The sequence below is a fragment of the Qipengyuania sp. Mu-71 genome (genome assembly GCF_036867055.1).
Taxonomy (GTDB): domain Bacteria; phylum Pseudomonadota; class Alphaproteobacteria; order Sphingomonadales; family Sphingomonadaceae; genus Qipengyuania; species Qipengyuania profunda.
The window spans coordinates 1-112,795 of sequence record NZ_JBAJHR010000002.1 but is presented as its reverse complement, the minus strand read 5'-3'; the positions used below and the strand labels follow the sequence as shown (position 1 = coordinate 112,795).

The window sequence follows — 112,795 nt, the reverse complement described above, 5'->3', positions numbered from 1 at the left end:
CACCGGCAACTTCCTCGATGCCGATACGGCCGAGCGCTGGGGGCTGGTCAACCGCGTGGTCGCGCCGCAAGACCTGTTGCCCGAGGCGCGGCGGATCGCGGCTGATATGGCGGGCATCGATCCCGCCTTCCTTGCCAGCTACAAGCAGCTGATCGACGAAGGCTATGCCGCAAGCATGGGCGAGGGGCTGGCGATCGAGCACCGGCTCTCCTCGGCGGCGAATAGCGCGGTCAGTCCAGCAGAGGTCGAGGCCCGCCGCGCCGCAGTGCAGGCGCGCGGACGCACGCAGAACTAGCTCAGCGGGGCTAGCTCAGCGGGGCAGTTCGCTCGCGCCCATCAGCGCCTTGTCGACCGCGCGGGCGCATTGCCGCCCTTCGCGGATCGCCCAGACCACCAGGCTTTGCCCGCGCCGCATGTCGCCGCAGGAGAACACATTCGCCTCGCTGGTGAGATACCATTCGGTATCCGCCGCGACATTGCCGCGCCCGTCGAGATCGACGCCTGCGCGATCGAGCAATCCGCGCCGCTTGGGCCCGGTGAAGCCCATCGCGAGCAGGATCAGGTCGGCCTTGAGCGTAAACTCGCTGCCCGCGACTTCCTGCATGCGGCCGTCTTTCCATTCGACGCGGACGCATTCGAGACCGGCGACATCGCCATTGTCCTCGACCACTCGTTTGGTCAGCACCGCCCAGTCGCGGTCGACGCCTTCCTCGTGGCTCGACGAGGTGCGCAGCTTGAGCGGCCAGTCGGGCCAGGTCAGCGCCTTGTCTTCCTTCTCGGGCGGCTTGGGCATGATCTCGAGCTGGGTTACGCTTGCCGCGCCCTGGCGGTTGCTGGTGCCGACGCAGTCGCTGCCGGTGTCGCCGCCGCCGATCACGATGACATGCTTGCCGGTCGCGGTGAGCGAACCGCGCGGGGCGGCGCGGACTTCGTCGTCGCCGGCATTGCGCTTGTTCTGCTGGGTCAGGAATTCCATCGCCAGCCGCACGCCGTTGAGTTCGGAGCCGGGAATGTCGAGCATGCGCGCTTCTTCGGCGCCCCCCGCCAGCACAACCGCGTCGAAATTTTCCTGCAGCGCCTGGAAGCTGACTTCGACCCCGACCTCGCTCGACGTGCGGAACTGGACGCCTTCGGCCTCCATCTGCACCGCGCGGCGGTTGATCAGGTGCTTTTCCATCTTGAAGTCGGGAATGCCGTAACGCAGCAAGCCGCCGATCCGGTCGCTTTTCTCGAACACGGTGACCGCATGGCCTGCGCGCGCCAGCTGCTGCGCGCAGGCGAGGCCCGCGGGTCCGCTGCCGACCACCGCGACCGATTTCCCGCTGCGCCGTTCGGGCAGCTCGGGTTTGACCCAGCCTTCCTCGAAGCCGCGGTCGATGATCGCGCATTCGATGCTTTTGATCGCCACCGGCGAATCGACGATGTTGAGCGTGCAGGCGGCCTCGCACGGGGCGGGGCAGACGCGGCCGGTAAACTCGGGGAAATTGTTGGTCGAATGCAGTACGTCGAGCGCGTTCTTCCAGTCGTCCTCGTAAACGAGGTGGTTCCAGTCCGGGATGAGGTTGTTCACCGGACAGCCGTTGTGACAATAGGGAATGCCGCAATTCATGCAGCGCGCGGCCTGCTGGCGCAGCTCGTCCTCCGACAGCGGGAGCGTGAACTCCTTGTAGTTCGTCAGCCGTTCCTGCGGGTCGAGATAGGTGCGCTCGAGCCGATCGTATTCGAGAAAGCCGGTTTCCTTGCCCATGACCCTTACTCCGCCGCTTCCATTGCGGCCTGTTCGCGTTCGTCTTCGAGTGCCTTGAGCGCACGCTGGTAATCGCGCGGCATCACCTTGCGGAAATTGCCGAGCTCGCTGGTCCAGTCGTCGAGCAATGCCTTGGCCTTGGCCGAGCCGGTGTGCAGCAAGTGCCGCTCGACCAGGACCTTGAGCCGTTCCGCGTCATGGTAGAGCGGATCGCCCATGCCGCAGTTCTCGACCGAGACCGGGCGCTGCTGCGGATTGCCCCAGCTGCGTTCGGCACCTGTCCCGTCGCCCGGCTGGACATCGACCACGTCGACCTGAGCCGGATTGCACAGCGCTTCGAAGCGGCGGTCGGGATCATAGACATAGGCGATCCCGCCGCTCATCCCGGCGGCGAAATTGCGGCCCGTGGGACCCAGCACGCAAACCACCCCGCCGGTCATGTATTCGCAGCCATGATCGCCCGTGCCCTCGACCACCGCGACCGCACCCGAATTGCGCACCGCGAAGCGTTCGCCCGCGACGCCTTCGAAATAGGCCTCGCCCGCGATCGCGCCATACAGCACGGTGTTGCCGACGATGATGTTTTCGCCCGGCGCACGCGGGGCGTCTTCGGGCTGGCGGACGATGATCCGGCCGCCCGACAGGCCCTTGCCGACATAGTCATTGGCATCGCCGGTCAGGCTGATCGCGACGCCATGCGCGAGCCATGCGCCGAAGCTCTGTCCGGCAACCCCGGTGAAATCGATCCGGATGGTGTCGGGCTGGAGCCCGGCATGACCATGCGCTTCGGCGATCCGGCCCGACAGCATGGCGCCGACGGTGCGGTTTACATTGCGGATCCGGCGCGTCAGATGAACCGCCTGGCCGCTCTCGATCGCGGGCTTGCAGGCCTCGATCAGTTCGACATCGAGTGCCGCGGCAAGGCCATGGTCCTGCGTTTCGGTCTGGAACAGCTGCTGGTTCTCCTCGAGCGGAACCGCATGGAGGATGCGCTTGAGATCGACGCCATGCGCCTTCCAGTGGCGTTCAACCCGGCGCATGTCGAGACGGTCGACACGGCCGATCATTTCCTCGACCGTGCGGAAACCCATCTCGGCCATGATCGCGCGCAATTCCTCGGCGACGAAGAAGAAGTAGTTGATGACGTGTTCGGGGGTGCCGGTGAAGCGCTTGCGCAGCACCGGGTCCTGCGTGGCGACCCCGACCGGGCAGGTGTTGAGATGGCACTTGCGCATCATGATGCAGCCCGCCGCGATCAGCGGGGCTGTGGCAAAACCGAATTCGTCCGCGCCGAGCAGCGCGCCGATCGCGACATCGCGCCCGGTCCGCAACCCGCCGTCGACCTGCACCGCGATCCGGCTGCGCAGATCGTTGAGCAGCAGCGTCTGCTGCGTTTCTGCGAGACCGATTTCCCACGGGCTGCCCGCATGGGTCAGGCTGGTCAGCGGGCTGGCACCCGTGCCGCCGTCATAGCCCGAAATGGTGACATGGTCGGCCTTGGACTTCGAAACGCCCGCGGCGACCGTGCCGACACCCACTTCGGACACCAGCTTGACCGAAATGCGCGCCTTTGGTTGGACGTTCTTCAGATCGTGGATCAGCTGCGCGAGATCTTCGATCGAATAGATGTCGTGATGCGGCGGGGGCGAGATCAGGCCGACGCCGGGCGTGGCATGGCGCACCGCGCCGATCCGCTTGTCGACCTTGTGACCGGGCAGCTGGCCGCCTTCGCCGGGCTTTGCGCCCTGCGCCATCTTGATCTGGATATCGTCCGAATTGACCAGATATTCGGTGGTCACGCCGAAGCGGCCGCTGGCGACCTGCTTGATCCGGCTGCGCATCGAATCGCCATTGTCGAGCGGGCGGAAGCGTTCGGGCTCCTCGCCGCCTTCGCCGGTGTTCGAGCGGCCGCCGAGACGGTTCATCGCGATGGCGAGTGTCGAATGCGCCTCGTGGCTGATCGAGCCGAAGCTCATCGCGCCGGTGCTGAAGCGTTTGACGATCTCGACCGCGGGTTCGACCTCGTCGAGGCTCAGCGGCTGTTCGGCGGGCGTCAGTTCCATCAGCCCGCGGATGGTCAGCAGGCGTTCGCTCTGCTCGTTGATCGAGCGCGCGAATTCCTCGTAATTCTTCACATCGTTGCCGCGCACCGCGTGCTGCAATTGCGCCACCGATTGCGGGGTCCAGGCATGCGCTTCGCCGCGCAGGCGGTACTGGTAGATCCCGCCGACATCGAGCATGCCCTTGTACAGCGGATTGTCGCCGTAAGCCTGCGCGTGACGCTGCACCGCTTCCTCGGCCACTTCGGCAAGGCCGATGCCCTCGATGGTGGTCGCCGTGCCGGTGAAATAGGTATCGATGAATTCGGAATTGAGCCCGACCGCGTCGAAGATCTGTGCGCCGCAATAGGACTGGTAGGTCGAGATGCCCATCTTGGACATGACCTTGAGAATGCCCTTGCCGACTGCCTTGACGAAGTTCTGGCGCACGTCGGCCGGGTCGCGTTCGGGGAAGCGCCGGGCGCGCAAATCCTCGAGCGTCTCGAAGGCGACATAGGGGTTGATCCCCTCGGCGCCGTAACCCGCGAGCGCGCAGAAATGATGCACTTCGCGCGCTTCGCCGGTTTCGATCACGAGCCCGGTCTGCATCCGCAGACCCTGGCGCACCAGCTGGTGATGCACCGCCGCGGTCGCCAGCAGTGCGGGCATGGGAATGCGGTCAGGCCCCTGGCCGCGATCGGACAGGATCAGGATGTTGGCATCGCCAAGCACCGCTTCGGTCGCCGCCCAGCACATTTCCTTGAGCGCCATGGCGAGGCCCTCGGCGCCGGTCGAGGCATCCCAGGTGATGTCGATGGTCGCAGTGCGGAAGGCACCGTCCAGCGCGGCTTCGACCGAGCGGATCTTCGCCAGACCTTCGTTCGTGAGGATCGGCTGGCTGACTTCGAGCCGCTTGTGCGTGCCCGCATCGCGGCCGAGCAGATTGGGCCGCGGGCCGATCATCGACAACAGGCTCATCACCAGTTCCTCGCGGATCGGGTCGATCGGCGGATTGGTGACCTGCGCGAAGTTCTGCTTGAAATAGTCGTAGAGCAGGCGGCTGCGGTCGGACAGAACCGCGATGGGCGTGTCGGTCCCCATCGAGCCGATCGGGTCCTCGCCGCCCTGCGCCATCGGCTCGAGGAAGCGGCCGATGTCTTCCTGCGTATAGCCGAAGGCCTGCTGGCGTTCGAGCAGGCTGGTGGTGGCGGTGGGGATCTCGCTCAGGTCGGGCTCGATCCGGTCGAGGTCCTTGAGTTTGTACTGCGCCGTTTCGAGCCATTTTTCATAAGGCGCGGCGTTGGCCAGCTCGGTCTTGAGCTCCTCGTCCTCGACGATCCGGCCCTGTTCGAGATCGATCAGCAGCATGCGGCCCGGCTGGAGCCGCCACTTGCGCGTGATATCGGCATCGTCGAACGGCAGCACGCCGCTTTCCGAGGCAAGCACCACGAGATCGTCCTTGGTCGTGCACCAGCGCGCGGGGCGCAGGCCGTTGCGGTCGAGGCAGGCGCCGATCTGCTTGCCGTCGGTGAAACACACCGCAGCGGGGCCGTCCCAGGGTTCCATCAGCGCGGCGTGATACTCGTAGAACGCGCGCCGGGCCGGATCCATCAACGGATTCTTGGCCCAGGCCTCGGGCATCAGCATCATCATCGCATGCGCGAGGCTGTAACCGCCCGCGACCAGCAGTTCGAGTGCGTTGTCGAGGCAGGCGGTGTCCGACTGGCCATGCGGGATCAGCGGCCACATCTTGTCGAGATCGGCGCCGAGCAGCTCGCTTTCCATCGTCCGGCGGCGCGCTTCCATCCAGTTCACATTGCCGCGAACCGTGTTGATCTCGCCATTATGCGCCATGAAGCGATAGGGATGCGCCAGCCGCCAGCTGGGGAAGGTATTGGTGCTGAAGCGCTGGTGGACGAGGCCGAGTGCGGACACGCAATCGGGATCGCGCAGATCGTCGTAGAAACTGCCGACCTGGTTCGCCAGCAACAGGCCCTTGTAAACCACGGTGCGGCTGGAAAAGCTCGGGATATAGGCGGTCGATAGACCGGCGATGCCGTGCTTGTGCTCGAGCGCGGCAAGCGGGTTGAGCGTCTGTTTGCGGATCACGACCAGCTTGCGCTCGAAAGCATCCTGGTCGGCGCAATCGGGGCCGCGCGCGATCACGCACTGGCGGATGACGGGCATCGAATCGACGACTGCCTTGCCGAGGCCATCGAGCGTGGTCGGGACATCGCGCCAGCCGATGAGGCGCTGGCCTTCCTTTTCGACGAACCGTTCGAGCTGGCGCTCGACGAATTCGCGCGCTTCGGTTGGCTGCGGGAGGAAGCACATGGCGACGGCATAGTCGCCCTCCTGCGGCAGGTCGTGGCCGTGATCGGCGGCCCATTTGCGCAACAGCGGGTCGGGTACCTGCAGCAGGATCCCCGCACCGTCGCCCAGCAGCGGATCGGCACCGACCGCACCGCGGTGGTCGAGATTGGCAAGAATCTCGAGCGCCTGCGTGACGATGGCATGGCTCTTCGCGCCCTTGATATGCGCGACCATGCCGACACCGCAGGCGTCGTGTTCGTTACGCGGATCGTAGAGACCCGTTACGGTTTGGGGCGGCGTGCGTCCCATCAGCGATGCGTCCTCCTTCGTGCCCGCCCACCGGCCTCGCATGGGGTGCGGGGCAGCCGGGAGCATGGTCGAGCGGTGCCCATCACGGCACCAGCAAAATTGCGCGAAGGATCGTAATGCCGACCGGATCGGGATTTTGCAACTGCGAGAAGCGAAGCAAAATTTCGCAGCCGCCAAGTTTTCCGCTTTATACGGCGCGTTAGCGGGGGGGCGGGCTGGGCCCGGTGATCAGCCTAGTCGGGCTTGCCGACGCGGCTGAGCTTGTCGAGCGCGCTGCGCAGTTCGGCCTGCGGATCGTCGGATGTCTCGCCCCGACGCGATTCGGGTGCATCGCGCTCGGCCTCGCGGCGCAGGAAAGCGATCACCATATCCGAATCTTCCTGCTCTTCCGCCGATGGGCCGGACTGGAAGGCCTTGAGGGCCGAACCGAGGCGTTCGGTGAGCTTGTCGAGCGGCAGATCGCCCAGCGCCGCGGCCGGAACCGGGTTTGGCGCAGGGTCGGACGGGGCGACCTCTTCAGTGGATGCGGGGGGTACTGGGGGCGCTGGGGGCGCGGGCTCGTCGAAGCCTTTTTCGTCCGGACTTGTGGGATCATCGTCCGAATTGTCGAAAGCGCTTTCGTCCGAGCTATCGAGATTGCCAATGGGATCGGCGATTGGATCGCCATCGGCCACTTTCGGCCCGACGTTCTGCCACTCCTCCCACGGGTCCCCCCCGAATGAAGCCACGGGCTCCTCCCAATTGTCCGCGATCGGTGCTGGCGCGGTTTCGGCCTTGAACTTGTCGAAGACCGAGATTTCCATTTCGTTAGCGTCCGCCGCTGCGGGTTCGTCCGGCCACTCGGGCGCGGTGCCGGCACCTGCCTCTTCGTGCCACAATTGCGTCATTGCATCGTCGGGCTGCGGGGCATCGGCGAGCAGGACTTCTTCGCTGTCGGCGTCCTCGGGCGGGTCCTCGGCCGGGCGAATACCTTCCTCGGCCATGTCCTCGCGCGGATTGAAAGGGCGGCGCGGGCCGGTCTTGCGGAGCGGAGGCGCATCCTGCGCGCCATCATCGTGCAGCCAGACACCGCCGGGCTCGTCCGCATAATCCGCATCGTCGTCATCCCCCATGGCCTCGTTGATGGCGGTCACGCGCATCGCGATGGCCAGCCCGATCAGCAGGCCAAGCCCCGCAGCGGCGGCGGACAGCGCCAAACGGCGCACGTCTGCATCCGCCAGAATGTCGGCAACGCCGAGGCGTTCGGCCATCAGCAGGTGGACCGCTGCAGGCATGACGAAGAGGCCAAGACCGAGCAGCAGCGCAAACCATGCGCCGACACCCCATTTGAAAGCAGGGTGGCTGCTGATCGGTGCAGAGTGCGTCGCGGCATTCATCGGCGTGGTAATACTCGTTGCATGCGGCTCAGGCGACCGCGGAAGAATCACGGGTTAGCAGATTCTGGTAAACGGCCCGATAACGATCAATGTTCCTAGCCCAATCATGGGCTTGCGCGACATGCGCATGACCCGCCTCACGCATCGCCGGCCAGCGCTCCCGCGCGGTGATGAACCCCGCCAGCGCCTCGGCCATGCCGGCGGGATCGTCGGGCGGGAAAAGCAGGCCGGTGACGCCGTTTTCGATCAGTTCGCGGTGCCCGCCGACATCGCTAGCGGCGACGATGCGCCGCTGGGCCATGGCCTCGAGCGGCTTCAGCGGGGTAACGAGATCGGTCAGGCGCGATCGTTTGCGCGGATAGGCGAGCACGTCGACCAGCGAATAATAGCGCTCGACCTCGCCATGCGGCACGCGTCCGGTGAAGATGATCGCCTCGCTGGCGGGCGATGCCGCAGCCTGCGCGCGCAGGGCTTCGTCCATCGGCCCGCCGCCGACCAGCAGCAATTGGGCCCCCGGCTGGCGCTCACGCAGCAGCGGTAGCGCGGCGATCAGATCGCCCAGGCCCTCGTAATCGTAGAAGCTGCCGATGAAGCCGATCACCGGTCCCGGCCCGATGCCGAGCGTCTCGGCCAAACCCGCATCGCGCGGCGGCGGGTCGCCGAACAGCGTCAGATCCACCCCATTGGGGGCCAGCGCGATCTTGCCCCCATCGTGGCCGCGCGCGACCAGATCGCCGCGCAGTCCCGCGCAAATCGTGAAGACCGCATCGGCCTGCGCCACCACGCGGTTTTCGAGCGCGCGGGTGAGGCGGTATTTGAGCGACCCCGCGCGCCCCGTTCCATTGCCGACCGCCGCATCCTCCCAGAAGGCGCGGATTTCATAGACGAAGGGGAGGCGCAGGCGGCGCGCGGCGCGCAGACCCGCCATGCCGCACAGCGCGGGCGAATGGGCATGGATGATGTCGGGGCGCCATTCGTGCGCGACCTGTTCGATTCTGGCGCGCAGCGCTTCGATCTCGCGCCATTCGCGCCAGACGGACGGGCCCGACGGCTGGCCGGGCGTGCGGAGGAAGGTCAGCCCCTCGACTTCTTCCACTGGCGGTCCCTCGGCGAAATGGCGCTGGCCGGTGATGCCGCGCACCTCGACCCCGGCGCCCTGCAGGCTCTTGAGGATCGCGCGCGTGCGGAAGGTATAGCCGGAATGCAGCGGCAGCGAATGATCGAGGATATGCAGCACGCGGGTCATCGATGGGTGCCTGTGTCACATTACGCTTAACGGCGCGTCAACCGCGAGGCATTAGGGACCGCTGCGGAGACCAAGCACTCGTGATCGACTATTTCGCCCTCGCCCTGACACATGCGCTGATCCTTATTGCGATCCTGCGCGTGTTCATGCGCGACGACCTCGACCGCGAGGACTCGCCGGGCGCAGAGCCCGAGACGGCGAAACCGAACCGGCGCGAGGCGAGGCGAGCACGGCGCGCAGGGGGGAAGACGCGCGATGCTTGATGCGGCACTGTTCCTGTTCGTCATGGCGTTGTTTGCGCTCGGCCTGAGGCGCCCCTTCGTCTGGGTGCTGGCCTACCTCTATATCGATATCCTCGCGCCGCAGAAGATCGGCTGGACGCTGACGCCGATGCTGCCGATTTCCTTCATTGCCTTCATGCTCGCCTTCGCCGGCTGGGCGATTGCCGATGCGAAATCCGAGATTCGCTTCACGCTGCGGCAGGGCATCATGATCGCCTTTCTCGGATGGTGCTTCCTCACGTTGCAATGGGCCGACTTCCCCGAGGATGCGGCCTATAAGTGGGAATGGGTCTGGCGCGCGCTGGTATTCGCCATCTTCCTGCCGTTGACGCTGGTCACGCGATTGCGGCTGGAGCTCGCGCTGCTGGTCGTCACGCTGACAGCCGGAGCGATCATCATTTCCTCCGGTCTCAAGACCGCGCTTGGCGGCGGGGGCTATGGCAGCCTGTATTTCTTCGTGAACGACAATTCGAACATCTACGAGAGTTCGACGCTCTCCACGGTCGCGATCGGGCTGATCCCGGTTATCTGGTGGTTCATGAACCACGGCCGGGTCTTCCCGCCCGACTGGCGCGTCAAGCTGTTCGGCTCGGCTTTCATCTTCGCCTGCCTCCTGATTCCTATCGGGACCGAGGCGCGCACCGGGCTCGTGTGTATCGGCGTCCTCGCGCTTCTGCTGCTGCGCGATGTGAAGCGACGGATGACCTTCATCGTCGGCGGCATCGCGCTCGTGCTGATGGCCGCGCCCTTCCTGCCGACCAGCTATTACGAACGCATGGGGCTGATCACCGGGCATGAACAGGACCAGTCGGCCTCGACCCGCCTCGCGGTGTGGCAATGGACCTATGATTATGCGCTGGAGAACCCGCTCGGCGGCGGGTTCGATTCCTACCGCGGCAACAAGTTCGAATACCGCCTGCCGCAGGTCGAGGAAAACGGCAGCACGACCACGGTCGAATACAAGGACGTGGTCGACGAAGCGCGCGCCTTCCACTCCTCGATCTTCGAGGTGCTGGGCGAACAGGGGTGGATCGGCCTGTTCCTGTGGGTCTGGCTCCATGCCAGCGGGCTGTGGCAGATGGAAAAGCTGCGGCGGCGGTGGCGCGGACGCGAGGGGGCGAGCTGGCAATCTCCATTGGCGAGCGCGCTGCAGATGACGCAGATCATCGCACTGGTCGGATCACTGTTCCAGGGGATCGCCTACCAGCCGGTGATCCTGCTGATCATCGCCCTGCAATGCGGGCTGTGGACCTATCTCAAGCGCTGCGAGGAAGCGGCCGCCGAGCCGCGCTCCTCGCGCCGGCGCGCTGCCCACCGCTCCGAGCCCCAACGCGCCACCAGCGCATCGAACGCGGCCCGTTCGGCCCCGGCGAGCGAGGCGTAATCCGCACACCGCCGTGCGCGCGTGACGCAGGCTTCACCGCTGTCGAGCCGCAGCGAAATCACGCCGAGCTCTTCATGCGCGAGACCGATCGCGGTCGGTTCGTCGAGCGGCCCGATATGGAGGAAGGGCGCGAGCGGCGCGGCGGCGGGAACATCCGCGCCCAGAAGCCGCAGGATTATCGCCCGGTAGTCGCTTAGCGCCAATGGCGCGCGAGCCGCGCCCAGCGGACGGTTGCTGGCGAGGAAAGTCGCATTTTGCCGGTCGTTGATCACATGACCGTGACCCAGGAAGCCGTCCTCAAACAGGGCCTCGCCGTGATCGCCGGTGACGATCAGCACCGTATCCTGCCACACGCCCAATGCTTCCAGCTTGGCGATCAGCCGGCCCAGCGCGGCGTCGGTATGCGCGACCGCGTTCCAATAGGTCCGCTCGAGCGCCGCGCGGTTGCCCTCGTTGATCTCGCCGCGTTCCAGCGGCGGATTGGCGAAGCGGTGCGGAACGGCGTCGTGGTGATAGGGAAAGTGCGGGGTCTGGAAATTGAGGTAGACGAATTGCGGCGTCTTCCACGCGGCGGCCTCGCCAAGCGCGGCGTCGAAGCGATCGAGCACGATATTCTCGTCGATCAGCAGCGAGCCCTGCGCTGCGAAGCTGAAGGCGCGCTGGTCCTTGAGCGTTTCGGCATCGACAAAGCGGTCGGCCACCTCACGCATTCCGACAGCTGTGGAAATACCGCCGAAATCTTCCGGCTGTCCCGAGAACACGCCGATCTCGTAACCGCTGGCATCGAGCTCGCGGAACAGGCTCGGCGATCCGGGCGGCACGACCAGGCTGCCCGCGAAGAGCGATTTGAGCGAGGCGGTGGTAAAACCGACATGGCTGTAGGCGGGCGCGAGGGCGCCGCCCTGCGCCGCCACCCGCGCGAGATTGGGGGCGACGGGTTTTCCGTCGATCTGCTTGCCCAGCACATCCGCGCGGGTGCTTTCGAAAACGACGATGACGAGATGCGGCTTCGCGCCGTCGATTGGCGTGGCGGGCAGGCGCTTGGCAACCGGGACCAGCGCGAGATCGCCGCCGTAGCCATCCTCGTCGATCCCGTTGCCGGGAATGTCGAGCGCGAGCGGATGGCGGTCGGCATCGAACGGGGCCGGGTCGATGGTCCGCCCGGCAAGGCCGTAACCATCGCCGTCGAAATCGCTCGCCAGTGCCAGCCCATCCGCCAGCCCCTGCCAGGCGGCGATCCTTTCCAGCCCCCGCGGTCCGTCGCCGCCGAGACGCGGCAACACGATCACTGCGCCGGCGAAGGCCAGCCAGACAATGCCGAGTGTGGTCCAGCGAGGCCATGCATGGGCAAGCGATGACTGCTTTCCCAGCAATCGGCGCAGCAGGCGCGCTGCCAGCCACCATCCCGCAAGAAACAGGGCCAGCGCGCCCACGCCGAGCATGATCTCGTTCTTGGCGAACAGCAGCGCATCGGCCGCGCTTCCGCCGCCCAGCTGCTTGAGGAGGGCGAAGCTGACCGCATCGCTGAAATAGGAATGGAGCTGGTACCGCAGGGTCAGTACCAGCAGGCTGGTCCCGCCATAGAGGAACGCGAAATGCAGCACGGCGGACTGCGCGCCGGACGCGCGCGCCAGCCGTACGGCCAGCGTCCAGGCGAGCAGGGCGACCGCGATATGGGCGAGCGCGAAGCCGATCACGAAAATGGCCAGTTCGCCGCCCGTATCGACTGCACTCGACTGCCCGAACCCGCCGGTGAACACACCATATTTGCGATTGGCGACCGCCAGCTCCGCGCCGGCAACAAGGGCGGCGACCAGCGGTACGCCGATTGCGGGTTTGAAGGCAGCGCCGAGCATACGGGCCAGCATGGTTTCTCCAGCGTCGTGGACGCGGTTGCGCCACAAGGGGGACCATACCGTCTGTGCGAATCGGCTCAATACGCGGGGCGCCCTCCATCACCGGACACGGCGCTTCCCCATGCCGTAGCGGCACGTGCGGCGGTGTTGCGCCTATCCCGCGCATGCGCCATGAGTCGCGCCGCACGCGCGGCCGGAGTCGCGCGAAACCGTCAGTTTGGATAGAGGAGAGGCGCGCATGAGCCCGCAAGATCTGGCCGGCAAGGTCGGCGAAGTAATCGGCACCAGCGAATGGGTCGAAATGAGCCAGGAGCGCATCAACCAGTTCGCCGATGCCACCGGCGATCACCAGTTCATCCATATCGACGAGGAAAAGGCCAAGATGACGCCGTTCGGCGGCACCATCGCGCATGGCTTCCTGACGCTGTCGATGATCCCCTATCTCGGCGCGCAGTCCGACATGCCCCGGCTCGACGGCGTGAAAATGGGCGTCAACTACGGCGGCAACAAGACGCGTTTCATTTCGCCCGTGCGCAGCGGCAAGCGCATCCGCGGCCACTGGAAGCTGGTCGAAATGATCGAAAAGCGTCCCGGCCAGTGGCAGCAGACCAGCGAGATCACCATGGAGATCGAGGGCGAGGACAAGCCCGCGCTGATCACCGAATGGATCACCCAGATTTTCGTCTGATTTCCCCCTCCTCCCCGGTGAGGATTCAGGCACCATAGCAACCAAGGAAATACGCATGCGTGACGCAGTCATCGTCTCCACCGCCCGCACCGCCATCGGCCGTGCCTACAAGGGCGGGTTCAACGACACCAAGGGCCCGACGCTCGGCGCCTATTCGCTCAAGCCCGCCATCGAGCGCGCCGGTATCGACGCCGGCGAAGTCGACGACGTGCTGTGGGGCAGCGCGCTCCAGCAGGGCACGCAGGCCGGCAACCTCGCCCGCCAGGTCGCGCTGCGCGCCGGCTGCCCGATCGGCACCAGCGGCATGACCATCGACCGCCAGTGTTCTAGCGGCCTGATGAGCATTGCCACCGCCGCCAAGCAGATCATCACCGACCGGATGGACGTGGTCGCTGCGGGCGGTCAGGAATCGATCAGCCTCGTGCAGACCAAGGAAATGCGCGTGATGCCCGATCCCGAGCTGGTGAACATGCATGGCGCGGTTTACATGCCGATGCTGCAGACCGCCGAAACGGTCGCCCAGCGTTACGGCATCAGCCGCGAAGCGCAGGACGAATATGCGCTGCAGAGCCAGCAGCGTACCGCTGCCGCGCAGGAAGCGGGCAAGTTCGACGACGAAATCGTCCCCGTCAGCACCACGCACAAGGTGCAGGACAAGGAAACCGGCGAGATTTCGGACGTCGAAATCACCATCGCCAAGGACGAGGGCAATCGCCCCCAGACCACGCTCGAAGGCCTTTCGAGCCTCAAGCCGGTGATGGGCGAGGGCACCACGATCACTGCGGGCAATGCCTCGCAGCTGTCGGACGGGTCGTCGGCCAGCGTGCTGATGGAAGCCAAGGTCGCCGAACAGAAGGGCCTCGAGCCGCTTGGCCGCTATGTCGGCATGGCGGTTGCCGGCACCGAGCCCGACGAAATGGGCATTGGCCCGGTCTTCGCGATCCCCAAGCTGCTCGAGCGTTTCGACCTCAAGGTCGACGACATCGGGCTGTGGGAACTGAACGAGGCGTTCGCGGTCCAGGTGCTCTACTGCCGCGACAAGCTCGGCATTCCGGGCGAGTTGCTCAACGTCAACGGCGGCTCGATCTCGATCGGTCACCCCTACGGCATGACCGGCGCGCGCTGCGTCGGCCACACGCTGATCGAGGGCAAGCGCCGCGGCGCGAAATACGGCGTCATCACCATGTGCGTCGGCGGCGGCATGGGCGCAGCCGGCCTGTTCGAGATCTTCTGATCGGACGACCGGCAAGCCGCCTGCTTGCCTAAACGACGGATAACGGACATCCTCCGGCCCGGCGGTCGGAGGATGTTCGCGTTTGGGCATCGATATCGCGGTCTCGACTGCGGAGGACGTGGCGGCGGTCGGCCTGCTCTATCTCGCCTATGAATTCCCGCTGTTTGCTGCGGCTATCGCGGCCGTGCTGCTCGCCCTGACCGTATGGCTGCTGCTGCTGCTTGCGCGGCGGATCATCGGGCAGGCTGTTCGGGCAGCGACAACCGCCGCCGCCCTGATCGGGTCAGCCGTGCGCGGCGATGAATTCCTCGACCACCGGGGCGATACGGTCACGCCACTTGCTGCCGTTGAAGATGCCGTAATGCCCCGCGCCTTCGGCCATGTAGTAGCGCTTCTTCGCGCTATCGAGCTTGGGCGTCAGGTCGAGCGCGGCCTTGGTCTGGCCGAGCCCCGAGATATCGTCGCGCTCGCCCTCGATCGCGAGCAGCGCGGTGCGCGTGATGTCGCCAAGGTCGACCCGCTTGCCGCGATGCAGGAAGGTGCCGTTGGGCAGCGCATGGTCCTGGAAGACCTCCTGCACCGTCTGTAGGTAGAATTCGGCGGTCATGTCGGCGACGCTGCGGTATTCGTCGTAGAAATCCTTGGTCGCCTGCGCGCTGGCCTCGTCGCCCGCGGTGAGGTGTTTGAACATTTCGTAATGGCTCTGCATGTGGTTGCCGAGATTCATGCTCATGAAGCCCGCCAGCTGCATGAAGCCGGGATAGACCCGCCGGCCCGCGCCGCGATACTGCATCGGCACGGAGGCGATGACATTGTGGCGGAACCATTCGATCGGGCGATCCATCGCCATGTCGTTGACGCTGGTCGGCGAACAGCGCGTGTCGATCGGCCCGCCCATCATCGTGAGCGTGCTGGGGGTGCAGGGGTGGTTGTCGCGGTTCATGATCGCGGTGGCGGCGAAGACCGGCACCGACGGCTGGCAGACCGCCATGACATGCGCGCCTTCGCCGATATGCTCGAGGAAGCCGATGACGTAATCCATATAGTCGTCGAGGTCGAACTCGCCCTCGTGCAGCGGCACGGTCTTGGCATCGGCCCAGTCGGTCACGAACACGCGGTAGTTTTGCAGCATGCGCTCGACCGTGCCGCGCAGCAGCGTGGCGTAATGGCCGCTCATGGGCGCAACGACCAGCAGTCGCGGCGCATCCTCGGGCAGGTTTGCGCGGTAGAACTCTTTCAGATCGCCGAAGGGGCGATTGAGCACGGTCGCCTCCAGCACCGGATCGGGGGTGCCATCGACCTCCACCGCCTCGATGTTCCAGCCCGGCTTGCCGTAAGTGGCGGTGGCATGGGCGAACACTTCGAGCGCGCTGGCCGCCATTGGACCGATGTTCAGATAGCCCATCGGGTCGATGTGATTGAGCGGGTTCGATGGATTGTTGAGCATTTCCACCCCGATCGAGGCGATGGTGCTGGCCGAATTCAGCCAGCTGCGCTGCAGTTCATAGGCGTGATAGAGCAAAACATATCCCCTGCTGGTCCGGCGCATGATGCGGTCTCCGGCCCGGGTAAAGACGGTCATCCTGCCGTCCGGTTGGTAATTGTGCAACGCACAATAGCCGAAAATGTGCCTTCGCGCGTGCAGCAGTGTGGATTTTCGCGCCGCACCGACCTAACTGCATGCGCATGGCAGCCCAGGACGAGACGGAAACCGAAGGTCGCGGTCGGTTCGCGCGCAAACGCGCGGCCAAGGACGCACCGCGCCAGCGCTCGTTGCGGCCCTTGCGAATGGTGTGGCAGGCGGGGACGGGTTATCCCGGTCACGTCGCGCTGGCGCTGGTCGCGCTGTTCATCACCGCCGCCGCCACGCTGGCGATCCCGGCGGGGTTCAAGATGGTCATCGACCGCGGTTTTGCCGAAGGCGCCACCCCCGATGATATGGCGCGCTGGTTCCGCTATCTGCTGATGATCGTCGCCGTGCTCGCGGCGGGTACGGCGATGCGGTTCTATTACGTCAGCTGGCTGGGCGAGCGCGTGGTCGCCGATATCCGTCTGCGGGTGCAGGAAAACCTGCTGCAGCTGGCCCCGGGTTTCTACGAGGAGAACAGCCCCAAGGAAATCTCCAGCCGCATGACCAGCGATACCGCGCTGATCGAACAGGTCGTGGGCACCACTGTCTCGGTGGCGTTGCGCAATGCGCTGATGGCGATCGGCGGGACGCTGTATCTGTTCTGGCTGGTGCCGGGGCTGACCATGGGCCTGCTGCTGATCATCCCTGCGATCGTGGTCCCGATCACGCTGTTCGGGCGGCGGCTGCGCAAGGTTTCGCGCACCAGCCAGGACCGCGTGGCGGATATCGGGGCGATGGTCACCGAAGTCCTGTCGGCGATGAAGATCGTCCAGGGTTTCAACCAGGAGGGCCGCGAGCACGGGCGGTTTCGCGAAGCGGTCGAGCGGACCTTTGCCGTGGCGCGGCGCCGGGTGATGCTGCGCGCGGCGATGACCGCGGTGGTCATCCTGCTGGTGTTCGGCGGGATCACGCTGCTGGTCTGGCGCGGCGCGCAAGCGGTCAGCGAAGGCGCGATTTCGGGGGGTACGATTGCCGCCTTCGTGCTTACCGCGGGCCTCGTGGCTGGCGCGATCGGCGCGCTGACCGAGGTTTATGGCGATCTGCTGCGCGGTGCCGGCGCGGCCAGCCGCTTGTCCGAACTGCTCGACGAAAAGCCGGCGATCACGGCGCCCGAACGCCCGCAGGACCTGCCCGTCCCGCCGCGCGGCAGCCTGTCGTTCCGCAATGTCACTTTCCGCTATCCCACGCGGCTCGAAGCCCCGGCGATCAGCGATTTCAGCCTCGAGGTCGAACCGGGCGAAGCGGTGGCCATCGTCGGCCCCTCGGGAGCAGGCAAATCGACCATCTTCCAGCTTGCCGAGCGGTTCTACGATCCGCAGGCGGGCTCGATCCGCATCGACGGCATCCCGCTGACCGGCGCCGACCCCGCAGAAGTCCGCCGCCGCATCGCCTATGTCCCGCAGGAAGGCGTGTTGTTCAGCGCCAATGCGCGCGACAATCTGCGCTATGGCAATTGGGAAGCGAGCGAAGAAGAGATCTGGGCCGCCGCGCGCGCTGCCAATGCCGCCGAATTCCTCGAGAAACTGCCGCAGGGGCTCGACACCTATCTGGGCGAGAGCGGCACGCAGTTGTCGGGCGGCCAGCGCCAGCGGATCGCGATCGCGCGCGCGCTGCTGCGCGATGCGCCGATCCTGCTGCTCGACGAGGCGACCAGCGCGCTCGATGCCGAAAGCGAGCGGCTGGTCCAGGAAGCGCTCGAGCACCTGATGGAGGACCGCACCACGCTGGTCATCGCGCACCGGCTGTCGACCGTGCGCGCTTCCGACCGGATCGTGGTGATGGAAGACGGCCGCATCGTCGAACAGGGCACGCATGCCGAGCTTTCGGGCAATGGCGGGCTGTACGCCCGGCTCGCCTCGCTGCAGTTCGGTCTCGAGAACGCGTGATCGCTTGACTCCCGCTTCGCCTTTCCCTTGGGGACTGCCGCAATGAACGACTATCTCACCGCTATCTTCCTCGGCATCGTCGAGGGGCTGACCGAATTCATTCCCGTCTCCTCGACCGGGCATTTGATCCTCGCCACCGAGCTGTCGGGTGCGGACCCGAACGAATGGGCGATGTTCAATGTCGTCATCCAGCTCGGCGCGATCCTGGCCGTGGTCTATCAATATTGGGGCACCTTCTGGTCGGCCGGCATGGGTGTCCTGCGGCTCGAACGCGAAGGGCTGATGTTCGCGCGCAACATCCTGCTGGGGTTCCTGCCCAGCGCGGTGATCGGCTTCGCGTTGTACGAGAATTTCGAAGCCATGCTGGGCAATCCGGGGATCGTGCCGTGGGCGCTGATCGTCGGCGGTGTGGCGATCATCGTGATCGAGCGCGCTGCCAAGCCGCGCGACGAGGGCCGCGGCGTAGCCGAACTGCCGCTGAGCAAGGTGCTCGGCGTCGGTTTCGCACAATGCCTGGCGATGGTGCCGGGGGTCAGCCGTTCGGGCGCCACGATCATGGGCGCGCTCGCCATGGGCATCAACCGCAAGACGGCCGCCGAGTTTTCCTTCTTCCTCGCCGTGCCGACCATGGTCGGTGCGACCACGCTCGAAGTTGCGACCAAATACGATGCGATGATGGCCGGATCGACGCGGGTCGGGTGGGACCATATCGCGCTTGGCTTTGTGGTCAGCTTCATCGTCGCGCTGGTCGTGATCCGCGCCTTCGTGGCCTATGTCAGCCATAGCGGCTTCACGCCGTTTGCCTGGTACCGGATCATCGCGGGCAGTGCCGCGCTGGCATGGTTGACCTTCGCGTAACTCCCGGCGCGTACCGTGATCGCCACAGTCCGGCCATAATTCTATCCCGGGCCGGAACTTTTGTTTCGCGGCGGGTTTATTGCCAGTGAGTGACACGTAAAGGTTAGACCAATGGGCTTACTGATCCTGATCGTAGTGGGCGCCCTGCTGGGGTGGCTGGCGACGATTATCCTGCGCATCGAGGATGGTCGCACTATCCTCGCCAATGCGCTGGTCGGTGTGCTCGGCTCGCTGGTGACCGGGATGGTCGCGGGCAATGGTGCCATTTTGGGCACGGTAAGCGGCGTTGCGCTGCTGTGGGCGGTGCTTGGGTCGGTCGTGACGATTGGCCTGTTCAACCTGTTCCGCCAACGCGCCTACCGCTGAACGCGCTTCACATAATCTTAGCATTGATTACAAACGGGCGCGGGATGGATTCGCGTCTCGAATACCAAGGGGAATACACATGAACTTCAACAAGCTTACCATCATCGCCTCGGCCGCTGCCCTGAGCCTCGGCGTTGCCGCTTGCGACAGCCCGCAGGAAGAAGCCGCTGAAGAGCAGGCCGAAGCCATGGAAGACGAAGCTGACGCGATGGAAGATGCCGGCGAAATCACCGATGCTGAAGCCGACGCGATCGAAGCCGAAGCCGACGACATCGAAGATGCCGCCGAAGGCGACACCGATGCGATGACCGAAGGTCTCGAAGAAGCCGTCAACTAAGACGCTCTTCAGCAAGAATTACCAGGCGGCCCGGAAGCGATTCCGGGCCGCTTTTGCGTGCGCCACTGCCAATCGCCGCATTAGCATTTGTCTGGGAACCGGGCGGCTATTCGCCCGTTCATCACATTCTCGCCGCATTTCGAATACGCGGCGTGCACAAGCGTCGCGACGCGGCGCGAACCTAAAGGTTAAAGGGGATACGTAATGAAGTTCACCAAAGCCACGATCATCGCTTCCGCCGCCGCCATGAGCCTCGGCCTTGCCGCTTGCGACAGCGCAGCAGAAAACGAAGCTGAAGAAAACATCGAAGAGATGGAAGACGCTCGCGACAACCAGGTTGACGCACTGGAAGAAGCCGGTGAAATCACCGAAGACCAGGCCGACGCGATCGACGACCAGACCGACGCCATGGAAGAATCCATGGAAGAGCAGGCTGACGAAATCGACGAAATGTAAGCATCGTCGATCGTTATTCGATCATGCGGCCCCGGAGCGATCCGGGGCCGTTTTTCGTTGGGCCCTGTTTTTCCAGTCCTGCTGCCGTCAGACCGGTTTGGCGCCGCTCTCGCGCCCACCGCGCAGCGTATATTCGAGCGAGCCGCGGTTCACCACATGGTCGACATCGATCACCGCGGTATTGGCATAGGTGAAGCCCGCGCCCAGGTTTCGGTACAGCTTGTCGAAATCGCGCTCGACCGTCTGGCGGTAGAGGTCTTCGAAACTCTCGATCACGAAATAGGTCGGCTGCAGATCGCTGATCACGTAGTCGGTGCGCATGACGCGGTCGACATTGAGCATGATGCGGTTGGGGCTCTCCGCCTCGGTGGCATAGACCACCTCGGTCGGACCCGAGAGGATCCCCGCGCCATAGGCCTTGATCCCGTCGGCTTCCTGCAACAGCCCGAATTCGACCGTGTACCAGTAGAGCGAACCGAGCGCCTTGAGCCGGTTGTAGCGCATCGCCTTCCAGCCCGCGCGGCCATATTCCTGCATGTAATCGGCATAGACCGGATCGGTCAGCATCGGGACGTGGCCGAAGACGTCGTGGAACACGTCGGGTTCCTGGATGTAGTCGAAGGTCTCGCGCGTGCGGATGAAATTGCCCGCCGGGAAACGCCGGTTGGCCAGGTGCCAGAAGAACACGTGATCGGGGATCAGCATGGGCACGGGCACCACGCTCCACCCGGTGAGCGTATCGAGGTCTTCGGACAATGTGCCGAATTCGGGCACGCCTCCGCGGTCGAGGTTCAGTTTCTCCAGGCCCGCCATGAATGCGGTCGCCGCGCGGCCGGGCAGCACGGCCATCTGCCGCGCAAACAGATCGTTCCAGATCGCGTCATCTTCGGCGGTATAGTCGGTCTGTTTGGGTTCGAGCCAGTCGTCGCCCACATGGGCGGGCTTCTTCAGCGGCGCGGTGAACACCTCTGCCGGAAGGTCGGGCAGGCGGGTAAAGTCCTGTTCGGTCTGTGCAAGTGTAGCCATATGGTTGGCGCTAATACTATCATTGCCGCATGCATACAAATGGCAGGAGCGAGGCGCGATGAAACGCAAGCACTATGAGGCGGCGATGGCGCCGCTGCGCGAGCAGCTGGTCGTCATGGCGCGGTGGGCGCGGACGACGGGGCAGCGGATCGTGGTTTTATTCGAAGGGCGCGATACCGCGGGCAAGGGCGGCGCGATCCGCGCGGTGTCCGAAAAGCTCAACCCGCGCCAATGCCATATCGTCGCACTCGCCAAGCCGACCGAGGCCGAACAGAGCCAGTGGTATTTCCAGCGCTACGTCGATCATCTGCCGAGCGCGGGCGAAATCGTGCTGTTCGACCGCAGCTGGTACAATCGCGCGGGCGTCGAGAAGGTGATGAGCTATGCCGACGACGCGCAGGTGGCGCGCTTTCTCGAGCAGGCCCCGGCGTTCGAGAAGATGCTCGTCGACGATGGCATACTGCTGTTCAAATACTGGCTCGGGACCGATCAGGCCCAGCAGGAGGAGCGGCTGCGCGAACGGCTGGAGGATCCGCTCAAACGCTGGAAGCTCTCGCCGATCGATCTTGCCGCGCGCGAGCGCTACGATGCCTATACCGACGCACGCGAAGCCATGCTGGCGGCAACGCATACGGCGCACGCCCCGTGGACGCTGGTCGATTTCAACGACCAGAAACGCGGGAGGCTGACGCTGGTACGCGATCTGCTCGACCGGCTGCCCGATACGCACGTCGTCCCGCCGGAGATCGACTTCCCGGCGCTGGACCGCGAGCCGCAGGCCGAAACCTATGCAGTGCTGAAGCCGATTGCGGATTATCCCATCGAATAGTCATTGCGGCGGGCCGCAGGCGACGCGGCTGCGCCGCTCGCGAAGACTAGCTGAGAGTAGCGGACGCCTTGGTCACCTGGCGTCCATCGCCGGCAAAGGCACCGAGCTCGATTTCCTCGCCATCGCCGCGCAGCACGAGGTGGAGCGGTTCGCCCGCAATCGCGGGGCTGACCCCGCGAAAAGCGAAGTGGGCAAGGCGGTTTTCGCCAAAATGCGCGCCGGCAAGCTGCAGCAGCAGGCTCGCGGTGAGCGGGCCGTGGACGACGAGCCCGCGATAGCGTTCGACCTCGCGCGTATAGGGCGCATCGTAGTGGATGCGGTGGGTGTTGAAGGTCAGCGCCGAATAGCGGAACAGCAGCCGCTCGTCGGGCACGAGTTCGCGGTGCATATCCCACCACTGCGGATCGAAGACAGCCGGGGTCGGTTCGGGCGGGGACAAGGGTGCCTCACCCGTCAGCGCATCGAGATAGACCGCGGTCTGGCGCTCGGTAACGGCAGCGGTGCCGTCGGCGCTGGTTTCATGATCGATCTCGACGAAGACCATGTCGCCCCGGCTGCCCGATTTCGGCGTGATCGAAACGACGCGGCTGACGCGCTCGACCGTCGCGGCTACAGCGATCGGGGCGTGAAACTGGATCGCGCTCGATGCCCACATCCGCCGCGGCAGCGGGATCGGGGGCAGGAAGCTCGCCGGGTCGTCCTCGCGCAGCGGATGCCCGTCGGGGCCCAGCCGCGCAGTCGGTGCTTCGGGCGTGCAAAGGCAGAAATGGATCCCCTGCGGCATGGCGGTCGAGGCCGGCGCGCCGTGATCGAAGGTCGCGTACCACCGGGCGGCGAGCGCCGGATCGAGCCGGTCTGCAGCGCGTTGTTCGCGCCCGATCCAGTCGGCCCAATCGGCCATCAGGCGGCGCGTTCGAAGACGGCAGCCATTCCCTGGCCCCCGCCGATACACATGGTCTCGAGCCCGTAGCGGACCTCGCGGCGCTGCATTTCATGCGCCATGTCGGCGAGGATGCGGATCCCCGTCGCGCCGATCGGATGGCCCAGCGAAATGCCCGACCCGTTGACGTTGACCAGCTCGCGGCGGCTGTCGTCCTCGGCGAAACCCCAGCCCTTGAGCACGGCGAGCGCCTGCGGGGCGAAGGCTTCGTTGAGTTCGATCAGCCCGATATCGTCCCAGCCCATGTTGGTCTTGGCGAACAGCCGTTCGACCGCGGGGACGGGGCCGATCCCCATCCGGCTGGGATCGCAGCCGGCCGCGCTCCACGAATGGAACCACAGGATCGGTTCGAGGCCCAGTTCCGCCACCTTGTCCTCTGCCACCACCAAGCAGGCGGCGGCGGCGTCGTTCTGCTGGCTGGCATTGCCCGCCGTCACGATCGCATCCGCATCGCGCTTGCCGTCGATCGGGCGCAGCTCGCCCAGCGTGTCCATGCTGGCGTCTTCGCGGAAACCCTCGTCACGCGCGAAGACCACCGGATCGCCGCGCCGCTGCGGGATTTCCACCGGGACCAGCTGGTCGTCGAACCGGCCTTCGGCCCAGGCGCGTGCGGCGTTCTGATGGCTGCGCACCGCGAATGCATCGGCGGCCTCGCGGCGGATGTCGTAATCCTTGGCGAGATTCTCCGCGGTCTCGATCATGCCGGTGATCACTCCGAAGCGTTCGATCGGCTGGCTCATCAGCCGGCCGCGCGTCAGCCGGTCCCACAGCACCATGTCGCCCAGCCGTGCGCCGTGGCGCGCCTTGGTGGTGTAATGTTCGACATTGGACATGCTCTCGACCCCGCCCGCGAGCACGCAATCGGCCACGCCGGTCTGCACCATCATCGCCGCAGTCGCGACCGCCTGCAGGCCCGAGCCGCAGCGTCGGTCGAGCTGGAAGCCGGGCACTTCGATCGGATAGCCCGCCGCCAGCCAGCTCCAGCGCCCGATCGCGGGAGCCTCGCCGCTGCCATAGCCCTGACTGAACACCACGTCGTCCACCCGCATGGGGTCGATCCCGCTGCGTTCGACCAACGCCTTGATGATCACTGCGCCGAGCGCGCCCGCCTCGAGCGGGGCGAGGCTGCCGAGGAACTTGCCGACCGGTGTACGCAGAGGTTTGCAGATGGCTACGCGGCGGAGTGTCGTCATGGCTTAATCCTTGTCGGAGAGGCGGGCGATATCGCGATCGACGAGCTTGCCGATCGCGCCCGAGGACAGGCCAAGCCGTTCGGCGAGCACTTCCTCGGTATGCTGGCCCAGATAGGGCGCGGGCGCGGGCGCCCCGGCTTCGCGCGAGGGGATATTCGCAAAGCTGCGCGTGGCCGGATATTCGAAGCCGCTGGGATTGGCGGGCGAGGCACCGAACAGCGGGTTGTCGGCCACCAGCGCGGCGTCGTTCGCCGCCTCGTGCATCGTGCGGTAGCGTTCGAAAGTGGTGCCATGCGCGGCGAGGCTGGCGGACAGTTCGCCCCAGTCCATCCTGTCCGCGCGTTCCTGGAACAAGGCGAACAGGCGGTGGCGGTGTTCGAAGCGTGGCCGGTCGCCATCGGCGAAGCGCACGCCCAGCTCGGCCTCGAGCGCGGCGATCGCCTCGCCGATGCCAAAGGCGGCGACGAGGCCGTCCCATTGCTTGGCCGTCAGTGCCGCGACCATGAAGCGCACGCCGTCGCGGCTGCGGAAGTCGCGCCCGAACGCGCCCCAGATCGCATTGCCGAGCCGCTCGCGGTCGCCGCCGCGATAGAGCATCTCGGCCATCGCACCGCTATTGGCCATGGTCCCGATCGCGACATCGCCCAACGGCACGCGCAATTCGCTGCCCTGGCCCGTGGCATCGCGCTGGCGCAGCGCGGCGAGCAGCGCGAAGGCGCAATAGGCCCCGGTGATGAAATCCCATGCGGGCAGAACCTGGTTGACCGGCGGCGCATTGGCCATGTCCCAGTCCTCGGGCCCGCACATCAGCGGATAGCCGCTTGCCGCATTGACGGTGAAATCCATCGCCTGCCGCCCGTCGTGCCAGCCCATGATGCGCACGCTGACCAGTTCGGGCGCGCCTTCGGGCTGCTGCGCGGCGATGGCATCATGCCCGAGGAAGCTCTTCTCGGGCAGGTTGGTGATGAGATTGCCCGTATTGGCCGAGAGCGCGACCAGCAGTTCGCGCCCCTCGCCGCTGCGCAGGTCGAGCGCGACCGATTTCTTCGCCCGGTTGAGGTTTTCCCAGCTCAGGCTGCGGCCCTGCTCGGTCAGCATGTAACGGTCGTAGTCGAGCCCGCCTTCCTTGTGATCGACGCGGATCACTTCGGCGCCCAGTTGCGCGCAATAGAGGCCGGCGGTGGGCGAGGCGACGAAGCTCGAGGCCTCGATAATGCTCAGTCCGTCGAGAAGCTGATACACGCGCTACAATCCCGCCGCATAATCGCGCAGCATGTGCTTGGCGATCTGCAACTGGAGGATCTGCGTCGTGCCTTCATAGATGCGGTAGATGCGCGCATCGCGGAAGAAACGTTCGGCATCGTATTCGGCCAGATAGCCCGCGCCGCCGTAGATCTGCACCACGCGGTCGACCACGCGGCCGCACATTTCGGAGGCGAACACCTTGAAGGCGGCGGCGTGCTTGACCGTGTTTTCGCCGCGGTCGACGCGCGCGGTGACATCGGCCATCATTGCCTCGGAAGCGTAGATTTCGGTCCAGCTTTCGCTGAGCATTTGCTGGATCAGCTGGAAGTTGGCGATCGGCTCGCCAAAGGCCTGCCGCTCATTGGCATATTTGAGCGCCGAATCGAGCGCGCGGCGCGCATAGCCGGTGCTCGCCGCGCCGACCGAGATACGGCCATTGTCGAGGCTCATCATGGCGAAGCGGAAGCCCTGTCCGGTCTGTTCGCCCAGCAGCGCATCGCCGGGGACATGCACGTCGTCGAGCATGATGTCGGAGATATGGCTACCAGCCTGGCCCATTTTCTCGTCGGGGCTGCCGGTCGATACGCCCGGCGTATCCATCGGCACGATGAAAGCGCTGACATGTGCGTTCTTGGGCTGCGCGTCCTTCTCGGTGCGCGCCATGATCAGCCCGACCTCGGCATGCGGGGCATTGGTGATGTAGCGCTTGGTCCCGTTGAGGATCCAGCCATTGCCATCGGGATCGGGCTTGGCGGTGGTCGCCATGGCGGCGCTGTCGCTGCCCGAACCGGGTTCGGTCAGGCCGAAGCAGGCGATCGCGCCCGCGGCGATCCTGGGCCACCATTCGGCCTTCTGTGCGTCGGTCCCGCCGTTCTTGATCGCCGAATTGAACATGCCGACATTGATCGAGAAGATCGAGCGATAGGCAGGCGCGGCATACGCCATCGTCTTCACGACCTTGGCATACTGCGTGATGTTCAGCCCCGCGCCGCCGAATTCTTCGGGGACGGTCAGGCCGAACAGGCCCATGTCCTTCATCTCCGCGACGATCTCGTCGGGGATGCGGTCGTTCGCGATGACGTCCTTCTCAGCCGGGATCAGCCGCTCGCGGACATAGCGTTCGAGCTGTTCCAAAAACTGGTCGAAAGTCTCGGCATCCATGCCGGGGTGGACGGCGTCACTCATCGGGTAGCTCCATTTGCTCAGGGCCGCCCGATTCTCGCGGGGCTGCACCGGGGGGCATCTTGCCTGCGGGGGCCTCGGCGGATGCTTCGGGCGCGGGCGGGACCACGCCTTCGGGCAGGCGGCGCTGCTCGATCATCTCGGCGGCATCGTCGAGCGCTTCGGCCTCGCTTTGTGTCACCGCGCCGACCGGTTCGGTATCCTCCTCGTAGCCGGAACAGGCAGGCAGCGCGAACAGGGCGAGGAGCGGGATGAATCGGTTCATGGCTGCGGAAGCTAGGCGCACATGCACCGCGCGCAAAGGACGCTACGGCGCGGCTGGGCGCGGGCGAGCCGCGAGGCCCGCCCGCTTGAGGCTCAGTTGCTGGCGTCTTGCGACATGGCGTCCATCGCCGCAGCGGCGGTGTCGGCTGCATTGTCGCCGGCTTCCTGGATCTGCGCGGTCTCGCTCGGGCTCAGATCGGGGGTCTCGGTGGCCACGTCATTGGCGGCGGGGTCTTCGACCGGCTCGGCTTCGACATCGGCCAGCGCATCGTCGGCGGCGATTTCGACGGTGTCGGCTTCGGCTTCGGTCGAGGCGTCTTCGGTGCTGCCGCAGGCGGCAAGGGCGAGCGTGGCGGCAGCGGTCAGGGCGATACGGAAGTTCATGGTTTCTCTACTCCGGTGATGGGTCGCGCGGGTAAAGCGCAACCGCGGGGCGCGGGGCAAGGGGAAAATCGCCCGCGACCGGTTGCGTGTGCCGTTCCTTCTGCCATCAGGCGGGCATGACCGGAATTGCGCGCGCAGGACAATCGCTGAAGGAGACCTTCGGCTTCGATCGCTTCCGCGGGCGGCAGGAAGAGGTGGTCGCGCGCGTACTGGCGGGCGATTCGACGCTGGCGGTGATGCCGACCGGGGCAGGCAAGTCGCTGACCTACCAGCTCCCCGCGGTCATCCTGCCCGGCACCTGCGTCGTCATCAGCCCGCTGATCGCGCTGATGCACGACCAGCTGCGCAGCGCGCGCGCCAACGGCATCCGGGCAGCCACGCTGACCAGCGCCGATGCCGATTGGCGCGAGACGCAGGATGCTTTCCGCGCGAGCGAGCTGGATTTGCTCTATGTCGCGCCCGAACGTGCCAGCCAGCCGGGTTTCCGCGACCTGCTGGGCACGGCGCCGCTGTGCCTGTTCGCGATCGACGAGGCGCATTGCGTGTCCGAATGGGGGCATGATTTCCGCCCCGACTACCGGATGCTGCGCGGCATGCTCGATGCGTTTCCGCAGGTTCCGCGGCTGGCGTTGACCGCCACCGCCGACAAGCAGACCCGCGCCGATGTGATGACGCAGCTGGGCATCCCCGACGACGGGCTGGTGCTCGCAGGCTTCGACCGGCCCAATATCCGCTATGCCATTCGCCACCGCGACAATCCGGTGCGCCAGCTGACCGATCTGATGGCCGCCGCGCCCGGTCCGGGGATCGTCTACGCCCCGACGCGGCGCAAGGTGGAGGATCTGGCGGACAAGCTGGCCGCTGCCACCGGGCGCGCGGTGCTGCCCTATCACGCGGGTCTCGATGCGGGGACGCGCGCTGCCAACCAGGCGGCTTTCGTGACCAGCGAGGACATGGTGATCGTCGCCACGGTCGCCTTCGGCATGGGGATCGACAAACCCGATGTGCGCTTCGTCGCGCATGTCGGCGTGCCCAAGTCGATCGAGGGCTATTACCAGGAAACCGGCCGCGCGGGCCGCGACGGCGATCCCAGCCAGGCAGTGATGTTCTGGGGCGCGGGCGATTTCGCCACCGCGCGCCAGCGGCTGGCCGAAGTCGACGAGGCGCGCCGCAATGCCGAGCGCGCGCGGCTCGATGCGCTTGCCGGGCTGGTCGAGACCGCCGCCTGCCGCCGCGCGGTGCTGCTGCGCCATTTCGGCGAGGACCCGCCCCAGAGCTGCGGCAATTGCGACAATTGCCTCGAACAGCCGAGCGTGACCGATGTCACCGAACTGGCGCGCAAGCTGCTGTCGGCGGTGTACCGCACGGGGCAGAGTTTCGGCATGGGCCATCTGCAGAAGGTGCTGACCGGGAGCGAGGACGAGCGCATCCGCCAGCGCGGGCACGACCGGCTGAGCGTCTTCGGGATCGTCGAAGGCGAGGAAGCGGCTCTGCTCCAGCCACTGTCCCGCGCCCTGCAGGCGCGGGGCGATCTGGTCGCGACCGAACATGGCGGATTGGCGCTGGGCGGCTCGGCGCGCGCGATCCTGACCGGCGAGAGCGCGGTCGCGATCGTCGTCCCGCCAAAGCGCCAACGGCGCCGCCGCGGCGATACGACTCCCAATCCGGTCGGCGATCCACTGTTCGAGGCGCTGCGCGCACTGCGCAAGGAACTCGCCGAAGAAGCGCAGGTGCCGCCCTATGTCGTCTTCCACGATTCGACGCTGCGCGAGATGGCCAGTGCGCGGCCCGCCACACTCGCCGCGTTGGGCCAGCTCCCCGGCATCGGGGCGAAAAAGCTCGAAGCCTATGGCGAGCGGTTCCTGCGCGCGATCGACGACCATTGAACCCGAACCTCCGATGATATAAAGATGATATCATAATTATTGGAGGAGCGATTCGTCATGACCGTCGAACTCAGGGGAATGAAGACGAGCAGCGAGCATGCAGGGTCCAGCTTCAGCGGCTATCCGATGCTGGGGCTGATCCTGGCCTTGCTGGTGCTGGTGATATGGAACGTTGCCGGAAATGTGCCGATGGACGGCGCGGACAAGGCGGCCAAGCTCACCTTCGTCGGCCTGCTCGTCCTGCCCATCCTCGTGCTGGCGTTTCTCGCCGCGGGATTTTTCATGATCCAGCCCAACCAGGCCGCGGTGATCACGCTGTTCGGCGAATATCGCGGGACCGAACGGCGCGAGGGGCTGCGCTGGATATGGCCGTGGATGACCAAGAACAAGCTGTCGGTGCGCGCGCACAACATCCATTCGGAGCGCGTGAAGATCAACGATTTGCGCGGCAATCCGATCGAGATCGCCTGCAATGTCGTGTGGCGCGTCGCCGATAGCGCGCAAGCGAGTTTCGATGTCGACGATTACAAGGAATTCGTGAACATCCAGATCGAGGCGGGGCTGCGCACGGTCGGGTCACGCCATCCCTATGACGATTTCGAAGGCGAGGAAGTCACGCTGCGCGGCGGTGCGGATGTCATCAACCGCGAATTGCTCGAGGAACTCAACGACCGGCTGAAGGTCGCGGGGATCATCGTCGACGAGGCAGGCCTGACCCACCTCGCCTACGCCAGCGAAATCGCCAGCGCCATGCTCAAGCGCCAGCAGGCCGATGCCATCATTGCCGCACGGGCCAAGATCGTGCTCGGCGCGGTCGGCATGGTCGAGGATGCGCTGACCAAGCTGGCGCAGGACAATATCGTCGAGCTGGATGACGAACGGCGCGCGGCGATGGTCAGCAATCTGATGGTGGTGCTGTGCGGCGAGAAGGACGTGCATCCCGTGATCAATGCGGGCTCGCTCTACCAGTAGCCATGCGCAGCCCCGCGATCCGATGACGAAGAAGGCCTTCGCCCTGCGCCTCGATCCGGCGGTCCACGCCGCAATCGAACGGCTAGCTGCGAGCGAGTTGCGTAGCGCCAATGCGCAGATCGAGATGCTGCTGCGCGAATCGCTGGCAAAGCGCGGGATCGAGGTGCCGGTTTCGAAACCGCCCAAGCGCGGCCGACCAAGGAAGGAGGAGGAATGAGATGACAGTGCTTCACTGGCTGAGCGCCGGGGCCCTGCTGGCATCGGTGGGCGCCGCGCCCGCGGTGGCCCAGGAAACGCTGGTTGCCCCCGGGCCACGAGGCGATCTTGCAGGAACGCTGGTCGCGCCCGCCGAAGGGCGACCGCTGGTCTTGATCATCCCGGGTTCGGGCCCGACCGACCGCGATGGAAACAGTCCGCTGGGAGTGACTGCGGCACCCTATCGCCTGCTCGCCGACGCGCTGGCCGAGCGCGGCATCGGCACATTGCGGATCGACAAGCGCGGTATGTTCGCCAGCAAGGCGGCGGTAGCGGACGCCAATGCGCTCACGATTGCCGATTATGTCACCGACACTGCAAGCTGGGTTGGCGCGGCGCGCACTGCGACCGGGGCCGAGTGCCTCTGGCTGCTGGGGCATAGCGAGGGCGGGATCGTCGCGCTCGCCGCGGCGCAGGAGGTGCCGCATCTGTGCGGGATCATCCTCGTCGGTGTGCCGGGCCGCCCGCTGGCTACCGTGCTGCGCGAGCAATTGCGCGCCAATCCCGCCAATGCGCCCTTGTTGGAGGACGCCGAAGCGGCGATCGCGACGCTGGAGACGGGCGAACGCGTCGATGTCACGCCGCTGCATCCGGCGCTTCAGAGCCTCTTCGCGCCCGCAGTGCAGGGTTTTCTCATCGATTTGATGGCGCAGGATCCCGCAGCGCTGGCAAAGCAGACCGACCTGCCCATGCTGATCGTCCATGGCGGGACCGATCTGCAAGTCACCACAACCGACGCCCAAATGCTTCGTACGGCGGCCCCACAGGCCAAGTATCTCGAAATTCCGGCGATGAACCATGTGCTCAAGGACATTCCGGACGACGCGCCCGCAGCGAACCGCGCAAGCTATGGCGACCCCTCGCTCCCGGTATCGCGCGCCTTGGTCGCGGGCGTGGCGGATTTCGTGACGCGCGACAGGGGAGCAAGCGAATGAGCAAGCGTGATGACGGGGCATGGTTCGCACCCAAACGCTTCGGCTATGGCGCAGGGCTGCCGATCGCCTGGCAGGGCTGGGCGTTGCTGGCCGGTTACATCGTGGTGATGCTCGCCCCCACCCCTCTCCTCGAATGGGATCCCATTCTCGGAACCGGCATTGCTGCAGCCGTCTGGATTGTCGCGACAGCGCTCGTCCTGGTCGTCGCAAAGCGCAAGACACGCGGCGGCTGGCGCTGGCGCCACGGCGAACGCGATTGACACGAACAACGAGATGGGCGGAGTTATTCCACTGTTAACCATCACGGCGTAGAAGAAAGCCATGGTTTCGCCATTCGTCTCTCCTGCTTCGCGCCTTCCGCGCTGGCTCCTTGCTGCGATTGCCGCGATGGCGGTCAGCGCGATCCCGCTGGCAGCGGTGCTGGCGCAGACCGGAGGATCGGCCAGCTTCACCGTCGCCGAGACTGGCCGCGGCTATGGCTCGCTACAAGCCGCGGTCGATGCGATCGGCAATCGCGAGGGCACGGTGGTGATCGCTCCCGGCAATTGGAACGAGTGCGCGGTACAGAGCGAGGGCGTGGTGCATTTCCGTGCCGAACAGCCGGGCGAAGCGCTGCTGGGCGGCAAGGCGTGCGAAGGCAAGGCATCGCTGGTGCTGCGCGGACGCGGGGCCAGCGTCGAAGGCCTGGTCTTCGCCGATATCGCGGTTGCCGATGGCAATGGCGCGGGCATCCGGCTGGAACAGGGACCGCTGCGCGTTTCGCAAAGCTGGTTCCGTGACAGCCAGCAGGGTATTCTGACTACCAATGGCGTCGACAGCGAGCTGGTGGTCGACAAATCGACCTTCACCCGGCTGGGCACTTGCGAAAATTCGGGCGGCTGCGCCCATTCGATCTATGCCGGCGATTACGGCCGCGTCACGGTGACGCGCAGCCGGTTCGAACAGGGCACCGGCGGCCATTATCTCAAGTCGCGCGCGGCGCGCAACGTGATCGAGGGCAACAGTTTCGACGATGCCAACGGCCACGGTACCAATTACCTGATCGACCTGCCCAATGGCGGGACCGGTGCGATCCGCGGAAACTGGTTCGTCCAGGGGCGCGACAAGGAAAACTGGTCGACGATGATCGCCATCGGCGCCGAAGGCGCGCGCTACACGTCCGACGGGCTGGTCATTGCCGACAACGATGCGCGGATGGTCCCGGGGCTGTCGCGCAGCCCGGCCTTCATTGCCGACTGGACCAATGACGCGCTGGTGATCGAGAACAACAGACTCGGCAGCAACGTCAGGCGCTTCGAGCGGCGCTGAACGCCGGAGCGAAGCTCACCGCGCCGCGCGGCGCGTCGCCTTCAAGCACCAATCGCTGGAAATAGCGGGGCTCCGCCCCGTTGTAGCGCAGCACGGGATCGCATTCGAAACCGAAGCGCGCGTAATAGGCCGGGTCGCCGACCAGCACGATCCCGCGCCCACCGCTTTCGCGCAGATCGGCAATGCCGCGCTTGATCAGCGCCGAACCGTTGCCCTGCCGCTGCAGTTCGGGCCAGACGCTGACCGGACCGAGCCCGAACCACCCCTCGCTGCCATCGGAGATGGCGACCGGCGAAAACGCGACATGGCCGACGATCCGCGTCGCATCCTCGGCCACCAGCGACAGCGCCAGATCGCCATCGGCGCGCAGCCGGTCGACCAGCTCCTGCTCGTCGCCATCGGCATAGGGCATGTTCCGAAAAGCGGCCTCGGTCAGCGCGTAGATCGCCGGCGCATCGCCATCGCGCTCGGGCCGGATCGTGATCGCGCTCAAATCAGGTGTCCCGACCGGTCGCGCTTGGTCGCGAGGTAATGGGCATTGTGCGGGTTGTCGGGCAGCGCGTGCGGCACGCGTTCGGCAATCGATACGCCCACCCCGGCGAGCGCCGCGACCTTGGCCGGATTGTTCGTCATCAGCCGGATCTCCCCGACATTGAGCAGGTCCAGCATCCGCGCGGCAGTGGGAAAATCGCGCGCTTCATCGGGCAGGCCGAGCCGCGTGTTGGCATCGACCGTGTCGAAGCCCTGATCCTGCAGGCGGTAGGCGCGCAGCTTGTTGATGATGCCGATCCCGCGGCCTTCCTGCCGCATGTACAGGAGTATGCCCCAGCCGCCCTTGTCCGCTTCCTGCGCCATCGCCTGCAGCGCGGCGGCGAGCTGCGGGCCGCAGTCGCATTTGAGACTGCCGAGGATATCGCCCGTGAGGCATTCGGAGTGCAGCCGGACCAGCGGAATGCGGTCGGCCGATTGCTCGCCGATGATCAGCGCGACATGCTCGCGCGTGTCGTCGGGGCTGCGGAAGGCGACGATCCGCGCATCGTCGGCGGCGGCCACGGGAAGCCGCGCGCGCGAGGCGATCTGCAGCCGCGCGGCATCGGTGAAGGCGCCGACGTCGGCAGCGTTCAGCGCCACCGCTTCGCCGGCATTCTCCGGATCGACCAGAAAGGCGGGCAGCACGCCGGCGACGCGGGCGAGGTCGAGCGCGGCGCGCGCCTGCTCTTCCCATTCGAGCGCCAGCGCCCTGAACGGCCCCTTGAGCGGGTTGGCCATGTCGAGCGCCGGATCGGCGACCGCCAGCGCGGCGGGCAGGTCGAACCGGTCGGCACCGCGCATCAGCACCGGCTGGCGCGGTGCGGCGGCTTCGATCTGGTTGGCCAGCTTGAGCGTCGCCGCGCGCGTGGCGGAGATCAGCATGGCCGATCCCGCCAGCTCGCCGAAAGCGGTTTCGACCGGTTGCAGCAGCGGGGCCCCTTCGATGGCGAGCGGCCAGCCGTGACGCAGCGCGTCCACCGCCTGCGCCGCGCGCCGTGAAGGGGAGGCCGTGCTCAGAGCGTGAACTCCGTCACCAGCGGCACATGGTCCGACGGTTTTTCCCAGTCGCGCGCGTATTCGTGGATCGAATGGCCGGTGGCCTGCCGCGCGAGTTCAGGGCTGGCCCACATGTGGTCGAGCCGGCGGCCGCGGTCGTTCACCTTCCAGTCCTTCGACCGGTAGCTCCACCAGCTGTAATAGCGTTCGGGCGCCTTGACGTGTTCGCGCCCGATATCGCTCCAGCCGTGCGCATCCATGAAGCGCTGCAGGCTCTCGACCTCGATCGGCGTGTGGCTGACGACCTTGAGCAATTGCTTGTGGTTCCACACGTCGCTTTCGAGCGGGGCGATGTTGAAATCGCCAACGATCAGCGTCGGGCGGTCGACCGCATCGGCCCAGCGGGTCATCCGCTCGATGAAATCGAGTTTCTGGCCGAACTTGGCGTTGATCTCGCGATTCGGTTCGTCGCCCCCGGCGGGGACATAGACATTCTCGACGATCATTCCGTCATGCTCGGTCAGCTCGACCCCGACATGGCGCGCCTCGCCATTATCCTGCCAGTCGTGGCGACTGAATTCCCTGAGCGGCGTTTTCGCCACCGTCGCGACGCCGTGGTAGCCCTTTTGCCCATGCACGGCGAAATGCTCGTATCCCAGCGCGCGGAACGCCTCGTAGGGGAACTGGTGCTCCTGGCACTTGATCTCCTGCAGGCACAGCACATCGGGCGCCTGCTCTTCGATGAAGCGCTCGACGATGGGCATGCGCAGGCGGACGGAATTGATGTTCCAGGTAGCGATAGAAACCATGGCCAGCGACTTAGGACGCGCGCCGGGAAAACTCCACCTTTCCCTTTTCGCATCGAGCCGATAGCGCGGGGGCGATTGCCAGGAGAGCTACATGATCCGGACCCCTTCCCTCGCCGCGCTGGCGGCATCCGCCGCGCTGTTGCTGGGTGGCTGCACCACCACCAACAATTACAACTATCCCGACAAGGCGCGCGCCGCACCGGCTGCCAGCGAAACGCAGGCCGCGGGCAAGGCGAAGAACGTCATCCTGTTCATCGGCGACGGTATGGGGGTTTCCACCGTCACCGCCGCGCGCATCTATGCGGGGCAGAAGCAGGGGCAGAGCGGCGAGGAATACGTCCTGCCGTTCGAGACCTTCGACAATGTCGCGCTGGTCAAGACCTACAACACCGACGCGCAGGTCGCCGACAGCGCGGGCACGGCCAGCGCCATGCATACGGGCATGAAAACCCGGATCGGCGTGCTCGGCTACGGGCCCGGCGTGACCACGGGCGACTGCGCTTCGGGCAGCGGGCACGAACTGGGCCTGCTGGGCGAAGAGGTGAAGCAGCGCGGACTGGCGCTGGGCATCGTCAGCACCGCGCGGCTCACGCATGCGACCCCCGCCTCGGTCTATGCGCGCAGCGTGTCGCGCGACTGGGAAGGCGATACCGCCATTCCCGAAGACCAGCGCGGACGCGGCTGCAGCGACATCGCGCAGCAATTGGTCGGCGCACCGTTCGATGTCGCGCTGGGCGGCGGCAGCGTGGCATTTTATGGCAAGCAGAACGGCGGACTGCGGCTCGATGATAGCGCCGACCTGCCCGGCGACTGGCAGGCCGCCACCGGGGGCCATTTCGTCACCACCGCCGCCGATCTGGCCGCAGCCCCCGCCGATGCGCCGCTGCTCGGGCTCTTTTCGCCCAGCCACATGACCTACATGGTCGATCGGGACGCCGAGAGCAGCGAACCCACGCTGACCGACATGACCGCTGCGGCCGTTACCCGGCTGGCAGGCGACGGGGATGGTTTCTACCTGATGGTCGAAAGCGGGCGGATCGATCACGGCCACCACGCGGGGCAGGCGGGCTACGCGCTGGAGGAAGCGGTCGAGTTCGCGCGGGCGATCCAGTGGGCGATCGACAACACCGACCCGGCCGAAACGCTGATCATGGTCACGGCCGATCACAGCCATGTGTTCACCATTGCGGGCTATCCGCGGCGCGGCAACGATATCCTCGGCCTGGTCGTCCCGCCCGCCGCCGGGGGCGAGCGTGGCGACGACCCCATGCTGGCCGCCGATGGGAAGCCCTATACCACGCTGGGCTATGCCAATGGTCCGGGCGCGGTGAAGCCCGATGCAGGCGGTGGCCGGCCGATCCCCGAAACCGGGGTGACGGCGCATCAGCAGGCGCTGGTGCCCCTAGGCTCGGAAACGCATGCGGGCGAGGATGTCGCGCTGTATGCCAATGGCCCGGGTGCGAGCAATGTGCGCGGCGTGATGGAGCAGAACCTGATCTACGACGTGATCCGCACGGCATACGGCTGGGACGCGGAATAGCCGCGGCAGGCGCGCGGGGGTGTAGGCTCCCGCGCGCTACCGCGCCCATCCCATGCGAACAGCAAAAAACCCTCGCGCCGGGGGCATTGGCGCGAGGGTTTCCTGTGAGCGTTCGTCACGCTTGGAACGAGACGAACCAGATCGAGGGGGTCAACAGGGGGGAAACCCGCCTCGTGTCGTCTCGTGGATTAGAAATTAGGCCTCGCTCGATTGCTGTTCAATGAACGCCGTGGAGCGGGATAACGCATAGATCGCACAATTCGCCGCGTGCCCGTTTATCCCGGACGACGGGACGAACGGCGCGGGTCGCGGAAAGTGAACGCGCTGTCGGCCACCGCCACGCCGTAACGCTGGTTCGCGAGTCGGACGGTGGTGCGGTGGTTCTGCGAATCGAGCGCAACCCAGTGCGTCAGCCGCAGCCCGCCGGGCGATGCGGCATCGCGGGCGAAGATCAGCGTGATCACGCCAAACTCGGGCCGCTTGGTATCGCGTACTTCGACGCTGACGACATCGGGGTGGCTGGTCGGCACCAGCTTGCCGAAGCGTTTCACGTCGCGGCTCGGGTCGAGCAGCGCGCCAAGCGGCGAGTTCTCGATCGGCCAGCGCTGGACCTGGTTGACCTCGTAGTCGACCATATACATCGACTTGCCGTTCGAGACGACGAGCATGGGCACGCCCTTCTCGTATTCGAAGCGGATCTTGCCCGGCCGCTTGAGCGTCATCACCCCGCGGACGGTCTGGCCGCTGCGGTCGGTCTGGACGAAATCGGCCTTCATCGTGGAGATGCCGCGCAAGGCGGCAACGGCCTTGTCGAGATCGCCCTGGGCAGCGGCCACTGGGGCCGGCGCCAGGAGGGCGGATGCAGGAAGCGCCGCGGCCAGCGAAAGGGCTAGCGCGGCGCGAATCGATTTATGCTTTTGCAAAGACAAGGTGCTCATGCTCCTGCGGTTAGGGTCGGAGCATTGAACCATCGCTGAACCCCGCTCGTTCCCGCGGTTCAGCTGGTTGCGCATTACTTGATCTTGGCTTCCTTGAACTCGACGTGCTTGCGCGCGACGGGATCGTACTTGCGGAAGGTGAACTTCTCGGTGTGATTCCGGGGGTTCTTCTTGGTCACATAGTAGAAGCCCGTGTCGGCGGTCGAGACGAGCTTGATCTTGACGGTTGCGGGCTTCGCCATGGCGTGTTCCTAAAGATCTGAAAGGGGCCGATGGGGCCCGAAAAAACAAGGGCGGCGCGCAGAGCACCGCCGTTCCGGCGCGCCCATTGGGCGATTCACCGGCAAAAGTCAAGCATCCTACCAGTCGACCCGGCCACGCTTGGACTTCACTTCGCCGCGCGCCTTCTTGGCCTTCAGGCGCTTGACCTTGCCCACGCGATTGACGCGGCTCTGCTTGCGTTTGCGCGGCGGCGTGAGCGCTTCGGCAAGCAGTGCGACCAGCCGTTCGCGGGCCGCCTCGCGGTTCTGTTCCTGCGTGCGGTATTCATTGGCGGTGAGCACGATTTCGCCGCCCTTGGTGAACTTGCTCCCGGCGATGTCCTTGAGGCGCTCGAACGATTCGGGATCCATGCCCAGCTGGAACACATCAACCCGCAATTGGACCGAGGTGGCGACCTTGTTGACGTTCTGCCCGCCGGGGCCCGAGGAGGCGATGAACTTCTCCTCGGCAATTTCGAGAGCCTTGTCGGCTATCCTACCCATCGCCGAAGCCGAGCGCGGCGAAGTCGCGCGGGACGGGGGCGGTGGCGGCGATCGGCGGTTTGCCCTCGCGCGGGACGGTGATCGCTGCGGCATGCAGCATGGTGCGCGGGGCGCCCTTGCCGTCGCCATAGACCGGATCGCCCAGCAGGGGCAGGCCCAGCCCCGCCTCGCAATGCACGCGTATCTGGTGGGTACGCCCGGTTTCGGGGCGGAATTCGAGCAATGCGCGGCCATCGATTTCGGCGAGCACGCGCCAATGCGTGATCGAGGGCTTGCCCTTTTTCGCCGCGATCATGCGCCAGCCCTTTTCGGCGCTGCTGATCTTGGACAGCGACAGTTCGATCGTCCCTTCGCTTGCGTCCGGCACACCGGCCAGCACGCCGAGGTAGCGCTTTTCGACCCGCCGCTCCTCGAAGGCGCGCGAGAACCGCGTCAGCGCCTTGGGATTGCGCGCCAGCAGCAGGCAGCCGCTGGTGTCGGTATCGATCCGGTGCACCGGCACCGGCGCGCGCTGGAACCCCAGCTTGAGCTGCTCGAAATGGTCTTCGAGGCACGCGCCGCCGCGCCGCGGGCGTTCGATCGGCAGCCCGGAAGGCTTGTCGATCACCAGCGCCTCGCCGTCTTCGAAAAGGATCGGGATCTGCATCATGTCTTGAGTGTCGCTTTCATCAGGAGCCGCAGCGCATTGCCGAGGTAGAAGCCCTTGTCCAAATCCTCGATCCGCAAGTCGGCCTCGCGCACGCGGCCTTGCTCGATCAGGGTCCGGCGATAGACACCGGGCAGCAGGCCGAGGCGCGCGGGCGGGGTGAGCAGGCCGCCGTCGCCATCCGCGACGAAGATATTGGTCACGCAGCCCTCGGTCAGCAGCCCGTCCTCGCGCACGAACAGCGCCTCTTGCGCACCGTGCCAGTGCGCAATGCGCTGGGCATCCTCGTAAAACCCGCGGTCGGTGGTCTTGTGCCGCAGCCGCCAGTCGCCCGGGTCGACCGGCAGCGGCACAACGATGCAGCGCGCCGGATCGGGCCAGGCCTGCGGCAGGTCGCGCGCCTCGAGCGCGATCGCGCCCGAGCGGGCGGCCAGCAGGCGTACCCGGCTGGGCCGCTCGAGCACGAAGCACAGCGCATGCAGCTGGTTGCGCGCTTCGTGGCGGTCGAAGGAAAAGCCGAGTTCGGCGGCGCTGTCCTTCATCCGCTGGAGGTGCATTTCGAGCTGGGCGATCCCCTTGTCGGGGGTGAAGCGCATGGTTTCAATGAGGTCGAATTGCGCGGCGCGGCAAGCGGGCGAGGAACTGCGGGCAAAGGCCCCCTTGAGCAGCGCTTCGCGCCATTCGGTGCGCGGCTCGCTATCGGCGACGATCGCGCCGCCCACGCCCAGCACCGCCTTGCCGCGGCCGTTCTCGATCTCGGTCAGCCGCAAGGTGCGGATCGCCACGTTGAAGGCCGCATCGCCGCCTGCGCCGATCCGGCCGATAGCCCCGCAATAGGCGCCGCGCGGATCGCGCTCGACCGCGTCGATCAATTCCATGGCGCGGATCTTGGGCGCACCCGTGATCGACCCGCAGGGGAACAGTGCCCGGACGAGATCGACCGCGCCTTCGCCCTGCCCAAGCCGGGCGCGGACCACGCTGACCATCTGGTGGACGGTGGGATAGCTCTCGATCGCGAAGGGTTCGTCCACCCGCACGCTGCCGGCTTCGGCGACACGGGCGAGATCGTTGCGCATCAAATCGACGATCATCAGATTCTCGGCGCGATCCTTGACCGAGCCAGCGAGCTCCGCAGCCAGCGCTGCATCCGTCTCCGCATCGCTGCCCCGCGGGCGGGTGCCCTTCATCGGCTTGGCCTTGGCCACGCCATCCTTGAGCGAAACGAACAATTCGGGGCTGAGGCTGAGCAGCCAATGCGTGCCGTCGAATATCACCCCGCCATAGCCCGCCTGCGCCGCCGGGCGCAGCGCGGCATAGAGACCCAGCGGATCGCCGGTGAAATTGCCCGCCAGCGGGAAGGTCAAATTGGCCTGGTAGATATCGCCCGCGCGGATCGCGTCCTGCAGCGTCCCGAAAGCCTGCGCATAGCCGCCCGGTGACAGCTGCGGCTCGAGCGGGCCGACACTGCCGCCGCCTTGCGCGTGCCGCGCCAGCCAGTCGGGCATGTCGGCGGCGGCGATCCGCGCCGGTGCATCAAACAGGCCGAGCCAGACCAGTGGCCCGGCGCCGCCGCTGCGCGCATCGGCCAGCGGGCGAAGCCGGTCTTCCAGCGCCAGTCCGGCTTCATAGGCGATAAAGCCTGCGAGTTCGCCGCCTGCCTGCCGCGCGGCTTCCGCCGCCGCGAGCACCTCAGCCACCTGTTCGGGGCGATGGGCGATGAAGATTTCGCGCGGGTTCTCGAACAGCAGAGCATCCGCCGCGCCGCATTCGCGCGCATCGTCGAGCAGGACAAAGGGACGCTTTTCCGCCATCGGTGCCAGCCTTTACCGCAAGCGCTGCGCCTGTCGAGGGATAGCTTGACCGCACCCACAAGGCTGCGCCACACCGCGAGGGCGGGCGAACCATCGGGAGCGGGCAGCGCAATGAGCGAGATTTTCCTTGGACTGGGCGGAAATGGTGAGAACCAGTACTTGCGGCTCGACCAGGCCAATCGCCACGGTCTGATCGCCGGGGCGACGGGCACCGGCAAGACGGTGACGCTGCAGGGGCTGGCGGAAAGTTTCTCCGCCAATGGCGTCCCGGTCTTCGTTGCCGATGTGAAGGGCGATCTGGCGGGCATCTCGATGGCCGGTTCGCCGCAGTTCAAGCATGCCGACAAGCTCGAAGCACGGGCGGCGGAACTGGGCATGGAAGACTATGCCTATGCCGACAATGCCGCCGTTTTCTGGGATCTTTATGGCGAGCAGGGCTTCCCGATCCGCACCACCATTTCGGAAATGGGGCCGTTGCTGCTGGCGCGGCTGCTCGATCTCAACGAAACCCAGGAAGGCGTGCTCAACATCATCTTCCGCCATGCCGATGATGATGGATTGCTGCTGCTCGACCTCGGCGACCTGCAGTCCATGCTCGCCTATGCCTACGAGAACGCGAAGGAGCTTTCGGGCACTTACGGCAATGTGTCGAAGGCCAGCGTCGGGGCGATCCAGCGGCAGCTGCTGAGTTTCGAGAGCCAAGGCGCGGACATGTTCTTCGGCGAACCCGCGCTGGAGATCGACGATTTCCTCGCGCTCGACGACCAGGGCCGGGGCGTAATCAGCGTGCTCGCCGCGGACAAGCTGATGCGCGGGCCCAAGCTGTACGCCACCTTCCTGCTGTGGCTGCTTGCCGAACTGTTCGAAAGCCTGCCCGAAGTGGGCGATCCCGAAAAGCCCAAGCTGGTGTTCTTCTTCGACGAAGCACACCTGCTGTTCGATGATGCGCCCGAAGCGCTCGAGGACAAGGTCGAACAGGTAGTGCGCCTGATCCGTTCGAAAGGCGTGGGCGTCTATTTCGTCACGCAGAACCCGATCGACATTCCCGAGAAGATCGCCGGCCAGTTGGGCAACCGCGTCCAGCATGCGCTGCGCGCCTTCACCCCGCGCGACCAGCGCGCGATCAAGGCGGCAGCGGAAACCTTCCGCATCAATCCCGAACTCGATGTCGCACAGGCGATCACCGAATTGAAAGTGGGCGAGGCGCTGGTTTCCTCGCTCGACGAGGACGGGGCGCCGACGGTGGTCCAGCGCACGCTGATCAAACCGCCGCAATCGCGTCTTGGTCCGGTGACCGAGAAGGAGCGCAAGATCGTCAATTCGGTCAGCGCGCTCGATGGGAAATACGACGTCGCAGTCGATCGCGAGAGCGCCGAGGAAGTGCTCGCCGCCAAGGCGGTCGACGCCGCCGCGACTGCCGAGGAGGTCGCGGAGAAGGGCGAAACTGAAGTACGCAAGCGCAGCCGCAAGACCACCTCGCTATGGGAAAAGGCGGGCAAGGCCGCGGCGGGAGCCGCTGCGAGCAGCGCCGCTTCGCTCATCGCTGCCAAGGTGCTGGGCAAGAAAAGCCGCGCCAATCCGGCGCGTTCGGCCGCGACCTCGGCCGCCGGGTCGATCGCGACCGAGTTTGGCGGCAGTATCGCGGGCCGCTTCGTCCGCAATCTGGTCGGCGGGTTGATGCGCTAGGTTGGAATGCGGATTTCGGCGCGCAACCCGCCTTCGGGACGGTTGGCGAGCGTCAACGTCCCGCCATGCTGTTCGGCCACCGCGCGCGCCAGCGTCAGACCCAGCCCGGAACCGCCGGTTTCACGATTGCGGCTCGCCTCACCGCGCGTGAAGGGCTCAAGCATTTCGTGAATGCGGTCCTCGGGAATGCCGGGGCCCTCGTCCTCCACCCGCAGCACCGCCATGCCGTTTTCGCGCAGCACGCTGACATGTGCGGTGCCGGCATAGCGCAGCGCATTGGTGACGAGATTGCGCAGCCCGCGCTTGAGCCAGGTGAGATGCACCGGGGCGGCGATGCGTGCGCCGCCGGCAAGCGTGACCGGCTGGCCCAAATCCTCGAATTCCTCGATCACCGACGCGGCCAGCGCACCGAGCTCGGTCATTTCGGGCGGCGCATCGCTGCGTCCGATCCGCGCGAGCGAAAGGATCTCGTCGAGCGTGCGGGTGATATCCTCGATCGTCGCCGCCATCTTCGCGCGCGCGGCCTCGTCCTCGACGCTTTCGATGCGCACCCGCAGCGCAGCCAGCGGGGTTTTGAGATCGTGCCCGATGGCACCGAGCATGACGTCCTTTTCGTCGAGCATCGAACCGATCCGTCCCTGCATCGCATTATGCGCTTCGATCAGTCGGCGGACATCCTGCGGGCCGCTGGGCACCAGCGGTTCCTCGGGCGCGCCCGCGCTCCCGAACCGACGGGTGCGGTCGGCCAGCGCGGCGAGTGGGCGGGTGATTCGGCGCAGCACGAAATAGAGCAGGCCGACGAGCACCAGGAACAGGATCAGCGTCTGGAGAACGAGGGTGCGGACGATGCCGCGGTCGGGGGGCGGCACGGCGAGGCGGGCGACCTGCCAGCCATCGGTGCCCGCCTGCCGCAGGCCGACCACCAGCAGTTCATGCGGCGCGGTGCGCAGGCGCTGGTCCCATACGGGGTGGGTCTGCTCCAGCTGGCCGACGAGCGGATCCGACTTCAAAGAGCGGTCGGTGACGACGATTTCGGCCACTTCGAGGCCCTGGCGTTCAAGCTGGCGGGTGATCGCGGCCTCGCGCGACGAATTGCGTTCATCGCCGGGCAGCAGGGGACTGGTCTCGCTGTTCGAGAAACGGATGCTGCGCGGCAGGCGGATGAACGGTTCGTCCTCGACGGGGCCGGGTCTGCCCGATGGTGGACGCGCGCGCCGGCGCCGTTCGTCGCGCAGGTCGCGGCGCTGGCCGACGAGGAGCTGGAAGCTCGCAGCGCTGGTCACGGCAAGCTCGCGCCGTTCGGAGGCCGCGCGGTAGAGCATGGTCGCCGAGATGGCCTGCGCGATCAGCAGCGCGGCGGCCAGCGCCAGCATGACCTGGCCCAGCAGGCTACGGGGCAGGACACGCGTCATGCGCTGTCATCGCGCGCCACGCGCGTGACCTCGGCACCGAAGCGATAGCCGCCGCCGCGCACGGTCTGGATGAAATGCGGATTGCGGCTGTCGGTTTCGATCTTGCGCCTGAGCCGGCTGATCTGGTTATCGACCGCGCGGTCGAATAGCTGCGCCTCGCGCCCCTGCACCATATCGAGCAGCCGGTCGCGGTCGAGGACCTGCCGCGGGTGATCGCAAAAGGCGCGCAGCATGCGGAACTCGGCGGTCGAAAGCGGCACCAGCGCATTGTCGGGATCGGTCAGGCGCCGCTTGAGCGGATCGAGCTGCCAGTCTTCGAACCGATAGAGCAATTCCTCGTCGGCCACGGCGGCAGGCCGTTCGGCACGGCGCAGCACCGACCGGATACGCGCCACCAGTTCGCGCGGTTCGAAAGGCTTGGTGACATAGTCATCGGCGCCGATTTCCAGGCCGATGATCCGGTCCATCGCTTCGCCCTTGGCGGTCAGCAGGATCGTCGGCAAGCCGCGGCTTTCGACCAGGTGGCGGCACAGCGACAGCCCGTCTTCGCCGGGCATCATGATGTCGAGCAGCGCAAGGTCGGGCAATTCCTGCGCCAGCAGCGTGCGCGCCTGCGCGGCGCTGTCCGCCTCGCGCACGACGAACCCCTGGCGGGTAAGATACTCCGCCAGGGGTTCGCGCAGGCTGCGTTCGTCATCGACGAGCAGGATGGAAGTGGGCGCGGGTTCGGTCATAGGTAATTCAATTCCGCGCCTACCGCCCGGTGGTCCCTGCGATCAAGCGTTACTGGCCGCGGCGCTCGCCGCGCTTGGCACGGCGTTCGCCCTTCTGTGCCTCGCGTTCCTCGGCTGAAATCGCGCCGTCGCCATTGGTGTCGAGCTTGGCGAAACGCGCCTCGACCGAGGCATCGAATTCGGCGCGGCTGATCGCCTGGTCGCCATTGGTATCGGCGGTCATGTGCATGCCGCCGCGCTTTCCGTCACGGCCACCACGTTTGCCGCGTTCGCCGCGGGCTTCGTGCATTGCGGCCAGTTCGGCTTGCGAGAGGCCGCCCGACTGGTCGGTATCGGCCTTGGCGAACTGCTCGGCCATGCGTGCGCTGCGGTCACCGCCGCGCCGGCCGCGACGGTCCGCGCGATCGCCGCGTTCGGGCCGGTTCGCCTTGCGGGCTTCATGCGCAGCCTTCATTTCGGCTGCGGTCAGTTCGCCATTACCATCGGTGTCCGCCTGGGCGAACATTTCGGCGCCCACTGCCGCTCGGTCGTCGGCATTGAGCACACCATCGCCATTGGCATCCATGCGGGCGAAGCGCGCAGCGCTGGTGGCCTGCATTTCGGCCAGCGTGATGCGGCCATCGCCATCGGTGTCGAGATTTTCCCCGCCACGGTGCTGCGCAATAGCAGCAGTGCCGGTCAGCGCCAGCACGGCAGCGGAGAGAGTGAGGAAGGTCTTGTTCATGGGTTATCTCCAAAAGTGGAGAGCTGCGACGGACCAGGGGTCTGAGGGGAGGGACGTATTCGCCCGCCGCAGCTCGTATCCCCGTTTCTAGGCCTGCAATGTCGCAGCAATATCCCGAACATGGCCTGAATTGTAACAGATTGCATCGGCCCGGCGGACCTGTTCATCGCGCTGCAAGTCAGCGGGGCCGGTGCCGGGTGCCCTCGCCCGCGGTAATGAATATCGCGGTGGCTTCGCTATCGATATCGGCAATATGCCATACGCCCGCGGGGTTGATGGCATACTCCCCCGCCGCGAGTGAGGTGGTTTCGCGCCGCCCGTCTGGAAATTCCTGCGTCACCACCATCGTGCCCGCGGTGCAGATCACCACCTCTTCGCCCAGCGGGTGCATTTCCCAACTCGGCCAGCTTTCGGTAAAATGGTGCTGGCTGACCAGCCGCCCCTCGCGCCCGTCGGCCCCGTGCCGCTCGCCATAGGCTTCGTACCATTCGAGCCCGTCGAAGGGCGGCTGCGGCACCGCCGTCGCTCCCAGACCCAGATGGATGAAACTGTCGGCGAGACGGTGCGGCCGGGCCATGTCAGGCCACCTTGTCCATCAGGAAAGCGTTGAGCTTGTTGCCATCGGGATCGCGGAAATAGGCGGCATAGAAGACCATGCCGTTGGCGTCGGGTTCGCCGCGGGGACCCGGTTCACCCTCGCTGGTGCCGCCGTTGGCCAGCGCGATGTCGTACAGCCGCTGCACCTGATCGCGGTCCTGCGCCTGCAGGGCCACCATGGTGCCATTGCCGACGGTCGCCGCTTCGCCATCGAACGGCTTGGTCGCAGCGATACCCGCCGCGCCGTCCATATTGCCCCAAGCAATGAAGCTGTCGAAATCCATCATCCGCCCCACGCCCAGTTCGGCCGCGATGGGATCGTAGAACCGAGCCGCCCGCTCGAGATCGTTGGTCCCCAGTGTCACATATCCGATCATCTGCACTCTCCTTGTCGAAAACGACTCGCGACCGGTGGAACATTAGGGGAACATGATCTGGCCTACAAGGGCGCGCATTGCTCCTCGAGCCAGGCGAGATCATCGCCCTCGAGCTGCGGGGCAAGCGTGGCGTAGACCGCGGTGTGATAGTCGTTCCACCAGCCGATCTCGGCCTCGCTGAGCAGCGCGCGGTCGACCAGCGTCCGGTCGAGCGGAACCATCGTCAGCGTTTCGAAGCCGAGATACTTGCCCTCGCTGTCCGCAAGGCCCGCATCGACCACCAGCACGAGGTTCTCGATCCGGATGCCGTATTCGCCGGGCTTGTAGTAACCGGGCTCGTTCGACAGGATCATCCCCTCGCGCAGCGAGGTTTCGGTGCCGGGGAAGGCGCCGCCCGGCTTGCTGATCCGCTGCGGGCCCTCGTGGACCGAGAGGAAGCTGCCGACGCCGTGACCGGTGCCGTGGCCGTAATCGACCCCGCCGTTCCACAGATGCATCCGGGCCAGCGCGTCGAGCGCGCCGCCAGTGGTGCGATCGGGGAATTTCTGCATGTCGAGCTGGATATGGCCCTTGAGCACGCGCGTGTTGCGCTCGACCATCTCGGCGGTCGGTTCGCCCGGGCCGATCCACACGGTGCGGGTGATGTCGGTGGTGCCGTCGAGATACTGGCCGCCCGAATCGACGAGGTAGATCGACGAGGGCGGGATCGGGATATTGCTGTCTTCATCGACCTTGTAATGCGGCAGCGCGGCATGGCCCGCCGCGGCGCTGATCGTATCGAAGCTCGCATCCTTGAGCAGGCCGCCCGCTTCGCGGAATTCGCGCAGCTTGGCCGCCGCGGTCAGTTCGTCGATGCCGCCCTTGGGCGCTTCGATGCCGAGCCAGCGCAGGAACCGCGCCACGGCGGCACCATCGCGCGACTGGGCATCGCGGTGGCCCTGCTGTTCGGCCGGGTTCTTGATCGCCTTGGGCAGCACGGTCGGATCGTCGGTACGCACCACGCTGGCGCCGCCCTGTTCCAGCGCGTGGAAGATGCCCGCCACCGCATGGTTCGGATCGACCGCGACCCGCTTGCCCTCCAGCGCCTCGAGCGCGGGTACGAATTCCGCGCGGTCGCGCACCGTCACCGCATTGCCGAGATGCTGAGTGAGTTCGGGCGTGACCTTGTCGGGCGCGATGAACAGTTCGGCGGTGCCATCGGCATGCGCCAGGACATAGGACAGCGCGACCGGCGTGTTGTCGACATCGCTGCCGCGCATGTTCAGCAGCCACGCGACCGAATCGAGCGCGCTGACGACGGTCGCGTCATACCCTTCCTGCTTGAGCCAGTCGGCCACTTCGGAACGCTTGTCGGCGCTTGATCGTCCGGCATGCGCGTCGCCATGCGGCACCGCTGCGGCCAGCGAGGCCTGCGGACGGTCGTCCCAGATCGCATCGATCGGATTGCCGTCCACCGGGACCAGTTCGATGCCCCTGCGTGCGAACGCGGCTTCGGCCTCCTCGGCCCAGCCGATCCCGTGCAGCCATGCGTCATAGCCGATCTTCGCCCCCTCGGGCGCGTGCGCGGCGATCCATTTGGCGGGCGATGTGGCGGGCACATCCTCGTAATCGTACAGCGCCCCGCTGACCTGCTCGCGCACCTGGACGGTATAGCGCCCGTCGGTGAACATCGCTGCGCGGTCCTGCAGCACGGCGGCACTTCCGGCGCTGCCGCCGAAACCGGTCAGCCAGTTGAGCCGCTGGGCATAGGAGCCGACATATTCGCTCATGTGCTCGTCCGAGATGGGAATGACGAAGCCGTCGAGGCCGCGGCGGGCCAGTTCCTTGCGCAATCCGTCGAGACGGGCTTCATGGGTCTGCATCAGCATCGAGAAATCCTTTCCTTCGCGCCGGTCGCGCTGGGGAGCGACTCGGTGCTTGCGGCGCGTGGCGCAGCCGCATAATCACTCCCCCGTCATAGTCATCCGCGGCGCTCCTTTCCAGTTTTGCGCCGCCCGGGGGAGGACCACCTATGCCTTTCATGCGATACGCCGCGTTCCTATCTGCCGCATCGCTGGCGCTCAGCGCGCCGCTCCACGCCCAGAATTCCGAAGGGACCACAGTGACACAGCCGACTTCGCCGCCGACTGCCGAAAAACGCGACCACAGCTATTCGCATCACGGGATCACGATTTCCGACCCCTATCACTGGCTGCGCGACCAGTCCTATCCGACGATCGACGACGAGGACGTGCTCGACCATCTGAAGGCCGAAAACGCGTGGTTCGAAGCGCGGATGAAGCCGCAGCAGCCGCTGGTCGACGAATTGTTCGCGGAGATGAAGGCGCGCATCAAGGAAGACGATTCCACCGTGCCGCAGCGCCGCGGGGATTACCTCTACTGGTCGGAGTTCGAGGAAGGCGCGGAATACCGCAAGTATTACCGCAAGCCGGTTGCCGGGGGCGACGACGTCCTGATCCTCGACGAGAACGCGCTGGCCGAAGGGGTCGAATATTTCCGCCTGGGCGCGTTTTCGGTGTCGCAGAACGGCCGCTATCTCGCCTATTCCGCCGATACCAACGGCTCCGAACGCTTTACCGCGCGGATCAAGGACCTGGAAACGGGCGAACTGCTGCCCGACGAGATCCCAGGCACGCTGTCGGACCTCGTCTGGGTGAAGAACGACACGGCGCTGGTCTATGGCACGGCGGACGACAATTGGCGCGTCCACGATGCGACCATGCATGTCCTCGGCACGCCGGTCAGCGAAGACGTCGAACTCTACCGCGAAACCATGGACGAGGGTTTTCGCGTCGGCACCGGCCTGTCGGCGCAGGAAGACTGGCTGATCATTTCGACCGGCGACAACGAGACCAGCGAAGTCCGGCTGGTTCCGGCGAGTGACCCGACCGACGAACCGGTCCTCGTCAAACCCCGCAGCAAGGGCGTCGAATACGATGTCGATGTGCGCGACGGGATCGTGTGGGTCCACACCAATGACGATCACGTCAATTTCCGGCTGGCGACCGCCAAGCTCGAGACGCCGGGCGACTGGACCACGCTGATTTCCGGATCGGACGAGTTTTACCTGACCGGTTTCGAACCGTTCAAGGACTTCTATGTCACCGAAGGGCGACTGCGCGGGCTCGACCAGATCCAGCTGCGGTCCTACAAGGATGCCAATCTGGTCAAGCCGATCGCCTTTGCCGAGGCCAGCTTCAGCGCAGGGCTGAGCAACAATCCCGAATACGATCAGGACACCCTGCGGCTGGCCTACGAGAGCATGGTCACGCCCGATTCGGTCTATGACTACCACGTCGCCACGGGCGAACTCGAACTGCTCAAGCAGCAGGAAATCCCCAGCGGTTACGACCCCGCGCTCTACACCACCGAGCGTGTCGAGATCGCCGCGCGCGACGGCACGATGGTTCCGGTCAGCATCATCATGCGCAAGGACCGGCCGAAGACCGGGCCGCTGCACCTCTATGCCTACGGCGCTTACGGCTATGCGATCCCGCCGGGCTTCTCGACCTCGCGGCTGAGCCTGGTCGATCGCGGCTATGCCTATGCCATCGCGCATATCCGCGGCGGCGACGACCTGGGCCGTAAGTGGTACCTGCAGGGCAAGCTCAACGAACGCACCAACACCTTCAACGATTTCGTCGACGTGGCGAAGAGGCTGGTCGCCAAGGGCTATACCGAGAAAGGCCGGATCAGCATTTCGGGCGGTTCGGCGGGCGGCGAGCTGATGGGCGCGGTGGTCAACACCGATCCCGAGCTGTGGGGCGCGGTGGTGGCGCATGTACCCTTCGTCGATGTGCTGTCGACCATGCTCGACGGAGAACTGCCGCTGACGCCGGGCGAATGGCCCGAATGGGGTAACCCGATCCTCAGCAAGCAGGCCTTCGCCTACATCCTCAGCTACAGCCCCTATGACCAGGTGACCGCGCAGGATTACCCGCCGATGCTGGTGACCGCGGGCCTCAACGACCCGCGCGTGACCTATTGGGAACCCGCCAAGTGGGTGGCCAAACTGCGCGAGGTGAAGACCGGCGACAGCGAGCTGTTGCTCAAGACCAATATGGGCGCGGGCCACGGCGGCAAGTCGGGCCGCTTCCAGTCGATCTACGAAACCGCCGAGGAGGTCGCCTTCATCCTGTGGCAGATGGGCGAGGCCGAGTGATACCCAGCTTCACCCGCAGCTTCACCGCGGAGGCGCGCCACATCGACGAGATGGGGCACGTCAACAATGCGGTGTGGGTGCAGTGGATACAGGACATGGCGACCGCGCATTGGGACGCCGCCGCGCGGCCCGAGGACCGCGAGCAATTTGTCTGGCTCGTGGTCCGCCACGAGATCGACTACCGCGGCAATATCGACCTGGGGCAGAGCGTCGAAGGCACGACCTGGATCGAAGGCGGGGCACGCGGCGCCAAGTCGCTGCGCCGCGTCGATTTTCGCGATTCTGCGGGCCGGGTGATCGTCAGCGCGGCGACCACCTGGGCCATGCTCGATCGCACGTCGGGGCGCCCCGCGCGGGTGCGCCCCGAAGTGATCGCGCCGTTCGTCTGACCTAGCGCAGTAGTTCCGCCGCCGGGCGATAGTCGTAGCCGAGTTCGGTGGCGACGGCTTCATAAGTCACTTCGCCGCGGTGGACGTTGAGCCCTTCGGCAAGATGCGGATCGGCGGCGAGCGCATCCTTCCAGCCCATCCGCGCGATGCGCAGCGCATGCGGCAGCGTCACGTTGTTGAGCGCATAGGTGCTCGTGCGCGCCACCGCGCCGGGCATGTTGGCCACGCAGTAATGGACGACATCGTCGATGACATAGGTCGGTTCGGCATGCGTGGTCGCGCGGCTGGTTTCGAAACACCCGCCCTGGTCGATCGCGACATCGACCAGCACCGCACCCTTGTGCATGTCCTTGAGCATCTCGCGCGTCACCAGTTTGGGTGCCGCGGCCCCGGGGATCAGCACCGCCCCGATCACCAGATCGGCATCGGTCACTGCGTCGTAGAGATTGGCGGCGTTGGAGAAGCGCGTGCTGGCGCGCGCCTCGAAATGCGTGCCCACCTTTTCGAGCACTTCGGGATCGCGGTCGAGAATGGTCACGTCGGCACCGAGGCCGACCGCCATCTGCGCGGCATTGAAGCCGACCACGCCGCCGCCGATCACCACGACCTTGCCCGGCATCACGCCCGGGACACCGCCAAGTAGCACGCCGCGTCCGCCATGCGCCTTCTCGAGCGCGGTAGCGCCGGCCTGCACGCTCATGCGCCCGGCGACCTGGCTCATCGGCTTGAGCAGCGGCAACTGGCCACGCGGCCCGGTCACCGTTTCATAGGCGATCGCGGTGACGCCGCTGTCGAGCAGTTCTTTCGTCTGGTCCGCATCGGGTGCCAGGTGCAGGTAAGTGTAGAGGATCTGGCCCTCGCGCAGCTTCTTGCGCTCGACCGACTGCGGTTCCTTGACCTTCACCACCATTTCGCATTCGGCGAAGATCGGATCGGGACCGTCGACGATTTTCGCCCCTGCTGTGACATATTGGTCGTCATTGGCGTCGATGCCGGCACCCGCCTGGGTCTCGATCCACACTTCGTGGCCCTGCATGACGAGCTCTTTCGCGCTCTCGGGCGTCAGGCCGACGCGGTATTCGTGGTTCTTGATTTCCTTGGGGCTGCCGATGCGCATGGGGGGACTCCTTGGTTGCGCGCGTCCGTTACAACTGCAACCAAGCGGCGGCAAGCCTGTCCCCTTCTTGCAGGCCCGGCCGGGTCTAGTCGGGCACAGTGCCCGCAGCCGTCGACCAGGCGGCGGTCACGGTATTCCCGGCTCCCGATGTGCGAGTGTCGATATAGCGGGCGTCCGCGCCGAGCGCCTGCGTCACTGCGGCAAGCGCACTTTCGCTGCCACTCAAGGTAATCCGCAGACCGGTGCGCCGCGCAGCCCAGCCGATCAGCGCGACGCGCGACGTATTCGCGTCATCGAGACCCTCTTCGCCGACGGTAACCTCGGGCAGGGCGACAAGGGGCGGGCGCAAATCGACCGTCCAGCCCGGCGTCGTGCGCTCGAGCCGCTGCTCCAGCTGGCGGTAGCCCGAGAGGGTGAGACCTGCGAGCGGTTGTGCGGTCGCCTGAACCGTCTGGTTCTCGCGGTCGAGCATCACATCCTTGCGCGCGACTCCGGCGATCAGAGCGACGCTTTGCCCCAGTGTCGCGATCTGGCGCTCGCTCGCCTCGGCCGCTTCGCGCACGCGCGCCTGCGCCAATGCAGCCTGCTCGGCGGCGCCCGGATCGGTACCGACCTGGAACTGGTCGATCGTCACCACAATCGGCCGTCCCAGCCGCTGGGACAGCCGCTCGGCCACCTCGCTGTCGGCGCCGGGATTGAACTCGGGAGTAAAGACGCTGGCGGCGATGGTTACGGGTTCGGCCGCCCAATTGACGATCGGCTGTTCGACCCGCGCGCGTCCGGTGAAGGCCTCGGCGACCTCCTGGTTGACGATTCGCTGGCCGTTGGCCTCCCAGGCAATCGTTCTCAGCGAGAAGCCGAGCGGCACCGCCAGCGAGACAAACACCGCCACCATCACCATCGACTGCAACCGGGTCTGGCGGTGCGTCATGTCCGACTGGAAGCCGTAGAGCCGCGCCATGAGCGCCGCGGTCAGGCCGATCGTCACGAGGTTGGTGATGAACAGGCCCAGCGCGCCGCCGAAGACCGTCCAATTGAAGGTGGCGAGGCCGAAGCCCACCACCGCCAGCGGCGGCATCAGGGCGGTGGCGATCGCCACGCCCACGATGGTGCCTTCGCGCCCGCGGATCACGGCATAGGATCCGGCCAGCGCCGAAAACAGCGCGACCAGCAAGTCGAACAGATTGGGCCGCGTGCGTGCGGCGATTTCCTCGGTCACCGTCTGCAGCGGCGAGAAATAGACGATCAGCGCACAGAACAGGATTGCGAAGACCGACCCCGCCACCAGCGCCTTGCCGCAGCGCCGCAGCCAATCGGCATCGCCCGTGGCGAGCGAGAAGCCGGTGCCGAGGATCGGGTTCATCAGCGGCGAGAGCAGCATGGCGCCGATGACCACCGCAGGCGACGACAGCAGCAGGCCGAGGATCGCGATGCCCGCGCTCATCGCGGTCATGAAGATATAGCGGCTGGTGAGCAGCGATTCGCCGCGCACGCGTTCGATCGTGGCGACATGGTCGAGATCGGCGATCACCCCGTCTCGCCACCACATGCGCACTTCGACCAGCGCGCGCAGTATCGTCAACCGGCTGATCGGCCGGCGGCTGGCGAAAGCTCCGGTGCGGGCCTTGTCGGTCTCGGCTGTGCTTGCGGTGTCGTCGGTCGGGCTGGTCATCGGCGCGCTATCTAGCTCGCCCATCCCCGCGAGTCGCGCGGATTCTGAACCTCGTGGTTTGTCCGTATGGCGGTCAGAGCGGGTTACCGTCCTGATCGCGGAATATCTCGCGCCGCCCGACATGGTTGGCCGGACCGACCAGCCCTTCGGCTTCCATGCGTTCGATCCACTTGGCGGCGGTGTTGTAGCCGACCCCCATCTGGCGCTGCAGCCACGAACCCGAGGCCTTCTGGTTTTCGATCACGATCTGGCAGGCCTGGCGATATTTGCGTTCTTCGGGATTGTCCGACGCGGTAAACTCGTCCTCGAAATTAAAGCCGCCATCCTCGGGCTCCTCGGTGACCGCATCGACGTAATCGGGCTTGCCCTGCGCGCGCCAATGGGTCGCGACGCGTTCGACTTCCTCGTCGCTGACGAAGGGGCCGTGGACGCGGATCATCGCGCCGGTATTGGGCTTGTAGAGCATGTCGCCCTTGCCCAGCAGCTGCTCGGCACCCTGCTCGCCGAGGATGGTCCGGCTGTCGATGCGGCTGGTCACCTTGAAGCTGATGCGCGTCGGCAGGTTCGCCTTGATGACGCCGGTGATGACATCGACCGAGGGGCGCTGCGTCGCCATGATCAGATGAATGCCCGCCGCGCGGCTCTTCTGCGACAGCCGCTGGATCAGCACTTCGATTTCCTTGCCCACGGTGACCATCAGATCGGCCAGCTCATCGACGATCAACACGATCAGCGGCAGCGGTTCGTAATCGAGCTGCTCTTCCTCGTAGAGCTCCTCGCCGGTTTCGGGGTCGAAGCCGGTCTGCACCCGGCGGCCGAGCGGCTTGCCCTTCTCGATCGCCTTGCCGACCTTCTCGTTGAAGCCGGCGATATTACGCGAATTGACCGACGACATCATCCGGTAGCGCCGCTCCATCTCCTCGACCGCCCATTTGAGCGCGCGCACCGATTTGTGCGGCTCGGTCACCACCGGGCTGAGCAGGTGGGGGATGTCGTCATAGCTTTTCAGCTCGAGCACCTTGGGGTCGATCAGGATCAACCGGCATTCGTCGGGCGTGAAGCGGTAGAGCAGCGACAGCAGGATGGCGTTCAGTCCGACCGACTTGCCCGAACCGGTGGTGCCCGCGACCAGCAGATGCGGCATGGCGGCCAGATCGGCGACGATCGGTTCGCCTGCGATATCCTTGCCGAGGATCATCGGCAGGCTGCCCTGGTGGTCGACGAATGCGGCCGAATTGGCGAGCTGCTTGTAGCTGACCATCTGGCGGTCGGCATTGGGCAGTTCGATGCCGATGACCGTCTTGCCGGGGATCGGCGACACGCGCGCGCTGATCGCGGACATGTTGCGCGCGATGTCCTCGGCCAGCCCGACCACGCGGCTGGCCTTGATGCCTGGCGCGGGTTCGAGTTCGTACATGGTGACCACCGGCCCGGCGCGGACCGCAGTGATCTCGCCCTTGACGTTGAAATCGTCGAGCACGTTTTCGAGCAGCCGCGCATTGCGTTCGAGCGCCATCTTGTCGAGCTTGGGCGCGGTATGATCGGGCGCATCGTCGAGCAGGTCGTGGCTCGGTAGCTGGTAATTGGCGAACATGTCGCGCTGCTTGGCCTTGGCCGGCCTGGGCTGAACCGGGGTCGGCGCAGGATCGGCGATTTCGGGTGCGCGCCGCGGCTCGTTCATCGGCACCGGCTCCGCCTCGTCATCCTCGGACGATTTGGCCGCGCGCTTCTGCTTCTTCGGCGCGAGCGGCAGGTCGAGCTCGGGCAGCTGCGCCTTGCGTTTCACGAAGTCGGGCAGGGTGAGGAATTGCGCCCAGTCGATCGCGAAGACGCGGGTGACCAGCGCGATGCCGCCGCCCAGCGCGATCAGGGCGAGGACCAGCACGATCCAGCCGGAGAATGCGCCGCCGAAGCGCTCCGCCACCGCCTCGATCCCCAGCCCGCCGAGCTGGCCGAACAACCCGCCGACACCTGCCGGCAGGCTGCCGGTGGCGGGATCGAAAACCAGTGCCAGCACCGTGTCGAGCAGCGCGATCGCGGCGAGCAGCATGGCGACAGGGCGCCACCAGCGGCCGGGCGTTTCCTCCTCGTCCTCGCGCTCGACCCCGGTCCACAGCCGCCGCGCGGAGATATAGAACAGCGGCAGCAGCAGCACTGCGGGCAGGCCGAGGAAATTGAGCGCGCGTTCGCTCGCCCAGGCCCCGCTGGCGCCCATCCAGTTGCGGATGTCCGCCCCGCTGGCCGCGGTCGAGGGGCTGGGATCGGTCTGGGTGTAGCTCGCCAGGGCCAGCGTCAGGAAAACGAGCAGCGCGAACAGCACTCCGGCGCCCGCCATATGCGTGGCACGGCGGAAGGAGCGGCGAAACGCCGCGCGCCAATCGGGTGCTGCGCCTGCGCGCGAAGCCATGTGGGGTCCCCTGATCCGTTGAGAGCGCGCAGTATGAATCCTCGGGGACTCCGCCGTCAAGCGGCCTTCGTCGAACCGAGTCCGTCGATCGCGCCCCAGCGTGGCCAGTCGAGTTCGCGCGCGCGCTCGTGTGTCATGCCGCCCAGCGCGATGACGGGGACGGGAGATCTGTCTGCCAATGCGTGAAACCCGGCAATGCCCAGCGTGGCGGCGCCGGGGTGCGAGGCGGTCGGGAAGACCGGCGAGAGGAAGATGCCGTCGGCCTGGGCCGCCACGGCGGCCTGCATTTCCCGCTCGTCATGCGCGGCGGCAAGCCGCAGGCCGCGGCCGAGCCGCTCAGGCGTGCCGTAATGGCCGTCCGCGCCCCACTCCTGCGTATCCGCGAGCACGACCGTATGCCCGCGCGCCCGCGCCACGGCGGCGAGGGTGCCGAAGCGCGCGCGCCGGGCGGCGGGGTCCAGGTGGTAATGGCGAAAGACGAAACCCGAGCCTTGCGGGAGCGCTGCGAGCACTTCCTCCAGCCGCGCGTCGTTGCGGGCATCGCTTAGCAACCAGATCAGCGGGAGGGACTGTTTATCGCGCATATTGTCGCTATAGCGCGGCGCGATGGAAAAGGCAGAGACCCCGCTTCAACACGTCCAGGCCAATATCGCCGCCGCCTGCCGGATCGCCCGCCGCGAACCGGGCGAGGTGACACTGATCGCCGTCAGCAAGATGCACCCGGCCGCAGCGATCGAACCGCTGCTGCGTGAAGGCCAGCGCCACTTCGGCGAAAACCGCGTGCAGGAAGCGCAGGGCAAGTGGCCCGCGCTGCGCGAGGCGCATCCCGCGGTCCAGTTGCACCTGATCGGCCAGTTGCAGTCGAACAAGGCCGACGATGCGGTCGCGCTGTTCGATGTCATCCACTCGCTCGACCGGCCCAGCCTCGTCAAGGCGCTGGGCAAGGCGATGGACAAGGCGGGCAATCGCGTGCCCTGCTTCGTGCAGGTCGATCTGGGCGAGGAACAGCAAAAGGGCGGCTGCCCGCTGGCCGAGTTGCCCGCACTGCTCGATCAGGCGCGCTCGGCCGATATCCCGATCGCGGGGCTGATGTGCCTGCCGCCTGCCGATATCGAGCCCGCGCCGTTCTTCGCCTTCCTCGACAAGCTCGCGCGCGACCACGGCCTTGAAGGCCGCAGCATGGGCATGAGCGGGGACTACGAAACCGCGATCAAGCTGGGCGCGACGCATGTGCGTGTGGGCACCGCGCTGTTCGGCGCGCGTCCCCCGCAGGACTGACGGGCCAGCCGGGTACGGCCTGCCCCATCACGCGTTCTCGAGGCGGTCCTGCGTGGCATCGCTGGCGGCTTCCATCAGCCGCGCCTCGATGCGGTTCATCCGCTCGCCCGGCTCCAGCTTTCCGCCCGTAAGGTCGGTCACATAGAAGGTGTCGGCTGCGCGTTCGCCGTAATTGGTGATATGCGCCGAATGCACCACCAGCCGGCTTTCGAACAGCGCGCGCGCCAGGCGGTTGAGCAGCGCCGAACGGTCGCGCGCATTGACTTCGATGACGGTGAATTTGTTCGACGCCTTGTTGTCGAACAGGACGCGCGGGGCGACGTCGAAGGCGCGCGCGCGGCTGTGCGGCAGCGGTCGCTGCGCGAGACGCGGGGCGAGATCGACCCGGTGCGCCAGCGCATCGGCAATGCTTTTCTTCAGCCGGTCGAGCTGGCCCGCTTCGGCGAAGGGATCGCCATGCGGGTCCTGGACGAGGAAATTGTCCAGCGCCCAGCCCATCCGCGTCGTGTGGATGCGCGCATCGATGATATTCCCGCCGGCGAGGTGGATGCCGCCCGCTATGCGGTAAAACAGGCCCGGGTGGTCGGCGGCGATCACCGTGACCAGCGTCGCTCCGCGCGCCTCGTAATATTCGCAATGGATCGACAGTTCGTGCTCCGCCGCGCGCGCCGCGGCATAATGCACCAGGTTGAGCGCGATGATATCGGTCGGCTCGGCGATCCAATAGGCATCGCCCACGGTCTCGGCGAGATCCTTGACCAGCCCGGACCGTTCACCCAGCAAATCGACCACTTCGGCCTGTTTGTGCGCGACCTTCTGATCGCGGCCGTGACGCATATGCCCCAGCCGCAGGCGTTCGCTGGAGACGTCGTAAAGCTCGCCCAGCAACTGCCCCTTCCAGCTGTTCCACGTGCCGGGACCGACCGCGCGGATATCGACCGCAGTGAGGATGGCGAGATGGCGCAGCCGTTCGTGGCTCTGCACATGCCCGACGAAATCCTCGATCGTCTTGGGATCGGTCAGGTCGCGTTTTTGCGCGGTGTGGCTCATCAGCAAATGGTTGCGCACCAGCCAGGCGACCATCTCGGTTTCGCTTTCGGTGAGGCCGAAGCGCGGGCACAATTCTTCGGCGACTTCGGCGCCGAGCACCGAATGGTCGCCCCCGCGGCCCTTGGCGATATCGTGCAGCAGTGCGGCGACATAGGCGGTGCGGCGCGATCCCACCTTGTGGATCAGCCGCGTCGCGCGCGGATGGTCGCCCGCCAGTTCGCCCTTCTCGATCTGGTTGAGCAGGCCGATCGCGCGGATGGTGTGCTCGTCCACCGTATAATGGTGGTACATGTCGAACTGCATCTGTGCGTTGACCTTGCCGAAATCGGGCACGAATTTCCCGAAGACGTTGGCCTCGTTCATCCAGCGCAAGACCAACTCGGGATCGTTGCGACCACACAGCAGGTCGAGGAACAGCGCATTGGCGCGGGCATCCTCGCGAATCTTGTGGTCGATCAGCCCGCTGTCGCGATTGGCCTGACGCATGGTTTCAGGGTGGATTTCGAGCTCTTCGGCCTCGGCCAGCTGGAAAATCTCGATCAGCCGCACCGGATCCTGCTTGAACCATTCGTCCGTCGGGGCGGCGATCTTTCCGCCATAGACCCGGTATCCCTTGAGGATACGCGCCTTCTGCTTCCACCCGGCGAAGAACCCACGCCGAGCGGTCTTGGCCTCGAACTGTTCGTCGATATGCGCGAGGAAAATGCCGGTTAGCGATCCGACCCGCTTCGCCTGCAGGAAATAGAATTGCATGAACCGTTCGACCGAGCTCTTGCCCGGCCGCTCGGCGAAATTCATCCGTTCGGCAATGCGGCGCTGGAGGTCGAAGGTCAGCCGGTCCTCGGCGCGCCCGGTCAGCACATGCATATGGCTGCGCACTGCGAGCAGGAAGTTTTCCGCGCGGCGGAAGCTGCGGTATTCGGACTGGGTGAACAGGCCGACATCGACCAGTTCGGCGGCGGCGCGGACGCGGTGGATGAACTTGCCGATCCAGTAGAGCGTATGCAGGTCGCGCAGGCCCCCCTTGCCGTCCTTCACATTGGGTTCGACGACATAGCGGCTGTCGCCCATGCGCTTGTGGCGCGCATTGCGCTCGGCCAGTTTCTCGGTGACGAAGGCGCGTTCGTTGCCGCGCACGACTTCGGTCGTAAAGCGGCGCGAGCCCTCGTCGTAAAGCTCCTGGTCGCCCCAGACATAGCGCCCTTCGAGCAATGCGGTGCGGATGGTCAGGTCGTTCTTCGACAGGCGCATCGCTTCGTCGAGCGTGCGCGTCGAATGGCCGACCTTCAGCCCGAGGTCCCACATCAGGTAGAGCATCGCCTCGACCACCTGCTCGCACCAGGCGGTTTTCCTGCCGCCGACGAGGAAGGCGATGTCGACATCCGAATGCGGCGACATTTCCGCGCGGCCATAGCCGCCCACTGCCATCACCGCGAGCCGTTCGGCCTGCGAGCGATTGGCGCTGGAATAGAGATGGGTGGTCGCGTGATCGTGGATCACCCGGATCAGCTGGTCGATCAGGAAGGCGAAGCCACCCGCATTCTCGTGTCCTGCCGAAGGCTTTTCCTCCAGCCGCCGCTCAAGCTCGGCGCGGCCCTGGTCGAGGGCGGCCTTGAGCAGCGCCACCACATGCGGGCGGGCCTTGTCGCCGTGCTCCCCGACCAGCGCCTCGATCCCGGAGGCAAGCTGCCGCCGGTCGATGATGGCACGCTGGCGGGGGACACGGGTCACGCTCAAGCGGCCAGGTGCTCCTTGGCGTAGGTCGCCTTGACGGTGCGCTTGTCGACCTTCTGCGTACCAAGGCGGGGAAGCTGTTCCTCGCTCTGCCACATGACCGACGGCACCTTGAAGGCAGCGATATGTTCGCGCAGGAACTCCTGCAGTTCCTCGACCGACAGGCTCTGCCCCGGATGCGGGTAATAGACCGCCGCCGGAATTTCGCCGAAGCGTTCGTCGGGCAGGCCGAAAACCGAGCATTCGGCAACCTTGGGATGCGCGTAGAGCGCTTCTTCGACCTCGATGCAGCTGATGTTCTCGCCGCCGCGGATGATGATGTCCTTCTTGCGGTCGACGATGAAGAGGTAATTGTCCTCGTCGAGATAGCCGAGATCGCCGGTGCGGAAATAGGCATCGTCCGAATAGGCCGCCTTGGTCGCGTCCTCGTTCTTCCAATAGCCGAGGAAGTTGCACACCGAGCGGATCGAAACCTCGCCGATCTTGCCCTGCTCGAGCGGTTTGCCGTCATCGTCGAGAATGGCCATGTCGACCAGCGGCCGTGAGGGCATGCCGGTACTGTTGGGCTTGGCGAGATAGTTCTCGTTGAGATTGCCCGCCCCGACTCCATTGGTTTCGGTCAGGCCATAGCCGAGCGCGGGGAAGCCGTCCTTGAACGCATCCTTGATCTTCTTGACGTGTTCGATCGGGCGCGCCGCGCCGCCACCGGCAAAGGTCTTGCACTGCGACAGATCGTATTTCTCGCGCTCGGGATGGACCGCGATCTCATAGCTCATCAGCGGAACGCCGACGAAATAGGTGATCTGTTCCTTCTCGAGCAGTTCGAGCGCATTGGTCGCATCCCACTTGGGCATCAGCACCAGCTTGCGTCCCATAGCGAAGCTTTGCAGCATGAGCGGCACTTCGCCGGTCACATGGAACAGCGGCACCGCCACCAGCGCGCTCGGCTGGACGGTCGGCGCGGCGTCGTTCTCGGTCAGCAGCTGGAGCATCATCGCCGTCTGGCAGACGTAGTTCATCGTGCCCGACACAACGCCGAGATGATCCGAATAGGCGCCCTTGGGATGGCCGGTCGATCCGGAGGTATAGAGGATGGTGGCAAGATCGTCGGGACCGAGCTGGCCGAGCATGGCCATCGCGGTATTGCCCGCCGCCCAGATGGGGGCGAGCCCCTCGGACGGAACGCCGTGGCCGAACACGACGACCTTGGCGCCGTGTTTGACCCCATCGAGCCGCTCGGCGCGCTGTGCATCGGCGAGCACCAGCTTGCACTCGCAAAGGTCGATTCCGTAGGCCAGTTCCTCGCCGGTCCACCAGCCGTTGAGCAGCGTGGCGCAGCCGCCCGCCATCAGGATGCCCATATAGGCGATGATCCAGTTGGCCGAATTGCGCGCGGCAATGCCGACCCGGTCGCCCTTGGCGATCCCGTGCTCGGTCGCAAGGCTGTGCGCGACATGCGAGGCCGCGCCCCACACTTCGCCGAAGGTCAGCCGCATTTCGCCATCGACGATGAACAGCTCGTCCTTCTTCTCGTTGCAGAAATGCGCGAAATAATGCGCCACGCTGGGCGGCGCATTCTTGAACGCGGGCATGGTGACGCCGCGGCGGGTGACTTCGGTCAGCTCGAACATCTGGCCGGGTTCGGTCACTGCCCTGGTGATCCGGTCGATATCCTTGTCGAGTTGTGTCGGCATGGGTTGTTTCGTGTCCTCTCCAAATCGGCACGCGGCCTCGTGCTCGAGGCTCGCGCATGAACTGCGGCTCGACGCAGGCTTTCCCCAAATCCCCTGCTATGCCAAAAGCCGCCCCCGATGGGTCGCCGGACGCGGCCTTGGGCACACCTCTAAGGGGATAACCACTTGCTGTCACTACTGGCTGCATCGGGCGCGGCAGAGCCGATCTACTGGGAGAATCTGGGGCTACGGCCCTATCTCTTCGAGATCGGCGGCTTCCAGCTGCGCTTCTACTCGCTCGCCTACCTGCTGGGCATCCTGCTGGGCTATTGGCACCTGTCCAAGATGATCAAGGCCCCCGGCGCGCCGATGGCGCAGCGCCATGCGGACGATCTGTTCTTCTATTGCACGCTCGGGGTCATCCTCGGCGGGCGACTCGGCTATGCGGCGTTCTACAAGCCCGAGCTGTTCGCCAGCGCCGATGTGTTCAAGCTGTGGGAAGGCGGGATGAGCTTCCACGGCGGGGTCATCGGCGTTCTGATCGCGATTACCTGGGTCGCCTGGCGCGGCGGTCTCAACTGGCTGCGCATCACCGATTACATCGCGGTCAATGTCCCGCTCGCCTATATGCTCGGGCGACTGGCGAATTTCGTCAATGGCGAGCTTTACGGGCGCCCTGTCGAAGGCGGCTTCCCGCTGGCGATGATCTTTCCGACCGATCCGGACCAGCTGCCGCGCCATCCCAGCCAGCTCTACCAGGCCGGGTTCGAAGGCCTGCTGCTCGGGTTGCTGCTGCTGGCCATGTTCTGGAAGACGCCAGCGCGCTATCGCCCGGGTCTCCTCGTCGGCATCTTCACCATCGGCATGGGGCTGGGCCGGTTCCTGATGGAGTTTTTCCGCGAACCCGATGCGCATCTGGCGCATGTGGTGCTGGAAACCGGCCTGTCGCGCGGCCAGTGGCTGAGCCTGCCGATGGTCGGCGTCGGGCTGGCAGTGCTCGTCTATGCATTGCTGCGCCCCGCCATCGGTAGCGCCAAGGCATCCGCACCGCAGCAGGCATGAGCGAAGCCGGCGCGCCCGAGCCCGCGCTGGCGGCGGTCTTCCGCCGCCTGATCGCCCAGCACGGGCCAATGCCCGTGGCGCGCTATATGGGCGAGAGCAATGCGCGCTATTACACCAGCCGCGACCCGCTCGGCGCGGCGGGCGATTTCACTACCGCGCCCGAGATCAGCCAGATGTTCGGCGAAATGGCGGGGCTGTGGCTGGCGGATATCTGGGCCCGCGCGGGACGTCCCGCGGATGCGATCTATGTCGAGCTCGGCCCGGGACGCGGGACGCTGGCGAAGGATGCGCTGCGCGCGATGGCAAGCCAGGGGCTGCGCCCCGACGTGCACCTTGTCGAAGGGTCCGAAGCGCTGCGCGCGGTGCAGGGTACCGCGCTCGCCGGCGCGCAGTTCCACGATTCGCTCGACAGCCTGCCCGACGATCGCCCGATCCTGCTGCTTGCCAATGAATTTCTCGACGCGCTGCCGGTCCGCCAACTGGTGATGACCGCGCAGGGCTGGCGCGAGCGCATGGTGGGGCTGGAGGAGGATCGCTTCGCCTTCGTCGCCGGGCCCAGCCCGATGGACGACGTCGTACCCGAGGCGCAGCGCGCCGCAGCTGCCGGAACCGTGATCGAAACCTGCCCCGCCGCCGCCGCGCTCGTCCAATCGCTCGCGCAGCGGCTCGATGTGCAGGGCGGCGCGGCGCTGTTCATCGATTATGGCCATGTGGCCCCGCGCCATGGCTCGACGCTGCAGGCGGTGCAGGCGCATGAGAAGGTCGATGTGTTTGCGGCGCCCGGCGAGATGGATCTCACCGCGCATGTCGATTTCGCGACGCTCGACACGATCGCGCGGCGCGAAGGCGTGGCGAGCTCGCTGACCACGCAGGGTGCTTGGCTCTCCGCGATGGGAATCGGCCTACGCGCGCAGGGATTGGCGACTGCCGCGCCCGAGCGTTCGCAAGAGATCCAGGCCGCGCACGATCGGCTCGTTCAGCCGCAGGCCATGGGCGAATTGTTCAAATGCATGGCCCTGTCTGCCCGCGACTGGCCGCGCGGGGCGGGCTTTCCCGAAGGCCAGCGGAGGACGCCCCCGTCATGAAACACCTGCTTGCTGTTGCCGCGCTTGTGCTGGCCGCCACGCCGCTGTCCGCCGCCGAACCGATCGAAGGCCGCTGGGTGACCGCGGAAAAGGACGCCATCGTGCAGATAAGCGATTGCGGACGCAGTATCTGCGGGCGGATCGCCAAATTCCTCGTCACCCCGCCGCAGGGCGCCGACCAGCGCGACGTCAACAATCGCGATGCCGCCAAGCGCAGCCGCAAGCTGCTCGGCATGGCGATCCTCACCGGGTTCACCGAAGACGAGGATTCGTGGCGCGGCGAAATCTACGATCCCAACAACGGCAAGACCTATCGTTCGATAGTGCGCCGCCGCGGCCTGGACCGGCTCGAGGTCAAGGGCTGCATCGGCCCCTTCTGCCAGACGCAGGTCTGGCAGCGCGCGCGCTAGCCTACTGGCCGATCCGTTCGGCCAGGCGCTGCGCGGCCCGTTCGAACGACAGCTTGTCTTCGGTCCGGTCGACCGAATAATTGGCTTCGCGCATTGCATCCACGCCGATCGCACCGATCAGCGGCTCGAGCGCGGCGACCAGCGCGTCGTCCGTCCCGGTTGCGGGGGCGAGCAGGATGATCGCATCGTAATTGGGGAAGGCGCCTTCCGGATCGTCGAGGATCACCAGGTCATCCGCCGCGATCCGCCCGTCGGAGGTGTAGGCACCGATCACGTCGGACTCGCCCGAGGTCAGCGCATTGTACATGAAGGTGGGCGAGAAATTGCGCCGTGCGGCGAAGCGCAGGCCATAGGCCTCGCGCACCGCGATCCATTCGGGCCGTTCGAAGAATTCGGGATCGCCGCCAATGGTCATGCCCTGCGCGCGACCCGCGAGATCGCCGATACTGGTGAAACCGCCGGCCTCGGCCGCCGCGCGCGGCATGGCGAGGCCATAGGCGTTTTCGAAACCCAGTCGGCCCAGCACATGCGTACCGCTGGTGCGGGTTTCCCACGCGGCAATCTCGGCAAGCATGGTCTCGCGGTCAGGATTGTCGCTGCGTTCCATCTGGTTGGTCCAGATGGTGCCGGTGTAGTCGACCAGCACGTCGATCGCCCCGGTCGATACCGCCTGGTGCGCGACCGCCGAACCCAGGCCGTCACGGTATTCGACCGAGAAGCCCTCCGCCTGGAGCCGTTGCCCGATCAGGCGGGCGAGGATGTATTGCTCGGAAAAGCCCTTCGCCCCGATGACGATGCGGTCGCCCCCCCGGTCGCCGAACTGGACGGTAAGCGCGCCAAGAATGCCCAGCAGGACCGCCGCCAGTCCGCCGAACGTCAGCATCCGGCGGCGCGTGGCGAGCCCTTTCTCGATCAGGCCAAGCAGCGCATCGGCGACCAGCGCCAGACCGGCGCTGGCAATACAGCCCGCCAGCACCAGCACCCAGTTCTGCGTCTGCAGACCGGCGAAGATCGGATCACCCAGGCTTGGCTGGCCGATGGTGGTGGCCAGCGTGGCGGCACCGATGGTCCACACCGCCGCAGTGCGGATGCCGGCCATGATGTAAGGCGCGGTCAGCGGGGCCTCGACCAGCCGCAGCCGCTGCCAGAAGGTCATCCCGACGCCGTGCGCGGCCTCTATCACGCCGGGGTCGAGATTGACCTGCGCGGTCACCGCATTGCGCAGGATCGGCAGCAGCGCATACAGCGCCAGCGCCAGCAGTGCGGGCAGGAAACCCAGCGTCGGCAGGCCCTCGCCGAACACCGCGCGCAGCGACAGCAATATGGGGAAGAACAGCGCGAGCAGCGCCAGCGCGGGGATCGTCTGCACCAGGCTGGCAAAGCCCAGCGTGGCGCGCGCGACCGGTTCGGAACGGCTGGCCCAGACCGCCAGCGGCAAGGCCACTGCAATCCCCAGCCCAATCGCGGCAGCAGAAAGCAGCACATGCGCGGCAAGCTTGTCGCCCAGCCCGAGCAGCGTGGTCCAGATTTCGCTCATCTTGCCAGCTCCGCCAGCCGGTCGGCCTGCGCGCGCGGGACTGCGACGAGGCCTTGGGCGATCTCGCCGCCGGCCCCGGCGAGCAGCGAATGCGGGGTTTCATCGGCCACGACCGTCCCCGCATCCATCACCAGCACGCGATCGGCGAGCAGCAGGGCTTCGGCCATGTCATGCGTCACCATCACGGTAGTCAGTCCGAATTCCGCATGCAGCGCGCGGACCCGGTCGCCCAGCGCGTCGCGCGTAATCGGATCGAGCGCGCCGAAAGGTTCGTCCATCAGCAGCAGCTGCGGCTCGTTCGCCAGCGCGCGCGCCACGCCGACACGCTGGCGTTGCCCGCCCGACAATTCGTCGGGCAGCCGGGCGGCCATGTCGGGCTCGAGATCGACCAGTTCGAGCAATTCGCCGATCCGCTCTGCGGAAAGCCGCTCGCCGACGAGGCGCGGCCCGATGGCGATATTCTCGCCCACTGTCATATGTGGGAACAGTCCGACCGACTGGAAGACATAGCCGATCTTGTGACGCAGCGCGGCCAGCGGCAGGCTTTCGACATTGTCGTCTTCGAACCGCACCTGGCCCGATGTCGGCTCGACCAGCCGGTTGACGGTCTTGAGCAGCGTCGACTTGCCCGAGCCCGAGGCGCCGACCAGCGCGACGAATTCGCCCTGCGGGATCGTGAGCGAGACGCCGGCAACCGCTTCGGCCGCCTCGTAGCTCTTCCTGAGGTCGCGGAATTCGAGCAGCGGGACGGGCGTATCGGTCACGCGGGTGCGTCGTCCGCGTCTGCGTCTACGTCCGCGCCTGAACCTGCATCTGCGGGAGGCCGGTATTCGACGCGTTCGAGCTCGATCGAGACCCCGTCGTCATTCGTCGCCTTCATCTTCCCGCCGGACATTCGGCCGGGCTCCCAGCACCGCTCGACCCCGCTGTCGGGCGCAGGCATGAAACACAGGCGCTTGTCGCGCTCGACCACGCTGTAGGTCCAGCTACCCGTCTGCCACGGATCGCCGTTGCGCAGGTCGCGATAGGTCCCGTCGGCATCGAGATAGGTGGTGTAGCGCGCGCCGTCTGCGGCCACCGCGCGCCACGCGGTGGCAACGAAGACTTCGGGTGCCGGCTCGCCCGATGGCGATACGACCTGCTGCGGCGTAAGCGCGGAGCTGTCGCCTTCGTCACTGGCGGGGGTGCAGGCGGGGAGCGCCATTCCCAGCGCAAGGATTGTCAGACTTCGCATGGGGGGCGGGAAAGCACAGCCACGCCAAGCGTGCAAGGCGGGCGGGGGATCAGGTTTCGATCGAACTGCGCGGAAAGACGATCCGGATGTCGAGCCCGTCGTCCGAAAACGTGCGCTCGAACGAACCGCCCAGTTGCCCTTCGACCGCCATTCTCAAAAGGCGCGAGCCGAAACCCTCATGCGCGCTGTCTTCGGGTGCGCTGGCGCTGCGCACGCTTTCTTCCCACAATACGCAGACCTTGCTGTTGTCCTCGCCCTCGCATTCATCCTCGACGGTGACGGTCACATGCCCGTCGACACGCGACAGCGCGCCATATTTGGCCGAATTGGTCGCCAGCTCGTGGAAAATGAGCGCAAGCGGGGTCGCGGCACGCGCACCGACCACGATCCCCGGACCCGTCACGCTGAAGCGCTTGTCTTCCGCAGTGCCGTAAGGGGCCAGCAAGTCGGCGAGCAGGCCCGACAGCGTACCGCCCTGGTGCCCGTGACCGGGCCGCACGTAATCATGCGCTGCGCCCAGCGCGCGGATGGTGTCGTTCAGCTCGGTGGCAAACTCGGCGATTTCGGGCTTCCCGCGCGACCGGATCGCGACCAGCCCCGACACCACGGCGAAGATGTTCTTGATCCGGTGCGACAGCTCGTTCGCGAGCAGGTCACGCGCTTCGGACAGGCGCCGCTGGCGATCGACATCGATGACCGTGCCGAACCAGCGGTTCTGGCCCCCGCCAACCGGCGTCTGGACCGCGCGGGCGAGCATCCAGCGATAATTGCCGTCGGACAGCTTCAACCGCCATTCGAATTCGAACGGCTTGCCGCTATCGAGCGAGGCACGGAACGCGCCCGAGGCAGTGTCCCAGTCTTCCGGGTGAATCGTCGCGCGCCAGTCCGCCAGCGTCCTGGGCTGCGCCCGGCCGGTCATCTCGTCCCATTGCGCGTTGACGTAATCGAATTTGCCTTCGGCATCGGCGGACCAGGCGATCCCCGGGACGCTGTCGATCATCCGTTGGAGGTAGCTTTCGCGGACTGCGACCGCGGCCTGCGCGGTTTCGCCCATGCGACGCTGCGAGATGCGGCGCATGACCGCCTTGCCCAGCACACCCAGGGTCTCGCGCTGGAGCGCGGTCAGCCCGTCCGGGCGCTGCACGGTATCGATGACACAGAGCGCACCCAGCGGAGCGCCTTCGACAGACACCAGCGGATGGCCGGCATAGAAGCGGATGTGCGGTTCACCGGTGACCAAGGGGTTGTCGGCGAAGCGTTCGTCTTCGCGTGCATCGGTGACCACCATCGGCTCGGTGCCGAGCATGGCATGCGCACAGAAACTGGTTGGGCGCGGCGTTTCGCGCGCGTCGATCCCGACCCGGGTCAGGAACAGCTGGCGCCCCTCCTCGACCATGGTGACCATCGCCATCGGCGTACCGCAGATCTTGGCGGCGAGATCGACGACTTCCTGCAATTCGGGATCGTCGAGCATGGCTTCGGTGCCGTGCGCGGTCAGGATCGCGAGGCGCCGGTCCTCGTCGCAATAGGCATCCGAGGAGGGCTCTCCCTCGGGCCACAGGATGTTGTCTTTACGGTACATAGGCAGACCCAAGCGCCTAGATGCAAGCGACTATCGCGTAAAGTATTTACCAGTGACAGAGGGTAAAGCCAGCCTATTCGGTTTGCCCCGTGCTGCGCGCTCGGCTATCGGCCCGCCCGCAGCCGAATTTTCGCGAGCCCCCAAGGAGAGAGCATGCGCGCGACCCCCGATTTCGATTTCCAGCTTGGCGAAAGCGCCGAGATGATCCGCGACAGCGTGGCCCGCTTCGCCGATGAACAGATCGCCCCGCTGGCCGAGAAGATCGACCGCGAGGATTATTTTCCTCGCGCCGAGCTGTGGGAGCAGATGGGCGAGCTGGGCCTGCACGGCATCACCGTGAGCGAAGAAGACGGCGGGCTCGGTCTCGGCTATCTCGAACACGTCATCGCGGTCGAGGAAGTCAGCCGCGCCAGCGCCTCGCTGGGTCTCAGCTACGGCGCGCATTCCAACCTCTGCGTCAACCAGATCCGCCGCTGGGGCAATGCCGAGCAGAAAGCCAAGTATCTCGCCCCGCTGGTCAGCGGCGAACATGTCGGCAGCCTCGCCATGTCCGAAGTCTCGGCGGGTTCGGATGTCGTCTCGATGAAGTTGAAGGCCGAAGCCGCCTCGCGCGACGGCGTGGACGGCTACATTCTCAACGGCACCAAGTTCTGGATCACCAATGCGCCCTATGCCGATACGCTGGTGGTCTATGCCAAGACAGACGGCAGCGCTGGTTCGCGCGGGATCACCGCCTTCCTGATCGAGAAGGGCGATGCGGGTTTCTCCATCGGCCAGAAGATCGAGAAGGTCGGCATGCGCGGCAGCCCGACCGCCGAACTGGTGTTCGACGATTGCTTCGTCCCCGAAGATCGCGTGATGGGGCCGATGAACGGCGGCGTCGGCGTGCTGATGAGCGGGCTGGATTACGAGCGCGTGGTCCTGTCGGGCATCCAGCTGGGGATCATGCAGGCCTGTCTCGACACGGTCATTCCCTACCTGCGCGAGCGCAAGCAGTTCGGCAAGCCGATCGGCAGCTTCCAGCTGATGCAGGCCAAGGTGGCGGATATGTACGTCGCGCTGCAAACCGCCCGCGCCTATACCTATGCGGTCGCCAAGGCCTGCGATGCGGACCAGACGACGCGCTTCGATGCCGCGGGCGTGATCCTCTATTCGAGCGAGAGCGCCTTTCGTGTGGCAGCCGAAAGCGTCCAGGCACTGGGCGGCGCGGGCTACACGCTCGACTGGCCGGTGGAACGCTACATGCGCGATGCCAAGCTGCTCGACATCGGCGCCGGCACCAACGAGATTCGCCGGATGCTGATCGGCCGCGAACTGATCGGGGCGGCGGGGTGAGCGCCGACGAAGATTACGTCTACGACGAGGACAGCGGTGAGTGGATGCCCGCCTCCGAACTCGCGGCAAAGCAGGCTGCCGCGAACCGCGTCGAAGTACGCGATGCGGTGGGCAATGTGCTGTCCGACGGCGACCAGGTGACGCTGATCAAGGATCTGGACGTCAAGGGCGCGGGCCAGACGCTCAAGCAGGGTACGCTGATCAAATCGATCCGCCTGACCGGCGACCCACAAGAAATCGACTGTAAATATCCCGGCATCAAGGGCCTCGTCCTGCGTGCCGAATTCGTGAAGAAACGCTGAGGCCGGACGTGATCGGGGCGGTGCCATGAAGCTCCTGCTGACCGGCTCGTCGGGCTGGCTGGGCCGCTTCCTCGCGCCGCAATTGCGCGCTGCGGGACACGAAGTGGTAGGTCTCGATATTGCGCCGGGGGCGGACACGCAGGTGGTCGGTTCGGTCGCGGATCGCGCGCTCGTATCCGATCTGGTCGCCGACGGCGTCGAGGCGATCGTCCATGGCGGGGCATTGCATAAGCCCGATATCGCGCGCTATCCGAAGCAGGCTTTTATCGACACTAATATCACCGGCACGCTGAACCTGCTCGAAGCCGCCGCCCGCGCCGGCCATGACCGCTTCGTCTTCACCTCGACGACTTCACTGATGGTGTCGGACCGGGTTCGCGCCGACGCATCGACGGAGGCCTTCTGGATGGACGAAGAGTTCTACGACGGCCCGCCGCGCAACATATATGGCGTGACCAAGCAGGCAGCCGAGGGCTTGTGCCGCCTGTTCGCCGAGGAACATGCGATCAATATCGCGATCCTTCGCACGGGGCGCTTCTTCCCCGAGGATGACGATACCGACCGTGCGCTTGCGGGCGAGAACATGAAGGCCAACGAATTTCTCAACCGGCGCCTATCTGCCGCCGATGCGGCGCGGGCGCATGTCGTCGCGCTCGATGGGGTCTTGGGACAGGGATGCGAGACCTTCGTACTCTCGGCACCGCCTCCCTTTGCGCGCACGGAGACCGCCGAACTGGCCCGCGACGCGCGCGCCGTCATTGCGCGGCATTTCCCCGACGCAGCCGATCTCTACGCCGCGCGCGGCTGGCAGTTGCCCGCGACCATCACCCGCGTCTACGATCCCGCGAAAGCCCAAAGACTGCTCGGCTTTAGCTGCGAAACCAGTTTTGCCAGCGTGCTTGACGCCTTACGCGGCGAGCGCGACCTGCCCTTCGATCACGATCCGGCCTATCTGCCGCCCAAGGAAATCGCATGACTGCACCCGTTCTTACCTCGACGCTCGACCGCAAGGCGCCCGATGCGGAGGCTCGCTTCGAACACAATAAGGGGCTTGCCGAGGAACTGCGTTCGGCCGTTGCCGCAGCCGCGCTTGGCGGGTCCGAAAGCAGCCGCGAGCGGCATGTCGGGCGGGGCAAGCTATTGCCGCGCGAGCGGGTGGAGCGGCTGCTCGATCCGGGCAGCCCCTTTCTCGAAATCGGGCAGCTGGCCGCGAACGGCATGTACGGCAAAGACGAAATCAACGGCGCGGGGCTGATCGCCGGGATCGGGCGCGTGTCGGGCCGCCAAGTAATGATCGTCTGCAACGATGCCACCGTGAAGGGCGGCACCTACTACCCGATGACGGTCAAGAAGCACCTGCGCGCGCAGGAGATCGCGCAGGAGAACCGCCTGCCGTGCATCTACCTCGTCGACAGCGGCGGGGCGAACCTGCCGCACCAGGCGGAGGTCTTCCCCGACCGGGACCATTTCGGGCGCATCTTCTTCAACCAGGCGAACATGTCCGCGCTGGGCATTCCGCAGATCGCCTGCGTGATGGGCAGCTGCACCGCGGGCGGGGCCTATGTCCCGGCGATGTCCGACGAAACGGTGATCGTGCGCGAACAGGGCACGATCTTCCTTGCCGGTCCGCCGCTGGTGAAGGCCGCGACGGGCGAGGAAATCAGCGCCGAGGACCTCGGCGGCGGCGACCTCCATGCCAGGAAATCGGGCGTGGTCGATCATTTGGCCGAGAACGACGAGCACGCGCTCACCATCGTGCGCGATATCGTCAGCCATCTGGGCGACAATCACGCCGCCGCACGGGCCATCACGACACAGGATCCGCGCACGCCGAAATTCGATGCCGAGGACCTCTACGCGCTGGTGCCTGACGATGTCCGCGCCCCTTATGACGTGCACGAAGTCATCGCCCGGCTGGTCGACGGCAGCGAGTTCCACGAGTTCAAGCAGCATTACGGCAGCACGCTGGTCTGCGGTTTCGCGCATATCTGGGGCATGCCGGTGGCGATCCTCGCCAATAACGGCGTGCTGTTCTCCGAAAGCGCGCAGAAGGGCGCGCATTTCATCGAGCTCGCCTGCCAGCGGCGTATCCCGCTGCTGTTCCTGCAGAACATCTCGGGCTTCATGGTCGGGGGCAAGTACGAGGCCGAAGGCATCGCCAAGCACGGCGCCAAGCTCGTCACCGCGGTCGCCACTGCCAGTGTGCCCAAGCTCACCGTAGTCATCGGCGGCAGTTTCGGTGCGGGCAATTACGGCATGTGCGGCCGCGCCTATTCCCCGCGCTTCCTGTTCACCTGGCCCAATGCGCGCATCAGCGTGATGGGCGGCGAACAGGCCGCCTCGGTGCTCGCCACCGTCCACCGCGACGCCGATAGCTGGACGGCGGAACAGGCCGAGGAATTCAAGGCCCCGATCCGCCAGAAATACGAGGATGAAGGCAATCCCTATTACGCCACCGCACGGCTATGGGACGACGGCGTGATCGACCCGGTGCAGACGCGCGACGTGCTCGGACTGGCGCTGGCCGCGACGCTCGAAGCGCCGATCCCCGAGCATCCGCAATTTGGTGTGTTCCGCATGTAATCGGCGGGAAAACCGCTGCATCCCTATCGCTTTCCCTCGCGTAGCTGCTAGGTCGGATCACCGGGGAGAGTGAAGTGTCGTTAGCCAGGCCGCGCCGCAAGCGTTCGATCCTGTCGTGTATCGTGCGGCGGATCATTCTGGCGATCTATCGCTGGCGCGGATGGACGCTCGACGGGCATCTGCCCGACATCCCCAAATTCGTTATCGCCGGCGCGCCGCATACGTCCAATTGGGATTTCGTTTTCTTTACCGGCGCCACCGCCGCCGAGGGGATCGAACCCGCCTTCATGGGCAAACATACGCTGTTCAAGGGCGTAATGCGCAATTTCATGCTCGATATGGGCGGCATTCCGATCGACCGGACTAAGCGCGCCAATGTGGTCGAGCAGGTCGCGGACGAATTTGCGCGCCGGGACCGACTCGCGCTGGTGATCGCTGCGGAGGGCACGCGCAGCTCCAGGGGCGAATGGAAATCGGGGTTCTACAATATCGCCCGCGCCGCCAATGTGCCGATTGTTCCTGCCTGGGTGTGCAACACGCGCCGGATCGTCGGCTTCGGGCCGGCGATCATCCCGAGTGCGAATTATGGCGAGACGCTGCTGGAAATCGCGCGTTTCATGCGCGGCAAGCTGCCCGAGTTCGAGCGCTTCAAGGTGCTCGAACGCCAGGCGCTGCAACTGATCGAGGAGAACGGGACATGATCGTCGAAGCACTGCTGGCCAATGCGGCGATCCTGCTCGGCATGGCGATCATCCTGTGGGTGGTCGCGGTGCAGATCGACGATGTCAGCTTTGTCGATGCCTATTGGGGCGGCGGCATGGCCTTGATGGCATTCGTCAGCTGGCTGCGGCTGTACGAACCCGGCCCGCTGGCCACTCTGCTGACGGTGATGGCGGTGATCTGGGGCCTGCGGCTGTGCATCCATCTGCTGCTACGCTGGCGGCGCGAGGGCGAGGACAAGCGTTACGCGCGCATCCTCGCGAAAGACCGCGCGAGGGGGCGCTTCGCGCTGGCCGCTTTGACCAAGGTGTTTCTGGGTCAGTCGGTGCTGCTGTTCATCGTTTCGAGCCCCGCGCAATACGGCATTCTCGAGGCCAATTGGATGGTGCCGATCAGCGGGCTGGCGCTGGTCGGACTGGCGCTGTGGGCGGTGGGCATCCTCTTCGAATGGGTCGGCGACTGGCAACTCGCCCGGTTCAAGGCCGATCCCGCGAATGCGGGCAAGGTGATGGACCGCGGCCTGTGGCGCTATACCCGTCACCCCAATTACTTCGGCGACGCCTGCGTCTGGTGGGGCATCTGGATCGCTGCCGCATCGGCCGGCTGGTGGGTCGCCGCCGCCACGGTGATCGGGCCGCTGTTCCTGACCTTCACGCTGACCAGATGGTCGGGCGGTCCGCTGCTCGAACGCGGCATGAAACACTCGCGTCCCGGCTACGCCGATTACAAGGCGCGGACCTCTGCCTTCTTCCCGCTCCCGCCCAAGAAATCCTCGGGCTAATCCCGGAGGGGGTTTAACCCGCGCCCTTGCGCCCCTATTTGCGGCGCAGGACGAGAGGGGAGCGCGCAAGCGTGAGCGAGAACGAAATCGACGAACTGCGCAGCCGCTTCGCGCGCGAGGCGATGGCGTTGATGGAACGCACCGGCGAGGAAGTGTCGCGGGCGCGGCTGGCTGCCGAACTCGGCGTTGCGCGGGCGCGGGTCGATTCGGTCTTTCCCGGGGATGGCGATCTGTTCGAGGCGATTACCGCCGAATGGTTCGCGCCCAAGCTGCGGGTGATGGACGAGGTGATGGCCTCCGACCTGCCGCCCCCGCGCAAGATGTACGAATTCTTCGGGCGCCGGTTCATCCTGCTGCGGCAGAACTTCCGCGACGATCCCGCAACCTTCAACCTCTATGTCGAGATGGGCGAACGCTATTTCGACTACGCCCGCAGCTATATCGATCTCGCCGACCATTATCTGTGCGAACTGATCGCCGAAGCGCAGGCCGACGGATACCTCGAAGGGCTCGAGGTCGACACCGCGATGTCGATCATCAACCAGATGGTGAATTGCTATCTGCAGCCCTACATGATCGCCATGATCGACGACCGGCTGACCGAAGAAAAGCTGGCCCTGATCGTGGGGGCGATCTTCGGTGGTCTCGATGCCAGCGATGGCGGCGTGCGCGGAACGAAGGATATCCGCGCGGCGTAATCAGCTCTCTTCGCGCGGCCCCGCCGGGACGACTGGGGGTTCGCGCTGTTCGGCGAAAATGCCCCAGGCGGCGAGAAACAGGCCGCAGACCAGCGGGCCGACCACGATCCCCGACAGCCCCATGAGCGCAATGCCGCCAAGCGTCGTCACGAGGATCAGCCAGTCGGGAATACCGGTATCGCGCCCCACAAGGATCGGGCGCAGGACGTTGTCCGCCATCCCAATCAGCGCGACGCCGGAAACAATCACTACCACGCCTTCCCACAGCGCGCCGGTGGCGAGCAGGTAGATCGCGGCGGGCACCCAGACGATCGCCGGGCCCAGCGCGGGCAGCAGTGAGGCGATTGCCATGATCACGCCGAGCAGCAGCACCGAGGGAAGGCCGACGATCCAGAAGGTCAGCGCCCCCAGCGCGCCCTGTACCAACCCGACCACGACCGATCCTTTGATCGTCGCGCGCACGATGGTGAGGAAGCGTTCGGCCAGCCGGTTGGCGACCTGCCGCTCCATCGGCAGCGCGGCGATGATCGCCTGGCCGATTGCGCGTCCGTCGCGCAGCAGGAAAAAGCCGACATACAGCGCGATTGCGAAGGACAGCACGAACCCGAACACGCTTCCGCCCAAGGCGATCGCCTGTGTCGCGATCAGGCCGAGACTCGCCTGCACAAACGCAGTCGCGCGTGCCTGCACCTCGCCGAAATCGCCGAAGCCTGCGCTGTCGAGCGAAGCCTGGATATTGGTCGGGAGTGCGGCGAATATCTGTGCGAAATACATCGATACGTCGATATTGCCTTCGCGGAAGGCGACATAGAGGCCGGCCGCCTCCTCGACCACCGCACTGCCAATCCACAGCGCTGGAAGCACCACCGCGAACAGGATCACCACGAGGCTGGCCAATGCCGCCTGCGTTTCTTTGTCGGGCCGCCGCACGAGGAACCAGCGGTAAAGTGGCTGGAACATGATGCCCGCCAGCGCCGCCCACAGCATCGGGGTGAGGAATGGCAGAACCACCGCCAGCAGCGCAAGCGAGACCAAACCGAGAAAGAGCAGGAAACCGCCCCGCTCGGTCGCCGATGTCGACTGCCCCCCGCCCACCGCGTCAGACGTCCAGATTGGCCACGTTGAGCGCGTTGTTCTGGATGAACTCGCGGCGCGGTTCGACCACGTCGCCCATCAGGCGAGTGAAGATCTCGTCGGTGACGTCGGCATCCTCGACCTTGACCTGCAGCAACGCGCGATTGTCCGGATCGAGCGTGGTCTCCCACAATTGCTCGGCGTTCATTTCGCCCAGACCCTTGTAACGCTGGATCTTCTGGCCCTTGCGGCCGGCCGCCATGACCGTCTCGAGCAGCTGGGTCGGCAGGGTGATCGCATCATCGGCGAGGATCGGTGCAGCCTCCTCGACATCGCTGCTGTCGACCTCTTCCACCGGCTCCGCAGCACCGCTGCGGACGAGCCGCACGGGCGAAGTGTAGACGTCGGCGAAATCCTGCGCGATGCGGTGCAGCTTGCGCGCTTCGGCGCTGTCGAGGAAGGCCGGGTCGATCTCGTGAACGTCGGTCACTCCGCGCCAGATGCGGTTGAGACGGACCTTGCCGTCTTCGCCGATCTCGGCGCTCCAGCGCGCTTCGGGATCGCCCATCTGCAAATGCGCGGCGGCCCGGTCGAGCGCCGAGCGGCGGTCGCCATTCGGTTCGAATGCGCCCGCCAGCGCCATCGCCTCGATCAGGTCGGTCTTGTACTTGCGCGGGACGAAGCCGAGCATATTGCGCATCCGCAAACCATGGTCGACCAGCGCTTCGAGTTCGCCGCCGGCGTGGGTCGATCCGCTCTGCGATTCGAGCATGCGCCCGTCGAGGCCCTGCGCGATCAGATAGCGATCATAGGCGGCCTGGTCCTTGAGATAGACTTCGCTCTTGCCGCGCGCGACCTTGTACAGCGGCGGCTGCGCGATGAAGAGGTGCCCGGCCTTGACGATCTCGGGCATCTGCCGGTGGAAGAAGGTCAGCAGCAGCGTGCGGATATGCGCGCCGTCGACATCGGCGTCGGTCATGATCACGATCTTGTGGTAGCGCAGCTTCTCGAGATCGAATTCGTCGCGTAGCCCGGTGCCCATCGCCTGGATCAGCGTGCCCACTTCCTTCGAGGAAATGATCCGGTCGAAGCGCGCGCGCTCGACATTGAGGATCTTGCCCTTGAGCGGCAGGATCGCCTGCGTCTTGCGGTCACGGCCCTGCTTGGCGCTGCCCCCTGCCGAATCGCCCTCGACCAGGAAGAGTTCGCAGTTCGCGGGGTTGCGGTCCTGGCAGTCGGCCAGCTTGCCCGGCAGCGAGGCGATGCTCATCGCGCCCTTGCGGCTCATTTCGCGCGCGCGGCGCGCGGCTTCGCGGGCGGCGGCGGCGTCGATGACCTTCTGGATGATCGCCTTGGCTTCGGCCGGGTTTTCCTCCAGCCATTCGCTCATCTTCTCGCCCATCAGGCTTTCGAGCGGCGAACGCACTTCGGAACTGACCAGCTTGTCCTTGGTCTGCGAGGAGAACTTGGGATCGGGCAGCTTGACCGAAACGATCGCGGTCAGGCCTTCGCGCATGTCTTCGCCCGACAGCGAGACCTTCTCCTTCTTCAGCATCCCGCTGGCGCTGGCGTAATTGTTCAGCGTGCGCGTCAGCGCAGTGCGGAACGCGGCCAGGTGCGTGCCGCCGTCGCGCTGGGGGATGTTGTTGGTGAAGGTGAGGACGTTTTCGTAATAGCTGTCGTTCCACTCGAGCGAGACGTCGATGCCGATGCCGTCCTTTTCCGCGCTCACCGCGATCGGTTCGGCGACCAGCGGCTGCTTGTTGCGGTCGAGATATTTGACGAAGGCGGCAATCCCGCCCTCGTAGAACAGGTCGTGTTCCTGCGTTTCCTCGTGGCGCTTGTCGCGCAGCAGGATCCGCACGCCCGAATTGAGAAAGGCGAGCTCGCGGTAGCGGTGCTCGAGCTTCTCGAAGTCGAATTCGATAACATTCTTGAAGGTATTTTCGGACGCCTTGAAGGTGACGCGGGTGCCCTTCTTGAAGCCGTCCTCGTCGGGGTTCTGTTCGACCCGCGGGGCATCGCCGACGACGCGCAGACTTGCGACCGCATCGCCATGCTCGAAGCGCATCCAGTGTTCCTTGCCGTCGCGCCAGATCGTCAGTTCGAGCCATTCGGACAGCGCGTTGACCACCGACACGCCCACGCCGTGCAGGCCGCCCGACACCTTGTAGGCATTGTCGTCGCTGGTGTTTTCGAACTTACCGCCCGCGTGAAGCTGGGTCATGATGACCTCGGCGGCGGAGACGCCTTCGCCCTTGTGCATGTCGACCGGGATGCCGCGGCCATTGTCTTCGACCGAGACCGAGCCATCGGCATTGAGTTCGATCAGAACGAGGTCGCAATGCCCCGCCAGCGCTTCGTCGATGGCGTTATCCGAGACCTCGAACACCATGTGGTGGAGGCCCGATCCGTCATCGGTATCGCCAATATACATGCCGGGCCGCTTGCGGACCGCGTCAAGGCCCTTGAGGACCTTGATCGAATCTGCGCCATAACCGGGTTTCTTCGGCGCTTCGGCGCCCGTGTTTTCAGGGGTTTCGTCCATAGTGAGCATATAGGCGTTCGGAGGCGGATTTCCAAAGTTTCGCGGGCGATTTTACCCACAGATTGCCGCTGCTCCGGTTTCGACTGCAACCGGTTGATTTCGAAGCGGCAAAGGCGCATCTCGCGGCCATGCTATCGGTGCTCGACATCTTCCGGATTGGAATCGGTCCTTCCTCCTCGCACACGGTCGGGCCGATGCGCATCGCGCGCACCTTCGTGCGGGCGCTGGCCAAGTCGGGCAAGCTCGACAGGACGGCGCGTGTCACGGTGGAATTGCAGGGCTCGCTCGCGCTGACCGGTGTCGGACATGGCACGCTCGATGCGAGCATCCTCGGCCTGATCGGCTTCGCGCCCGACACGACCTGTCCCGACGACGCCGCGGCCGCGCTCAAGCGGGTGCGCGAAGATCGGCGGCTGGTGCTGGGGGGCAAACGCGAGATCGCTTTCGATCCGGCAGCCGATATCGACCTTGCCGGGCATATCATTCCCGATTTGCATCCAAACGGGATGAAGCTGGCGGCCTTCGATGCCGCTGGGGAGCGGCTGTCGAAGCGGACCTATTATTCGACCGGTGGCGGATTCGTCGCTTCCGAAGCGCAATTGCAGCGCAAACCCAAGGACGACCGAATCAATACGGGCACGCGAGTGCCGCATGATTTCGGTTCGGCTGAGGAATTGCTTGCCGCCTGCGCGCAGGCCGGTCTGCCGATCGCCGAGCTGATCCTCGCCAATGAAGACGCTTTCCGCCCGCGCGAGCAAACGCTCGAGGGGATCGACCGTGTCGCCGCCGCGATGGACCAGTGTATCAATCGCGGCCTGCGCCAGCGCGGTATCCTGCCCGGCGGGCTCAAGGTGGCGCGGCGCGCGCCCGACCTGTGGGACAAGCTGTCCGCCAATCCGCAATCGAACGAGCGCGAGCAATTGTTCGACTGGCTCAACTGCTATGCGATGGCGGTCAACGAGGAGAACGCCGCCGGGGGCCGCGTGGTCACCGCGCCGACCAACGGTGCTGCGGGGATCATCCCCGCGGTCATCCGCTTCTACTGCACGACCACCGGCGACGGCCCGTGCCGCGACAGCCGTCGCACCTTCCTGCTGACCGCCGGCGCGATCGGGCTGCTCTACAAGCAGCGCGCGAGCATTTCGGGCGCGGAAATGGGGTGCCAGGGCGAAGTGGGCGTGGCCTGCTCGATGGCTGCCGGGGGGCTGGCGGCGCTGTGGGGGGCCTCGCCCGCGCAAGTCGCCTGTGCGGCGGAGATCGGGATGGAGCACAATCTCGGCCTGACCTGCGACCCGGTCGGCGGGCTGGTCCAGGTGCCCTGTATCGAGCGCAATGCGATCGGCGCGGTCAAGGCGGTCAATGCCGCGCGGCTCGCGCTGCACCGGACCGAGGCGGAGACCTGCGTTAGCCTCGACCAGGTGATCGAAACAATGCGCCAGACCGGCCTCGACATGTCCTCGAAATACAAGGAAACGAGCCAGGGCGGGCTCGCGGTCAATGTGATCGAATGCTGATGCTGCTCGTCGTGCTGGTGGTTTCGGGCGCTCTGGTCGCCGGGGCGGCATGGGGCATATACGGCAAGCTCCCCAACCGGGTCGAAGGATTCCTCGTCGCGCTGGCGGGCGGCGCCTTGCTGCTTTCGGTGACGAGCGAATTGATCGAACCCTCGATTGCCAAGAGCAGCGTGTTCCACGCCATGCTCGGCGTGGGGGCTGGCGCGATCGTCTTTGCCGTGGCGGACTATCTGATCGACGAAAAATGGGGTTCGAATAGCGGCGGCGGACTGTTGGCCGCTATCACGCTCGACGGCATTCCGGAAAACCTTGCGCTGGGTGTCGCGCTGATCGGTGCGGGCGGGATGGAAGTTGCCGCGCTTGCAGGATCGATCCTGCTGTCCAACCTGCCCGAAGCCGCGGGCGGCGCGCGCGCCATGACCTCCGACGGGCGCTCCAAAGGCACCGTGATGCTGCTGTGGATCGGCACCGCAGCGTTGCTCGCGCTCGCGGCAATCGTCGGCAATCTCGCGCTGGCCGGGGTCGGCGAAGGCACGCTGGCGGTGATCCGCTGCTTTGCCGCCGGGGCAGTGGTCGCGAGCCTTGCGACCGAAGTCTTCCCGCGGGCTTTCCGCGAAGATCGCCACTGGGCGGGCATCGCCACTGCGCTGGGCGTCATTCTCGCATTTTCGCTCGGCAGCCTCGCCGGCGGCTAGACAGCGCCGCGCGCCGCGATAGGGTGCGCCGCATGGGAGAGACACAAAGAGCAGCGCTGGCCGAAACTTTCGGCAGCTTTCCGCACATCATCGCCGCCAATGCCGCCGCGCTGGACAGCCAGATCGCGATGCGCGACGACGAGGGCGAGCTGAGCTGGGCCGCGCTTGGCGAGCGGGTCGAGCGGATCGCCGCGCGGCTCGTCGCAGACGGGCTGGAACGGGGGCAGGCGGTGGCGATCCTCGGCTATTCCTCGATTCCCTATGCGCTGGTGTTCCTTGCCGCGGTGCGCGCGGGCGGGGTGGCCGCGCCGCTGACCACCAGCGCCAGTCCCGACCAATTGGCGGGCATGGCGCGCGATTCGGGTGCGCAGCATATCTTCATCGACCGCGCAAAGCTGGCGGAACTGGGCGAGGATTGCTTCCCGGGCATGACGCGGATCGTGCTCGACGAGGAACTTGCAGACTGGATGGCGCCCGCAGGCACGCAGGCGCCCGAATTCCGGCCGCAGCCGGGCGATCCCTTCAATATCATCTATTCCTCGGGCACGACCGGCGTCCCCAAGGGCATCGTCCATTCGCACCAGATGCGCTGGCGGCAATTCGCCAGTACGGCATCGAGCTGGCTGGAAGGCGGCCTGCCCGTTCGCACGCTCGCCTCGACGCCGCTCTATTCGAATACCACCATGGTCGCGTTCCTGCCGCCGCTGCTGGCGGGCGGGACGGTGCGCGTGATGCGCAAGTTCGACGCCCTGCGCTGGCTCGAATACGCGCAGGCGGACCGCACCACCGCGACCATGCTCGTCCCGGTCCAGTACCGGCGCTTGATGGAAGAGCCGCGCTTCGACGAATTCGACCTGTCCGCCATGCAGCTTAAATACTGTACTTCGGCGCCCTTCCCGGCGGAATTGAAGCGCGAGGTGCTGGCGCGCATGCCGGGTGCGCTGATCGAGATCTATTCGATGACCGAGGGCGGGGTCGTGTGCCTGCTCGAGGCGCACAAGTTTCCCGACAAGCTGCACACGGTGGGCCGGCCCGCGCCGGGCAGCGAGCTCAAGGTGCTCGACGATGCGGACCATCCGGTCGCGCCGGGTACGCCGGGCAATCTGATCGGCCGCAGCCAGACGATGATGGCGGGGTACAAGAACCAGCCCGACAAAACGCGCGAGGGGTATTGGACCGACCCGGAAACCGGCGATGTGTGGCAGCGCATGGGCGATATCGGCCGCGTCGATGCCGACGGTTTCGTCGAACTGGTCGGCCGCGCGAAGGACATGATCATTTCTGGCGGGTTCAATATCTTCCCGGTCGATCTCGAGGATGAATTGTCCAAGGAAGCCGATGTGGTCGAGGCCGCGGTGATCGGCGTGCCCAGCGCGCGCTGGGGCGAAACCCCGGTCGGGTTCGTGACGCTGGCGGAGGATGCGCGCGATTGCGAAGCGATTCGCGAAGCGGTCAATGCGCGGCTGGGCAAGACCCAGCGGCTGGCGCAGCTCCATAGGATCGCGGACATGCCGCGCAGCCATATCGGCAAACTGCTCAAGACCGATCTGCGCGAAGAGGCCGATCGGCGCGGCCTGCCCGACTGAACGGGCGGCGCAGCGCTTCGAGACGCGGCGCCGACTTCTTGGGGGGAGGGAGAGGAATGTCGGCGGCCGCGTCTCTACTCGCTGCCATATCGCCTCGCCGGTGCGGAGGGCCGGTGGCCGGCCGCCGTGGCGAGGAAGGCCAGAAACGCGGCTGCTTGGGGGGCCGACGCTTCTGTAAATCGTCCGGGACGGGAGTGTCAGGGTTCACCGTCCGGCTGTGAGGCGTGTAATAATCTTACTCGGCGGCGAACGAAAGTGAGAAAACTTTGAAAGATGTTGCGATTTGCGCAACCAAGCTTTCGCGCCTCTACCGTCCCGTATCAAAACGAACGGTGCCGCCAAGACCAAGGTCGTGGCGGCACCGGAATATCCTGCAGTCGCGCGTGCAGGAAAGCGGTTTAGCGGGCCTGCGCCAGCTTTGCCGAGGTCTTCAGCGTGATCATCTTGCGTGCCGATGCGACCAGCGAGGCCTTGCAGCGACGATCATAGGAGAAGGCGTTGACCGACAGCGCGTCGGGATGGGTGCAGGCGGCTTCGGCGGCATCGGCAACGCGTTCGCGCAGGACTTCGACCTGGTCGGGATCGCGCAGGTCGAGGTCGTTGAATGCGACTTCGATGCTGACTTCGCTGCGTTCGGCCTGTGCCGGGGTGTGGACGAGTGCGGCAGCGACGAGGCTGGCGGCGAGAAACTGGTGATACTTCATGAGCGTCTCCTGGGGTAAAGGTTATCGCTCTTCAGGCATCCTCGGCCTTGTTCTTGATCGCGATTGTGCATCGCAACATAGGTGTTCGCAAGTGCAAAATACGCGACGATACGTTGTAAGCGATGCATCTTCGCCGCGGCCCGCGCGATATGATCGGCCCGGTGGCTGCGAATGCTGGACAGGCGAGGCGCGCTGCCCTTATCGGGACCCATGCAGGCAGAACACCTCCCCGATTCCATCCTCATCGTCGATTTCGGCAGCCAGGTCACCCAGCTCATCGCGCGCCGCGTGCGCGAGGCCGGCGTGTATTCCGAGATCGCCCCCTTCATCCAGGCGGAGGAGGCATTCCACCGGCTCCAGCCCAAGGGTATCATCCTGTCGGGATCGCCCGCCAGCGTATGCGACGAAGGCAGCCCGCGCGCACCGCAGGTCCTGTTCGACAGCGGCCTGCCGATCCTCGGCATTTGTTATGGCCAGCAGGTAATGACCGAGCAGCTCGGCGGCGAGGTTCGCCCGGGGCATGAAACCGGCGAAGGCGGCGAATTCGGCCGCGCCTATCTCACCGTGTCGGAACAGTGCGCGCTGTTCGACGGGCTGTGGCAGACCGGCGAGCGGCACCAGGTGTGGATGAGCCATGGCGACAAGGTCACCCGCTTCGCCCCCGGCTTCGGCATCGTCGCCACCAGCGACGGCGCCCCCTTCGCGGTCATCGCCGACGAGAAGCGCCAGTATTACGGCACGCAATTCCACCCCGAAGTGGTCCACACGCCCGATGGCGGCAAGCTGCTTGCCAATTTCGTGCGCCATGTCTGCGGGCTCGCGGGCGACTGGACCATGGCCGAGTTTCGCCGCACCAAGATCGCGGAAATCCGCGAACAGGTGGGTGACGGCAAGGTCATCTGCGGTCTTTCGGGCGGGGTCGATTCGGCGGTTGCTGCAGTGCTCATCCACGAAGCGATCGGCGACCAGCTGACCTGCGTCTTCGTCGATCATGGCCTCATGCGGATGAACGAGGCCGAACAGGTCGTCACGCTGTTCCGCGACCATTACAACATCCCGCTGGTCCATGTGAATGCGGAGGAAATGTTCCTCTCCGGTCTCGCGGGCCAGACCGACCCCGAAAAGAAGCGCAAGTTCATCGGCGGCGCTTTCATCGACCTGTTCGAGGCCGAAGCGAAGAAGATCGGCGGCGCCGATTTCCTCGCGCAGGGGACGCTCTATCCCGATGTGATCGAAAGCGTCAGCTTCACCGGCGGCCCCTCGGTCACGATCAAGAGCCACCACAATGTCGGCGGCCTGCCCGAACGCATGAACATGAAGCTGGTCGAACCCTTGCGCGAACTGTTCAAGGACGAGGTGCGCGAACTGGGCCGCGAACTGGGCCTGCCCGAGATCTTTGTCGGGCGGCATCCCTTCCCGGGGCCCGGCCTCGCGATCCGCATTCCCGGCGAAGTCACCAAGGAGCGCTGCGACATCTTGCGCAAGGCCGATGCGATCTATCTCGAGGAAATCCGCAACGCCGGGCTCTACGATGCGATCTGGCAGGCCTTTGCGGTGCTGCTGCCGGTCAAGACCGTCGGGGTGATGGGCGATGGCCGCACCTATGACAGCGTCTGCGGCCTGCGCGCGGTGACCAGCACCGATGGCATGACCGCCGATATCTATCCCTTCGACAGCGCCTTCCTCAGCCGCGTCGCCACCCGTATCATCAACGAGGTGCAGGGCATCAACCGGGTGGTCTACGACTATACGTCGAAACCCCCCGGCACGATCGAGTGGGAATAGGCGCGGCAAAACCGCGCGGCCCGGCTGCGGCTGCGCGCCCGTTCGGGCTCGCGACGGTTCTCGTCCTCGCCAGCCTCGCGGTGCTGGCCTTTGCCGGCAATTCGCTCATCGCACGCTATGCGCTTGCGGGAGGGGGGATCACGCCGATCGCCTTCTCGGTGGTCCGGCTGGCGACCGGGGCGATCGTCCTCGCCCCGCTGCTGTTGGGGCGCGGCGGGACATGGAATTTCGGCGGCGGGCTCAGCCTGTTCGCCTATGTCGCGATGTTTTCCTGGGCCTATGTCGAGCTGCCCGCGGCGACGGGGGCGCTGATCCTGTTCGCCGTCGTCCAGGCGACGATCCTGCTGGCCGGCATAGTCCGCGGCGAACGGGTGGGCTGGCTCGGGTGGACGGGGCTGGTGCTTTCGCTCTCGGGTCTGGCGGTGCTGCTGGTCCCGCAAGTGCAGGGCGGACGACTGCTGCCGTCCGCATTCATGGCGACCGCCGGGATTGCTTGGGGCGCCTATACGATGATCGGGCGGGCGTCCGCCGGTGCGGGCCGCTATACGGCGCGCAGCTTTGCCATCGGCGCGGTGCTCGCGCTGCCGTTGCTAGCCTTCGACATGACGATGCCCGAAACCCCCGGTCTGTTGCTCGCGATGCTGTCGGGTGCGGTCACCTCGGGGCTTGGCTATGTCATCTGGAACCGCGTTTCCCCTTCGTTGGGACTGGCGACGCTGGCGACCGTCCAGCTGGCCACGCCCTTGGTCGCGGCGCTGGGCGGCATCGCCCTGCTCGATGAACTGGTGACCAGCGAACTGATCGTTGCCGGGGTGCTGATCGTGACCGGCATCGGCCTGACGCTGCGGCGCTGACCGATGCTGCCGCTGGGTCCCGATCCGCGCACGGAAACGCTCCGCCACCTGCAGGCGCTACTGGTCCAGCGTTTCGGACATATCGAACGCGCGGCCGCGGAATGGCGCCAGCCCGAATGGGTGCTGGTGCAAGGCGTGATTGGCGCGCGGACCAAGTCCGAGGTCTCGAACGCCGCAACCGACCGGCTGCTGCAGCGCTGGGGCAGCTGGGAGGCGGTGGCCACCGCGCCGCTCGAAGACTTGCAGGCCGAGCTCGCGACGCAGACCTATCCCAATGTCGCGGCCGAACGCCTGCAGGCGAGCCTCGCGGCGCTCATCGACCTGCGCGGCGCGGTAGACCTCACGCATCTCGCCGAGCTGGACACCGAAGCGGCGATGGACTGGCTCGAACAGCTTCCCGGTGTTGGCCGCAAGATCGCCGCCGGGGTGATGAATGCCAGCACGCTCGACCGCCGCGCGATCGTGCTCGACGGCCACCACACGCGCATTCTTCAGCGCATGGGGCTGGTGCCGCCCAGGGCGAGCACCGCGCGGGCTTTCGCCGCGATTATGCCCGCCATGCCCGAGGACTGGTCGGGCGCGCAGTTCGACGAACATCACCTGCTGATGAAGAAGCTTGGCCAGACCTGGTGCCGCCCCTCCGCCCCCGACTGCCCCAATTGCGCCGCGCAGGCGCTGTGCGAGACGGGTCGCCGCCGCGCCTGATTGCGGCGCGTGCCAGCTTGCGCCACAAGGGTCGGCAATGAAGCGTATCGGCTCGATCCTCCTGTGGTCCGCAATCGCGGCGGCATTCATCGGGCCGGGCACGGTCACGGCGGCTGCCAGCGCGGGGGCGAACACCGGCGCGGCGCTGCTGTGGGCGATCCTCTTCTCGGGCATCGCCACCTTCACGCTTCAGGAATTTGCCGGGCGGCTGGCGGTCGCCACGGGCGACGATCTGGCGACCGTGCTCCGGCGCCGATACCCGACAGGTTTTGCGCATGTGGCAACGCTGCTGCTTGTCGGCGGTGCGATCCTGCTCGGCTGCGCGGCCTATGAAGCGGGCAATATCCTCGGCGGCGCGGCGGGGGCGATGCTCGCCTTCGACGGGCCGCGCGCAGGCGTTACGCTGGGTCTGGCGGCAGCGGCTGCGCTGATGCTGCTGGCCGGATCGCCGCACAGCGTCGCGCGGCTCATGGCGGTGTTCGTCGCGCTGATGGGGGGCGGCTTCCTGCTCGTCGCGCTGTCGCTGGCGCCGCCCGCCCCCGTGCTGCTGGCGGGCCTTGTCCCGGCACCGGGTTTTGCCGACGATCCCGCTGCATTGCTCGCGGTGCTGGCGTTGGTGGGGACGACGGTGGTGCCCTACAATCTGTTTCTCGGCGCTGCGCTGGCGCGCGGGCAGGGGCTGGGAGAGATGCGCTTCGGCCTCGCCATTTCGGTCGGGCTCGGCGTGGTGATCACTGCGGCGATCCTGGTGGTCGGCACGGCGCTGGTGGGCGAGTTTTCGTTCGCGGCGCTGGGCGATGTGCTCGATGAACGGGTCGGCGGCTGGGCGCGGACGGGTGCCGGGATCGGGCTGCTCGCGGCAGGCATTTCCTCCGCGGTCACTGCCCCGCTGGCAGCCGCGCTCACCGCGCGCGGACTGTTCGGCAAGGCGGATGACCCGCGGTGGCAGGCCCGTGGCTGGCGTTTCCGCGCGGTCTGGGGCGCGGTGCTGCTGGTCGGGCTTGGCTTTGGGCTGGCCGAAATCCGCCCCGCTCCGGCAATCCTCGCCGCGCAGGCCTTCAACGGCATATTGCTGCCGCTGGTCGCGCTGTTCCTGCTTGCAGCGATGAACGACGCTGGGCTGCTGGGCGAGCGGGTCAACGGCCTGCTGGCGAATGGCTTCGGCCTGCTGGTGGTGGGGGTTGCCGCCATGCTCGGCCTGACCGCGCTGGCGCGCGCTACGGCGACGCTGTTCGGCTTCGATCTGCCCGACCCGGGCCTGATGCTACCCGCCTTTGCCCTGCTCGGCGTGTTCACGGGCCGCGCGGTCATGCGCCGCGCGGCGCTTTAACCGGGAAAGGCTACTCCGGTCAGTTCTTCCGACTTGCGCCACAGCGCTTTAGCCAAGTCCTCGTCGCGGATATGCGGCCAGCAGCCGCCCGCGCGCGGGTTTTCGGGATCGGCGGGGACGGCGATGTCGCAATCCTCGCAATAGACGCCGCCCTTGCCTTCGAGGAGCGGGGAAACCGCGCACCACACGCTGGTCGACGCGCCTTCCTCGGTCGATTTGAAGGCTTCGTGGACATTGCCTTCCTCGTCATACCAGCCCATCGCGCGCTGCTCTTCCATCGTGAGGTGGCGCTGGAGCGGGGTCGCAATACTGCCCGGGTGGACGGCAAAGGCGCGCACGCCCTGCGCTTCGCCCAGCTTGTCGAGCTGGAGCGCGAACAATGCATTGGCCGACTTGGCCTGCCCATAGGCCAGCCACTTGTCATAGTCGCGGCGCTCGAAGTTGGGATCGTCGAGGTCGAGCCCGTTCAGCCGGTGCCCGATCGAGGACAGCGCCACCACCCGCGCGCCGCCGTCTGCCAGCAGCAGCGGCCACAGCCGCGCGGCGAGCTGGAAATGGCCCAGATGGTTGGTCGCGAATTGCATCTCGTAGCCACGCGCATCGCGCGCCAGCGGACTGGCCATGATCGCGGCATTGTTGATGAGGATGTCGATGGTCGCGGTTTCCTCGGCGACAGCTTCCGCAAAGGCATCGATCGAGGCCGGATCCGACAGGTCGAGCGGCAGGATGGCGATATCGCCGCTCACCCCTTCGAGGACATCCTCCGCCTGGTCGGGTCGCCGCGCGCCGACGATTACCTGCGCTCCGGCCCCGGCCAGTGCGTGGACGGTTTCGGTGCCGATGCCCGAATAGCCGCCGGTGACGACCACGGTCTTGCCCGCCAGATCCACGCCCTCGACCACTTCGCGCGCGGTGGAGCGATAGCCGAAGGGCGAATTCACGGGGGCTTGCGGGCTGGTCATCTGGCTCTCCTCGGAAAAAGAGAGCTATGCCCCCCGCGTGGCAGGCTGGCTACCCCTGCGAGGATCAGCCCTCGGCGTCGACCTTGGCATAGGGGATGAACTCGTCGAGGAAGATCACCCCGCTGAGGAAGCCGCCGGTGCGGCTGACCAGTTCGATCTGGTCGGTGCGGCACAGGCTGGTGGCGCTGAAGCGCTTGATCACCATCACTTCGCTCTCGTCGATGCTCTCGGGATTGCGCGTGTAATTGACCCAGATGGTGTCGCCGTCGCGATAGGTCAGCGCGGTGCCGTCGATCTGGTTGAGATTGCGGCTGCCGATGGTGCGAATGCAGTCGCGCGGCTCGCCCGCGACGCGGCCCTCGAGCAGTTTGGCGAGTTCGGCCTCACCGCGGGTCATATCCTCGGTTTCGTCGGCCTGGACGGGCGCGGCAAGCAGGCCGAGCGCGGCAGTGGCAATGGCAAGCGGCTTGAACATGGCGAGTCTCCTGATGAGCGGCGGATACTGTGTCACACCGCCTGAACCTGCGCTGAGTCGACGCGCGCGTGGGTCAGCCGGTTCCGCCCACGGTGATGCCGTCGACCAGCAGGGTCGGCTGGCCGACGCCCGCGGGCACGCTCTGCCCGCCCTTGCCGCACATGCCGACGCCTTCATCCAGCGCCATGTCGTTGCCGATGCCGCGCACCTTGGTCAGCACGGTCGGACCGTCGCCGATCAGCGTCGCGCCCTTGATCGGCGCGACAACCTTGCCCTTTTCGACCTTGTAGGCCTCGGTGCAGGCAAACACGAACTTGCCGCTGACGATATCGACCTGCCCGCCGCCGAAGCTGGTGGCATAGATGCCGTCGTCGACGCGGCTCAGCAATTCCTCGGGATCGTCGCTGCCGCCCTGCATGAAGGTGTTGGTCATGCGCGGCATGGGAGCATGTTCATAGGATTGGCGGCGCCCGTTCCCGGTCGCCTCGACACCCATCAGGCGGGCGTTGAGGCGATCCTGCATATAGCCCTTGAGGATGCCGTCCTCGATCAGCACGGTCTCGCGCGTGGGTGTGCCTTCGTCGTCGATGCTCAGCGATCCGCGGCGATCGGTCATGCTGCCATCGTCGATCACGGTGACGCCGGGGGCGGCGACGCGTTCGCCGATGCGCCCGGCAAAGGCGCTGGTGCCCTTGCGGTTGAAATCGCCCTCGAGCCCGTGGCCGACCGCTTCGTGCAGCAGCACGCCGGGCCAGCCGGGGCCGAGCAGGACGGTCTGCTCGCCCGCCGGGGCGGCTACGCTGTCGAGATTGACCAGCGCCTGGCGGACCGCTTCGTCGACCGCGCGCATCCAGCGCCCTTCGTCGAACAGATCGTCGTAGAGATAGCGTCCGCCAAATCCGAAACTGCCGGTTTCGCGGCGGCCGTTGGCTTCGGCCACGATGCTGACGTTCAGGCGGACCAGCGGGCGAAGGTCGCGCGCGGTGAAACCGTCGGCGCGGATGATGTCGATCGCGCTCCAGCTGGCCGACAGGCTCGCATTGACCTGCGCGACGCGCGGATCCTTGGCGCGCGCGACCGCGTCGATCTTTTCGAGCAGCGCGACCTTCTCGGCGAAGGGCACGAGGTCGAGCGGGCTGGCATCGGTATAGAGATGACGGTTGGTCCGCTCGGGCGGCGCGGCATGCGGCGAGGTGGTCGCGTCGAGCAAACGCAGCGTCTCGCCGGCGCGGGCGATCGAGGCGGCGCTGATCTCGTTCGCATGCGCGAAGCCGGTCGTCTCGCCCGACACGCCGCGCAGGCCGAAGCCCGAATCGCGGCTGTAGTCGGCGGTCTTGAGCCGTCCGTCATCGAAGGCGAAACTCTCGCTCGCCATGAATTGCAGGTAGAGCTCACCGTCGTCGCAGGGGGCCAGCAGGCGCGCGGTGAGCGCCTTGGCTTCCTCGGGATCGAGCTGGTTGTAGAGCAGGGCGTGCGGGTCGGTCGCTGGCGTCATGCACCCTATGTAGGGGCTGGCGCCGGCGAAGGCGAGGGGGTCAGCGGTGGCCCGGGTCCGCGCCTTCGGAAATATCCATCAGCTGCGACTGGTCGACCCCGTCGGCGGGTCCGCCTTCGAGCACGAAGCGGCGATCGCAATAGCCGCAGTCGACATAGCCATGCTCGTCGATCTCGAGATAGATCTTGGGGTGGCCGAGCGCGGCGGGTTTGTAGTTCGCACCCGTCCTGATGTCGGTCGCGCCGTCGCACCACACGCGCCGCGTGGTGACCTTGGTGATTTCGGGAGGAGGCAGGCTCATGCGCAAGCCGATAATGGGTTTGACGGAGCTGCTCAAGAGCCTAGGTCACGCGGCATGACCACCCCACCTGCGATCAAGATCGACAATCTCGTCAAGGAATATGCCTCGCCCGGTCCGGGCGCGCCGGCCAAGCTGGCGCTCAAGGGGGTCAGCTTCGATGTGCCGCAAGGCGGCATTTTCGGACTGCTGGGCCCCAATGGCGCAGGCAAGTCGACGCTCATCAACATCCTTGCCGGGCTGGTGCGCAAGACCAGCGGCAGCGCCGAGGTCTGGGGTTTCGATATTGCGGGCAATCCGCGCAACGCCAAGCGCTCGATCGGGATCGTGCCGCAGGAAATCGTCTTCGATCCCTTCTTCACCCCGTTCGAAGTGCTGGAGAACCAGGGCGGCTTCTACGGCATTCCCAAGGCCGAGCGGCGCAGCGAGGAACTGCTCAAGGCGGTGCATCTGTGGGACAAGCGCGATGCCTATGCGCGCACGCTGTCGGGCGGGATGAAACGGCGCCTGCTGATCGCCAAGGCGATGGTCCATTCGCCGCCGATCCTCGTGCTCGACGAGCCCACCGCCGGGGTGGATGTCGAATTGCGCCGCCAGCTGTGGGAGCTGGTGACCGAACTCAACCGCGAGGGCGTGACCGTGGTGCTGACCACGCATTATCTCGAGGAAGCCGAGCAGCTGTGCGACCGCATCGCGATCATCAATCACGGCGAACTGATCGCCGACAAGCCGACTCGCGAACTGGTCGACATGGCGCGCGAAAAGATCGTCTCGATCACGGTCGACAAGGATCTCGGCGGGCCGATCATGGAACCGGCTTTCACCAAGGCCGAAGTGATCGAGCCGCGGCGGCTGGAGATCACCTATGACCGCGACAAGACGAGCGCAGGGCAGGTGCTCGCGCTCGTCCAGTCGCACGGTTATGCGATCGAGGATGTCACCACCCGCGAAGCCGATCTGGAGGACGTGTTCGTCCAGCTGACCGGCGCGGGATAGGCCTGCGCGTTACAGGAAGGCGCGCGGCCCGAGCCCTGCGTCGCGGACCTTCTGCACCGCCCACAAATGCGGTTCGACCTCTTCCATCGGTGCCTTGCACTTGCGGCAGCGCCCGACCTGCTGCCCGCTGACGCGCGTTACATTCGCGTTGTCGACGCTGTGCCTACCCAAGGCACAGCCGATACGTCCCAAAGTCATGATCTTGCGACCCTTCCAAACCCGTTGTTTTGTCCCCTGTCGATTCGCGCCCTAGTGCAGCAAGCGGCTGACAATAACCTCGCTGCGCCGAATCGTTCCTTGCTTGCCGCGTAGTGATTGCGTCGGCATGACGCGAGCATGACAGACACCCCTTACGACGTCCTCGTCATCGGTTCGGGCGCTGCCGGACTTACCGCCGCGCTGGCGCTGGCGCAGACCAAGCGCGTGCTGGTGCTCGCCAAGGGCCGGCTCGACAGCGGCTCCACCGCCTGGGCGCAGGGCGGCATCGCCGCCGTGCTCGACGCGGGCGACACGTTCGACAACCACATCCGTGACACGATGGTCGCCGGGGCGGGTCTCAACGACCAGGAGACGGTCGAGTTCGTGATCGAACGCGCGCCGGCCTCGATCGACCGGCTGTGCGAGCTGGGCGTGCCCTTCAACCGCGAGGAAGGCGACCTGCACCTGACGCGCGAAGGCGGGCATTCGCACCGCCGCATCGTCCATGTGAACGATGCCACTGGCTGGGCGGTGCAGGCCGCGCTGCTCAAGGCGGCGGAGGAAAATCCGAACATCACGCTGCTGCCCGGGCAAAGCTGCATCGACCTGGTCACCGGGCGCAACCAGGCGGATTACTCGGGGTCGGGCCGCGTGTGGGGTGCCTATGCGCTCGACGAGGCTACCGGTGACGTGGTGACGCATGTCGCGCGCGCGACCGTGCTGGCGGCGGGCGGGGCGGGGCGCGTGTACCAGTTCTCGACCGCGCCGCGCGGCGCGACGGGTGACGGGATCGCCATGGCATGGCGCGCGGGCGCGCGGGTCTCCAACATGGAGATGATGCAGTTCCACCCGACCTGCCTCTACAATCTCGAGGTCAAGAATTTCCTCATTACCGAGGCCGTGCGCGGCGAGGGCGGGCGGCTCTTCAACCCCGTCACGGGCGAGCGCTATATGGAGAAATACGACCCCGAGCGGATGGAGCTGGCACCGCGCGATATCGTGGCGCGCGCCAATGACGACCAGATCAAGCGCCATGGCCTCGACTATGTCCATCTCGATATCAGCCACCAGCCGCCCGAATTCGTGAAGGAGCATTTCCCAACGATCCACGAAAAGCTGCTCGGCCTCGGCATCGACATGACCAAGGGGCCGATTCCGGTGGTGCCGGCGCAGCATTATACCTGCGGCGGGGTGAAGATCGGGCTCGATGCGAAGACCGACCTGCCGGGTCTGTGGGCGGCGGGGGAATGCACCGAAAGCGGGCTTCACGGTGCCAACCGGCTGGCCTCGAATTCGCTGCTCGAGTGCTTCGTTTTCGGTGAGGCGGCGGCCAAGGACATCCTGTCGTGCTGGGACGATCTCGATGATCCGCCCGCGATCCTGCCGTGGGATGCCAGCCGCGTGACCGATTCGGACGAGGAAGTGGTGATCAAGCAGAACTGGACCGAGATCCGCCGTTTCATGTGGAACTATGTCGGTATCGTGCGCACCACCAAGCGCCTGGAACGTGCGGATAACCGGATCGAGATGATGCGCAAGGAAGTGGAGGACTATTACGGGTCGTTCCGCGTCACCACCGATCTGATCGAGCTACGCAACCTGCTCGATTGCGCGGGGCTGATCGTGACCAGCGCGCTCAAACGCCACGAAAGCCGCGGGCTGCATTACATCATGGATTATCCCGCCACCGATCCAGTCGCGCGCGACATGGTGTTGGTGCCCTGACGAGACACCCGGGGCGGCATCAGCCCTTCACCGACTGCCAGTTGGCTGCCGACCAGTCGCTGCGCAGCATCCAGTCGTCGAGCGCGAAGTGGCGCACCACGCCCATGCTGATGGGTTCGAGGAAGAAGATGCCGATGCTCTCGCCAAGCTGCCAGGCGACTTCGCCCTGCGCGACATAACCGGGCAGCAGCACGACTTCGACCGGCGTGCCGACATCGGCAATCAGGTCGCGGCACTCGATCATGCAGCCCGAAGGCGACAGATTGCGCATGGCACAGCGCAGACCGGTGCCGCCGATCGTGACGCGAAGATTGTCCTGCGTCTGGCTTCGCTGTTCGTCGCGTCGGTCCATCGCTCGTTCCCTCGTTCCGCCCAATGGGGCAGCGCGATTCCCTTCTACATCCCGGTCCAAGTCGGGAAGCTGAACAGCCGCGGCGGCGGTAGCCGTGCGATGATCCATTGCTGTCAAAGCCATTTCGTTCACCCTCGAGCCACGCCAAACCGTGCCATCCGCGCGGGGATATGCCAGCGGTCGGCGCGGTAGGATTGTATGCACACGCCATTGTGATGCGCCGCCGAAAACCCACAGCTGCAGGCCGGTTTGCGCTGGACAAGGGCATGAGCATGCGATGAGGTCCGCAGCCGGAATTCGGAGGAGGTAGAGCAATGCCCAAGGCCATCGCGAACGGGATCGAGATTCACTACGAGGAACAGGGCGACAAGACCGCCCCGCCCATGCTGCTGATCATGGGATTTGGCGCGCAGTTGACGCTGTGGCCTGATGAACTGGTCGAGGCGCTTGCCAGCCGCGGCTTCCGCGTCATCCGCTACGACAATCGCGATATCGGCCTCAGCCACAAGTTCGACGGGGTCAAGGCGCCGGGGCTGGTCAAGATGACGCTCCTCTCCAAGCTCGGGCTGAAGCCCAAAGTGCCCTATACGCTGGCCGATATGGCCGATGACGGGGCCGGCTTGCTCGATACGCTGGGCATCGAGAAAGCGCACATCGTCGGCGCGAGCATGGGCGGGATGATCGCCCAGCATTTCGTTTCGCGGCATGCCGACAAATGCCTGTCGCTCACCACGATCTTTTCGACCACCGGCAATCCCAAGCTGCCGCCCGCCAAGCCCGAGGCGATGAAGGCGCTGGTCACCCGCCCCGACAGCACCGATGTGGAGGTGCTGGTCGAGCACGGCATGATGGTGGCGCGCACGATCGGTTCGCCCGGCTATCCGACCGAGGACGAGCGCCTGCGCGAGCGCACCACCGCCAGCGTGCGCCGCAGTTTCTACCCCGAAGGACCGACACGGCACCTCTCGGCGATCGTGGCGGATGGCGACCGCCGGGGCATGCTGAAAGACGTTACCGTGCCGACGCTGGTCTTGCATGGCGAAGACGATCCGCTGGTACCCTGCGAGGGTGGCCGCGATACGGCGGCCTCGATCCCCGGCGCCAAGCTGAAGACCATCCCGGGCTGGGGCCACGACCTGCCGCTCGAGCTGGTCGACGAGCTTGCCGATGCGATCGCCGGCCATGCCAAGGCGAATGCCAGCTAGGCCCTAATTTGGGCGGTTGTTCGACCAATGGCTGTCGCCGGTCGACCGGCGGACGAACGGAAATTGTCGCTAGTGGTTCGCAAAAGGCGAGTCTGCTGCGCCGCTGCGCTCGATTCTTGCGTTTGCCAAAAATGATCGATTCGGGATGCAGGCGGGAAGTTGCGCTGTGCCCTCAGGGAGTTGCCATTCGCCCCTCCGAGACCCCCTCGCGCGGGGAGTTTGACACTAAATCCTTCGCGCGTATCCTGATGCACAGGACGTCCGGCTCCCGCAGACGCCGGCCTGCCCCGATCGACCACTGATTGTGGACCATGGGACTGCCGCCCGCCTTGTGCCGGGCGTGCAACGCGACTGCGGCCGATCATCTTTGCACGCGAAAGGATGATCCGATGAAATCCCCCCTTATGGCCTTTGCCGGTGCCTTGCTGGTGACCGGCGTCCCCGCGACTTCGCAGGACATCGTCGTCTCGGCGGAGAATGCCGCCGTCGAGACGATTTCCCGCGACCTCGATCGCAATCTCCTGCGTGCCGACTGGCCGCGGCGCGAGCTGGTTGGCGAAGGGATTGCCATGGTGCGGTTCCAGCGCGGCGCCGATGGCCGCCCGGCCGATGTGAAACTCTATCGCAAATCGGGCCAGCGCAGCGTGGATCGTCGCGCGCTGGTGGCGGTTGCCCGGCTGGGCCGGAGCAATCCGCTCCCGGCGATCGGGGCGCCCGACCAGATCTTCCAGGCCAACATCGTCCTCGCCAACAGCCACCAGGCCTTTGCCGATCTGTCGTCGCAGCTGGCGAAGCTGGAACAGGCGCGCCTCGCCGACCCGCGCGAACGCACCGTATTCGCGTTCAATTCGGCTCCGCGCGCCGCGTCCTAGCGCCGGCCCCGTCACTGTTCTTCGGCGTTGCCGTGATCCCGTGCTGCGGACGGGATGCGGCAGCGCCGGAGTCTGTGCCGAATGCCCGCCTCGATTCCAAAATTGCGCACCCGGATTCGATTGACTCACAAGCCGGACCGATCGTTTTTGCCCGCAAAATTTTTTTCACGGATTCATTTAGCCCCTTGCGCTCGCCCGAAGTCCAGCTTGGTCCACGCGTCGCGGCGTTGCAGCCGGATAAGGCACCGCGTCCGCCGGGCCCGAACCAGCCTTAAATCGGCGTTGACCCTCTTGCGCCGGAGTCCCGCCTGATTCAGTATCTAGTGGTCAGGCTACCATGGGTACCCACAAGACCTAGCTTTTGGCGGCCGGCTCCCCATATTGAGGAGCCCCGCCCCAGCGGCATGGCTGTGGGGAAAAAGGGGAAAAGTTTTCGCCCCGGAGCCACACAAAATTGGTAGGCGGGGCAGTGGCCTCGTCGACTCGAACACAACCGGAACGCGGGTGGCCTGATAGCGGCCCGCGGAGCACTCAGACGGCGGGGCACACGATGGATTTCAAGAGCGGGAACGACACGGCGATGGCATTGGATTTCGACACACAAGACACCGCGCCCGAACCCACCACCGAAGAGAAAGCGGTCGCCATGGACAAGACGGACAAGGGCAGTGACGAACTGGTCCAGGCAGCGGCGGGCGAGGCGCTGGCCGGCGCGGTCGCCAGCGCGACCTCGGAAGCGGCCGAACATGACAGCAAGAAGGTGCTCGATCGCCGGTTCGACGTGAAGACCGACGAGAGCCGCGATGCGTTGCTGACCGAATTCGGCAAGGAAACGCTGACCGATCGTTACCTGCTTCCGGGCGAAGGCTACCAGGACCTGTTCGCGCGTGTGGCCGATTATTTCGCCGACGATGCCGAACATGCGCAGCGGCTTTACGACTATATCTCGAACCTGTGGTTCATGCCCGCCACGCCCGTCCTGTCGAATGGCGGCACCACGCGCGGCCTGCCGATTTCCTGCTATCTCAACAGCGTGTCGGACAGCCTCGACGGCATCGTCAACACCTGGAACGAGAACGTCTGGCTCGCCTCGAAGGGCGGCGGCATCGGCACCTATTGGGGCAATGTCCGCGGGATCGGCGAACCGGTCGGCCTCAACGGCAAGACCAGCGGCATCATCCCCTTCGTGCGGGTGATGGATTCGCTCACGCTCGCAATTTCGCAAGGTTCGCTGCGCCGCGGTTCGGCGGCCTGCTATATCGACGTTTCGCACCCCGAGATCGAGGAGTTCCTCGAGATCCGCAAGCCGAGCGGCGACTTCAACCGCAAGGCGCTGAACCTGCACCACGGCGTGCTCGTCACCGATGCCTTCATGGAAGCGGTGCGCGCGGGCGAGGAATTCGACCTCGTGTCCCCGCGTGACGGATCGGTGCGCAAGACCATCGACGCGCGCAGCCTGTTCCAGAAGCTGGTCGAAACCCGGCTCGCCACGGGCGAACCCTATATCGTGTTCTCCGACACGGTGAACCGCATGATGCCCAAGCATCACCGCGAACTGGGGCTCAAGGTCTCGACCTCGAACCTGTGCGCCGAAATCACGCTGCCCACCGGCATCGACCATCTCGGCAACGATCGCACTGCAGTGTGCTGCCTGTCCTCGCTCAATCTCGAGAAATGGGACGAATGGAACGGCGACAAGCAGTTCATCGAGGACATCATGCGCTTCCTCGACAACGTCCTGCAGGACTATATCGACCGGGCGCCCGACCAGATGGCGCGCGCGAAATATTCGGCCATGCGCGAACGCAGCGTGGGCCTCGGCGTGATGGGTTTCCACTCCTTCCTCCAGGCCAAGAGCATCGGCTTCGAAAGCCCGATGGCCAAGGTGTGGAACCTCAAGATGTTCAAGCATATCAGCGCCAAGGCGGAAGAAGCCTCGCTGGTGCTGGCGCAGGAACGCGGGCCGTGCCCCGACGCTGCCGAAACCGGCGCGATGGAACGTTTCAGCTGCAAGATGGCGATTGCGCCGACCGCGTCGATCAGCATCATCTGCGGCGGGACCAGCGCCTGCATCGAACCGATCCCGGCCAATATCTACACGCACAAGACGCTGTCGGGCTCGTTCATCGTCAAGAACCCCTATCTCGAGAAGATTCTCGACAAGAAGAGCAAGAACTCGACCAATGTGTGGAATTCGATCCTCGAGCGGGGCGGCAGTGTCCAGCACCTCGACTTCCTGACGACCGAAGAAAAGGCCACCTTCAAGACCAGCTTCGAAATCGACCAGCGCTGGCTGCTCGAATTCGCCGGCGACCGGGCGCCCTTCATCGACCAGGCGCAGTCGCTGAACCTGTTCATCCCGGCCGATGTCGACAAGTGGGACCTGATGATGCTGCACTTCCAGGCGTGGGAAAAGGGCATCAAGTCGCTCTACTACCTCCGCTCGAAGAGCGTGCAGCGCGCCGGTTTCGCGGGCGGGGTGGAAGCGGACAACACCGCCGATGCCGCGAAGTTCGAACTGGCCGCGGGCGCCGAGCAGACCGATTACGAGGAATGCCTCGCCTGCCAGTAATAGGCGGCCTCTGGTGACGTCTGGGCGGCCCTAGGTTCACCTCTCTCACCAGCCACGATTGCCCATATGAAAGGCCCCGCCACCGGACATCCGGGGCGGGGCTTTTTCGATCCGCTATGGGATCGTAACGGCGGGGTCGCTCAGGCGACCGCCTTGTTGCCGAGACCGGCGGGGATGCGCGCACCTTCCTTGAGGTAGATACGGTTGTCGTCGATCTTCTCGACATCGTCGAGCGACAGGAAGTGGTGCATGTCATCGCCGCTGTCCGATTTGGTCAGCTTGATGGCATCGCCTTCGACTTCATCGACCGTTCCGACATGCTGGCCCTTGGCGTCGGCGATTTCCATGTGTTCCTTGATGCGAATCTTCTCGAACATCTAAATTCCTTTTGTTTTGCGTTGCTTACACCTTACCAACGGGCGGGCAGTGGCTTTGGTCCACGCTTCGCCGAAGCTGGTGCACGGCGCAGCCGACCCCAAGATTTCTTAGGGTCGGACGCTCTCTCGACTGACGGGACGCTCAAATTAAAGCCTTTGGCCTTCCGCGCGTATCCTGCGCCGCCCTGATGCTCTCGACAGCCGACCGGGACGGGCTAGTATTAACCAACCGGCGCAAGGCGCATTTAATCACCCATGCGCGGGCATTATTCAGACATCCCATAATATCTTCGAATGGCATTCTGCATTGTCTTTGGGAGGAGGGGGAATTCGGTAGTGCACTCTCCATACGTATGTCCGGGGCACGGCCATGGGCGGACTGAGGAACTTCTTCGAGGACTTCCTGGCATCGCTTGACCATGCCGAAAGCGCGGATGCGATCTGGACCGCCGCGCTCGATGCGATCGGCCGGGTGCCCGTGTCCGGCGAGGTCCATGTCTTCTACCGCGATACGGAGGAGGAGGCGGCGACCGCGCTGTCCACGCTAGCGCTTGATGCCTCTCGGCCAGCTAATGCCAGCAGCGTCGCGATCTCGGCATTCCCCTTCGGCCAGGCCGCCCGCGATGGGGCCGATGCGAGCGCGCGCGACGTCGGGCAGTTTGCCGAGCGACCGGGCACGGGCGACAGGTCGACCATGCAGGCCATCGCCATCACCGTCGATGACCCGCCCTGCGAAGGCATGGCCGGCCTCCCGGTGGTGCGCGATGCCAGCGCCCCCGACCGCGGCGTCCCGCCTGAGGATTTCGCCGGCGACGTGACCGCGGCGCTCGATGACAGCTACTGGATCTACCTCTCGGCGGTAATGCATTTCACCTATGCCTATCTCGAGAAAATCGCCGGACCGGCGCCAAAGCGCCTGCGGCCCGCGCTGAGCGGCCGCCAGGCCGATGTCCTCGCGGGTCTTGCAGCGGGCAAACGCCAAAAGGAAATCGCCTACGACCTCGGCATCAGCGAAAACACGGTGGCCTATCATGCCGCGCGGCTGCGCCAGCGGCTCGGCTGCAGCCATTCGAACGAGATCGTCGCGGCGGCCTATCTCAGCGGTCTGCTACGGTCTCCCGATCCGCGCCGCAGCTAGCGACCACGAATATGGTAATAGGAATCGATCTGGACGCGCCGGTAGGCGCGCTTCCCCGATAGCGCCCTGAAACTGCCACGGATCATGACGTCGACGATCTGGCCCACAACCAGCAGGACTACCCCCAGCAGCGCCATGGATCCGAAGATCGGGGACAGCGGAAAGGTCCATACATGACGCCGCAGCAATTTGCTGGGCCAGGCAGAGGCGGCGATACGAACCAGCAAGGAGGCGAACACGAGGCTTGCAACAAGGTAGGTACCGACTCCGGTCGCAACGTCATCGAGCCCGATGGACATGTCGATCTCCAATTCTCGCCTGCGCGGCGCACAATTGCACATCTGCCGAAAGGCGGGAGCCGCTCGACCGGTGCCCGGCCCGGGAAATGGACGGATTCGCTTCCTGGGTGTTCTGGTGAGTCACCCCCCTGCCGTTAATGATAATGCCCAGCGGGCCGTGCAGCGACAATACCGAGGAACCTTGGGGTTGACGCAAAGCGCGGCGGGCTATCCAGCGCACAATGGGGCGCTCCGGTCGCTTGTCATGCGACCACCGCGGGTACGGCGAACGGCTGCTGCTTTGAAGAATGGCGCGGTTCGTCGCATACTGCCGCCGCGCCACCGGGCGCATCTGCGGTTGACCACATCTTATCCCCGCCGAATCATTCCCGCTTGCCTTCGAATCCGGGTTCTGATTCCCTATATGAGTCGTTCACGCTGAATCGGAGAACTACCAGATGTCGTTGCTCGAAGCCCGTAAGACCTACAAGCCCTTCGAGTACCCCTGGGCCTACGACTTCTGGAAACGCCAGCAGCAGATCCACTGGATGCCCGAGGAAGTGCCGCTGGGCGAAGACTGCCGCGACTGGGCGCAGAAGCTCACCGAGCACGAGCGCAATTTGCTCACGCAGATCTTCCGGTTCTTCACCCAGGCCGATGTCGAGGTGCAGGATTGCTACCACGACAAATATGCGCGCGTGTTCAAGCCGACCGAGATCAAGATGATGCTGACCGCCTTCTCCAACATGGAGACGGTGCACATCGCCGCCTATTCGCACCTGCTCGACACGATCGGCATGCCCGAAAGCGAATATTCCGCCTTCCTCGAATATGAGGAAATGGCCGACAAGCACAATTACATGCAGCAGTTCGGCGTCGACAATGACGAGGATATCGCGCGCACGCTGGCGATGTTCGGCGGCTTCACCGAAGGCATGCAGCTGTTCGCCAGCTTCGCCATGCTGATGAACTTCCCGCGCTTCAACAAGATGAAGGGCATGGGCCAGATCGTCAGCTGGTCGGTGCGCGATGAATCGCTGCACTGCGAAGGCATCATCCGCATGTTCCACGAATTCGTGCGCGAGCGCGACTGCCTGACCAAGGCGGTCAAGGAAGACATCATCGACATCTGCCAGAAGTCGGTGCGGCTGGAAGACAATTTCATCGACCTCGCCTTCGAAATGGGCCCGGTCAGCGGCATGACGCCCAAGGAAATCAAGAAGTACATCCGCTACATCGCCGACTGGCGGCTGGGCCAGCTCGGCCTCCAGCCGATCTACATGATCGACGATCACCCGCTGCCCTGGCTCGCCCCGCTCTTGAACGGCGTGGAGCACGCCAACTTCTTCGAACAGCGCGCCACCGAATATTCCAAGGGCGCGACCACCGGCGACTGGAATTCGGTCTGGTCGAGCTTCGACAAACGCACCAAGGCCAAGGCCGCGAACGAGGAAGGCGTCGCGCAGGACGACGGCCCGGGGCTGTTCGGGGAAGACGCTGGAGCGCAGGCGGCTGAGTAATGTTGTATCCGTTCGAAATCGATCGGCCGCCTCAGCACACTGATTTCGTAACGAAAGGGCTTCTTCCCGCAAATTTGCCGTCGGTCATCTCATCGGCATCTTTAGCTCAACCGTATCTACCCGAAGGAAACCGCTATTTAGTCACCCAGAACCGGGTTGGGAAAACAGCGCCGTTTGATGCTACAAAAAGGGGTGAGCAACGGAGGTCTTTCCAAGTTCCTCACCCTCTATTCGCTAGGGATGCCGGACTATTTATCGAGAATAACTGGGCTGCGATTTGGTCGCACATCAATGCCTCAATGGGGTCCGCTTCGAAACCGATGAGGCCGGCGTCGCACTACCGCGCGACTGCTATGACTTCACAAAATCGACTTCGTGAAATACGCATTCAAAAATTGGCTGCTAAGCGCTTCTGTTTAGTAACGGACGTCGCTCGCTGTTTTCCTTCAGTCTACACTCATTCAATTCCTTGGGCGCTTCATGGAAAGCAGGCGGCGAAGCAAGACAGGCGCCAGCAGTCAGCCGAGGTTTGGGGAAATAAATTAGATTTCATTCATCGACAAGCGCAGGATGGCCAAACAATCGGTCTTCCGGTGGGTCCTGATGCATCGCGCGTAACTGCAGAAATTATTTTGGCGAGTGTTGATGCGGAGTACCTTCAAGCGACCCGAACAAAAACTAGTTTTGTCAGACATGTCGATGACTATTGGATAGGCGGAGACTCTATTGATGACTGCGAAAAAAGTCTCAATGTATTAAGGCGAGGTCTCGGAAGTTTCGGCCTTGATATCAACGAAGCCAAAACTCGTATAGTTGAACTCTCTGAGGTTACAGGAAGCTACTGGCCGGACGATTTAGCTAGCAAGATAGAAGAAGTTTTCAAAATAAATGCACCTTGGGTGCCGGGCCGTCGAGTGCAAAGGGGGGAGGTGAATGACCTTTTCTCTCGATCTATAAATATTGTACGGGAGACAGAAGACACTGCGATCTTAAAGTTCCTGTTACGAAAAATGGATACGTCATCTATTTGGAGCGAGAACTGGAAGAAAGTTGAGCCTTTCTTGGCGCACATCGCGGTGCAGTTCCCTCATGTCTTCGACTATGTTGCAAGAATATTGGCGTGGGCAATACGTCGAGAAGTTTCCGTCGACCGCACCCTTTGGCGGGAGGTCGTAGGCGCGGTTGCGAAGACGAGTGCCGATTTTGGTCGAGATGGTGAATTGCTTTGGGCGTTTTGGCTTTACAAGGAGTTGGGCTTCAAAGTCCCTAGGCCAATTATCGCGAAAGCAATCCTTAGCAGCGGTCCTTTGCCACTCGCATTAGCGGTGCACATGGCATCAGCTGGGCTCGTCACAAACCCAGATTTCTTTAGTTCGTTAAGGGCAAGAGTTTGTTCTCCCGATATGTATGCGGGATCCGATTGGCCTCTCCTGCTCGAAATTTTTGTTGTGGGGGAGGGAGACGAGTTACAGCGACAGTACCCACTAGATGGATCACTCATGCAAAAGCCGTTTGCAGAGAATTCGTCTATAGTCCGTTATGACGCGTATCCTGAAGTTTTCTATGAAGATAGAGAGGATCGACAAGATTTTGAGATAGGAGACGAATTCGACTTCCCAGATCATGCGATTGAAGACTTCACTTCGAGTTATGATGACGAGGACGAGGACGAGGACGAAGATGGCAATAATAGGTTCTTTTTAGACGACGATGAACCTTTTTAGAGTTAATCTCGCGAGTTCACAGTTTCATGATCTCAAAGAAAGGCCGGCTACCCTCTCCATCGACACCACTCCCCTTTCCCGCCACCCCAATAACCCCGCGCGCCACCCTCGCGGCGCATGAAGGCCGCCAGCCGGTCCTCGCTGCCGTCGGGGCGCAGGCGGTAGACGGTCCTTAGCGCGCGGCCGTAGTGGTTGGTGGGTTCGTCCAGTCGGTGCGTCATGCGGAACGGGCCGCGGTTGAGCCAGCCTTGCAGCGCGCTTGTAGAGGCATCGGCCTGAACCGCCTCTCCGGGTTGCATACCGTGCCGCGATGGCAGAAAGACTTATTGCGTCAACGCGCTAGCGGCGTCTCGCCGACCGCCTATCGAGGGGAGATACAGCGGTGTCGACATTGCAGGTGCTCGAACTCGCGACCTATTATCTGATCGCGGTCAATTTCCTTACCTTCCTCGCCTTCGGCTACGACAAGATGCAGGCCGAGAGCGGGGGCTGGCGGGTGGCCGAGGCGACGCTGGTCTTCTTCGTGGTCATTGGCGGTATCGTCGGCGCGCTCGCGGGCCGGGCGCTGTTCCGGCACAAGATCCGCAAATCCGCCTTCACCGCCAAGCTGGGGGGCGGGGCGCTGCTCAATCTGGGCATCGTCGGCGGGCTCGTCGCTCTCACTACCGAGACATCGCCCGAAGAGCAGGCGCGGCTCGATGCGGTCATGGCGAGCGTCCATTACCCCGGCTGCAACGAAGTGCGCGCGGCGGGCAAGGCGCCGCTGCGCTATGGCGAGCCGGGCTACCGGACGGACATGGACGGCGACGGCGACGGGGTCGCCTGCGAACCGCATTACTGAGCGCTCGCGCGAACGGCTTGCGTCGTATCGGCCATGGTGCGAAGCTGCGCGGGCACCATCCCGTGACAGGAGTATTGCCATGACCACCCGTTTCACCGCCGCTGCGCTGCCCTTGGCCGCTGCATTCGCTCTCGCCGCTTGCGGCGAAGCCGAGGACACCACCTATGAAGTCGACGCGACCGATGAAGGCGGCGGCGAACTGATCGTGACCGAGGAAGTGCCCGGCGCGGTCGAGGTCGACACGCCCGACACGCCGATGACCAATGTGCCCGAAGAGGGCGCGGAAGAAACCGCCGAATAGCGGCCTGAACCCTCTCGCCCGCGGGAGGAGCTAGCGGGCTACCTAGCCCTTACCAGCCCCACGCGGCGGGCGGCGTTTCCACCGGCGCGCTGGCATCGATTTCGACGCGGAACAGCCGGGTCGGGTCGTTGTGGCGCGTGAGCTGGTAGGCGAAGCGCGCGTCGGCGCTGCCGCGCGGGGTGACTTCGATCCGCCAGACATTGGTCAGCGAGGCGGTCAGGCCCTCGCGGGTGAACAGCGTCACGCTTTCGGCGTCCACGGGAAAGTCCTGCGCGCTCGCGCTCCCCGCGTCGGCGCTGGTCCCGCCATAAAAGGTCACCGCATCGGCCTCGCCATCGGCATGACGGTGATCGTGCTTGAGCGTGAACCGCGTGTCTGCGCCGGTGCCCTCGCGGGTCACGATCCATGTGCGGCTACGGTTCCAGGATGGTTCTGGTCCTACGGCTTCGCTGCCTGAGGACGTTTCTATACGTCCTACCGCTTGGCTGCTTGGGGTCGGGGGCGCTTCCTCGACATGAAAGGCGATCGCCACGCGGGTTTCGTCGCACTCGGCCCAATGCGCGACCATGCGTTTGCCCGCCCAATCGGCATCGCGCGCATCCGTGCTGGCGAGCCCGCCCGCATAGGCCTTGCCGCAATGGCTCGACAGCGCTTGCCAGAACACCTCCTGCGGGTGGGCAACGGTGCTGGCGGCGGGGACGGGCGCGGGCGCGCAGGCGGCGAGGGCGACAGCCGCGAGCGGCAGGGAGAGTTGGGCGATATGCATCGCGCCAGCCTAGGGGCTTGGACAGCCAACGCAAAGCCCGATGAATTTCGCGCTCGCGCCGCATGCCCGCGCAAAAAGGGGCGACGGGATTGACCCGCCGCCCCCGATGCGGCCGCTGTGCGGGAAGAGGAGGGATCGCCCGCCGCGGCCGATCGTCTGGTTTATTCTCAGCGCTCGGGCTGGGTATCCACCGTGGTGTCCGCCTCGGCATCGACTGCGGCGTCGACGCCGGGTGCCGAAGCATCGGCATTGGCGCTGCCATCGACCTGCGTTTCGAGATCGGCAGCCTGCTGCGTGCGCTCGGCGGTGTCTTCAAGGCGGTCCTGTGCGGCGTCGGTCGCTGCCTCGGTCCGCGTGCGGGCCCGCGTCGCGGCGGTCTCGGTCCGATCGGTCACGCTGTCGGTCGTGCGCTGGGCGCGGTCGAGTGTCGGCTGTGCATCGACGCGGGCATTGGCGGTCGCATCGACGGCGCCGGTGACCGGTCCGGCAAGCTGCGCGCTCGCGGCGGTGGCGCCGGTGGTGGCAAGCAGGGCGGCGGCTAGTGCGGTAAGCTTGGTCATATCTGCGTATCCCGTTTTCGTTCTTGGGACCCGGGATACGGCAGGGGCGGCAATCCGGCTCCCGCAATTGCGCCGAAATGTGCCTGGGAATTGGCGGGGCGAGCCGGTTCATCACCCGTTTATCGCGGGTTTATCTGCGGTTCATGAAGCCCAGCCATTGCCGCCCCTCTTCCAATTTCTTTGCCTCGCGGCCCCGCCACCGCTATTTCGCCGCCGATGAACGAGACACGCGATATCCACGCCAAGGCCGAAACGCTGATCGAGGCGCTGCCCTATTTCCAGCGCTACGCGGGCCGCAGCTTCGTGGTCAAATATGGCGGCAATGCCATGGGCGACGAACGCGCGGCGCGCGAGTTTGCCGAGGATGTGGTGCTGCTGAAAGCGGTCGGCATCAATCCGGTGGTGGTCCACGGCGGCGGTCCGCAGATCGGCGCGATGCTCGAAAAGCTCGGCGTCGAGACGACCTTCGTCGATGGGCTGCGGGTCACCGACAAGCAGACTGCCGAGATCGCCGAAATGGTGCTGTCGGGCGCGATCAACAAGGCGATCGTCGGCTCGATCGCGCGCGCCGGGGGCAAGGCGATCGGGATCTCGGGCAAGGATGGCGGGCTGGTCACCGCAACCAAGCTGCAACGCACGCGCAAGGACCCCGACAGCAACATCGAGAAAGTGCTCGATCTCGGCTTCGTCGGCGAGCCGGCCAGGGTCGACACGGCGATCCTCGAAACCGCGACCGGTGCGGGGATGATCCCGGTGGTTGCACCGATCGGCGTGGGCGAGGATGGCCATACCTACAATATCAACGCCGACACCATGGCGGGCGCGCTGGCGGCGGCGCTGGGCGCGGCGCGGCTGCTGCTACTGACCGACGTTCCGGGCGTGCTGAACAAGCAGGGCGAGCTGCTCACCGATCTGACGCCCGCCGACATCCACCGGCTGCGCGATGACGGGACGATCTCGGGCGGGATGATCCCCAAGCTCGAAACCTGCGTCCAGGCGGTGGAATCGGGCTGCGAGGCGGCGGTGGTGCTCGACGGGCGCGTGCCGCATGCGATGCTGCTCGAATTCTTTACCGCCCGCGGCGCGGGTACGCTGGTCAGCCGCGGGGCTTAACCCGTCGGATGGGGGTAGCGCGGGGCGTGTCGCGCTTGTAGGACGCGCGACACGGCAGCTTCAAGGGAACGCTCGATCACATGCAGGCGCTCAGCACTATCTACCAGATCATCGCCATGCTCACCAACGTACTGGTGATGCTGATCATCATCCAGTTCATCATCGGGCTGCTGTTTGCCTTTAACGTGGTGAACCGGTCGAACGAGTTCCTCGCCGGCTTCTACATGGCCATCAACCGCTTCCTCGAGCCGGTCCTGCGCCCGATCCGCAACCTCCTGCCCAATACGGGCCAGATCGACTTCTCCCCCCTGGTGCTGATCATCCTGCTCAACATCGTCCTCATCGTTCTCGGCAATGTGATCTACGGCTGATGCCGGCGCAGGTCATCGACGGGAAGGCATTCGCCGCCAGGCTGCGCGAGCGCGTCGGCCAGCAGGCGGCGAAATTCGCCGAGGCGGCGGGCCGCAAGGCCGGCCTCGCGGTGGTGCTGGTGGGCGAGGACGCGGCGAGCCAGGTCTATGTGCGCAGCAAGCACAAGGCGACCGTGGCCGCACACATGGAAAGCTTCGAGCACCGCTTGCCCGCGGATACGGCGGAGGCGGAGCTGCTCGCACTGGTCGAGCAGTTGAACGCTGATCCGGCGATCGACGGTATCCTCGTCCAGCTGCCGCTGCCCGGCCATCTCGACGAACAGGCGGTGATCGCCGCGATCAGCCCCGACAAGGATGTCGACGGCTTCCACGTGACCAATGCCGGGCGCCTCGCGGTCGGGCAGAGCGGCTTCGTGCCCTGCACGCCGCTGGGCTGCATGATGCTGCTCACCGACCGGCTGGGCGATCTGTCGGGCCTCGAGGCGGTGGTGATCGGCCGCTCGAACATCGTCGGCAAGCCGATGGCGCAGCTGCTGCTCGATGCCAACGCCACGGTCACCATCGCGCATAGCCGGACGAAGGATCTGCCCGGCGTCGTCCGGCGCGCCGATATCGTGGTTGCGGCGGTGGGCCGTGCCGAAATGGTCAAGGCCGAATGGCTCAAGCCGCAAGCGACGGTGATCGATGTCGGTATCAACCGCTTGCCCCCCGAACCGGGCGCGGACAAGGGCCGGTTGGTCGGCGATGTCGACTATGCCGGGGCGCAAGGCGTCGCTGCCGCAATTACGCCGGTCCCCGGCGGTGTCGGACCGATGACGATCGCGGTGCTGCTGCGCAACACGCTGGTCGCGGCCTATCGCAACGCCGGTCTCGACCTGCCCGAAGGCGCGCTTTGAGACTGGCGATCGCCCTGCTGGCGCTGGCGCTGACCGCTTGCTCCACCGGGCCGAACCCGCGCGATCGCTATGCACGGATGCTCAAGCCGACCGCCAATCCTTCGAAGGTGGTCGCCGCCGAACTCGGCTTCGCGCGCATGGCGCAGGATGAGGGGCAGTGGACCGCCTTTCGCGAGTATGCCGCCGATGACGGCGTAATGTTCGTCCCCGAACCGGTCATCGCGCGCGACTGGCTGAAGGGCCGGGCGGACCCCGCGCAGGCCGTGCGCTGGCAGCCGCATCACGTCTGGTCGAGCTGCGACGGCTCGCTCGCGGTGACGCGCGGTGCCTGGCAGCGGCCCGATGGCTCGAACGGCTATTTCACCACCGTCTGGCAACGCCGCCGCGATGGCGAATACCGCTGGACGCTCGACCAGGGCGATAGCCTCGAGACACCGCTCGAAGCCCCCGAATTCGTGCGTACCGATGTCGCCGACTGCCCCGCTCGCGGGCTCGCCGCCGAATTGCGCGAACAGGCCGAACAATCGCGCCCGGTGACAGGCGGTACCTATTTCGACCAGGTCAGCGCGGACAGCAGCCTGTTCCTGACCTTCGTCGTGTCGCCCGACCTGTCGCGCAACTGGAAACTGATGCTGCACCGCGACGGCATGATGGTCGATGCCATGACAGGCAGCGTAATCGCACCTTCGGAGGATTAGCATGACCGCGCTGTTCTTTTCGGCTTTCATCACATTGTTCGTCGTTATCGACCCGCCCGGCTGCGCCCCGATCTATGCCGGGCTGACCAAGGGCGCAGCGCCTGCCGAGCGCCGCAGCATGGCGATCCGCGCGGTGGTCATCGCGGGCATCATCCTCATCGGCTTCGCGCTGTTCGGCGAGGATCTGCTCGACGCGCTGCATATCGAACTCGACAGCTTCCGCATCGCGGGCGGCATCATGCTGTTCCTTATCGCGCTCGAAATGGTGTTCGAGAAGCGCACCCAGCGGCGCGAAGACCGGGCCGAGAAGGTCGCTGCGACACCCGAAGTCGAGGATGTCTCGGTGTTCCCCATGGCGATGCCAATGCTGGCGGGTCCCGGCGCGATCGCCGCGATCATGCTGCTGACCAATGAAGCGCGCGGGACCGAGGAAACGCTGGTCGTGCTCGGCGCGATGCTGGCCGTGCTCGCGCTGACCGCCGCGGCGCTGATTGCCGCGGGTCCGCTGATCCGCGTGCTGGGCGACCGGGTCGAGGCGGTTATCACGCGGCTGCTGGGCGTCCTGCTCGCCGCGCTCGCGACGCAATATGTGCTCGACGGGCTGAAGGGCACTTTCGTCGGGTAACGCGGTTCCGTGTCGGTTCAGTCCGGCGCCTTAGACAGACACCATGTACCGCTTCGCTTCCTTCCTGATGCTCGTCTGGTTCATGGCGGCGTCTCCTGCGATGGCGCAGCCGCTGCCCGACTATTCCATCGCCGAGCTCGAAGCGGCGATTGCTGCGGGCAAGCTCGATCGCATTGCCGTGCTTGCCGCCGAACAGCATGGCGAGACGGTCTATGCGAAGCGCTTCGATGGTGAAGCTGCGGGAACGCCGATCGATATTCGGTCTGCGGGTAAGTCGCTCACCGCGCTGGCGGTGGGCGCGGCGATTGCCGATGGCGCGCTGGCAGGGGTGGACGTCGCGGTCTGGCCTTATCTCGGCCATCCCCGCGGTGAACCATGGGATTCGATTACGGTCGCGGACTTGCTCGGCATGTCGTGCGCGCTCGATTGCAATGATTGGGATCGCAAGTCGCCGGGGCAGGAAGAGCGGATGTATCGAACGCGCGTATGGCGCGATTTCGCACTCGCCTTGCCTGCGCGGGACTATGTGCGCGACCAGCGAGGGGAAGGGACATTCTCCTACTGCACCGCGGGGGTCTTCCTGCTCGGTCAGGTGGTCGAACGCGCCACGAGCGAGCGCTTCGACGCCTATGTCCAGCGCCGCTTGTTCGATCCGCTGGAGATCGACGGCTTGGCCTGGCGGCACTCGCGCAGCGGGGAAATCCAGTCGGGTGGGCAATTGACGATCGGTTCGGATGCACTGCTCAAGATCGGGCGCATGGTCCTCGATGGCGGACGCTGGAAGGGCGAGCAGCTGCTACCCAAAAGCTGGATCGACGCGATGCTCTCGCCGCGTCACCAGCTTGGCGAGCATGTCTATTACGGACATCTGTGGTGGGCCACGCCGATCCGGTCGCCGCGCGGCTATGAAGGGGCGTGGATGATGAAGGGCAATGGCGGCAATTTGGTCGCCATCCTGCGCGATTACGACGCGGTGCTGGTGGTGCAGGCGGAAAACTACAATCGCAAGGATGCCGATCGGCATGCCTTCACCGCGTTGGCAGCGTTGCTCGCCAGCCTGGAGCCGCCCGCAGCGCCTACTGCAAGGTAACGATCTCGTCGCCGTCGTCGCGCAGCGCGAAGAACTGCATCAGCTGGATCATCAACTCGCATCGCTGCTTGAGGTCGGGCACTTCGAGCAGCGCCTGTTTCGAGGCCGGGTCGAACGGGGCGATCTGCGCCACGCCATTGATCAGCGTCTCGTCGTCGAGCCGCGCGACCGAGTCCCAATCGACCGAATAGCCCTGCATGTCGGCAAAACGGCGCGCCTCGAATTCGAAGCCGGCCCGCTCGACGCTGGAAAGCACTTCGTCCCCGGGCTCTTCGATCAGCTCGGCCTCGACCTGGCGAAAGGCGGTCGCGACATCGATTTCGCGTAGCACGCGAAACCGCGATTCGCCGTCGAGGACGATGTTGTAGCGCCCGTCTTCGAGCGCCTCGACATCCGCGATCCGTCCGACGCAGCCGATCTCGTAGAGCGGGGCACCGTCCTTCGACTTCTGCGGCTGGATGATCCCGATCAACCGGTCTTTGGCCAGCGCATGCCCGACCAGGTCGCGATAGCGCGGTTCGAAGACATGCAGCGGTAGCTGCAGGCCGGGAAACAGTATCGCACCGGGAAGCGGGAATATGGAGAGACGGACGCTCAAGCTGCGGCTTACCCGAAGAGGAGCCTGGAGAGGCGGCGGCGCGTGCTCACCACCCACGGATCTTCCAGTCCGACGGCTTCGAAGATCTGCAGCAGCTTGGCCTTGGCCGCGCTCTCGTTCCACTCGCGATCGGCTTCGAACATGCCCAGCAGCTCGTCGGCTGCAGCATCGCGGTCGCCCGCAGCAAAGGCCGCCTCGGCATATTCATAGCGCGCCTGCATGTCGCCGCCCGCGGCCTTGTCCTTGAGCGCTGCCAGTTCGCTGTCGTCGACGCGGTTGCCGGCCAGTTCGAGCGCGGTCTTGGCCTGCTCGACCTGTGGATCGGCGGCCAGCGCCGGATCGGCTTCGGCGGCCGCCAGCGCAGCCTGTGCCTGTTCGACATGCCCGGCCTGCACCAGCGCGCGGACCAGTCCGGCATGCGCGGCGGCATTGTCGGGTGCCATCTGCACGACCTGCGCGAAAATGCCCGCGGCGCGTTCGGCATCGCCTTCGGCGAGCACGTCTTCGGCCATGGTCACGAATTGCGAGACATCCTGCTGCGGCTGTCCACCCGCGGCGCCCTGCTCCCCGCCCGGCTGGATCGGCAGCTGAGCAAGGATCTGGTCGAGCGTCTGCTTCATCTGCGATTCGCTGCGCGCATTGGTCAGGTCGGCGACCGGCTGGCCCTGGAACAGCGCATAGACGGTGGGGATCGACTGGACCTGGAACTGCGCGGCGATGAACTTTTCCTCGTCGACATCGACCTTCCTGAGGATCACGCCCTTGTTGGCATATTCCGCCGCGACCTTTTCGAGCATCGGCGCCAGCGCCTTGCACGGGCCGCACCATTCGGCATGGAAATCGAGGATGACGAGCTGCGACATCGACGGTTCGACGACCTCGGTCTTGAAGCGTTCGACCGCTTTCTGTTCATCCATGCTCAGACCCATGCTCGCCACGTAAATCCACCTTTCGTTCGAAAATCGCGTCTGCCCCATGTGGGCATTCGCACGCCAATGTGAAGGAGCGCCGGTCCACCCGCAAGAGCCGCAAAAATTCTGCAATTTTCGGCTTGCGGGACTCAGGGACCGCTGCTAGTTGGCCGCCTCCCCACCGGGCCTACGGCTTCCGGTAGCGCCAGTGAGCGGGCGTAGCTCAGGGGTAGAGCACAACC

The 112,795-nt window shown here is 65.6% G+C and carries 107 protein-coding genes and 2 pseudogenes (1 of these 109 cut by a window edge); 56 read left to right on the top strand and 53 right to left on the bottom strand.

Going from position 1 to position 112,795, the window contains the following annotated elements:
- On the top strand, positions 1-295 hold the final stretch of the coding sequence (locus V6B15_RS12345) for an enoyl-CoA hydratase (protein WP_334201442.1). Its footprint begins 488 nt before the window's first position; only the last 295 of its 783 coding nucleotides appear in the window; its start codon lies off the left edge, out of view; it ends in the stop codon at positions 293-295.
- 15 nt (positions 296-310) lie between these two features.
- On the opposite strand, the gene V6B15_RS12340 is transcribed toward V6B15_RS12345, so the two are convergent.
- From V6B15_RS12340 to V6B15_RS12325, 4 genes are all read right to left on the bottom strand, one after another.
- Complete coding sequence (locus V6B15_RS12340; RefSeq protein WP_334201441.1) at positions 311-1,747, bottom strand: glutamate synthase subunit beta; 1,437 nt, start codon at positions 1,745-1,747, stop codon at positions 311-313.
- A gap of 5 nt (positions 1,748-1,752) precedes the next feature.
- A complete protein-coding gene (gene gltB, locus V6B15_RS12335) occupies positions 1,753-6,408 on the bottom strand; it encodes a glutamate synthase large subunit (protein WP_334201440.1) in 4,656 nt (1,551 codons plus the stop codon).
- 233 nt (positions 6,409-6,641) lie between these two features.
- A complete protein-coding gene (locus V6B15_RS12330) occupies positions 6,642-7,784 on the bottom strand; it encodes a hypothetical protein (protein ID WP_334201439.1) in 1,143 nt (380 codons plus the stop codon).
- A gap of 28 nt (positions 7,785-7,812) precedes the next feature.
- Entirely contained in the window at positions 7,813-9,030 is a 1,218-nt protein-coding gene (locus tag V6B15_RS12325) for a TIGR04063 family PEP-CTERM/XrtA system glycosyltransferase (RefSeq protein ID WP_334201438.1), read from the bottom strand.
- 80 nt (positions 9,031-9,110) lie between these two features.
- Between V6B15_RS12325 and V6B15_RS12320 the strand changes: the two genes are divergently transcribed.
- On the top strand, positions 9,111-9,293 hold the full coding sequence (locus V6B15_RS12320) for a hypothetical protein (RefSeq protein ID WP_334201437.1): 183 nt from the start codon (positions 9,111-9,113) through the stop codon (positions 9,291-9,293).
- A complete protein-coding gene (locus V6B15_RS12315; protein ID WP_334201436.1) occupies positions 9,286-10,695 on the top strand; it encodes a DUF5935 domain-containing protein in 1,410 nt (469 codons plus the stop codon). The genes V6B15_RS12320 and V6B15_RS12315 overlap by 8 nt, the downstream gene beginning before the upstream one ends.
- A gap of 284 nt (positions 10,696-10,979) precedes the next feature.
- On the opposite strand, the pseudogene V6B15_RS12310 reads toward V6B15_RS12315, so the two are convergent.
- Positions 10,980-12,137: pseudogene (locus V6B15_RS12310) on the bottom strand (sulfatase-like hydrolase/transferase); the annotation flags it as partial.
- 652 nt (positions 12,138-12,789) lie between these two features.
- On the opposite strand from V6B15_RS12310, the gene V6B15_RS12305 reads away from it, so the two are divergent.
- From V6B15_RS12305 to V6B15_RS12295, 3 genes and pseudogenes are all read left to right on the top strand, one after another.
- Positions 12,790-13,239: a MaoC family dehydratase gene (locus V6B15_RS12305; RefSeq protein ID WP_253521385.1), complete on the top strand. Its 450-nt coding sequence runs from the start codon at positions 12,790-12,792 to the stop codon at positions 13,237-13,239.
- Between the two features lie 55 nt (positions 13,240-13,294).
- Entirely contained in the window at positions 13,295-14,473 is a 1,179-nt protein-coding gene (locus V6B15_RS12300) for an acetyl-CoA C-acyltransferase (RefSeq protein ID WP_320181391.1), read from the top strand.
- 82 nt (positions 14,474-14,555) lie between these two features.
- Positions 14,556-14,675 (top strand): annotated as a pseudogene (locus V6B15_RS12295) (DUF4126 family protein); the annotation flags it as partial.
- An 81-nt stretch (positions 14,676-14,756) separates the two neighbouring features.
- On the opposite strand, the gene V6B15_RS12290 reads toward V6B15_RS12295, so the two are convergent.
- Positions 14,757-15,995, bottom strand: coding sequence for a polyhydroxyalkanoate depolymerase (locus tag V6B15_RS12290; protein WP_334201709.1), 1,239 nt, complete (start codon positions 15,993-15,995; stop codon positions 14,757-14,759).
- 164 nt (positions 15,996-16,159) lie between these two features.
- Here V6B15_RS12290 and V6B15_RS12285 point away from each other — a divergent pair, with 164 nt between their 5' ends.
- The 5 genes from V6B15_RS12285 (at position 16,160) to V6B15_RS12265 (ending at position 20,006) form a co-directional block, all read left to right on the top strand.
- Entirely contained in the window at positions 16,160-17,989 is a 1,830-nt protein-coding gene (locus V6B15_RS12285) for an ABC transporter transmembrane domain-containing protein (RefSeq protein WP_334201435.1), read from the top strand.
- A 42-nt stretch (positions 17,990-18,031) separates the two neighbouring features.
- Positions 18,032-18,847, top strand: coding sequence for an undecaprenyl-diphosphate phosphatase (locus V6B15_RS12280; protein ID WP_253521394.1), 816 nt, complete (start codon positions 18,032-18,034; stop codon positions 18,845-18,847).
- A 111-nt stretch (positions 18,848-18,958) separates the two neighbouring features.
- Positions 18,959-19,213, top strand: coding sequence for a GlsB/YeaQ/YmgE family stress response membrane protein (locus tag V6B15_RS12275; protein WP_253521396.1), 255 nt, complete (start codon positions 18,959-18,961; stop codon positions 19,211-19,213).
- Between the two features lie 79 nt (positions 19,214-19,292).
- Positions 19,293-19,550 carry a hypothetical protein gene (locus V6B15_RS12270; protein ID WP_253521399.1) on the top strand — a complete coding sequence of 86 codons (258 nt, stop codon included), beginning with the start codon at positions 19,293-19,295 and terminating at the stop codon, positions 19,548-19,550.
- Positions 19,551-19,754: 204 nt separating this feature from the next.
- Positions 19,755-20,006, top strand: a complete 252-nt coding sequence (locus tag V6B15_RS12265; RefSeq protein ID WP_253521402.1) for a DUF2680 domain-containing protein — start codon at positions 19,755-19,757, stop codon at positions 20,004-20,006.
- A gap of 87 nt (positions 20,007-20,093) precedes the next feature.
- Here the strand turns inward: V6B15_RS12265 and phhA are convergent, their stop codons facing one another.
- Positions 20,094-21,032: a phenylalanine 4-monooxygenase gene (gene phhA, locus V6B15_RS12260; RefSeq protein WP_334201434.1), complete on the bottom strand. Its 939-nt coding sequence runs from the start codon at positions 21,030-21,032 to the stop codon at positions 20,094-20,096.
- A gap of 58 nt (positions 21,033-21,090) precedes the next feature.
- Between phhA and ppk2 the strand changes: the two genes are divergently transcribed.
- Positions 21,091-21,861 carry a polyphosphate kinase 2 gene (gene ppk2, locus V6B15_RS12255; protein ID WP_334201433.1) on the top strand — a complete coding sequence of 257 codons (771 nt, stop codon included), beginning with the start codon at positions 21,091-21,093 and terminating at the stop codon, positions 21,859-21,861.
- Between the two features lie 46 nt (positions 21,862-21,907).
- Here ppk2 and V6B15_RS12250 read toward each other — a convergent pair whose 3' ends face one another.
- From V6B15_RS12250 to V6B15_RS12225, 6 genes are all read right to left on the bottom strand, one after another.
- Positions 21,908-22,762 carry an FAS1-like dehydratase domain-containing protein gene (locus V6B15_RS12250; RefSeq protein WP_334201432.1) on the bottom strand — a complete coding sequence of 285 codons (855 nt, stop codon included), beginning with the start codon at positions 22,760-22,762 and terminating at the stop codon, positions 21,908-21,910.
- Positions 22,762-23,994, bottom strand: a complete 1,233-nt coding sequence (locus V6B15_RS12245; RefSeq protein ID WP_334201431.1) for an acetyl-CoA C-acetyltransferase — start codon at positions 23,992-23,994, stop codon at positions 22,762-22,764. Before V6B15_RS12245 ends, V6B15_RS12250 begins: the two co-directional genes overlap by 1 nt.
- Positions 23,995-23,997: 3 nt before the next feature.
- Positions 23,998-25,236 carry a CoA transferase gene (locus V6B15_RS12240; RefSeq protein ID WP_334201430.1) on the bottom strand — a complete coding sequence of 413 codons (1,239 nt, stop codon included), beginning with the start codon at positions 25,234-25,236 and terminating at the stop codon, positions 23,998-24,000.
- Between the two features lie 3 nt (positions 25,237-25,239).
- Positions 25,240-26,424: an acyl-CoA dehydrogenase family protein gene (locus tag V6B15_RS12235; protein ID WP_334201429.1), complete on the bottom strand. Its 1,185-nt coding sequence runs from the start codon at positions 26,422-26,424 to the stop codon at positions 25,240-25,242.
- A complete protein-coding gene (locus tag V6B15_RS12230; RefSeq protein WP_334201428.1) occupies positions 26,417-26,686 on the bottom strand; it encodes a hypothetical protein in 270 nt (89 codons plus the stop codon). The genes V6B15_RS12235 and V6B15_RS12230 overlap by 8 nt, the downstream gene beginning before the upstream one ends.
- Positions 26,687-26,778: 92 nt before the next feature.
- Positions 26,779-27,069, bottom strand: a complete 291-nt coding sequence (locus tag V6B15_RS12225) for a hypothetical protein (RefSeq protein WP_253521427.1) — start codon at positions 27,067-27,069, stop codon at positions 26,779-26,781.
- A 116-nt stretch (positions 27,070-27,185) separates the two neighbouring features.
- Here V6B15_RS12225 and recQ point away from each other — a divergent pair, with 116 nt between their 5' ends.
- The 6 genes from recQ to V6B15_RS12195 all read left to right on the top strand — a co-directional run bounded on the left by recQ (position 27,186) and on the right by V6B15_RS12195 (position 32,425).
- On the top strand, positions 27,186-28,955 hold the full coding sequence (gene recQ, locus V6B15_RS12220) for a DNA helicase RecQ (RefSeq protein ID WP_334201427.1): 1,770 nt from the start codon (positions 27,186-27,188) through the stop codon (positions 28,953-28,955).
- 57 nt (positions 28,956-29,012) lie between these two features.
- Positions 29,013-29,927, top strand: a complete 915-nt coding sequence (locus V6B15_RS12215; RefSeq protein ID WP_334201426.1) for an SPFH domain-containing protein — start codon at positions 29,013-29,015, stop codon at positions 29,925-29,927.
- Complete coding sequence (locus V6B15_RS12210) at positions 29,905-30,144, top strand: toxin-antitoxin system HicB family antitoxin (RefSeq protein WP_334201425.1); 240 nt, start codon at positions 29,905-29,907, stop codon at positions 30,142-30,144. Before V6B15_RS12215 ends, V6B15_RS12210 begins: the two co-directional genes overlap by 23 nt.
- 1 nt (position 30,145) lies before the next feature.
- Entirely contained in the window at positions 30,146-31,117 is a 972-nt protein-coding gene (locus V6B15_RS12205; RefSeq protein WP_334201424.1) for an alpha/beta hydrolase, read from the top strand.
- Positions 31,114-31,377: a hypothetical protein gene (locus tag V6B15_RS12200; protein ID WP_334201423.1), complete on the top strand. Its 264-nt coding sequence runs from the start codon at positions 31,114-31,116 to the stop codon at positions 31,375-31,377. The genes V6B15_RS12205 and V6B15_RS12200 overlap by 4 nt, the downstream gene beginning before the upstream one ends.
- A 61-nt stretch (positions 31,378-31,438) precedes the next feature.
- Complete coding sequence (locus V6B15_RS12195; RefSeq protein ID WP_334201422.1) at positions 31,439-32,425, top strand: right-handed parallel beta-helix repeat-containing protein; 987 nt, start codon at positions 31,439-31,441, stop codon at positions 32,423-32,425.
- Here the strand turns inward: V6B15_RS12195 and V6B15_RS12190 are convergent.
- Genes V6B15_RS12190 through xth form a run of 3 tightly spaced genes read right to left on the bottom strand, consistent with a single transcriptional unit; the run spans position 32,403 to position 34,761 of the window.
- Positions 32,403-32,918 carry a GNAT family N-acetyltransferase gene (locus tag V6B15_RS12190; protein ID WP_334201421.1) on the bottom strand — a complete coding sequence of 172 codons (516 nt, stop codon included), beginning with the start codon at positions 32,916-32,918 and terminating at the stop codon, positions 32,403-32,405. The genes V6B15_RS12195 and V6B15_RS12190 overlap by 23 nt on opposite strands.
- Positions 32,915-33,934, bottom strand: coding sequence for a GTP cyclohydrolase II (gene ribA, locus V6B15_RS12185; RefSeq protein ID WP_334201420.1), 1,020 nt, complete (start codon positions 33,932-33,934; stop codon positions 32,915-32,917). Before ribA ends, V6B15_RS12190 begins: the two co-directional genes overlap by 4 nt.
- A 35-nt stretch (positions 33,935-33,969) precedes the next feature.
- A complete protein-coding gene (gene xth / locus V6B15_RS12180; RefSeq protein WP_334201419.1) occupies positions 33,970-34,761 on the bottom strand; it encodes an exodeoxyribonuclease III in 792 nt (263 codons plus the stop codon).
- A 91-nt stretch (positions 34,762-34,852) separates the two neighbouring features.
- On the opposite strand from xth, the gene V6B15_RS12175 reads away from it, so the two are divergent.
- Positions 34,853-36,301 (top strand): alkaline phosphatase, encoded by a 1,449-nt coding sequence (locus V6B15_RS12175; protein WP_334201418.1) that lies wholly within the window; start codon positions 34,853-34,855, stop codon positions 36,299-36,301.
- 275 nt (positions 36,302-36,576) lie between these two features.
- Here the strand turns inward: V6B15_RS12175 and V6B15_RS12170 are convergent, their stop codons facing one another.
- The 5 genes from V6B15_RS12170 to pabB form a co-directional block, all read right to left on the bottom strand.
- The gene (locus V6B15_RS12170) at positions 36,577-37,239 is read right to left on the bottom strand and encodes a LolA family protein (protein ID WP_253521456.1); all 663 of its coding nucleotides are present in this window, start codon (positions 37,237-37,239) and stop codon (positions 36,577-36,579) included.
- Positions 37,240-37,313: 74 nt separating this feature from the next.
- Positions 37,314-37,481 carry a 50S ribosomal protein L33 gene (gene rpmG / locus V6B15_RS12165; RefSeq protein ID WP_050601641.1) on the bottom strand — a complete coding sequence of 56 codons (168 nt, stop codon included), beginning with the start codon at positions 37,479-37,481 and terminating at the stop codon, positions 37,314-37,316.
- 117 nt (positions 37,482-37,598) lie between these two features.
- Positions 37,599-38,003 carry an alternative ribosome rescue aminoacyl-tRNA hydrolase ArfB gene (gene arfB, locus V6B15_RS12160; RefSeq protein WP_253521459.1) on the bottom strand — a complete coding sequence of 135 codons (405 nt, stop codon included), beginning with the start codon at positions 38,001-38,003 and terminating at the stop codon, positions 37,599-37,601.
- Entirely contained in the window at positions 37,996-38,649 is a 654-nt protein-coding gene (locus V6B15_RS12155) for an RluA family pseudouridine synthase (RefSeq protein ID WP_334201708.1), read from the bottom strand. The genes arfB and V6B15_RS12155 overlap by 8 nt, the downstream gene beginning before the upstream one ends.
- Complete coding sequence (gene pabB / locus V6B15_RS12150) at positions 38,649-40,460, bottom strand: aminodeoxychorismate synthase component I (protein ID WP_334201417.1); 1,812 nt, start codon at positions 40,458-40,460, stop codon at positions 38,649-38,651. Before pabB ends, V6B15_RS12155 begins: the two co-directional genes overlap by 1 nt.
- A gap of 111 nt (positions 40,461-40,571) precedes the next feature.
- Between pabB and V6B15_RS12145 the strand changes: the two genes are divergently transcribed.
- Complete coding sequence (locus V6B15_RS12145; protein ID WP_334201416.1) at positions 40,572-42,146, top strand: helicase HerA-like domain-containing protein; 1,575 nt, start codon at positions 40,572-40,574, stop codon at positions 42,144-42,146.
- Here V6B15_RS12145 and V6B15_RS12140 read toward each other — a convergent pair.
- The 6 genes from V6B15_RS12140 to V6B15_RS12115 all read right to left on the bottom strand — a co-directional run bounded on the left by V6B15_RS12140 (position 42,143) and on the right by V6B15_RS12115 (position 47,858).
- Entirely contained in the window at positions 42,143-43,558 is a 1,416-nt protein-coding gene (locus V6B15_RS12140) for a sensor histidine kinase (protein ID WP_334201415.1), read from the bottom strand. The genes V6B15_RS12145 and V6B15_RS12140 overlap by 4 nt on opposite strands.
- Complete coding sequence (locus V6B15_RS12135) at positions 43,555-44,292, bottom strand: response regulator (protein ID WP_334201414.1); 738 nt, start codon at positions 44,290-44,292, stop codon at positions 43,555-43,557. Before V6B15_RS12135 ends, V6B15_RS12140 begins: the two co-directional genes overlap by 4 nt.
- A gap of 49 nt (positions 44,293-44,341) precedes the next feature.
- Positions 44,342-45,016: a calcium-binding protein gene (locus V6B15_RS12130; protein ID WP_334201413.1), complete on the bottom strand. Its 675-nt coding sequence runs from the start codon at positions 45,014-45,016 to the stop codon at positions 44,342-44,344.
- A 178-nt stretch (positions 45,017-45,194) separates the two neighbouring features.
- Complete coding sequence (locus V6B15_RS12125) at positions 45,195-45,593, bottom strand: cupin (RefSeq protein ID WP_334201412.1); 399 nt, start codon at positions 45,591-45,593, stop codon at positions 45,195-45,197.
- A 1-nt stretch (position 45,594) separates the two neighbouring features.
- Entirely contained in the window at positions 45,595-45,990 is a 396-nt protein-coding gene (locus V6B15_RS12120) for a VOC family protein (RefSeq protein WP_334201411.1), read from the bottom strand.
- A gap of 62 nt (positions 45,991-46,052) precedes the next feature.
- Complete coding sequence (locus V6B15_RS12115; protein ID WP_334201410.1) at positions 46,053-47,858, bottom strand: aminopeptidase P family protein; 1,806 nt, start codon at positions 47,856-47,858, stop codon at positions 46,053-46,055.
- Between the two features lie 152 nt (positions 47,859-48,010).
- Between V6B15_RS12115 and V6B15_RS12110 the strand changes: the two genes are divergently transcribed.
- Both V6B15_RS12110 and V6B15_RS12105 read left to right on the top strand, forming a co-directional pair.
- On the top strand, positions 48,011-50,152 hold the full coding sequence (locus tag V6B15_RS12110) for a S9 family peptidase (RefSeq protein ID WP_334201707.1): 2,142 nt from the start codon (positions 48,011-48,013) through the stop codon (positions 50,150-50,152).
- The gene (locus V6B15_RS12105; protein WP_334201409.1) at positions 50,149-50,541 is read left to right on the top strand and encodes an acyl-CoA thioesterase; all 393 of its coding nucleotides are present in this window, start codon (positions 50,149-50,151) and stop codon (positions 50,539-50,541) included. Before V6B15_RS12110 ends, V6B15_RS12105 begins: the two co-directional genes overlap by 4 nt.
- Before the next feature lies 1 nt (position 50,542).
- Here V6B15_RS12105 and ald read toward each other — a convergent pair whose 3' ends face one another.
- The 4 genes from ald to V6B15_RS12085 all read right to left on the bottom strand — a co-directional run bounded on the left by ald (position 50,543) and on the right by V6B15_RS12085 (position 56,321).
- Entirely contained in the window at positions 50,543-51,658 is a 1,116-nt protein-coding gene (ald, locus tag V6B15_RS12100; protein ID WP_334201408.1) for an alanine dehydrogenase, read from the bottom strand.
- A gap of 85 nt (positions 51,659-51,743) precedes the next feature.
- Positions 51,744-53,354, bottom strand: a complete 1,611-nt coding sequence (locus V6B15_RS12095) for a DUF389 domain-containing protein (RefSeq protein WP_334201407.1) — start codon at positions 53,352-53,354, stop codon at positions 51,744-51,746.
- Between the two features lie 49 nt (positions 53,355-53,403).
- Entirely contained in the window at positions 53,404-55,737 is a 2,334-nt protein-coding gene (locus tag V6B15_RS12090) for an FtsK/SpoIIIE family DNA translocase (RefSeq protein ID WP_334201406.1), read from the bottom strand.
- A 56-nt stretch (positions 55,738-55,793) separates the two neighbouring features.
- The gene (locus V6B15_RS12085; RefSeq protein WP_334201405.1) at positions 55,794-56,321 is read right to left on the bottom strand and encodes a thiamine phosphate synthase; all 528 of its coding nucleotides are present in this window, start codon (positions 56,319-56,321) and stop codon (positions 55,794-55,796) included.
- Positions 56,322-56,343: 22 nt separating this feature from the next.
- Here V6B15_RS12085 and V6B15_RS12080 point away from each other — a divergent pair, with 22 nt between their 5' ends.
- The gene (locus V6B15_RS12080; RefSeq protein WP_334201404.1) at positions 56,344-57,015 is read left to right on the top strand and encodes a YggS family pyridoxal phosphate-dependent enzyme; all 672 of its coding nucleotides are present in this window, start codon (positions 56,344-56,346) and stop codon (positions 57,013-57,015) included.
- A 27-nt stretch (positions 57,016-57,042) separates the two neighbouring features.
- Here the strand turns inward: V6B15_RS12080 and V6B15_RS12075 are convergent, their stop codons facing one another.
- Together V6B15_RS12075 and V6B15_RS12070 are read right to left on the bottom strand one after the other, a co-directional pair.
- Positions 57,043-59,802: a [protein-PII] uridylyltransferase gene (locus tag V6B15_RS12075; RefSeq protein ID WP_334201403.1), complete on the bottom strand. Its 2,760-nt coding sequence runs from the start codon at positions 59,800-59,802 to the stop codon at positions 57,043-57,045.
- Positions 59,799-61,493 carry a class I adenylate-forming enzyme family protein gene (locus V6B15_RS12070; protein ID WP_334201402.1) on the bottom strand — a complete coding sequence of 565 codons (1,695 nt, stop codon included), beginning with the start codon at positions 61,491-61,493 and terminating at the stop codon, positions 59,799-59,801. The genes V6B15_RS12075 and V6B15_RS12070 overlap by 4 nt, the downstream gene beginning before the upstream one ends.
- Before the next feature lie 165 nt (positions 61,494-61,658).
- Here V6B15_RS12070 and lgt point away from each other — a divergent pair, with 165 nt between their 5' ends.
- From lgt to V6B15_RS12055, 3 genes are read left to right on the top strand one after another with little or no spacing between them, the layout of a single operon-like run.
- Complete coding sequence (gene lgt / locus V6B15_RS12065; protein WP_334201401.1) at positions 61,659-62,534, top strand: prolipoprotein diacylglyceryl transferase; 876 nt, start codon at positions 61,659-61,661, stop codon at positions 62,532-62,534.
- Positions 62,531-63,619 carry a class I SAM-dependent methyltransferase gene (locus V6B15_RS12060; protein WP_334201400.1) on the top strand — a complete coding sequence of 363 codons (1,089 nt, stop codon included), beginning with the start codon at positions 62,531-62,533 and terminating at the stop codon, positions 63,617-63,619. Before lgt ends, V6B15_RS12060 begins: the two co-directional genes overlap by 4 nt.
- Entirely contained in the window at positions 63,616-64,029 is a 414-nt protein-coding gene (locus V6B15_RS12055) for a DUF2147 domain-containing protein (RefSeq protein WP_334201399.1), read from the top strand. Before V6B15_RS12060 ends, V6B15_RS12055 begins: the two co-directional genes overlap by 4 nt.
- 1 nt (position 64,030) lies before the next feature.
- Here V6B15_RS12055 and V6B15_RS12050 read toward each other — a convergent pair whose 3' ends face one another.
- From V6B15_RS12050 to V6B15_RS12035, 4 genes are read right to left on the bottom strand one after another with little or no spacing between them, the layout of a single operon-like run.
- Positions 64,031-65,566 (bottom strand): ABC transporter permease/substrate-binding protein, encoded by a 1,536-nt coding sequence (locus V6B15_RS12050; protein WP_334201398.1) that lies wholly within the window; start codon positions 65,564-65,566, stop codon positions 64,031-64,033.
- Positions 65,563-66,330 carry an ATP-binding cassette domain-containing protein gene (locus V6B15_RS12045; RefSeq protein ID WP_442969026.1) on the bottom strand — a complete coding sequence of 256 codons (768 nt, stop codon included), beginning with the start codon at positions 66,328-66,330 and terminating at the stop codon, positions 65,563-65,565. Before V6B15_RS12045 ends, V6B15_RS12050 begins: the two co-directional genes overlap by 4 nt.
- A complete protein-coding gene (locus V6B15_RS12040; protein ID WP_334201397.1) occupies positions 66,327-66,800 on the bottom strand; it encodes a hypothetical protein in 474 nt (157 codons plus the stop codon). Before V6B15_RS12040 ends, V6B15_RS12045 begins: the two co-directional genes overlap by 4 nt.
- Positions 66,801-66,849: 49 nt before the next feature.
- Positions 66,850-68,382, bottom strand: a complete 1,533-nt coding sequence (locus tag V6B15_RS12035) for a sensor histidine kinase (protein ID WP_334201396.1) — start codon at positions 68,380-68,382, stop codon at positions 66,850-66,852.
- 153 nt (positions 68,383-68,535) lie between these two features.
- Here V6B15_RS12035 and V6B15_RS12030 point away from each other — a divergent pair, with 153 nt between their 5' ends.
- From V6B15_RS12030 to V6B15_RS12000, 7 genes are all read left to right on the top strand, one after another.
- Positions 68,536-69,717, top strand: a complete 1,182-nt coding sequence (locus V6B15_RS12030) for an isovaleryl-CoA dehydrogenase (protein ID WP_334201395.1) — start codon at positions 68,536-68,538, stop codon at positions 69,715-69,717.
- Complete coding sequence (locus tag V6B15_RS12025) at positions 69,714-70,019, top strand: alkylphosphonate utilization protein (RefSeq protein ID WP_320181432.1); 306 nt, start codon at positions 69,714-69,716, stop codon at positions 70,017-70,019. The genes V6B15_RS12030 and V6B15_RS12025 overlap by 4 nt, the downstream gene beginning before the upstream one ends.
- 25 nt (positions 70,020-70,044) lie before the next feature.
- On the top strand, positions 70,045-70,995 hold the full coding sequence (locus tag V6B15_RS12020) for an NAD-dependent epimerase/dehydratase family protein (protein WP_334201394.1): 951 nt from the start codon (positions 70,045-70,047) through the stop codon (positions 70,993-70,995).
- Complete coding sequence (locus tag V6B15_RS12015; RefSeq protein WP_334201393.1) at positions 70,992-72,602, top strand: carboxyl transferase domain-containing protein; 1,611 nt, start codon at positions 70,992-70,994, stop codon at positions 72,600-72,602. The genes V6B15_RS12020 and V6B15_RS12015 overlap by 4 nt, the downstream gene beginning before the upstream one ends.
- 74 nt (positions 72,603-72,676) lie before the next feature.
- Positions 72,677-73,303 (top strand): 1-acyl-sn-glycerol-3-phosphate acyltransferase, encoded by a 627-nt coding sequence (locus tag V6B15_RS12010; protein WP_334201392.1) that lies wholly within the window; start codon positions 72,677-72,679, stop codon positions 73,301-73,303.
- Complete coding sequence (locus tag V6B15_RS12005; protein WP_334201391.1) at positions 73,300-74,103, top strand: DUF1295 domain-containing protein; 804 nt, start codon at positions 73,300-73,302, stop codon at positions 74,101-74,103. The genes V6B15_RS12010 and V6B15_RS12005 overlap by 4 nt, the downstream gene beginning before the upstream one ends.
- Before the next feature lie 71 nt (positions 74,104-74,174).
- On the top strand, positions 74,175-74,801 hold the full coding sequence (locus tag V6B15_RS12000; protein ID WP_334201390.1) for a hypothetical protein: 627 nt from the start codon (positions 74,175-74,177) through the stop codon (positions 74,799-74,801).
- Here the strand turns inward: V6B15_RS12000 and V6B15_RS11995 are convergent, their stop codons facing one another.
- Together V6B15_RS11995 and gyrB are read right to left on the bottom strand one after the other, a co-directional pair.
- Positions 74,802-75,896, bottom strand: a complete 1,095-nt coding sequence (locus V6B15_RS11995) for an AI-2E family transporter (protein WP_334201389.1) — start codon at positions 75,894-75,896, stop codon at positions 74,802-74,804.
- A gap of 4 nt (positions 75,897-75,900) precedes the next feature.
- Entirely contained in the window at positions 75,901-78,432 is a 2,532-nt protein-coding gene (gyrB, locus tag V6B15_RS11990; RefSeq protein ID WP_442969025.1) for a DNA topoisomerase (ATP-hydrolyzing) subunit B, read from the bottom strand.
- Positions 78,433-78,551: 119 nt separating this feature from the next.
- Between gyrB and V6B15_RS11985 the strand changes: the two genes are divergently transcribed.
- From V6B15_RS11985 to V6B15_RS11975, 3 genes are read left to right on the top strand one after another with little or no spacing between them, the layout of a single operon-like run.
- The gene (locus V6B15_RS11985; protein ID WP_334201387.1) at positions 78,552-79,937 is read left to right on the top strand and encodes an L-serine ammonia-lyase; all 1,386 of its coding nucleotides are present in this window, start codon (positions 78,552-78,554) and stop codon (positions 79,935-79,937) included.
- Positions 79,931-80,632: a ZIP family metal transporter gene (locus tag V6B15_RS11980; protein ID WP_334201386.1), complete on the top strand. Its 702-nt coding sequence runs from the start codon at positions 79,931-79,933 to the stop codon at positions 80,630-80,632. Before V6B15_RS11985 ends, V6B15_RS11980 begins: the two co-directional genes overlap by 7 nt.
- Positions 80,633-80,664: 32 nt before the next feature.
- The gene (locus V6B15_RS11975) at positions 80,665-82,218 is read left to right on the top strand and encodes a class I adenylate-forming enzyme family protein (protein WP_334201385.1); all 1,554 of its coding nucleotides are present in this window, start codon (positions 80,665-80,667) and stop codon (positions 82,216-82,218) included.
- A 398-nt stretch (positions 82,219-82,616) separates the two neighbouring features.
- On the opposite strand, the gene V6B15_RS11970 is transcribed toward V6B15_RS11975, so the two are convergent.
- Positions 82,617-82,922 (bottom strand): UrcA family protein, encoded by a 306-nt coding sequence (locus tag V6B15_RS11970; protein ID WP_253521556.1) that lies wholly within the window; start codon positions 82,920-82,922, stop codon positions 82,617-82,619.
- Positions 82,923-83,132: 210 nt separating this feature from the next.
- On the opposite strand from V6B15_RS11970, the gene guaA reads away from it, so the two are divergent.
- Genes guaA through V6B15_RS11950 form a run of 4 tightly spaced genes read left to right on the top strand, consistent with a single transcriptional unit; the run spans position 83,133 to position 87,596 of the window.
- Positions 83,133-84,707 carry a glutamine-hydrolyzing GMP synthase gene (guaA, locus tag V6B15_RS11965; protein ID WP_334201384.1) on the top strand — a complete coding sequence of 525 codons (1,575 nt, stop codon included), beginning with the start codon at positions 83,133-83,135 and terminating at the stop codon, positions 84,705-84,707.
- The gene (locus V6B15_RS11960) at positions 84,698-85,561 is read left to right on the top strand and encodes a DMT family transporter (protein WP_334201383.1); all 864 of its coding nucleotides are present in this window, start codon (positions 84,698-84,700) and stop codon (positions 85,559-85,561) included. Before guaA ends, V6B15_RS11960 begins: the two co-directional genes overlap by 10 nt.
- A gap of 3 nt (positions 85,562-85,564) precedes the next feature.
- Positions 85,565-86,266: an endonuclease III domain-containing protein gene (locus tag V6B15_RS11955; protein ID WP_334201382.1), complete on the top strand. Its 702-nt coding sequence runs from the start codon at positions 85,565-85,567 to the stop codon at positions 86,264-86,266.
- 37 nt (positions 86,267-86,303) lie between these two features.
- Positions 86,304-87,596 carry an NRAMP family divalent metal transporter gene (locus V6B15_RS11950; protein ID WP_334201381.1) on the top strand — a complete coding sequence of 431 codons (1,293 nt, stop codon included), beginning with the start codon at positions 86,304-86,306 and terminating at the stop codon, positions 87,594-87,596.
- On the opposite strand, the gene V6B15_RS11945 is transcribed toward V6B15_RS11950, so the two are convergent.
- The 4 genes from V6B15_RS11945 to V6B15_RS11930 all read right to left on the bottom strand — a co-directional run bounded on the left by V6B15_RS11945 (position 87,593) and on the right by V6B15_RS11930 (position 90,829).
- Entirely contained in the window at positions 87,593-88,558 is a 966-nt protein-coding gene (locus tag V6B15_RS11945) for an oxidoreductase (RefSeq protein ID WP_334201380.1), read from the bottom strand. The two genes, V6B15_RS11950 and V6B15_RS11945, sit on opposite strands and share 4 nt — an antisense overlap.
- Positions 88,559-88,622: 64 nt before the next feature.
- Complete coding sequence (locus V6B15_RS11940; RefSeq protein WP_334201379.1) at positions 88,623-89,033, bottom strand: hypothetical protein; 411 nt, start codon at positions 89,031-89,033, stop codon at positions 88,623-88,625.
- A 73-nt stretch (positions 89,034-89,106) separates the two neighbouring features.
- Positions 89,107-90,528, bottom strand: coding sequence for a metalloprotease TldD (tldD, locus tag V6B15_RS11935; RefSeq protein ID WP_253521572.1), 1,422 nt, complete (start codon positions 90,526-90,528; stop codon positions 89,107-89,109).
- A gap of 40 nt (positions 90,529-90,568) precedes the next feature.
- Positions 90,569-90,829 (bottom strand): zinc-finger domain-containing protein, encoded by a 261-nt coding sequence (locus V6B15_RS11930; RefSeq protein ID WP_253521574.1) that lies wholly within the window; start codon positions 90,827-90,829, stop codon positions 90,569-90,571.
- Between the two features lie 54 nt (positions 90,830-90,883).
- Between V6B15_RS11930 and V6B15_RS11925 the strand changes: the two genes are divergently transcribed.
- On the top strand, positions 90,884-91,822 hold the full coding sequence (locus V6B15_RS11925) for an ABC transporter ATP-binding protein (protein WP_320181449.1): 939 nt from the start codon (positions 90,884-90,886) through the stop codon (positions 91,820-91,822).
- Positions 91,823-91,831: 9 nt separating this feature from the next.
- On the opposite strand, the gene V6B15_RS11920 is transcribed toward V6B15_RS11925, so the two are convergent.
- Positions 91,832-92,020 (bottom strand): hypothetical protein, encoded by a 189-nt coding sequence (locus V6B15_RS11920; RefSeq protein WP_253521579.1) that lies wholly within the window; start codon positions 92,018-92,020, stop codon positions 91,832-91,834.
- Positions 92,021-92,158: 138 nt separating this feature from the next.
- Here V6B15_RS11920 and nadB point away from each other — a divergent pair, with 138 nt between their 5' ends.
- Positions 92,159-93,745 carry an L-aspartate oxidase gene (nadB, locus tag V6B15_RS11915; RefSeq protein WP_334201378.1) on the top strand — a complete coding sequence of 529 codons (1,587 nt, stop codon included), beginning with the start codon at positions 92,159-92,161 and terminating at the stop codon, positions 93,743-93,745.
- Between the two features lie 19 nt (positions 93,746-93,764).
- On the opposite strand, the gene V6B15_RS11910 is transcribed toward nadB, so the two are convergent.
- Positions 93,765-94,097 (bottom strand): PilZ domain-containing protein, encoded by a 333-nt coding sequence (locus V6B15_RS11910; RefSeq protein ID WP_334201377.1) that lies wholly within the window; start codon positions 94,095-94,097, stop codon positions 93,765-93,767.
- 314 nt (positions 94,098-94,411) lie between these two features.
- Here V6B15_RS11910 and V6B15_RS11905 point away from each other — a divergent pair, with 314 nt between their 5' ends.
- The 3 genes from V6B15_RS11905 (at position 94,412) to V6B15_RS11895 (ending at position 98,746) form a co-directional block, all read left to right on the top strand.
- Complete coding sequence (locus V6B15_RS11905) at positions 94,412-95,302, top strand: alpha/beta fold hydrolase (RefSeq protein ID WP_334201376.1); 891 nt, start codon at positions 94,412-94,414, stop codon at positions 95,300-95,302.
- A gap of 389 nt (positions 95,303-95,691) precedes the next feature.
- On the top strand, positions 95,692-96,174 hold the full coding sequence (locus tag V6B15_RS11900) for an energy transducer TonB family protein (protein ID WP_334201375.1): 483 nt from the start codon (positions 95,692-95,694) through the stop codon (positions 96,172-96,174).
- Positions 96,175-96,724: 550 nt separating this feature from the next.
- Positions 96,725-98,746: a ribonucleoside-diphosphate reductase subunit alpha gene (locus tag V6B15_RS11895; protein WP_334201374.1), complete on the top strand. Its 2,022-nt coding sequence runs from the start codon at positions 96,725-96,727 to the stop codon at positions 98,744-98,746.
- 140 nt (positions 98,747-98,886) lie between these two features.
- Here the strand turns inward: V6B15_RS11895 and V6B15_RS11890 are convergent, their stop codons facing one another.
- On the bottom strand, positions 98,887-99,123 hold the full coding sequence (locus tag V6B15_RS11890) for a DUF2171 domain-containing protein (protein ID WP_334201373.1): 237 nt from the start codon (positions 99,121-99,123) through the stop codon (positions 98,887-98,889).
- 370 nt (positions 99,124-99,493) lie between these two features.
- Here V6B15_RS11890 and V6B15_RS11885 point away from each other — a divergent pair, with 370 nt between their 5' ends.
- Positions 99,494-100,261 carry a response regulator transcription factor gene (locus V6B15_RS11885; RefSeq protein WP_334201372.1) on the top strand — a complete coding sequence of 256 codons (768 nt, stop codon included), beginning with the start codon at positions 99,494-99,496 and terminating at the stop codon, positions 100,259-100,261.
- Here V6B15_RS11885 and V6B15_RS11880 read toward each other — a convergent pair.
- Positions 100,258-100,560 (bottom strand): hypothetical protein, encoded by a 303-nt coding sequence (locus tag V6B15_RS11880; protein ID WP_334201371.1) that lies wholly within the window; start codon positions 100,558-100,560, stop codon positions 100,258-100,260. The two genes, V6B15_RS11885 and V6B15_RS11880, sit on opposite strands and share 4 nt — an antisense overlap.
- Positions 100,561-100,997: 437 nt before the next feature.
- On the opposite strand from V6B15_RS11880, the gene V6B15_RS11875 reads away from it, so the two are divergent.
- Positions 100,998-102,059: a ribonucleotide-diphosphate reductase subunit beta gene (locus V6B15_RS11875; protein WP_334201370.1), complete on the top strand. Its 1,062-nt coding sequence runs from the start codon at positions 100,998-101,000 to the stop codon at positions 102,057-102,059.
- Positions 102,059-103,783, top strand: coding sequence for an RNA-directed DNA polymerase (locus V6B15_RS11870; protein ID WP_334201369.1), 1,725 nt, complete (start codon positions 102,059-102,061; stop codon positions 103,781-103,783). Before V6B15_RS11875 ends, V6B15_RS11870 begins: the two co-directional genes overlap by 1 nt.
- Positions 103,784-103,830: 47 nt before the next feature.
- Here the strand turns inward: V6B15_RS11870 and V6B15_RS11865 are convergent, their stop codons facing one another.
- Entirely contained in the window at positions 103,831-104,082 is a 252-nt protein-coding gene (locus V6B15_RS11865; protein ID WP_334201368.1) for a hypothetical protein, read from the bottom strand.
- An 83-nt stretch (positions 104,083-104,165) separates the two neighbouring features.
- Here V6B15_RS11865 and V6B15_RS11860 point away from each other — a divergent pair, with 83 nt between their 5' ends.
- The gene (locus V6B15_RS11860; protein ID WP_334201367.1) at positions 104,166-104,624 is read left to right on the top strand and encodes a DUF1294 domain-containing protein; all 459 of its coding nucleotides are present in this window, start codon (positions 104,166-104,168) and stop codon (positions 104,622-104,624) included.
- Between the two features lie 79 nt (positions 104,625-104,703).
- Complete coding sequence (locus V6B15_RS11855; RefSeq protein WP_320181462.1) at positions 104,704-104,925, top strand: hypothetical protein; 222 nt, start codon at positions 104,704-104,706, stop codon at positions 104,923-104,925.
- 49 nt (positions 104,926-104,974) lie between these two features.
- Here V6B15_RS11855 and V6B15_RS11850 read toward each other — a convergent pair whose 3' ends face one another.
- Positions 104,975-105,691: a hypothetical protein gene (locus V6B15_RS11850; protein WP_334201366.1), complete on the bottom strand. Its 717-nt coding sequence runs from the start codon at positions 105,689-105,691 to the stop codon at positions 104,975-104,977.
- 167 nt (positions 105,692-105,858) lie between these two features.
- A complete protein-coding gene (locus V6B15_RS11845) occupies positions 105,859-106,251 on the bottom strand; it encodes a hypothetical protein (RefSeq protein ID WP_334201365.1) in 393 nt (130 codons plus the stop codon).
- 216 nt (positions 106,252-106,467) lie between these two features.
- Between V6B15_RS11845 and argB the strand changes: the two genes are divergently transcribed.
- The 6 genes from argB (at position 106,468) to V6B15_RS11815 (ending at position 111,044) form a co-directional block, all read left to right on the top strand.
- Positions 106,468-107,364: an acetylglutamate kinase gene (gene argB, locus V6B15_RS11840; RefSeq protein WP_320181465.1), complete on the top strand. Its 897-nt coding sequence runs from the start codon at positions 106,468-106,470 to the stop codon at positions 107,362-107,364.
- Between the two features lie 80 nt (positions 107,365-107,444).
- Positions 107,445-107,735: a YggT family protein gene (locus V6B15_RS11835; protein ID WP_253521646.1), complete on the top strand. Its 291-nt coding sequence runs from the start codon at positions 107,445-107,447 to the stop codon at positions 107,733-107,735.
- Positions 107,735-108,631, top strand: a complete 897-nt coding sequence (gene folD / locus V6B15_RS11830) for a bifunctional methylenetetrahydrofolate dehydrogenase/methenyltetrahydrofolate cyclohydrolase FolD (protein WP_334201364.1) — start codon at positions 107,735-107,737, stop codon at positions 108,629-108,631. Before V6B15_RS11835 ends, folD begins: the two co-directional genes overlap by 1 nt.
- On the top strand, positions 108,628-109,329 hold the full coding sequence (locus V6B15_RS11825; RefSeq protein WP_320181467.1) for a YybH family protein: 702 nt from the start codon (positions 108,628-108,630) through the stop codon (positions 109,327-109,329). Before folD ends, V6B15_RS11825 begins: the two co-directional genes overlap by 4 nt.
- Position 109,330: 1 nt before the next feature.
- Positions 109,331-109,954: a MarC family protein gene (locus V6B15_RS11820; protein WP_253521656.1), complete on the top strand. Its 624-nt coding sequence runs from the start codon at positions 109,331-109,333 to the stop codon at positions 109,952-109,954.
- A 43-nt stretch (positions 109,955-109,997) separates the two neighbouring features.
- Positions 109,998-111,044, top strand: coding sequence for a serine hydrolase domain-containing protein (locus V6B15_RS11815; protein ID WP_334201363.1), 1,047 nt, complete (start codon positions 109,998-110,000; stop codon positions 111,042-111,044).
- Here the strand turns inward: V6B15_RS11815 and V6B15_RS11810 are convergent.
- The gene (locus tag V6B15_RS11810) at positions 111,031-111,642 is read right to left on the bottom strand and encodes an LON peptidase substrate-binding domain-containing protein (protein ID WP_334201362.1); all 612 of its coding nucleotides are present in this window, start codon (positions 111,640-111,642) and stop codon (positions 111,031-111,033) included. The two genes, V6B15_RS11815 and V6B15_RS11810, sit on opposite strands and share 14 nt — an antisense overlap.
- Before the next feature lie 8 nt (positions 111,643-111,650).
- Positions 111,651-112,571 (bottom strand): tetratricopeptide repeat protein, encoded by a 921-nt coding sequence (locus V6B15_RS11805; protein WP_334201705.1) that lies wholly within the window; start codon positions 112,569-112,571, stop codon positions 111,651-111,653.
- Positions 112,572-112,795 lie beyond the last annotated feature (224 nt).

Coding starts and splice junctions, on each gene's coding strand:
- V6B15_RS12340 (WP_334201441.1), bottom strand. CDS start 1,747: ATGGGCAAGGAAACCGGCTTTCTCGAATACGATCGGCTCGAGCGCACC.
- gltB (WP_334201440.1), bottom strand. CDS start 6,408: ATGGGACGCACGCCGCCCCAAACCGTAACGGGTCTCTACGATCCGCGT.
- V6B15_RS12330 (WP_334201439.1), bottom strand. CDS start 7,784: ATGAATGCCGCGACGCACTCTGCACCGATCAGCAGCCACCCTGCTTTC.
- V6B15_RS12325 (WP_334201438.1), bottom strand. CDS start 9,030: ATGACCCGCGTGCTGCATATCCTCGATCATTCGCTGCCGCTGCATTCC.
- V6B15_RS12315 (WP_334201436.1), top strand. CDS start 9,286: ATGCTTGATGCGGCACTGTTCCTGTTCGTCATGGCGTTGTTTGCGCTC.
- V6B15_RS12305 (WP_253521385.1), top strand. CDS start 12,790: ATGAGCCCGCAAGATCTGGCCGGCAAGGTCGGCGAAGTAATCGGCACC.
- V6B15_RS12300 (WP_320181391.1), top strand. CDS start 13,295: ATGCGTGACGCAGTCATCGTCTCCACCGCCCGCACCGCCATCGGCCGT.
- V6B15_RS12285 (WP_334201435.1), top strand. CDS start 16,160: ATGGCAGCCCAGGACGAGACGGAAACCGAAGGTCGCGGTCGGTTCGCG.
- V6B15_RS12280 (WP_253521394.1), top strand. CDS start 18,032: ATGAACGACTATCTCACCGCTATCTTCCTCGGCATCGTCGAGGGGCTG.
- V6B15_RS12275 (WP_253521396.1), top strand. CDS start 18,959: ATGGGCTTACTGATCCTGATCGTAGTGGGCGCCCTGCTGGGGTGGCTG.
- V6B15_RS12270 (WP_253521399.1), top strand. CDS start 19,293: ATGAACTTCAACAAGCTTACCATCATCGCCTCGGCCGCTGCCCTGAGC.
- V6B15_RS12265 (WP_253521402.1), top strand. CDS start 19,755: ATGAAGTTCACCAAAGCCACGATCATCGCTTCCGCCGCCGCCATGAGC.
- phhA (WP_334201434.1), bottom strand. CDS start 21,032: ATGGCTACACTTGCACAGACCGAACAGGACTTTACCCGCCTGCCCGAC.
- ppk2 (WP_334201433.1), top strand. CDS start 21,091: ATGAAACGCAAGCACTATGAGGCGGCGATGGCGCCGCTGCGCGAGCAG.
- V6B15_RS12250 (WP_334201432.1), bottom strand. CDS start 22,762: ATGGCCGATTGGGCCGACTGGATCGGGCGCGAACAACGCGCTGCAGAC.
- V6B15_RS12245 (WP_334201431.1), bottom strand. CDS start 23,994: ATGACGACACTCCGCCGCGTAGCCATCTGCAAACCTCTGCGTACACCG.
- V6B15_RS12235 (WP_334201429.1), bottom strand. CDS start 26,424: ATGAGTGACGCCGTCCACCCCGGCATGGATGCCGAGACTTTCGACCAG.
- V6B15_RS12230 (WP_334201428.1), bottom strand. CDS start 26,686: ATGAACCGATTCATCCCGCTCCTCGCCCTGTTCGCGCTGCCTGCCTGT.
- V6B15_RS12225 (WP_253521427.1), bottom strand. CDS start 27,069: ATGAACTTCCGTATCGCCCTGACCGCTGCCGCCACGCTCGCCCTTGCC.
- recQ (WP_334201427.1), top strand. CDS start 27,186: ATGACCGGAATTGCGCGCGCAGGACAATCGCTGAAGGAGACCTTCGGC.
- V6B15_RS12215 (WP_334201426.1), top strand. CDS start 29,013: ATGACCGTCGAACTCAGGGGAATGAAGACGAGCAGCGAGCATGCAGGG.
- V6B15_RS12210 (WP_334201425.1), top strand. CDS start 29,905: ATGCGGGCTCGCTCTACCAGTAGCCATGCGCAGCCCCGCGATCCGATG.
- V6B15_RS12205 (WP_334201424.1), top strand. CDS start 30,146: ATGACAGTGCTTCACTGGCTGAGCGCCGGGGCCCTGCTGGCATCGGTG.
- V6B15_RS12200 (WP_334201423.1), top strand. CDS start 31,114: ATGAGCAAGCGTGATGACGGGGCATGGTTCGCACCCAAACGCTTCGGC.
- V6B15_RS12195 (WP_334201422.1), top strand. CDS start 31,439: ATGGTTTCGCCATTCGTCTCTCCTGCTTCGCGCCTTCCGCGCTGGCTC.
- xth (WP_334201419.1), bottom strand. CDS start 34,761: ATGGTTTCTATCGCTACCTGGAACATCAATTCCGTCCGCCTGCGCATG.
- V6B15_RS12175 (WP_334201418.1), top strand. CDS start 34,853: ATGATCCGGACCCCTTCCCTCGCCGCGCTGGCGGCATCCGCCGCGCTG.
- V6B15_RS12170 (WP_253521456.1), bottom strand. CDS start 37,239: ATGAGCACCTTGTCTTTGCAAAAGCATAAATCGATTCGCGCCGCGCTA.
- rpmG (WP_050601641.1), bottom strand. CDS start 37,481: ATGGCGAAGCCCGCAACCGTCAAGATCAAGCTCGTCTCGACCGCCGAC.
- arfB (WP_253521459.1), bottom strand. CDS start 38,003: ATGGGTAGGATAGCCGACAAGGCTCTCGAAATTGCCGAGGAGAAGTTC.
- V6B15_RS12155 (WP_334201708.1), bottom strand. CDS start 38,649: ATGCAGATCCCGATCCTTTTCGAAGACGGCGAGGCGCTGGTGATCGAC.
- pabB (WP_334201417.1), bottom strand. CDS start 40,460: ATGGCGGAAAAGCGTCCCTTTGTCCTGCTCGACGATGCGCGCGAATGC.
- V6B15_RS12145 (WP_334201416.1), top strand. CDS start 40,572: ATGAGCGAGATTTTCCTTGGACTGGGCGGAAATGGTGAGAACCAGTAC.
- V6B15_RS12140 (WP_334201415.1), bottom strand. CDS start 43,558: ATGACGCGTGTCCTGCCCCGTAGCCTGCTGGGCCAGGTCATGCTGGCG.
- V6B15_RS12135 (WP_334201414.1), bottom strand. CDS start 44,292: ATGACCGAACCCGCGCCCACTTCCATCCTGCTCGTCGATGACGAACGC.
- V6B15_RS12130 (WP_334201413.1), bottom strand. CDS start 45,016: ATGAACAAGACCTTCCTCACTCTCTCCGCTGCCGTGCTGGCGCTGACC.
- V6B15_RS12125 (WP_334201412.1), bottom strand. CDS start 45,593: ATGGCCCGGCCGCACCGTCTCGCCGACAGTTTCATCCATCTGGGTCTG.
- V6B15_RS12120 (WP_334201411.1), bottom strand. CDS start 45,990: ATGATCGGATATGTGACACTGGGGACCAACGATCTCGAGCGGGCGGCT.
- V6B15_RS12115 (WP_334201410.1), bottom strand. CDS start 47,858: ATGCTGATGCAGACCCATGAAGCCCGTCTCGACGGATTGCGCAAGGAA.
- V6B15_RS12110 (WP_334201707.1), top strand. CDS start 48,011: ATGCGATACGCCGCGTTCCTATCTGCCGCATCGCTGGCGCTCAGCGCG.
- ald (WP_334201408.1), bottom strand. CDS start 51,658: ATGCGCATCGGCAGCCCCAAGGAAATCAAGAACCACGAATACCGCGTC.
- V6B15_RS12095 (WP_334201407.1), bottom strand. CDS start 53,354: ATGGGCGAGCTAGATAGCGCGCCGATGACCAGCCCGACCGACGACACC.
- V6B15_RS12090 (WP_334201406.1), bottom strand. CDS start 55,737: ATGGCTTCGCGCGCAGGCGCAGCACCCGATTGGCGCGCGGCGTTTCGC.
- V6B15_RS12085 (WP_334201405.1), bottom strand. CDS start 56,321: ATGCGCGATAAACAGTCCCTCCCGCTGATCTGGTTGCTAAGCGATGCC.
- V6B15_RS12080 (WP_334201404.1), top strand. CDS start 56,344: ATGGAAAAGGCAGAGACCCCGCTTCAACACGTCCAGGCCAATATCGCC.
- V6B15_RS12070 (WP_334201402.1), bottom strand. CDS start 61,493: ATGCCGACACAACTCGACAAGGATATCGACCGGATCACCAGGGCAGTG.
- V6B15_RS12060 (WP_334201400.1), top strand. CDS start 62,531: ATGAGCGAAGCCGGCGCGCCCGAGCCCGCGCTGGCGGCGGTCTTCCGC.
- V6B15_RS12055 (WP_334201399.1), top strand. CDS start 63,616: ATGAAACACCTGCTTGCTGTTGCCGCGCTTGTGCTGGCCGCCACGCCG.
- V6B15_RS12050 (WP_334201398.1), bottom strand. CDS start 65,566: ATGAGCGAAATCTGGACCACGCTGCTCGGGCTGGGCGACAAGCTTGCC.
- V6B15_RS12040 (WP_334201397.1), bottom strand. CDS start 66,800: ATGCGAAGTCTGACAATCCTTGCGCTGGGAATGGCGCTCCCCGCCTGC.
- V6B15_RS12035 (WP_334201396.1), bottom strand. CDS start 68,382: ATGTACCGTAAAGACAACATCCTGTGGCCCGAGGGAGAGCCCTCCTCG.
- V6B15_RS12030 (WP_334201395.1), top strand. CDS start 68,536: ATGCGCGCGACCCCCGATTTCGATTTCCAGCTTGGCGAAAGCGCCGAG.
- V6B15_RS12020 (WP_334201394.1), top strand. CDS start 70,045: ATGAAGCTCCTGCTGACCGGCTCGTCGGGCTGGCTGGGCCGCTTCCTC.
- V6B15_RS12015 (WP_334201393.1), top strand. CDS start 70,992: ATGACTGCACCCGTTCTTACCTCGACGCTCGACCGCAAGGCGCCCGAT.
- V6B15_RS12005 (WP_334201391.1), top strand. CDS start 73,300: ATGATCGTCGAAGCACTGCTGGCCAATGCGGCGATCCTGCTCGGCATG.
- gyrB (WP_442969025.1), bottom strand. CDS start 78,432: ATGCTCACTATGGACGAAACCCCTGAAAACACGGGCGCCGAAGCGCCG.
- V6B15_RS11985 (WP_334201387.1), top strand. CDS start 78,552: ATGCTATCGGTGCTCGACATCTTCCGGATTGGAATCGGTCCTTCCTCC.
- V6B15_RS11980 (WP_334201386.1), top strand. CDS start 79,931: ATGCTGATGCTGCTCGTCGTGCTGGTGGTTTCGGGCGCTCTGGTCGCC.
- V6B15_RS11975 (WP_334201385.1), top strand. CDS start 80,665: ATGGGAGAGACACAAAGAGCAGCGCTGGCCGAAACTTTCGGCAGCTTT.
- V6B15_RS11970 (WP_253521556.1), bottom strand. CDS start 82,922: ATGAAGTATCACCAGTTTCTCGCCGCCAGCCTCGTCGCTGCCGCACTC.
- guaA (WP_334201384.1), top strand. CDS start 83,133: ATGCAGGCAGAACACCTCCCCGATTCCATCCTCATCGTCGATTTCGGC.
- V6B15_RS11955 (WP_334201382.1), top strand. CDS start 85,565: ATGCTGCCGCTGGGTCCCGATCCGCGCACGGAAACGCTCCGCCACCTG.
- V6B15_RS11950 (WP_334201381.1), top strand. CDS start 86,304: ATGAAGCGTATCGGCTCGATCCTCCTGTGGTCCGCAATCGCGGCGGCA.
- V6B15_RS11945 (WP_334201380.1), bottom strand. CDS start 88,558: ATGACCAGCCCGCAAGCCCCCGTGAATTCGCCCTTCGGCTATCGCTCC.
- V6B15_RS11940 (WP_334201379.1), bottom strand. CDS start 89,033: ATGTTCAAGCCGCTTGCCATTGCCACTGCCGCGCTCGGCCTGCTTGCC.
- tldD (WP_253521572.1), bottom strand. CDS start 90,528: ATGACGCCAGCGACCGACCCGCACGCCCTGCTCTACAACCAGCTCGAT.
- V6B15_RS11930 (WP_253521574.1), bottom strand. CDS start 90,829: ATGAGCCTGCCTCCTCCCGAAATCACCAAGGTCACCACGCGGCGCGTG.
- V6B15_RS11925 (WP_320181449.1), top strand. CDS start 90,884: ATGACCACCCCACCTGCGATCAAGATCGACAATCTCGTCAAGGAATAT.
- V6B15_RS11920 (WP_253521579.1), bottom strand. CDS start 92,020: ATGACTTTGGGACGTATCGGCTGTGCCTTGGGTAGGCACAGCGTCGAC.
- nadB (WP_334201378.1), top strand. CDS start 92,159: ATGACAGACACCCCTTACGACGTCCTCGTCATCGGTTCGGGCGCTGCC.
- V6B15_RS11910 (WP_334201377.1), bottom strand. CDS start 94,097: ATGGACCGACGCGACGAACAGCGAAGCCAGACGCAGGACAATCTTCGC.
- V6B15_RS11905 (WP_334201376.1), top strand. CDS start 94,412: ATGCCCAAGGCCATCGCGAACGGGATCGAGATTCACTACGAGGAACAG.
- V6B15_RS11900 (WP_334201375.1), top strand. CDS start 95,692: ATGAAATCCCCCCTTATGGCCTTTGCCGGTGCCTTGCTGGTGACCGGC.
- V6B15_RS11895 (WP_334201374.1), top strand. CDS start 96,725: ATGGATTTCAAGAGCGGGAACGACACGGCGATGGCATTGGATTTCGAC.
- V6B15_RS11890 (WP_334201373.1), bottom strand. CDS start 99,123: ATGTTCGAGAAGATTCGCATCAAGGAACACATGGAAATCGCCGACGCC.
- V6B15_RS11885 (WP_334201372.1), top strand. CDS start 99,494: ATGGGCGGACTGAGGAACTTCTTCGAGGACTTCCTGGCATCGCTTGAC.
- V6B15_RS11880 (WP_334201371.1), bottom strand. CDS start 100,560: ATGTCCATCGGGCTCGATGACGTTGCGACCGGAGTCGGTACCTACCTT.
- V6B15_RS11875 (WP_334201370.1), top strand. CDS start 100,998: ATGTCGTTGCTCGAAGCCCGTAAGACCTACAAGCCCTTCGAGTACCCC.
- V6B15_RS11870 (WP_334201369.1), top strand. CDS start 102,059: ATGTTGTATCCGTTCGAAATCGATCGGCCGCCTCAGCACACTGATTTC.
- V6B15_RS11865 (WP_334201368.1), bottom strand. CDS start 104,082: ATGCAACCCGGAGAGGCGGTTCAGGCCGATGCCTCTACAAGCGCGCTG.
- V6B15_RS11855 (WP_320181462.1), top strand. CDS start 104,704: ATGACCACCCGTTTCACCGCCGCTGCGCTGCCCTTGGCCGCTGCATTC.
- V6B15_RS11850 (WP_334201366.1), bottom strand. CDS start 105,691: ATGCATATCGCCCAACTCTCCCTGCCGCTCGCGGCTGTCGCCCTCGCC.
- V6B15_RS11845 (WP_334201365.1), bottom strand. CDS start 106,251: ATGACCAAGCTTACCGCACTAGCCGCCGCCCTGCTTGCCACCACCGGC.
- argB (WP_320181465.1), top strand. CDS start 106,468: ATGAACGAGACACGCGATATCCACGCCAAGGCCGAAACGCTGATCGAG.
- V6B15_RS11835 (WP_253521646.1), top strand. CDS start 107,445: ATGCAGGCGCTCAGCACTATCTACCAGATCATCGCCATGCTCACCAAC.
- folD (WP_334201364.1), top strand. CDS start 107,735: ATGCCGGCGCAGGTCATCGACGGGAAGGCATTCGCCGCCAGGCTGCGC.
- V6B15_RS11820 (WP_253521656.1), top strand. CDS start 109,331: ATGACCGCGCTGTTCTTTTCGGCTTTCATCACATTGTTCGTCGTTATC.
- V6B15_RS11815 (WP_334201363.1), top strand. CDS start 109,998: ATGTACCGCTTCGCTTCCTTCCTGATGCTCGTCTGGTTCATGGCGGCG.
- V6B15_RS11805 (WP_334201705.1), bottom strand. CDS start 112,571: ATGGGTCTGAGCATGGATGAACAGAAAGCGGTCGAACGCTTCAAGACC.